The sequence below is a fragment of the Tardiphaga sp. OK246 genome (genome assembly GCF_900188215.1).
Taxonomy (GTDB): domain Bacteria; phylum Pseudomonadota; class Alphaproteobacteria; order Rhizobiales; family Xanthobacteraceae; genus Tardiphaga; species Tardiphaga robiniae.
Window position 1 is genome coordinate 681,098 of sequence record NZ_FZOX01000002.1, and the last position, 112,102, is coordinate 793,199.

The 112,102-nt window shown below is 61.7% G+C and carries 109 protein-coding genes and 4 tRNA genes (1 of these 113 only partly in view); 72 read left to right on the top strand and 41 right to left on the bottom strand.

Annotated elements, in window-relative coordinates; translation table 11 throughout:
• Positions 1-297 precede the first annotated feature (297 nt).
• Positions 298-483 carry a hypothetical protein gene (locus CHC01_RS10550; protein WP_141137076.1) on the top strand — a complete coding sequence of 62 codons (186 nt, stop codon included), beginning with the start codon at positions 298-300 and terminating at the stop codon, positions 481-483.
• 12 nt (positions 484-495) lie between these two features.
• Here the strand turns inward: CHC01_RS10550 and CHC01_RS31875 are convergent, their stop codons facing one another.
• Positions 496-708, bottom strand: a complete 213-nt coding sequence (locus tag CHC01_RS31875; protein ID WP_141137077.1) for a hypothetical protein — start codon at positions 706-708, stop codon at positions 496-498.
• A gap of 73 nt (positions 709-781) precedes the next feature.
• On the opposite strand from CHC01_RS31875, the gene CHC01_RS10555 reads away from it, so the two are divergent.
• Complete coding sequence (locus tag CHC01_RS10555; RefSeq protein ID WP_141137078.1) at positions 782-1,003, top strand: hypothetical protein; 222 nt, start codon at positions 782-784, stop codon at positions 1,001-1,003.
• 30 nt (positions 1,004-1,033) lie between these two features.
• Here the strand turns inward: CHC01_RS10555 and CHC01_RS32455 are convergent, their stop codons facing one another.
• Positions 1,034-1,201 carry a hypothetical protein gene (locus tag CHC01_RS32455; protein WP_170849665.1) on the bottom strand — a complete coding sequence of 56 codons (168 nt, stop codon included), beginning with the start codon at positions 1,199-1,201 and terminating at the stop codon, positions 1,034-1,036.
• A gap of 255 nt (positions 1,202-1,456) precedes the next feature.
• Between CHC01_RS32455 and CHC01_RS10560 the strand changes: the two genes are divergently transcribed.
• Positions 1,457-1,630: a DUF3606 domain-containing protein gene (locus CHC01_RS10560; protein ID WP_089264239.1), complete on the top strand. Its 174-nt coding sequence runs from the start codon at positions 1,457-1,459 to the stop codon at positions 1,628-1,630.
• Positions 1,631-1,710: 80 nt separating this feature from the next.
• Here CHC01_RS10560 and CHC01_RS10565 read toward each other — a convergent pair whose 3' ends face one another.
• Together CHC01_RS10565 and CHC01_RS10570 are read right to left on the bottom strand one after the other, a co-directional pair.
• On the bottom strand, positions 1,711-2,076 hold the full coding sequence (locus CHC01_RS10565) for a PRC-barrel domain-containing protein (protein ID WP_089264240.1): 366 nt from the start codon (positions 2,074-2,076) through the stop codon (positions 1,711-1,713).
• 96 nt (positions 2,077-2,172) lie between these two features.
• Entirely contained in the window at positions 2,173-2,418 is a 246-nt protein-coding gene (locus CHC01_RS10570; RefSeq protein WP_089264241.1) for a hypothetical protein, read from the bottom strand.
• A gap of 222 nt (positions 2,419-2,640) precedes the next feature.
• On the opposite strand from CHC01_RS10570, the gene CHC01_RS31880 reads away from it, so the two are divergent.
• Positions 2,641-2,889 carry a hypothetical protein gene (locus CHC01_RS31880; protein ID WP_141137079.1) on the top strand — a complete coding sequence of 83 codons (249 nt, stop codon included), beginning with the start codon at positions 2,641-2,643 and terminating at the stop codon, positions 2,887-2,889.
• On the top strand, positions 2,886-3,212 hold the full coding sequence (locus CHC01_RS10580; RefSeq protein WP_089264243.1) for a hypothetical protein: 327 nt from the start codon (positions 2,886-2,888) through the stop codon (positions 3,210-3,212). The genes CHC01_RS31880 and CHC01_RS10580 overlap by 4 nt, the downstream gene beginning before the upstream one ends.
• A gap of 124 nt (positions 3,213-3,336) precedes the next feature.
• On the opposite strand, the gene CHC01_RS31885 is transcribed toward CHC01_RS10580, so the two are convergent.
• A complete protein-coding gene (locus tag CHC01_RS31885; protein WP_139069921.1) occupies positions 3,337-3,522 on the bottom strand; it encodes a hypothetical protein in 186 nt (61 codons plus the stop codon).
• 223 nt (positions 3,523-3,745) lie between these two features.
• A complete protein-coding gene (locus CHC01_RS32460) occupies positions 3,746-3,913 on the bottom strand; it encodes a hypothetical protein (RefSeq protein WP_176454552.1) in 168 nt (55 codons plus the stop codon).
• Between the two features lie 283 nt (positions 3,914-4,196).
• Here CHC01_RS32460 and CHC01_RS10595 point away from each other — a divergent pair, with 283 nt between their 5' ends.
• From CHC01_RS10595 to CHC01_RS10605, 3 genes are all read left to right on the top strand, one after another.
• Positions 4,197-4,403: a hypothetical protein gene (locus tag CHC01_RS10595; protein ID WP_089264246.1), complete on the top strand. Its 207-nt coding sequence runs from the start codon at positions 4,197-4,199 to the stop codon at positions 4,401-4,403.
• 161 nt (positions 4,404-4,564) lie between these two features.
• Positions 4,565-4,813 carry a DUF6719 family protein gene (locus CHC01_RS10600; RefSeq protein WP_139212548.1) on the top strand — a complete coding sequence of 83 codons (249 nt, stop codon included), beginning with the start codon at positions 4,565-4,567 and terminating at the stop codon, positions 4,811-4,813.
• Between the two features lie 116 nt (positions 4,814-4,929).
• A complete protein-coding gene (locus tag CHC01_RS10605) occupies positions 4,930-5,127 on the top strand; it encodes a DUF3606 domain-containing protein (protein WP_089264248.1) in 198 nt (65 codons plus the stop codon).
• A gap of 122 nt (positions 5,128-5,249) precedes the next feature.
• Here CHC01_RS10605 and CHC01_RS10610 read toward each other — a convergent pair whose 3' ends face one another.
• On the bottom strand, positions 5,250-5,738 hold the full coding sequence (locus CHC01_RS10610) for a hypothetical protein (protein WP_210421663.1): 489 nt from the start codon (positions 5,736-5,738) through the stop codon (positions 5,250-5,252).
• Between the two features lie 138 nt (positions 5,739-5,876).
• Between CHC01_RS10610 and CHC01_RS10615 the strand changes: the two genes are divergently transcribed.
• The 5 genes from CHC01_RS10615 to CHC01_RS10635 all read left to right on the top strand — a co-directional run bounded on the left by CHC01_RS10615 (position 5,877) and on the right by CHC01_RS10635 (position 8,972).
• Positions 5,877-6,116 carry a hypothetical protein gene (locus CHC01_RS10615; protein ID WP_089264691.1) on the top strand — a complete coding sequence of 80 codons (240 nt, stop codon included), beginning with the start codon at positions 5,877-5,879 and terminating at the stop codon, positions 6,114-6,116.
• 178 nt (positions 6,117-6,294) lie between these two features.
• The gene (locus tag CHC01_RS10620) at positions 6,295-6,609 is read left to right on the top strand and encodes an H-NS histone family protein (protein WP_089264250.1); all 315 of its coding nucleotides are present in this window, start codon (positions 6,295-6,297) and stop codon (positions 6,607-6,609) included.
• A gap of 104 nt (positions 6,610-6,713) precedes the next feature.
• Positions 6,714-7,475 (top strand): SIR2 family NAD-dependent protein deacylase, encoded by a 762-nt coding sequence (locus CHC01_RS10625; protein WP_089264251.1) that lies wholly within the window; start codon positions 6,714-6,716, stop codon positions 7,473-7,475.
• Between the two features lie 193 nt (positions 7,476-7,668).
• Positions 7,669-8,328 (top strand): cold-shock protein, encoded by a 660-nt coding sequence (locus CHC01_RS10630; RefSeq protein WP_170849667.1) that lies wholly within the window; start codon positions 7,669-7,671, stop codon positions 8,326-8,328.
• A 164-nt stretch (positions 8,329-8,492) separates the two neighbouring features.
• Positions 8,493-8,972 (top strand): DUF192 domain-containing protein, encoded by a 480-nt coding sequence (locus tag CHC01_RS10635; RefSeq protein WP_089264252.1) that lies wholly within the window; start codon positions 8,493-8,495, stop codon positions 8,970-8,972.
• Between the two features lie 21 nt (positions 8,973-8,993).
• Here CHC01_RS10635 and CHC01_RS10640 read toward each other — a convergent pair.
• Both CHC01_RS10640 and CHC01_RS10645 read right to left on the bottom strand, forming a co-directional pair.
• A tRNA-Pro gene (locus CHC01_RS10640) sits at positions 8,994-9,070 on the bottom strand.
• Positions 9,071-9,161: 91 nt separating this feature from the next.
• Positions 9,162-10,346: an OpgC domain-containing protein gene (locus CHC01_RS10645; protein WP_089264253.1), complete on the bottom strand. Its 1,185-nt coding sequence runs from the start codon at positions 10,344-10,346 to the stop codon at positions 9,162-9,164.
• 263 nt (positions 10,347-10,609) lie between these two features.
• Here CHC01_RS10645 and CHC01_RS10650 point away from each other — a divergent pair, with 263 nt between their 5' ends.
• From CHC01_RS10650 to CHC01_RS10665, 4 genes are all read left to right on the top strand, one after another.
• A complete protein-coding gene (locus tag CHC01_RS10650; RefSeq protein WP_089264254.1) occupies positions 10,610-10,915 on the top strand; it encodes an ETC complex I subunit in 306 nt (101 codons plus the stop codon).
• Between the two features lie 166 nt (positions 10,916-11,081).
• Positions 11,082-12,686 (top strand): carboxyl transferase domain-containing protein, encoded by a 1,605-nt coding sequence (locus CHC01_RS10655; protein ID WP_089264255.1) that lies wholly within the window; start codon positions 11,082-11,084, stop codon positions 12,684-12,686.
• Positions 12,687-12,688: 2 nt separating this feature from the next.
• A complete protein-coding gene (locus CHC01_RS10660) occupies positions 12,689-14,701 on the top strand; it encodes an acetyl/propionyl/methylcrotonyl-CoA carboxylase subunit alpha (protein WP_089264693.1) in 2,013 nt (670 codons plus the stop codon).
• A 32-nt stretch (positions 14,702-14,733) separates the two neighbouring features.
• Positions 14,734-15,630, top strand: coding sequence for a hydroxymethylglutaryl-CoA lyase (locus tag CHC01_RS10665; protein WP_089264256.1), 897 nt, complete (start codon positions 14,734-14,736; stop codon positions 15,628-15,630).
• A gap of 27 nt (positions 15,631-15,657) precedes the next feature.
• Here CHC01_RS10665 and dctP read toward each other — a convergent pair whose 3' ends face one another.
• Positions 15,658-16,680 (bottom strand): TRAP transporter substrate-binding protein DctP, encoded by a 1,023-nt coding sequence (dctP, locus tag CHC01_RS10670; protein ID WP_089264257.1) that lies wholly within the window; start codon positions 16,678-16,680, stop codon positions 15,658-15,660.
• A 250-nt stretch (positions 16,681-16,930) separates the two neighbouring features.
• Here dctP and CHC01_RS10675 point away from each other — a divergent pair, with 250 nt between their 5' ends.
• Together CHC01_RS10675 and CHC01_RS10680 are read left to right on the top strand one after the other, a co-directional pair.
• Positions 16,931-17,173 (top strand): pentapeptide MXKDX repeat protein, encoded by a 243-nt coding sequence (locus CHC01_RS10675; protein WP_089264258.1) that lies wholly within the window; start codon positions 16,931-16,933, stop codon positions 17,171-17,173.
• A gap of 125 nt (positions 17,174-17,298) precedes the next feature.
• On the top strand, positions 17,299-17,787 hold the full coding sequence (locus CHC01_RS10680; protein WP_141137081.1) for a cupin domain-containing protein: 489 nt from the start codon (positions 17,299-17,301) through the stop codon (positions 17,785-17,787).
• A gap of 57 nt (positions 17,788-17,844) precedes the next feature.
• Here CHC01_RS10680 and CHC01_RS10685 read toward each other — a convergent pair whose 3' ends face one another.
• Positions 17,845-18,186: a DUF6481 family protein gene (locus tag CHC01_RS10685; protein ID WP_089264260.1), complete on the bottom strand. Its 342-nt coding sequence runs from the start codon at positions 18,184-18,186 to the stop codon at positions 17,845-17,847.
• A gap of 309 nt (positions 18,187-18,495) precedes the next feature.
• On the opposite strand from CHC01_RS10685, the gene CHC01_RS32465 reads away from it, so the two are divergent.
• From CHC01_RS32465 to CHC01_RS10705, 3 genes are all read left to right on the top strand, one after another.
• Positions 18,496-18,657 (top strand): hypothetical protein, encoded by a 162-nt coding sequence (locus CHC01_RS32465; protein ID WP_170849668.1) that lies wholly within the window; start codon positions 18,496-18,498, stop codon positions 18,655-18,657.
• Between the two features lie 137 nt (positions 18,658-18,794).
• Positions 18,795-18,974, top strand: a complete 180-nt coding sequence (locus tag CHC01_RS10695; protein WP_089264262.1) for a hypothetical protein — start codon at positions 18,795-18,797, stop codon at positions 18,972-18,974.
• Between the two features lie 136 nt (positions 18,975-19,110).
• Complete coding sequence (locus CHC01_RS10705; RefSeq protein ID WP_244558298.1) at positions 19,111-19,611, top strand: FKBP-type peptidyl-prolyl cis-trans isomerase; 501 nt, start codon at positions 19,111-19,113, stop codon at positions 19,609-19,611.
• 15 nt (positions 19,612-19,626) lie between these two features.
• On the opposite strand, the gene CHC01_RS10710 is transcribed toward CHC01_RS10705, so the two are convergent.
• Together CHC01_RS10710 and CHC01_RS10715 are read right to left on the bottom strand one after the other, a co-directional pair.
• The gene (locus CHC01_RS10710) at positions 19,627-20,562 is read right to left on the bottom strand and encodes a TRAP transporter substrate-binding protein (protein ID WP_176454553.1); all 936 of its coding nucleotides are present in this window, start codon (positions 20,560-20,562) and stop codon (positions 19,627-19,629) included.
• Between the two features lie 124 nt (positions 20,563-20,686).
• Entirely contained in the window at positions 20,687-21,577 is an 891-nt protein-coding gene (locus tag CHC01_RS10715) for an FkbM family methyltransferase (RefSeq protein ID WP_089264265.1), read from the bottom strand.
• A gap of 118 nt (positions 21,578-21,695) precedes the next feature.
• Between CHC01_RS10715 and CHC01_RS32470 the strand changes: the two genes are divergently transcribed.
• The gene (locus CHC01_RS32470) at positions 21,696-21,839 is read left to right on the top strand and encodes a hypothetical protein (protein ID WP_176454554.1); all 144 of its coding nucleotides are present in this window, start codon (positions 21,696-21,698) and stop codon (positions 21,837-21,839) included.
• 6 nt (positions 21,840-21,845) lie between these two features.
• Here CHC01_RS32470 and CHC01_RS10720 read toward each other — a convergent pair whose 3' ends face one another.
• Positions 21,846-22,274 (bottom strand): DUF1801 domain-containing protein, encoded by a 429-nt coding sequence (locus CHC01_RS10720; RefSeq protein WP_089264266.1) that lies wholly within the window; start codon positions 22,272-22,274, stop codon positions 21,846-21,848.
• A gap of 385 nt (positions 22,275-22,659) precedes the next feature.
• On the opposite strand from CHC01_RS10720, the gene CHC01_RS10725 reads away from it, so the two are divergent.
• From CHC01_RS10725 to CHC01_RS10745, 6 genes are all read left to right on the top strand, one after another.
• Positions 22,660-23,748 carry a hypothetical protein gene (locus CHC01_RS10725; protein ID WP_089264267.1) on the top strand — a complete coding sequence of 363 codons (1,089 nt, stop codon included), beginning with the start codon at positions 22,660-22,662 and terminating at the stop codon, positions 23,746-23,748.
• Positions 23,749-23,788: 40 nt separating this feature from the next.
• Positions 23,789-26,563: a xanthine dehydrogenase family protein molybdopterin-binding subunit gene (locus tag CHC01_RS10730; RefSeq protein ID WP_089264268.1), complete on the top strand. Its 2,775-nt coding sequence runs from the start codon at positions 23,789-23,791 to the stop codon at positions 26,561-26,563.
• Positions 26,560-27,090: a (2Fe-2S)-binding protein gene (locus tag CHC01_RS10735; protein WP_089264269.1), complete on the top strand. Its 531-nt coding sequence runs from the start codon at positions 26,560-26,562 to the stop codon at positions 27,088-27,090. The genes CHC01_RS10730 and CHC01_RS10735 overlap by 4 nt, the downstream gene beginning before the upstream one ends.
• Positions 27,087-27,701, top strand: a complete 615-nt coding sequence (locus tag CHC01_RS10740) for an Isoquinoline 1-oxidoreductase subunit (protein WP_089264270.1) — start codon at positions 27,087-27,089, stop codon at positions 27,699-27,701. Before CHC01_RS10735 ends, CHC01_RS10740 begins: the two co-directional genes overlap by 4 nt.
• A 134-nt stretch (positions 27,702-27,835) precedes the next feature.
• Complete coding sequence (locus CHC01_RS32475; RefSeq protein ID WP_170849671.1) at positions 27,836-28,012, top strand: hypothetical protein; 177 nt, start codon at positions 27,836-27,838, stop codon at positions 28,010-28,012.
• Positions 28,013-28,078: 66 nt separating this feature from the next.
• Positions 28,079-28,432 carry a response regulator gene (locus CHC01_RS10745; RefSeq protein WP_089264271.1) on the top strand — a complete coding sequence of 118 codons (354 nt, stop codon included), beginning with the start codon at positions 28,079-28,081 and terminating at the stop codon, positions 28,430-28,432.
• Positions 28,433-28,495: 63 nt separating this feature from the next.
• Here the strand turns inward: CHC01_RS10745 and CHC01_RS10750 are convergent, their stop codons facing one another.
• The 4 genes from CHC01_RS10750 to CHC01_RS10770 form a co-directional block, all read right to left on the bottom strand.
• Positions 28,496-28,690: a hypothetical protein gene (locus tag CHC01_RS10750; protein WP_089264272.1), complete on the bottom strand. Its 195-nt coding sequence runs from the start codon at positions 28,688-28,690 to the stop codon at positions 28,496-28,498.
• A gap of 1,793 nt (positions 28,691-30,483) precedes the next feature.
• Entirely contained in the window at positions 30,484-32,391 is a 1,908-nt protein-coding gene (locus tag CHC01_RS10760) for a hybrid sensor histidine kinase/response regulator (protein ID WP_089264273.1), read from the bottom strand.
• A gap of 405 nt (positions 32,392-32,796) precedes the next feature.
• A tRNA-Arg gene (locus tag CHC01_RS10765) sits at positions 32,797-32,873 on the bottom strand.
• Positions 32,874-33,143: 270 nt separating this feature from the next.
• A complete protein-coding gene (locus CHC01_RS10770) occupies positions 33,144-33,497 on the bottom strand; it encodes a hypothetical protein (RefSeq protein WP_089264274.1) in 354 nt (117 codons plus the stop codon).
• 509 nt (positions 33,498-34,006) lie between these two features.
• Here CHC01_RS10770 and CHC01_RS10775 point away from each other — a divergent pair.
• The 6 genes from CHC01_RS10775 to CHC01_RS10800 all read left to right on the top strand — a co-directional run bounded on the left by CHC01_RS10775 (position 34,007) and on the right by CHC01_RS10800 (position 45,230).
• Positions 34,007-39,226, top strand: coding sequence for an alpha-2-macroglobulin family protein (locus tag CHC01_RS10775; RefSeq protein ID WP_089264275.1), 5,220 nt, complete (start codon positions 34,007-34,009; stop codon positions 39,224-39,226).
• An 86-nt stretch (positions 39,227-39,312) separates the two neighbouring features.
• Positions 39,313-41,430, top strand: a complete 2,118-nt coding sequence (gene pbpC / locus CHC01_RS10780; protein ID WP_244558299.1) for a penicillin-binding protein 1C — start codon at positions 39,313-39,315, stop codon at positions 41,428-41,430.
• A 50-nt stretch (positions 41,431-41,480) separates the two neighbouring features.
• The gene (locus tag CHC01_RS10785; RefSeq protein ID WP_089264277.1) at positions 41,481-43,223 is read left to right on the top strand and encodes an ArnT family glycosyltransferase; all 1,743 of its coding nucleotides are present in this window, start codon (positions 41,481-41,483) and stop codon (positions 43,221-43,223) included.
• Entirely contained in the window at positions 43,223-44,065 is an 843-nt protein-coding gene (locus tag CHC01_RS10790; RefSeq protein WP_089264278.1) for a phosphatase PAP2 family protein, read from the top strand. The genes CHC01_RS10785 and CHC01_RS10790 overlap by 1 nt, the downstream gene beginning before the upstream one ends.
• A 70-nt stretch (positions 44,066-44,135) precedes the next feature.
• Positions 44,136-44,891 carry a glycosyltransferase family 2 protein gene (locus CHC01_RS10795; RefSeq protein ID WP_089264279.1) on the top strand — a complete coding sequence of 252 codons (756 nt, stop codon included), beginning with the start codon at positions 44,136-44,138 and terminating at the stop codon, positions 44,889-44,891.
• Positions 44,892-45,230 (top strand): lipid-A-disaccharide synthase N-terminal domain-containing protein, encoded by a 339-nt coding sequence (locus tag CHC01_RS10800; protein ID WP_089264280.1) that lies wholly within the window; start codon positions 44,892-44,894, stop codon positions 45,228-45,230.
• A 26-nt stretch (positions 45,231-45,256) separates the two neighbouring features.
• Here the strand turns inward: CHC01_RS10800 and metC are convergent, their stop codons facing one another.
• The gene (gene metC / locus CHC01_RS10805) at positions 45,257-46,453 is read right to left on the bottom strand and encodes a cystathionine beta-lyase (RefSeq protein ID WP_089264696.1); all 1,197 of its coding nucleotides are present in this window, start codon (positions 46,451-46,453) and stop codon (positions 45,257-45,259) included.
• Between the two features lie 336 nt (positions 46,454-46,789).
• Here metC and CHC01_RS10810 point away from each other — a divergent pair, with 336 nt between their 5' ends.
• The 4 genes from CHC01_RS10810 to CHC01_RS10825 are packed head-to-tail and all read left to right on the top strand — an operon-like array spanning position 46,790 to position 51,302.
• Positions 46,790-47,806: an amino acid ABC transporter substrate-binding protein gene (locus tag CHC01_RS10810; RefSeq protein WP_089264281.1), complete on the top strand. Its 1,017-nt coding sequence runs from the start codon at positions 46,790-46,792 to the stop codon at positions 47,804-47,806.
• 14 nt (positions 47,807-47,820) lie between these two features.
• Positions 47,821-49,032 (top strand): amino acid ABC transporter permease, encoded by a 1,212-nt coding sequence (locus CHC01_RS10815; RefSeq protein WP_089264282.1) that lies wholly within the window; start codon positions 47,821-47,823, stop codon positions 49,030-49,032.
• The gene (locus tag CHC01_RS10820) at positions 49,029-50,549 is read left to right on the top strand and encodes an amino acid ABC transporter permease (RefSeq protein WP_089264283.1); all 1,521 of its coding nucleotides are present in this window, start codon (positions 49,029-49,031) and stop codon (positions 50,547-50,549) included. The genes CHC01_RS10815 and CHC01_RS10820 overlap by 4 nt, the downstream gene beginning before the upstream one ends.
• A gap of 6 nt (positions 50,550-50,555) precedes the next feature.
• Entirely contained in the window at positions 50,556-51,302 is a 747-nt protein-coding gene (locus CHC01_RS10825) for an amino acid ABC transporter ATP-binding protein (RefSeq protein WP_089264284.1), read from the top strand.
• Positions 51,303-51,311: 9 nt separating this feature from the next.
• Here CHC01_RS10825 and CHC01_RS10830 read toward each other — a convergent pair whose 3' ends face one another.
• Together CHC01_RS10830 and CHC01_RS10835 are read right to left on the bottom strand one after the other, a co-directional pair.
• Positions 51,312-52,352 carry a cysteine synthase A gene (locus CHC01_RS10830; RefSeq protein ID WP_089264285.1) on the bottom strand — a complete coding sequence of 347 codons (1,041 nt, stop codon included), beginning with the start codon at positions 52,350-52,352 and terminating at the stop codon, positions 51,312-51,314.
• Positions 52,353-52,477: 125 nt separating this feature from the next.
• Positions 52,478-53,707 carry an SAM-dependent methyltransferase gene (locus CHC01_RS10835; protein ID WP_089264286.1) on the bottom strand — a complete coding sequence of 410 codons (1,230 nt, stop codon included), beginning with the start codon at positions 53,705-53,707 and terminating at the stop codon, positions 52,478-52,480.
• Positions 53,708-54,397: 690 nt separating this feature from the next.
• On the opposite strand from CHC01_RS10835, the gene CHC01_RS10840 reads away from it, so the two are divergent.
• From CHC01_RS10840 to CHC01_RS10860, 5 genes are all read left to right on the top strand, one after another.
• Positions 54,398-55,834 (top strand): efflux transporter outer membrane subunit, encoded by a 1,437-nt coding sequence (locus CHC01_RS10840; protein ID WP_502695648.1) that lies wholly within the window; start codon positions 54,398-54,400, stop codon positions 55,832-55,834.
• Positions 55,824-57,212 carry an efflux RND transporter periplasmic adaptor subunit gene (locus tag CHC01_RS10845; protein ID WP_089264288.1) on the top strand — a complete coding sequence of 463 codons (1,389 nt, stop codon included), beginning with the start codon at positions 55,824-55,826 and terminating at the stop codon, positions 57,210-57,212. Before CHC01_RS10840 ends, CHC01_RS10845 begins: the two co-directional genes overlap by 11 nt.
• A 62-nt stretch (positions 57,213-57,274) precedes the next feature.
• Positions 57,275-60,397 carry an efflux RND transporter permease subunit gene (locus CHC01_RS10850; RefSeq protein WP_089264289.1) on the top strand — a complete coding sequence of 1,041 codons (3,123 nt, stop codon included), beginning with the start codon at positions 57,275-57,277 and terminating at the stop codon, positions 60,395-60,397.
• 32 nt (positions 60,398-60,429) lie between these two features.
• Entirely contained in the window at positions 60,430-63,507 is a 3,078-nt protein-coding gene (locus tag CHC01_RS10855) for an efflux RND transporter permease subunit (protein WP_089264290.1), read from the top strand.
• Positions 63,508-63,563: 56 nt separating this feature from the next.
• Positions 63,564-64,298: a tRNA-uridine aminocarboxypropyltransferase gene (locus tag CHC01_RS10860; RefSeq protein ID WP_089264291.1), complete on the top strand. Its 735-nt coding sequence runs from the start codon at positions 63,564-63,566 to the stop codon at positions 64,296-64,298.
• Positions 64,299-64,325: 27 nt separating this feature from the next.
• On the opposite strand, the gene CHC01_RS31890 is transcribed toward CHC01_RS10860, so the two are convergent.
• From CHC01_RS31890 to CHC01_RS10880, 4 genes are all read right to left on the bottom strand, one after another.
• Complete coding sequence (locus CHC01_RS31890; protein WP_141137082.1) at positions 64,326-64,649, bottom strand: hypothetical protein; 324 nt, start codon at positions 64,647-64,649, stop codon at positions 64,326-64,328.
• Between the two features lie 131 nt (positions 64,650-64,780).
• Positions 64,781-64,854, bottom strand: a tRNA-Cys gene (locus CHC01_RS10870).
• Positions 64,855-64,939: 85 nt separating this feature from the next.
• The gene (locus CHC01_RS10875; RefSeq protein WP_068736432.1) at positions 64,940-65,119 is read right to left on the bottom strand and encodes a hypothetical protein; all 180 of its coding nucleotides are present in this window, start codon (positions 65,117-65,119) and stop codon (positions 64,940-64,942) included.
• 173 nt (positions 65,120-65,292) lie between these two features.
• Positions 65,293-66,264 (bottom strand): LysR family transcriptional regulator, encoded by a 972-nt coding sequence (locus tag CHC01_RS10880; RefSeq protein WP_089264292.1) that lies wholly within the window; start codon positions 66,262-66,264, stop codon positions 65,293-65,295.
• Between the two features lie 346 nt (positions 66,265-66,610).
• Here CHC01_RS10880 and CHC01_RS10885 point away from each other — a divergent pair, with 346 nt between their 5' ends.
• Genes CHC01_RS10885 through CHC01_RS10900 form a run of 4 tightly spaced genes read left to right on the top strand, consistent with a single transcriptional unit; the run spans position 66,611 to position 71,379 of the window.
• Positions 66,611-67,927, top strand: coding sequence for an ABC transporter substrate-binding protein (locus CHC01_RS10885; RefSeq protein WP_068736881.1), 1,317 nt, complete (start codon positions 66,611-66,613; stop codon positions 67,925-67,927).
• A gap of 8 nt (positions 67,928-67,935) precedes the next feature.
• On the top strand, positions 67,936-68,811 hold the full coding sequence (locus CHC01_RS10890) for a branched-chain amino acid ABC transporter permease (protein ID WP_089264293.1): 876 nt from the start codon (positions 67,936-67,938) through the stop codon (positions 68,809-68,811).
• Positions 68,808-70,688, top strand: coding sequence for a branched-chain amino acid ABC transporter ATP-binding protein/permease (locus CHC01_RS10895; protein ID WP_089264294.1), 1,881 nt, complete (start codon positions 68,808-68,810; stop codon positions 70,686-70,688). The genes CHC01_RS10890 and CHC01_RS10895 overlap by 4 nt, the downstream gene beginning before the upstream one ends.
• Positions 70,675-71,379, top strand: coding sequence for an ABC transporter ATP-binding protein (locus CHC01_RS10900; protein ID WP_089264295.1), 705 nt, complete (start codon positions 70,675-70,677; stop codon positions 71,377-71,379). The genes CHC01_RS10895 and CHC01_RS10900 overlap by 14 nt, the downstream gene beginning before the upstream one ends.
• A gap of 48 nt (positions 71,380-71,427) precedes the next feature.
• Here the strand turns inward: CHC01_RS10900 and CHC01_RS32480 are convergent, their stop codons facing one another.
• Positions 71,428-71,601 (bottom strand): hypothetical protein, encoded by a 174-nt coding sequence (locus CHC01_RS32480; protein ID WP_170849674.1) that lies wholly within the window; start codon positions 71,599-71,601, stop codon positions 71,428-71,430.
• Positions 71,602-71,877: 276 nt separating this feature from the next.
• On the opposite strand from CHC01_RS32480, the gene CHC01_RS10905 reads away from it, so the two are divergent.
• The 5 genes from CHC01_RS10905 to CHC01_RS10925 all read left to right on the top strand — a co-directional run bounded on the left by CHC01_RS10905 (position 71,878) and on the right by CHC01_RS10925 (position 78,388).
• Positions 71,878-71,952: transfer RNA gene (locus CHC01_RS10905), tRNA-Asn, on the top strand.
• 148 nt (positions 71,953-72,100) lie between these two features.
• Positions 72,101-72,679 carry a protein-L-isoaspartate O-methyltransferase family protein gene (locus CHC01_RS10910; RefSeq protein ID WP_089264296.1) on the top strand — a complete coding sequence of 193 codons (579 nt, stop codon included), beginning with the start codon at positions 72,101-72,103 and terminating at the stop codon, positions 72,677-72,679.
• 232 nt (positions 72,680-72,911) lie between these two features.
• Positions 72,912-74,303, top strand: coding sequence for a TolC family outer membrane protein (locus tag CHC01_RS10915; RefSeq protein WP_089264297.1), 1,392 nt, complete (start codon positions 72,912-72,914; stop codon positions 74,301-74,303).
• A gap of 291 nt (positions 74,304-74,594) precedes the next feature.
• The gene (locus CHC01_RS10920; protein WP_089264298.1) at positions 74,595-75,338 is read left to right on the top strand and encodes a PopZ family protein; all 744 of its coding nucleotides are present in this window, start codon (positions 74,595-74,597) and stop codon (positions 75,336-75,338) included.
• Between the two features lie 176 nt (positions 75,339-75,514).
• Entirely contained in the window at positions 75,515-78,388 is a 2,874-nt protein-coding gene (locus CHC01_RS10925; RefSeq protein ID WP_089264299.1) for a valine--tRNA ligase, read from the top strand.
• Between the two features lie 139 nt (positions 78,389-78,527).
• Here the strand turns inward: CHC01_RS10925 and CHC01_RS10930 are convergent, their stop codons facing one another.
• Positions 78,528-79,130 (bottom strand): DNA-3-methyladenine glycosylase, encoded by a 603-nt coding sequence (locus CHC01_RS10930; protein WP_089264300.1) that lies wholly within the window; start codon positions 79,128-79,130, stop codon positions 78,528-78,530.
• Positions 79,131-79,230: 100 nt separating this feature from the next.
• Here CHC01_RS10930 and lipA point away from each other — a divergent pair, with 100 nt between their 5' ends.
• The gene (lipA, locus tag CHC01_RS10935) at positions 79,231-80,190 is read left to right on the top strand and encodes a lipoyl synthase (RefSeq protein WP_089264301.1); all 960 of its coding nucleotides are present in this window, start codon (positions 79,231-79,233) and stop codon (positions 80,188-80,190) included.
• Positions 80,191-80,200: 10 nt separating this feature from the next.
• Positions 80,201-80,686 carry a type II toxin-antitoxin system RatA family toxin gene (locus tag CHC01_RS10940; RefSeq protein ID WP_089264697.1) on the top strand — a complete coding sequence of 162 codons (486 nt, stop codon included), beginning with the start codon at positions 80,201-80,203 and terminating at the stop codon, positions 80,684-80,686.
• Here the strand turns inward: CHC01_RS10940 and CHC01_RS10945 are convergent.
• Positions 80,676-81,299 (bottom strand): CinA family protein, encoded by a 624-nt coding sequence (locus CHC01_RS10945; protein ID WP_089264302.1) that lies wholly within the window; start codon positions 81,297-81,299, stop codon positions 80,676-80,678. The two genes, CHC01_RS10940 and CHC01_RS10945, sit on opposite strands and share 11 nt — an antisense overlap.
• A 1-nt stretch (position 81,300) precedes the next feature.
• Complete coding sequence (locus CHC01_RS10950) at positions 81,301-82,497, bottom strand: bifunctional 2-C-methyl-D-erythritol 4-phosphate cytidylyltransferase/2-C-methyl-D-erythritol 2,4-cyclodiphosphate synthase (protein WP_089264303.1); 1,197 nt, start codon at positions 82,495-82,497, stop codon at positions 81,301-81,303.
• Positions 82,498-82,729: 232 nt separating this feature from the next.
• On the opposite strand from CHC01_RS10950, the gene dusB reads away from it, so the two are divergent.
• From dusB to hflX, 8 genes are all read left to right on the top strand, one after another.
• A complete protein-coding gene (gene dusB / locus CHC01_RS10955; RefSeq protein WP_283805448.1) occupies positions 82,730-83,764 on the top strand; it encodes a tRNA dihydrouridine synthase DusB in 1,035 nt (344 codons plus the stop codon).
• On the top strand, positions 83,761-84,939 hold the full coding sequence (locus tag CHC01_RS10960) for a two-component system sensor histidine kinase NtrB (RefSeq protein WP_231080673.1): 1,179 nt from the start codon (positions 83,761-83,763) through the stop codon (positions 84,937-84,939). Before dusB ends, CHC01_RS10960 begins: the two co-directional genes overlap by 4 nt.
• Before the next feature lie 14 nt (positions 84,940-84,953).
• Positions 84,954-86,396 (top strand): nitrogen regulation protein NR(I), encoded by a 1,443-nt coding sequence (gene ntrC / locus CHC01_RS10965; protein WP_068731842.1) that lies wholly within the window; start codon positions 84,954-84,956, stop codon positions 86,394-86,396.
• Positions 86,397-86,588: 192 nt separating this feature from the next.
• Positions 86,589-88,874 carry a sensor histidine kinase NtrY-like gene (locus CHC01_RS10970; RefSeq protein WP_089264304.1) on the top strand — a complete coding sequence of 762 codons (2,286 nt, stop codon included), beginning with the start codon at positions 86,589-86,591 and terminating at the stop codon, positions 88,872-88,874.
• Positions 88,875-88,906: 32 nt separating this feature from the next.
• Positions 88,907-90,277 carry a nitrogen assimilation response regulator NtrX gene (ntrX, locus tag CHC01_RS10975; RefSeq protein WP_089264305.1) on the top strand — a complete coding sequence of 457 codons (1,371 nt, stop codon included), beginning with the start codon at positions 88,907-88,909 and terminating at the stop codon, positions 90,275-90,277.
• 46 nt (positions 90,278-90,323) lie between these two features.
• Positions 90,324-91,181, top strand: coding sequence for a D-amino-acid transaminase (locus CHC01_RS10980; RefSeq protein ID WP_089264306.1), 858 nt, complete (start codon positions 90,324-90,326; stop codon positions 91,179-91,181).
• 187 nt (positions 91,182-91,368) lie between these two features.
• A complete protein-coding gene (gene hfq, locus CHC01_RS10985; protein WP_068731834.1) occupies positions 91,369-91,614 on the top strand; it encodes an RNA chaperone Hfq in 246 nt (81 codons plus the stop codon).
• Positions 91,615-91,637: 23 nt separating this feature from the next.
• Positions 91,638-93,029: a GTPase HflX gene (gene hflX, locus CHC01_RS10990; protein ID WP_089264307.1), complete on the top strand. Its 1,392-nt coding sequence runs from the start codon at positions 91,638-91,640 to the stop codon at positions 93,027-93,029.
• Between the two features lie 17 nt (positions 93,030-93,046).
• Here the strand turns inward: hflX and CHC01_RS10995 are convergent, their stop codons facing one another.
• Together CHC01_RS10995 and mazG are read right to left on the bottom strand one after the other, a co-directional pair.
• Positions 93,047-93,832 (bottom strand): sulfite exporter TauE/SafE family protein, encoded by a 786-nt coding sequence (locus CHC01_RS10995; protein ID WP_089264308.1) that lies wholly within the window; start codon positions 93,830-93,832, stop codon positions 93,047-93,049.
• 31 nt (positions 93,833-93,863) lie between these two features.
• Positions 93,864-94,688, bottom strand: coding sequence for a nucleoside triphosphate pyrophosphohydrolase (gene mazG, locus CHC01_RS11000; protein WP_089264309.1), 825 nt, complete (start codon positions 94,686-94,688; stop codon positions 93,864-93,866).
• 119 nt (positions 94,689-94,807) lie between these two features.
• Here mazG and queC point away from each other — a divergent pair, with 119 nt between their 5' ends.
• Positions 94,808-95,524, top strand: a complete 717-nt coding sequence (gene queC / locus CHC01_RS11005) for a 7-cyano-7-deazaguanine synthase QueC (protein ID WP_089264310.1) — start codon at positions 94,808-94,810, stop codon at positions 95,522-95,524.
• Here queC and CHC01_RS11010 read toward each other — a convergent pair.
• On the bottom strand, positions 95,521-96,420 hold the full coding sequence (locus CHC01_RS11010) for a dihydrodipicolinate synthase family protein (protein WP_089264311.1): 900 nt from the start codon (positions 96,418-96,420) through the stop codon (positions 95,521-95,523). The genes queC and CHC01_RS11010 overlap by 4 nt on opposite strands.
• A 92-nt stretch (positions 96,421-96,512) precedes the next feature.
• On the bottom strand, positions 96,513-97,277 hold the full coding sequence (locus tag CHC01_RS11015; protein WP_093759102.1) for an SDR family NAD(P)-dependent oxidoreductase: 765 nt from the start codon (positions 97,275-97,277) through the stop codon (positions 96,513-96,515).
• A 304-nt stretch (positions 97,278-97,581) separates the two neighbouring features.
• Between CHC01_RS11015 and CHC01_RS11020 the strand changes: the two genes are divergently transcribed.
• The 4 genes from CHC01_RS11020 (at position 97,582) to CHC01_RS11035 (ending at position 101,885) form a co-directional block, all read left to right on the top strand.
• Entirely contained in the window at positions 97,582-98,331 is a 750-nt protein-coding gene (locus CHC01_RS11020) for a FadR/GntR family transcriptional regulator (RefSeq protein ID WP_089264313.1), read from the top strand.
• 13 nt (positions 98,332-98,344) lie between these two features.
• Positions 98,345-99,775: an FAD-binding oxidoreductase gene (locus CHC01_RS11025; RefSeq protein ID WP_089264314.1), complete on the top strand. Its 1,431-nt coding sequence runs from the start codon at positions 98,345-98,347 to the stop codon at positions 99,773-99,775.
• A 46-nt stretch (positions 99,776-99,821) separates the two neighbouring features.
• Positions 99,822-100,799 carry a Bug family tripartite tricarboxylate transporter substrate binding protein gene (locus tag CHC01_RS11030; protein WP_089264315.1) on the top strand — a complete coding sequence of 326 codons (978 nt, stop codon included), beginning with the start codon at positions 99,822-99,824 and terminating at the stop codon, positions 100,797-100,799.
• Between the two features lie 108 nt (positions 100,800-100,907).
• A complete protein-coding gene (locus CHC01_RS11035) occupies positions 100,908-101,885 on the top strand; it encodes a Bug family tripartite tricarboxylate transporter substrate binding protein (RefSeq protein ID WP_244558301.1) in 978 nt (325 codons plus the stop codon).
• 37 nt (positions 101,886-101,922) lie between these two features.
• Here CHC01_RS11035 and CHC01_RS11040 read toward each other — a convergent pair whose 3' ends face one another.
• The 5 genes from CHC01_RS11040 to CHC01_RS11060 are packed head-to-tail and all read right to left on the bottom strand — an operon-like array spanning position 101,923 to position 106,099.
• On the bottom strand, positions 101,923-102,618 hold the full coding sequence (locus CHC01_RS11040) for a NapC/NirT family cytochrome c (RefSeq protein WP_089264317.1): 696 nt from the start codon (positions 102,616-102,618) through the stop codon (positions 101,923-101,925).
• Positions 102,619-102,623: 5 nt separating this feature from the next.
• Complete coding sequence (locus tag CHC01_RS11045) at positions 102,624-103,118, bottom strand: nitrate reductase cytochrome c-type subunit (protein ID WP_089264318.1); 495 nt, start codon at positions 103,116-103,118, stop codon at positions 102,624-102,626.
• Positions 103,091-105,586 (bottom strand): periplasmic nitrate reductase subunit alpha, encoded by a 2,496-nt coding sequence (napA, locus tag CHC01_RS11050; RefSeq protein WP_089264319.1) that lies wholly within the window; start codon positions 105,584-105,586, stop codon positions 103,091-103,093. The genes CHC01_RS11045 and napA overlap by 28 nt, the downstream gene beginning before the upstream one ends.
• 12 nt (positions 105,587-105,598) lie before the next feature.
• A complete protein-coding gene (locus CHC01_RS11055; RefSeq protein ID WP_089264320.1) occupies positions 105,599-105,895 on the bottom strand; it encodes a chaperone NapD in 297 nt (98 codons plus the stop codon).
• A 9-nt stretch (positions 105,896-105,904) separates the two neighbouring features.
• Positions 105,905-106,099: a nitrate reductase gene (locus CHC01_RS11060; RefSeq protein ID WP_283805449.1), complete on the bottom strand. Its 195-nt coding sequence runs from the start codon at positions 106,097-106,099 to the stop codon at positions 105,905-105,907.
• A 257-nt stretch (positions 106,100-106,356) separates the two neighbouring features.
• Between CHC01_RS11060 and CHC01_RS11065 the strand changes: the two genes are divergently transcribed.
• Positions 106,357-107,055, top strand: a complete 699-nt coding sequence (locus tag CHC01_RS11065; RefSeq protein WP_089264322.1) for a Crp/Fnr family transcriptional regulator — start codon at positions 106,357-106,359, stop codon at positions 107,053-107,055.
• Between the two features lie 5 nt (positions 107,056-107,060).
• On the opposite strand, the gene nthB is transcribed toward CHC01_RS11065, so the two are convergent.
• Both nthB and nthA read right to left on the bottom strand, forming a co-directional pair.
• Entirely contained in the window at positions 107,061-107,720 is a 660-nt protein-coding gene (gene nthB, locus CHC01_RS11070) for a nitrile hydratase subunit beta (protein WP_089264323.1), read from the bottom strand.
• A complete protein-coding gene (nthA, locus tag CHC01_RS11075) occupies positions 107,717-108,343 on the bottom strand; it encodes a nitrile hydratase subunit alpha (protein ID WP_089264324.1) in 627 nt (208 codons plus the stop codon). Before nthA ends, nthB begins: the two co-directional genes overlap by 4 nt.
• 66 nt (positions 108,344-108,409) lie before the next feature.
• Between nthA and CHC01_RS11080 the strand changes: the two genes are divergently transcribed.
• Together CHC01_RS11080 and CHC01_RS11085 are read left to right on the top strand one after the other, a co-directional pair.
• Positions 108,410-109,168 carry a PA4824 family protein gene (locus CHC01_RS11080; RefSeq protein WP_244558302.1) on the top strand — a complete coding sequence of 253 codons (759 nt, stop codon included), beginning with the start codon at positions 108,410-108,412 and terminating at the stop codon, positions 109,166-109,168.
• 123 nt (positions 109,169-109,291) lie between these two features.
• Positions 109,292-110,578: a serine hydrolase domain-containing protein gene (locus CHC01_RS11085; protein ID WP_244558303.1), complete on the top strand. Its 1,287-nt coding sequence runs from the start codon at positions 109,292-109,294 to the stop codon at positions 110,576-110,578.
• Between the two features lie 201 nt (positions 110,579-110,779).
• On the opposite strand, the gene CHC01_RS11090 is transcribed toward CHC01_RS11085, so the two are convergent.
• Complete coding sequence (locus CHC01_RS11090; RefSeq protein ID WP_089264325.1) at positions 110,780-111,670, bottom strand: SDR family oxidoreductase; 891 nt, start codon at positions 111,668-111,670, stop codon at positions 110,780-110,782.
• 96 nt (positions 111,671-111,766) lie between these two features.
• Here CHC01_RS11090 and CHC01_RS11095 point away from each other — a divergent pair, with 96 nt between their 5' ends.
• Positions 111,767-112,102, top strand: the beginning of a protein-coding gene (locus tag CHC01_RS11095) for a helix-turn-helix transcriptional regulator (RefSeq protein WP_089264326.1). Its footprint extends 513 nt past the window's final position; only the first 336 of its 849 coding nucleotides appear in the window; the start codon lies at positions 111,767-111,769; its stop codon lies beyond the right edge, outside the window.

Here is a 112,102-nt window from a genome sequence, read left to right on the forward strand (position 1 = left end):
CCGTCGCGAAATATTCGAACTCGCTGAGAAGTATGCGAAGGAGACTTGCACTCCGCCGATTTCGCAGGACAACGTCGATAAGAAGTAACAACAGCCGGGAAATAACGAACCGGCCAGGATGGCTTCGCGATGCGGTTCTGTAGTTTAGTTTGATCGCGGGAGCGCCGGAAATTAACAGTCCACAACGGCTTCGTTAAAATCCGATCGGCCAAGTAACCTTCATCGGTTAGGTTAAAACCAGAGTATGATTGCGCGGAAATAAGAGTGAGCTATTCATTTCCCATCGAGGGAGTGACCATGTCCGCTTCGTTTCACAATGCCGACAAGCCGACGCATCGACGGGTGATGCTGGTAGGATTTCTGTTCTGCGCAGCCTTTGTCGCCGTGAGCTTCTTCGCCCGGCCGCAGCCGGCAACGGACCATGTCCTGCTGAAAGCCGACAAGCTCACTCGCACCGCCGGCCAGCCCCTGGCTGCCAACTAGCCAAGCAAATCGTCAACGCTGGCTTGGCGTGGTGTTCGGGCTAAAGGGCATGATCACGCGCACCGGCTCTTGCGACACAGGTCGTTCATAGGCGACATGCTGGGCGTTTTTGCTTGCAACAGCGGGTGTCGGCTCGAGGAGCCACGGTACGAAGGCGATCATTCCGCAGACAAGCGCGACCGCGCTGAGCAGCAATACGCCATTATCTTCTTCTCTCGGTCCCATGCCATGGAAACACCGCACTGCGGCATTCGTTCCAATGAGCTATACGACCGCATACAAGCGGCGAGGGAAGACCATGAGAATTATCGTTGTTGGACTGTTGATCGCTGTCATCCCGCTGCAGGCCTTCGCTGCGGCGTCGAAGAAGCCAGTGGCAACGAAGCAGAGCATGACGCCGGCACCACGAAAAGCAGATCCGTGTAAGCAATACGGCGCCGGCTTCGTCCAGGTTGAGGGGACGTCGACCTGCATCAGGGTCGGCGGGAGCGTCGGCATTGGTGGGGGTGTTTCGCACTAGAGCGTGGATCGCCGCGGACTGCTGGCTACCTCAGACCTTCTTGTCGAGCTCGACCGGCGCCTCCGGCGGCTCGTGATGGTCGTCATAGGCCCGTTTCGCCTGCAACTGGTCCCATGCCCCCGTGCGCAATGACAGCCGACCGTAAGGCGGCGGGTTCGGCCTCAGTTCGACGGTTTGAACGACAAGGGCTGTGGACATCATCTCCCATAATGCCGCGGGTGCGATGGGGTTCTCCGAGCTCTGGAAGTGCAGTTAAAGCCGGGTTGGCGGAATCTCCGGCATTTGAACGATTGCTTGTGTGGCAGGTGCGCGGCGCCCGGAACAAGTCACAGTCGTGCATGTTTTGCACTCACCAAACGGCATATGGGACACCTTGCGTGGACGAAGATTTCAATGACGCCGGCGAGCAGCTCGCCATGTACATCAACCAGTTAATTGAAGAGGCCGACGACGATGGACGACCGGAAGAACAAGGGTCAGCCGGATCGCAGCAAGATCAACATGCACGAGGCGCATGAGGTGAAATACTGGACCCATCAGCTCGGTGTGTCCCGCGAGAAGCTGCAGGCAACAGTAGAGAAAGTCGGCAATGCGGCTGCGGCAGTGCGCAAGGAACTGGCGCACTAGAGCCGATGCATCGGACTGGGTGAACAAACAAGAACGGCACCCGATCGGGTGCCGTTCTGCTGTGTGGTATATCCCTGGCGTCAGATGCCCATGGGAACGCCGTAGTAATCGTTCACCGCGCGGGCCCGCGATGTGTCAGCCCAATTCCAACTATTGTCGTTGCCGTATTTGGGAGCGTTCTCCAGCTGCTGCTGCGTTACGCCAGTGCGATAACCGCCCAGTGCGGTGTCATATTTCAGCGACTGCCAGGGCAGGGGATAGTGATCGTCGCCGATGCCGAGAAAGCCGCCAAAGCTGAGCACAGCGTAGGATACCCGGCCACTCTTCTTGTCGATCATCACGCGCTCGATTGAACCGATCTTCTGGTCGTCAGCGCCGAACACTGCGGTGCCTTCGACCTTGTCGCTGCCAATCAGGTTACCTTGTTCACTTGCTTCGATGGGCATGTAGAGCCTCCCTTTTGGTTGTGTCTGGCCAACAGGTAAAAGGGAGAAACGTTCCTACGTCGTTGCCCTGCAAATGTTTTGGGACGCCCAGCGTCGTCAGCGACTGGCCACGAGACGCAGGCGCGGCTTCAGCGTATTTTGCAAGTCGTCAGCAAGCTTGAGGACCCGCGGATCGCTGGAGCGGGCTGCGCAGGTTGAGAACTGATTGACGGAGCGCGCAAGAGCCTCGCGTTCTTCGCGCGTACGCGTGACATGCGGACTCGACAAGCGCAGCACCATCTGGCCAAGGCCGACGAGCAATTCATCGAGCGCCTTGTCGATCTTTGCGATCTGTTCAATCATCGCCATTACTCCACTGCTCGCACGTGTGTCCGTGCGACACCGCGTACATTCATGGAGAGGAAAGCGTCGGCTTTGCGAGCCGTTCCGATAACCGGCCCCTCATGGTGAATGAAACGTGAAGCCGATGTGGGGCGCGTTAAGGCTTCACCCGGAGCTAATCGGCGCCTTGTCGCGGGGGAGCGTAGCGAAGCGACGCGTATAGGGTGACGGTTTCATTTTGCGATGCGTCACTGGAATCATCTTGTCGCGTCCGTTGTGTTCATCGAAAGCGCGAAGCCGCTCTCGGATGAATTCGGGGTGCGCCGCGTGAAAGGCCTGAAGCTGGCGTGCGAGCTGCGCACGGCGATAGCGAATGGGCATCATGACGCACCTCCGGTCTGGAACCCGAGCGGTGAAATCTTACAGGCCCTGAAACCAACAAAAAAGCTTGGCGTTATTTGGCCGGTGGTGAACAGAAAGGGTATCACATGAAAAAGGCAGCATTGATCCTGGCCACTGTCGCAGCCATCGGCACGACCGCCATGACGGCGCCTGCTGAAGCGCGCGGATGGGGTAGAGGTTGGGGACCGGGTCCCGCAATCGGCTTTGGTATTGCCGCAGGTGCGCTGGCCGCCGGGGCCTATGGTGCGTACGGACCGTACGGATACGGATATGGCCCACGCTATTATGGCTACGGTCCCGGCTACGGCTATTACCGACCGCGCTATTACCGTCCGGCTTACTATGGCGGTTACTATGGTCCCGGCCCCTATGCCTATGGCCCGCGTTACTATCGCAGCTATGGTTATTGGTAGGGCCGAACACGGCCCGGAGCATTGCTTCGGGCCTATTGCGCTGCACGCGCGTGACGCGCATTCAATAAAAAGCCCGCCAGAAATGGCGGGCTTTTTATTGGTCGCTGCTGCGAGCAGATCGTAGCTAGTGCCGCACACGGCGCTCCTGACGGGGTGTCACGAACTCGTTCCAGTCGGTTGCCCGTACCTTTTCGATCGTGGTCTCGTAATAGTCTTCACGTTCGCGCTGGAACTTCGCCTGTTTCTCGCGAAATTCTGCCACCCGGCGTTCCATGTCGGCGCGTGCCGCTGAAATTCTTTCTTCGTTCATTCTCTTCTCTTCGTTTCGCTCCCCAAGGAGAGCATCGATGCCGAATGCGGCATCAATCCGATCTTTGCAAGGCGACCGGTGGATAAGTTGCAGCGCGCGACGCTCACACAAGCTGAGATCTCCCACACCGAATCACCGGCAAAACAAAACCTCGCATCACCGCTGTGAAGCGAGGTTGGATATTCCAGCGCAGACGTAACGCCGCCGACGCCAAAGGGTTCCGTTATTCAGCACTCTCCAACGCAAGCGCCTGTTCGAAATCCCGCATCCGCACGTTGACCCAGTCTTCGTCCTGACAACTCAACAGCAGCATTTCTCGTTCTGCCTTGCGGCAGAATTCCGGATCCGGATCGATGCTTTTCCAAAGGTCGATACGTGCCTGCAAATCCATGTCAGTCTCCCTGTTTTCCAGCCGCGTATGCCCCGCCAACCCGGCGATTCCTGTGACGTCCCGATAAAACATTGGCGAATGATGTTCGCTATTTGTTCTAGTTCAGGTCAGCCATTCTGTCCATCGGGATCTCGCTGCGGCAGATTGGAATCCACGGAAATTCTGCAGGGGAATGGTGCGATCCGGGGCTCCCGATTTTGATCGCGATGGAGAGTGTCATCGTCATCGGTTATAAGGCCGCTCGATCGGGGCCTTTTGCTTCGGCGTCTGTCAGGAGAGCTGCATGAGCAAGCAGGCAATGCGCGAAGAGGCCGAGCGTCTGATCCGCGAGACCATGGAGCGCAAGGCGCTGGTGGTGAAGCAGGGCGACACACGGATTATGACGACCTGCGGCAAGTGCGGCGCGGCGAACAAGGTCTCGGCGCCAAAGGGCGTCGCGCGGGTGTCTTTCACCTGCAAGGAGTGCGGTCACGAGCAGGTCACGCTCTGACCCTATGCTGAGACCGGAAATCGGCGCGAAAATTGCTTTGTGTTTCGCGGTGGTCCGGGGCAATAGTTGCGGTAACGGCTCGGGGAGAGCCGACTGCAAAAATTGAAGGGCGTGAACGATTACCCTTGGACCGGTGCGTATTTGCTGTGTTGGGGACGACCATGCGTTTTTGGGTTTTGGGGACTTTCGGAATTTCTCTGGTGGCGTTGGCCACACCTTCCGCCGCTCAGTCCATTCGGACAGCTGAACCGCTCATTCTGGCGCCTTACGAGAGCGCGCTGGTCCAGGACGGGTCATGTGCGGCCGGCAAGATCTTGAAGGTCACCGGCGCCATTCGCGGCCTGCGCCGCAAAAAGCTTTGCATCCCGCTCAATGAGATCCAGGCCTCGCTGGGCTCGGTGGTTCAGTAGCCGCTCGCGGCAAGGCTTGCTTTGGCTAGACGACTTTCCGAGATCGCATCAATCGCCTGTTAACGTTGGAGCGAGCGCTCGCTTGGGCTGTGCGGGCGACGTGTTACCCTGCCGGCATGATCAGTCTCGTCCCAGTCGCCGTCGTCCTGGCGTCCGAACGCGGCGTCCGGCCGGCGCCGGTGATCGATTCCAGTGACGCTACCCAGCGCGACTATTGGGCCTATCGGCTGAGCGTCTCGCCGACCGAACTGAACGCTGCAATCGAAAAGGTCGGCTCGTCGGTTGCCGCCGTGCGGCGACACCTCGGCAAATAGCCAGGACCAACGGACGTCCCCTCGAGTTGAAGCTCCAGCAAGCCGAAGCCCGCAAGGCGAAAGCCCCGCCGGGGGAGGACGGGGCTTTCTGAAAACAGAGCATCGGGGAAGCTGCTCCGGCTTTACAACCGGTCGCGCCCGGAATCGTTCCGCAGCGTTGTTCGGATACGCGTCTGCATGGCTTCGTAGTAGACGTCGCGCTCGTGGATCATCTGGGCCTGGCGAGCCTTGAACGAAGCAACGCGCTTGAGGATCTCGGCCCGCTCAGATGGGCCCGAATAAAGCGGATCTCTCCGGGCAGGAGATGGCACGTTGGTTGGAACTGCAACAGGAATGTCCTGCGAACTACGCTCCGAGGTTTCAATTGCCGCGTTCGCCGCATGTACAATCAATGTAGGGGCCGTCAAGCGATCTGCGTCCACGGTGGCAGGCGAGGTGACGGTTTGCGTTGAAACGGACGCTTGCGATGGCGCGTGGCTCGGCGGTTGCCAGATGTTCAGTCGCTGGGCCGCGACCGGATGCGCTGCGGCGACCTCCTGTACGAATGCGAGCGTCTGCGCGACCAGTCGGTCACGCTCTTCTTTCCAAGATGCCATGACGCGTTTCCCCAATCCTGCATCCATTCTCTGCGAAGCGTGAGCTCGACGTCAATTGAATTGCATCCATCATGATGTCTTCGGTGGATGATCGCGCTGCCGCGCTTGCGGCGCATGGATGTTACCGCTAGTTCGGAACAAACGGAGATTTCCATGGCCAAGATCGATCTGGATTCACTGAGCATCGAGGAACTTGCGGCACTGCGCGATCATGCATCCGACAAGCTGGCGGAAAAAGTTGCTGCGCGTCAGGCTGAGCTCGAAGCCGAGCTCGATAGGCTCGCGCAGTACGGCAAGTCCGTGAAGAAGTCTCAGGCAACACCGGTGGCAAAGCCGAAGAAGGACGATCTGCCGAAGAGCGAGCTCTCCGCCGATGTCTCGCGAGCTGCATAAAGATTTCGCAAATCGGTATTTGATTACTTAAGGGCGGAGCTCATTTCAGCTTCGCCCCGATATTTGATTTTGATGTGGTGTTTTGACACCGTCCGCATTTCATTTAATTGACGCACGCTGGCGCATATTTTGCGCGCCTTGGGGAAGGAGTGCGGACGTATTTTATCGGAGCTTGTTTATGCCGACCCTTGATATCAAATCTCTTTCGGTTCCCGAACTCCTCGCATTGCGGGAGGATATCGACAAGCAACTGCAAGCGCACCGCGCCGAATTGCAAGCGCAACTCGCACAGATCAGAAACGTCGACGGCAAAACCAGCCGCGTCAAAGGCATCAAGGTTCCGGCGAAGTATCGCCATCCCAAAACGGGAGAGACCTGGACCGGGCGCGGCGGTGTTGCGGGCTGGCTCGCGAAGGAGATCGCCGCCGGTCGCAAGCGGGAAGACTTTTTGATCGACAAGCCCGCCAGGAATGGACGCGCCAAAGCGAAATAGATCCAGGAAACGTGGCGACGAAGCAAAACATGCGTTGATCCCGGCATGGCACCGGATCCCGGTCTGCGGCATTGTCGTCGGATCACTCCCTCTCGGACCTTCCAATGATTGCAACCGACCTTCGCACTGGCGTGGATCGTCTTGGCGAGATGATCGCCGAAGCCAGAACCATCGTGCCGTTCACCGGCGCGGGGATCTCGACCGAAACGGGCATTCCCGATTTCCGTTCGCCTGGTGGCTTGTGGACCCGTAACCGGCCAATTCCGTTCGACGAGTTCGTCGCCAGTCAGGACGCACGCGATGAAGCCTGGCGCCGGCGCTTTGCGATGGAAGAGACATTCGCTGCGGCCAAGCCTGGTCGCGGGCATCGCGCACTCGCCTCGCTCTACAAGGCTGGCAAGATTCCTGCTGTGATCACCCAAAACATCGACAACCTGCATCAAGCGTCCGGCTTCAAGGCTGACGCTGTGATCGAGCTGCACGGCAATACGACCTATGCGCGCTGCATCGGTTGCGCGAGGCGCTATGAGCTCGATTGGGTGAAGAGCAGATTCGATTCCGAAAGACAGGCGCCAGACTGCACGGTATGCGGCGAGCCCGTGAAGGCTGCGACGATCTCATTCGGTCAGGCGATGCCTGAAGATGAGATGCGTCGCGCAGCTGAGCTATCGCAGCACTGCGATCTGTTCATTGCGATTGGATCGTCGCTCGTCGTGTGGCCCGCAGCGGGATTCCCGATGATGGCGAAACATGCCGGTGCACGCCTTGTCATCATCAACAATGAGGCGACCGAGCAGGACGATCACGCTGACCTTGTCATTCGCCATGATATCGGCGAAACGCTCGGACCATTCGTCGGAAATTGATGCGCATCTGATTCGTTTGAGCGCAAGCTGTTCATAGCTGTCACTGTGTTCGTTTTTTGTCTTTGCTGATCAGGCGACAGTGTTATCTTCGAATCGAAAGATTCGCACCGCGCCATCGTGAATTAGCTTCGATGGGGCATGTGAGATGGCGCTGACAGGGCTGACAGCGCAAATGATAGTGGGATCCGGGGCCATGGGGTCGGACGCATTTGAGTCCAAGCGGTTGGGGGGACTGATTCCCGGAGCGGGTGGTCCGCGACCAGGGAATGAGCTTTCAGGCAACGCAAGCCGCGACGCACTCGACCCCTTTGCGGGTGTCGGCGAAGGCAACGCCGTCGATCTCGTCGAGATCAGCGGTGTTATCAAGTGGTTCGATGCTTCCAAGGGTTATGGCTTCATCATTCCTGACAATGGCGCAGCCGACGTGCTCCTGCATGTGACCGTGCTTCGCCGCGACGGCTACCAGACGGCCTATGAAGGTGCCCGTGTGGTCGTTGAATGCACCCAGCGGTCCAAGGGCTATCAGGCTTTCCGCGTTGTCTCGATGGACGAGTCGACTGCCATCCATCCGGCGCAGATGTTGCCACCGCGCACCCACGTCAGCGTGACGCCCACCAGTGGTCTCGAGCGGGCGCAGGTGAAGTGGTTCAACCGGCTGCGTGGCTTCGGCTTCCTCAGCTGCGGTGAAGGCACGCCGGACATCTTCGTCCACATGGAAACCCTGCGCCGCTTCGGCATGACCGAGCTGCGTCCCGGCCAGTATGTGCTGGTGCGCTTCGGGCCCGGCTCCAAGGGCATGATGGCTGCCGAGATCCAGCCCGAAGGCGGTACGCCGGGTCTTTCGTCGCACTAAGCCGTCTACGGTTTTCCAAGTTTCTTGCGGGTTTCCTGCCAGCCTTACCGTCCGAGGGCCATCACGCGGCTGTGCATCACGACCGTCTGGCGCTGGCACGCGTCGTCAGGCTAGGGTCGCGCCGCCCGGCGTCCTGACCGGGCTCTTTGCGTGGATTGCCCTTCATGAGTCTGTTTCGCTTCGCCGCCCGCTGCCGCCTCTCGATGCTGGCGGTGATCGCCGCTCTGGCCCTTGTCGGCCCTTATAAGCCAGCCGCAGCCGCCGAATTCCAGCCGCTCGAAATCGTCACCAAGTCAGGTGTGCGGATGTTCTCCGTCGAAATCGCCAAGACCGACGAGGAGCGGGCGACCGGTCTGATGTATCGCAAGGAGCTCGCGGATGGCCGCGGTATGCTGTTCGACTTCACGCCGGAGCAGCAGGTCTCCATGTGGATGAAGAACACCTTCGTTTCGCTCGACATGGTCTTCATCAGCGGCGACGGCCGGGTGCTCCGGATCGCGGAGAATACCGAGCCACAATCCCTCAAGATCATTTCATCGGGAGGCCCGGCACGGGCTGTTCTCGAAGTGGTCGCTGGTACCGCCAGAAAATATGGAATCGCGCCCGGGGACCAGGTGGTCCATCCGCTGTTCAAGAAGCGCTAAGTCATTGAATATAATGGGGGATGGTCGGGGCACTAGGATTCGAACCTAGGACCTGCGGTACCCAAAACCGCCGCGCTACCAGGCTGCGCTATACCCCGACGATGCGGTGTCGATACACGCTTAGGCCGGGGGCAGCAAGGCATCTGCCGGCGATTTCTCGCCTGTCCCGCACCATGTTCGACAACGGGTCTATTCTGCGGCTTTCGACGGCGATGCCTGCTGTTCTGACGTTGCGGGAGCAGCCGGCTTCGGCAACGGCTTGTCCTGCTTCTTCGACCACGAGATGTAATAGGCCACGCAGGTCATGATGCCGATGCCGGCGGCGCTGACGAATATTTGCGCCAGCAGCGAGCCTGACGACATCATCAGCTGGAAGTGGCCGACGAAGGACAGGAACACGCCGACGCAGAATACGGCGAGCGACTGCTGGCCGCATTTGATGAGCGGCTGAAACACCGGCCACTCCAGGCCTTTCCATTCCTTCGGCACGAAGCGGGTGACGAAGAAGGCGATGATCACGAAATGCAGCACGCGATAGGGCGCGAGGTTGGTCTTGTCGTTTGGATTGAACGCGTCGAACAACCAGTCCGGCATGATCATGTGGCCGGTGTCCGGGAAGCGACCGGCCATGGTCATGACAAGCGAGAACAAGAGATAGGCGATGCCAAAATACAGCAGCACCTTGGAGCGGATCACCGAGCGTGACTCGAGCGCGCCGCCGAGCGCGAACCAGGCGCCGAACACGAACAGCAATTGCCAGGTGAATGGGTTGAAGTACCAGACGCCGTAGGGATAGGCAGGCAGATTCCAGCCGAACTGGCGTGCCGCGAAATACAGCGCCAGCGACGCGAGCATCGTCAGATCCGGCTTGCGCAGCATCATCCACAGCACCGGCGGGAACAGGCCCATCAGCACAATATAGAGTGGCAGCACGTCGAGATTGAGCGGCTTGAACTTGAGCAGCAGACCTTGCGTCAGCGTCTGGATCGGATTGTCGACCAGACCGGCAACGTTGAACTCGTTGATGATGTCGGGGTCATTATAGCGCTGCGCCACATAGCCGATGGCGGCGATGTAGATCACGAACAGGATAACGTGGGCGACATAGAGCTGCCAGACCCGCTTGGTGAGGCGCGTAGCGCCGACGATGAAGCCCCGCTCCAGCATCATCTTGGCGTAGACGAAGGACGCCGTGTAGCCGGAGATGAAGACGAACAGGTCGGCCGCGTCGGAGAAACCATAGTTCCGGGTGGTGACCCAGTTCACCACATTGTCGGGGATGTGATCGAGGTAGATCGCCCAGTTGGCGATACCGCGGAACAGGTCCAGCCGAAGGTCTCGGCCTTTGGGGGGAAGGATGGCGTGAATATCCATGGGTGCCGCTTCAGGAGCCCTTCGTGATGCCGAATTGCGAGATCAGATAGACCGCTTCGTGCCCCGATTGTCACGACGCCGTGGAACGAATATACACAATAACGAAGCCGCCAAACGACGGAATCACGGATCAAATTCGTGACAATTGGATATACCAGCCCCGCCGTTTTCACCAATTTGTCGCAGTGTCGCAGCTGACCAAGGCCGATCCCGAGACGCTAATCCCGAGACGAAGGCCCATCCTTAAAAGGCTATCGCATTCCATGACCGCACGTATCTTCAAAGCCCCCAAGAATGCCATGCAGGCAGGCCTCGCCAAGACCAAGGACTGGCAGCTCGATTATGAGCCGGAGCAGGCGCGGGTGATCGAGCCCCTGATGGGCTGGACGTCGTCCGGTGACATGAAGCAGCAGCTGTCCATCCACTTCGACAGCAAGGAAGAGGCGGTCGCCTACTGCGAGCGCGAAGGCATTGCCTATCAGGTGATCGAGCCCAAGGTGCGTGCGCCCCGGACCATCGCCTATGCCGACAATTTTGCGTTCCGCCGCTCGGAGCCATGGTCGCACTGACGACCGGTTTGCGGGCAAATCAGCCTCCGTAACGCTCCAAATCTCACCCTGACCAGCACCGAAAGTTAGGGTTGCGTCCCGCCACGACGGGGTGACACCATCATGGCAGGCCCGTTGCCGGGCCGCCGTGCAAACAAGAAACAGACCCTGCAGGAAACGGAAGCCGATGTCGCTTCGCTCCACGATCGATCCCACCTCGGCCGAGTTCAAACGCAATGTCGATGTGATGAAGGCGCAGGTTGCCGAGCTCAAGGACAAGCTCGGTGCGGTCGCCGGCGGCGGCGGCAAGGCGTCCCGCGCCAAGCACACCGCGCGTGGCAAGATGCTGGCCCGCGAGCGTGTCGATCTGATGATCGATCCCGGCACGGCCTTCCTCGAACTCTCGCCATTGGCCGCCAACGGCCTCTATGGCGGCGATGTCCATTCCGCCAGCGTCATCACTGGCGTCGGCCGAGTGTCTGGCAGGGAGTGCATGATCGTCGCCAATGATGCGACCATCAAGGGCGGCACTTACTATCCGATGACGGTGAAGAAGCATCTGCGCGCGCAGGACATCGCACGGCAGAACAATCTGCCGTGTATCTATATGGTGGACTCCGGCGGTGCGTTCTTGCCGCAGCAGGACGACATCTTTCCAGATGAGCGCCATTTCGGCCGCATCTTCTACAATCAGGCGCAGATGTCGGCGCAGGGCATTCCGCAGATTGCTGTCGTGATGGGCTCTTGCACCGCCGGCGGCGCCTATATGCCGGCGATGTCCGACGAGAGCATCATCGTGCGCAATCAGGGCACGATCTTCCTCGGCGGTCCGCCGCTGGTGAAGGCCGCAACCGGCGAGGTTGTCACCGCCGAAGAACTTGGCGGCGCGGATGTGCATTCGCGGCAGTCTGGCGTCACCGATCACTACGCACAGAACGATGGTCACGCCATCGGCATCGCGCGAAAAATCGTCGCGACGCTGAAGCCACCACAGCGGGCCACATTGAACATGCAGGCGCCCCGCGATCCCGTATACGCGGCTGAAGAACTCTACGGTGTCATTCCTGCCGACGCGCGCAAGCCGTTCGACATGCACGACATCATCGCGCGCATTGTCGACGGCTCCGAATTCGACGAATTCAAGAAGCTCTACGGCACGACACTGATCTGCGGCTTCGCGCATATCTGGGGCTTCCCGGTCGGCATCATCGCTAACAACGGCATCCTGTTCAGCGAGAGCTCGCTGAAGGGCGCGCATTTCATCGAGCTCTGCTGCCAGCGCAACATCCCGCTGGTGTTCCTGCAGAACATCACCGGCTTCATGGTCGGCAAGAAATACGAAGCCGGCGGCATTGCGCGCGATGGCGCCAAGCTGGTGACAGCTGTCGCCACGGCCAACGTCCCGAAATTCACTGTGGTGGTCGGCGGCTCCTACGGCGCCGGCAATTACGGCATGTGCGGCCGCGCCTACAGCCCGCGCTTTCTGTGGATGTGGCCCAATGCCCGTATCTCGGTGATGGGCGGCGAGCAGGCAGCGATGGTGCTGAGTCAGCTGCGCCGCGACAATATCGAAGCCAAGGGCGGCACTTGGTCGACCGAAGAGGAGGAAGCGTTTCGCAAGCCGACACGCGACCAGTTCGAGACCCAGGGCAGCCCGTATTACGCAACGGCGCGCCTCTGGGATGATGGCGTGATCGATCCCGCAGATACGCGCCTGGTGCTCGGACTTGGTTTGTCAGCGTCGGCCAATGCGCCGATCGAGCCGACGCGCTTCGGCCTGTTCAGGATGTGATGATGGCCAAAGCCGAAATTTCAAAAGCTTTATATCGCCGCTTTCGCACGCTCCTGATCGCCAATCGCGGCGAGATAGCCTGCCGCGTCATCCGTACCGCGCGGGCCATGGGCTTGCGCACCGTCGCGGTCTATTCCGAGGCAGATGGCCATGCGCTGCATGTCGCGGAAGCCGACGAGGCCGTGTTGATCGGCCCGGCGCGTGCGCGCGACAGCTATCTCAATATCGAGCGCATTCTCGAAGCTGCAAAGAAGACCGGCGCCGAGGCGATCCATCCCGGCTACGGCTTTCTCTCGGAGAGCGCCGAGTTCGCGCAGGCTTGTGCCGATGCCGGCCTGATCTTCGTTGGACCTACTGCGGAGATGATCACTGCGATGGGCTCGAAGTCGGGCTCCAAGGCACTGATGGAGAAGGCTGGTGTGCCACTGGTGCCGGGCTTCCATGGCGAAGCGCAGGACGACGCGACACTGGCCAAGGCGGCCGACAAGATCGGCTTCCCGGTTCTGGTGAAGGCTTCCGCTGGCGGCGGCGGGCGTGGCATGCGCGTGGTGCGCTCGGCGGCTGAACTGGCTCCGGCCATTGTCAGCGCCAAGCGCGAAGCGAAAGCAGCATTCGGTGACGATCGTATGCTGATCGAGAAGTATGTCGACAATCCCCGCCACATCGAAGTGCAGATCGTCGGCGACAGCCACGGCAATCTGGTCTCGCTGTTCGAGCGCGAATGTACGCTGCAGCGACGGCATCAGAAAGTAATCGAAGAGGCGCCTTCGCCGACGTTGAACGGCGCGCAGCGTGAGGCGGTTTGCGCGGCTGCACGCAAGGCCGCAGGCGCGGTGAACTATGTCGGTGCCGGCACTATCGAATTCGTCTCTGACGGCAAGGACGTGTTCTTCATCGAGATGAACACGCGCCTGCAGGTCGAGCATCCGGTCACCGAACTGATCACCGGCGTTGATCTGGTCGAGTGGCAGCTCCGCGTGGCGTTTGGCGAAAAGCTGCCGCTGACGCAAAGCGAGATCAAGCTCAACGGCCACGCCATCGAGGCGCGGGTTTACGCCGAGAATCCGCACAAGAATTTCATGCCGTCGGTCGGCAGGATCCGCACCTGGCGCACGCCCGCGGAAACCAATGGTTTGCGCATTGATGCCGGCTATCGCGAGGGCGATGCGGTGTCGCCGAATTACGATGCCATGCTCGCCAAGGTGATCGCTTGGGCGCCAACACGCGATGCAGCGATCAACCGGCTCAATCGCGGACTGGAAGAAACCGATATTCGCGGCATCGTCACCAACACGCCGTTCCTGTCGGCGCTTGTGACGCATCCGGATGTGCGTGCCAACACCATCGACACCGGCTTTATCGAGCGTGAATTGAAAGTGTTGACGCCGGACTCGGCGGCGCCTGGCGATCTCGAACTATGCGCGGCCGTCGCCGCCATCGTCGCAAGCGAAGAGCAGGCAGCACGGGCTGCCGGTACCTCGCCCTGGCTGACGGCTGGTTGGATGCCGGTCGGGCGTCGCCAGCGGGTGTTCAAATTCAAGCATGGTTCGGACGAGCAGCGCGTGACGTTGAATTACGGCAGCGGTCCTGCAACGATTTCGATCGGCACTCGCGAACTGGGGTTTGAGACGGCTGCGGCCGATGACGAGCATTTCGATCTGACGCTGGACGGAGCGCGCTCGCACATTGTTTCGGTGATCGAGGGCCACGAACTCTACCTGCGTACGCGTCACGGCCGTTTCGACATGCATTGGGTCGATCCGTTCGGCGGCGACGATGAAGAGCAAGTCGGCGAGGACAAGATCGTTGCGCCGTTGCCCGGCACCGTGGTGGCGCTGCTGGCCGAGGAGGGCGCGACCCTTGAGAAGGGCGCGGCCATCCTGACCTTGGAAGTCATGAAGATGGAGCAGACATTGCGTGCGCCGTTTGCCGGCGTGCTCAAGCGCATCAAGTGCAAGGTTGGCGATATCGTTGGAGAAGGCGTCGAGCTTGCGGAAGTCGAGCCGAGCGCCTGATCCTCTGAAAGACACGTGAGATTGAAATTGGCATGAGTGATCTGGTTCGTATCGTCGAGGTCGGTCCGCGCGACGGTTTGCAGAATGAAAAGACGCCGGTGTCGGTCGAAGACCGCATCGCCTTCGTGAAGGCGTTGGTCGGGGCTGGCCTGCATACGGTTGAGGTCGGCTCGTTCGTGTCGCCCAAGGCGATCCCCAAAATGATGGGTTCGGATCAGGTATTTCTCGGCCTGCGCGATTTGCCCGGTGAATTCCATGTGCTGGTGCCGAACGAGAAGGGCTATGAGGGCGCGAAGGCGGTCGGCGCGAAAGTCATCGCGGTGTTCGCCTCGGCCTCGGAAGGCTTTTCGCGTGCCAACATCAATTGCTCGGTCGCCGAATCCATCGAGCGCTTCAAGCCGGTGATCGAGCGCGCCAAGGCCGACGGCATCCGCGTGCGGGGTTACGTGTCCTGCGTTCTCGGTTGTCCCTATGATGGCGCCGTCGCGCCGCAGGCGGTCGTCGATGTCTCGAAGACGCTGTTTGATCTCGGCTGCTACGAAGTTTCACTCGGTGACACGATCGGTGTCGGGACGCCGTCGAAGGCGCGGCAGATGCTGCGCGCCGTTGCTGGCTCGGTTCCCATGCCAAAGCTCGCTATGCACTTCCACGACACTTATGGTCAGGCGCTGGCTAATCTCTATGCCGGGATGGAAGAAGGCTGTCGCGTTGTCGACAGCGCTGCCGGCGGTCTCGGCGGGTGCCCCTATGCGCCTGGTGCGACCGGCAATGTCGGCACCGAAGATGTGGTCTACATGCTGGAAGGCATGGGGATTGCGACGGGCGTCGATATGAACAAGCTGCTCGCTGCGACCAACACCATCAGCGCTCTGATCGGCCGCGCGCCGGTCAGCCGTGTCGCTTCGGCACTCAACGCCAAGACGCGCTGAGAGCCACCTGGCGGACGACAGGATACGTCAGGCCGGGACGTCCAGCGCGAGCTTGAGAAGGTTCGCGGTGAGCGGCGTCTTGGCGACGTAGTCCTTCCACGCCGTGTCGCGCGCGATATCGCGCCACTTGCCGACGGTCGCAGCGTCGAGCGCGCTGACCTTGGCGCCGGCCTTCTCATAGACCCTGGACACTTCGACATCGTCCTGCTGCGCGCCCGCCTTGCCGAAGGCTTCCATCTCGGCGCCGACCGAGACCAGAATATCCTGATGTGCTTTCGGCAACTTGTCGAACACAGTCTTGGACATCATCAGCGGCTCAAGCATGAACCAGTAGGACGCACCCGCGCCGGAGGTCAGATGCTTGGCGACTTCGCTCAGCTTGAATGAGATGAGGCTGGTCGATGAGGTGATGCCGGCATCGCAGGCGCCGCTCTTCATCGCCGCGTAAATTTCGTTGGACGGCATTGAGAGCACGCGCGCGCCGGCAGTCTGCAGCATCATGTTCATCTCGCGCGAACCGCCGCGTACCGTGAGCCCCTTGGCGTCCTCGGGGACAACCAGCGGGCGCGAGCGGCTAGCCACGCCGCCGGCCTGCCAGACCCAGGTCAGCAGCATGATGCCCTTGTCGGCGAGAATGTCGCTCAGTGCCTTGCCGATCGGCAGGTTCTTCCAGCGCAGGCCCTGATCGTAGGTCGAGACCAGACCGGGCATCAGGCCGATATTCGCCTCCGGCAATTCATTGCCGGCATAAGGCAAGGGATAAAGGCTGAGATCGAGAGTCCCTTTGCGCATGGCGGAAAATTGCGCATCCGCCCTGATGAGCGACGAATCCGGATAAACCTCGGCAACAAGGTCGCCGCCACTCTGCTTGGCAATGGCGGCTGCGAAAGTGCGGACCAGTCGGTCGCGGAAGTCGCCGTTGTCGATGCTGCCGCCGGGAAACTGGTGCGAAATCTTCAGTGTAGTCGCTGCCTGCGCCGTATTGATGCCGCAACGGAGGATCGCAGGCACGGCGAGGGCCGATCCAAGGATGTGGCGGCGAGTCAGCATGCGTAACTCCTGAAAGTGTTCGTCTGGTGCCGGGCGGGACAAAATGCGCCCGCGTCCTGTTGCTCCGTCACCGCGCGTCCCTTCGTTTATACAATCCGAACCGGTGGGCAAGTGATGTTGCGTCGCACGCAATGGCTATCGGATGCATCATCAAGACTTTTTTGATGCGACGTAACAAACCGCGACCTCCGTACGTCTGGTTCATAGCGACAGACGTCGCGCTTCAGAAATGGATCCGAGGAAAAACATCATGACCATCTCCACCAGGTTTGCGCTCGGCGTGTCCGCCGCGCTCGTCTCGCTCAGCCTCGCGCTGGCACCTGCCGCGTTCGCTCAGGACAAGATGAGCAAGGATGACGGCATGAAAAGGGACACTATGTCGAAGGGCGACGGTATGAAGAAGGATGCCATGTCTCACGACGGTATGAAGAAGGACGATGGCATGAAGAAAGACGGCATGATGAAGAAGGAAGACGGAATGATGAAGAAGTAACGTCTTCACCCGCATCGCTGTGACGGGCCCGTCCGTGTGGCGGGCTTGTCATGTTGCGCTGCTCGTTGCTGGACCTGAAAACTCGGCATAGCCTCCGCGCACAAGAAAATGCCTGGGAGGCCATGATGAAAAAAGAACGACGCCTCGTTGTTGCGGCGACTTGTCTGATCGCGGCAACGCTCTTTCCAAGCGTGACGACATGGAGCGCCACCGACGAGATGGGCTTTGTGCGCATCAGTCAGGGCGAGGAAGTCTGGAAGAATCCGTTCGGTGTCGGCGTTGAAGTTGCGACGCTCTATGGCGATCCCTCGAAGCAGGGCATCTATGTGCTGCGGATCAAATGGCCGCCCGGCATCATGAGCAAGCCGCACAAGCATCCCGAAGATCGTCACGTCGTGGTGCTGTCGGGCACCTGGTACACCGGCACGGGCGAAGCCTTCGTGCCCGAAAAGTCGATCCCGATGAAGACCGGCGGCTACATGGTGCATCCCGCCGGTGCGGTGCATTGGGACGGCACACGGGAAGAGGGGGCCGTGATTCAGATCACCGGCTACGGCCCGAGCGGCAACAATTTCGTCAAACCCGACGAGCCGCAATTCGGCAAAACGAACTGACCTCGGACAATCAATTCAGGCAGCGTGCCATCGGATGATGGCACGCTGATCTCGTGCTTATTTACGCTTCTTGCGGGCGGCGTAGCGGGCGTCGCGGGCGGCTTTCTGCTGGGCTTCCAGCGCGGCCTGGGCAAGCGCGGCTTCTTCCTTTTCGCGCGCAGCCTGGGCTACAGCGGCGGCGGCTTCTTCGGCTTCGCGAGCCTTCTGGACGGCCTTCTCAGCGTCGCGGATGGCCTTGGCTTCCGCGCGTGCGACGGCAGCGGCTTCGCGCTCGGCGGCGCGCGCCTTCACGGCAGGATCATCGGGCCCCGGTGCTGCCTTGAATTTGTTCAGAATGTTCTTCTTGGCTTCGATCGCAGCCTTCTGGCGATCCGCGAAGCTGGGTTCCTTAAATGACATGAACGAGGCCTTGTCGCTTTCTTCGGTTTGGGGTGGGTCATTGTCGGGTGCGGCAGCCGGGCAAACACCCAGGCAATGGCCGAAACTCCGCTGCGGTTTACAGCCGACAGCGCGGCAACGCATCAACTATCTGCGATTTACGGCAATCTTACGCATGATTTGCCGGCAAGGAGGCCTGCGCGAGGCTGGGGCGGAGCTTGCGCCGGGGTGATCCGCGTATATCCGCAAATCCTGGGAATCGGGCATGTTTTGGTCATCCGGCGATTTGGAGCGCGCGGAGCAGGCCGCCTGTGCGGCGCGAGGACCGATATGGATGCCCAGAAGACAGCCGTCGATGCCGTGGTCATTCTGACCGGCTGTGATCGCGACATGGTGACCCACTTCATTCGCGGCCTGTATCTGGCGGGCGTTCGCGACCCCAAGCGACTGACTTTCAAAGGGCTGCAATTCGCAGCAGAAGCAGGCGCTTAGCAACATTTGTAGCCAAAATGGCCATGTTGCGGCTTTGCAGCGGCCGTGCTGCTGCCTTGAACCTGCGGTGCCCTCCGGCTGACTGATCAGGAACTTTCCGCGAAACGCGGAGTTCCTGTCGCCATCGGGAGTTATCCATGCAAGCAGCCATCGATCGCGTCATCCGCTCGTTCAGCTTCAAACATCCGGCCTCGCTCGCAGAGCCGATGTCCGACAGTCGCTCGATCCAGGCAAGCGATGAGGCGACAGAGTTGGCGACCCGGTTGCTTGAAAATTACAAGGGTCAGCTGGCCCGACGCAGCTCCAAGCCTGACTGAGGACCGATTCAAGCATCCTCATTGACCGATCTTCATGGATCGCGGCTTCGGGATTCGGCATTGCCAGGACTTGCGTTGCGGTGCGATGACGGGGCATGACTGCGCCGCTCGCAGACCCAACCATCCAGGAGACATGATGCGAAACTCCCAGCGTGCCGTTAGAGCCACGGCCGTCGCGCTCAGTGCGGCCATGATCGTGGCCGTGTCCGACGTCTCCCTTTCTTCCGCCATGGCGCAAGCGCCTCAAAAACAAGCGCCGCAGAAAATGGCGCCAGCCGCAGGAAAAACCATGACCACAGCTTCAGGCCTCCAGATCGAAGACACCACCGTCGGCACCGGCGCAACGCCGGCCAAGGGCCAGACCTGCGTGATGCATTACACCGGCTGGCTCTATGAGAACGGCGTCAAGGGCAAGAAATTCGACTCGTCGGTCGATCGCAACGAGCCGTTCGAATTCCCGATCGGCATGTCGCGTGTCATCAAGGGCTGGGACGAAGGCGTCGCCACCATGAAGGTCGGCGGCAAGCGCACGCTGATCATTCCGCCGGATCTCGGCTATGGCGCGCGTGGTGCTGGCGGCGTGATCCCGCCAAATGCGACGTTGATCTTCGACGTCGAACTGCTCGGCGTCAAATAAGCCCGATCAAACGACCTATGCCTGCGCGATCCTGCGCAGCAACGTCCGTGACGCTTCCTCGCCGGCATAGATGTCGGCGAGGGGCGCTGCCTTCGCGATGAAGGGGGCCTTGTCCGGCGTGACAAATGTCACGCCCATCGCTTCGACCTGCAGGCGCGTTTGCGCCTCGAATGCGGTCCACAGCTTGTTCATGTGATGATAGGATAGGGCGGCGGCTTCGCGGATGATCTCCCGCTGTTTCGGCGTCATGCTATTGAGCCGGCCGGCGCCTACCAGCAGTACATCCGGAATCATGGTGTGTTCGTCGAACGAGTAGTGCGTTGCGACTTCGGCATGCTTGCCGACAATCAGCGCCACCACGCTGTTCTCTGCACCATCGACCAATCCCGACTTCAGCGCGACATAGACATTGCTCCATGACAGCTCGATGCCTTCGGCACCGAACAGCTGCATCAGCTTGACCATCGTCTCAGACGGCTGGATGCGGATCTTCATGCCCTTGAGATCGTCGGGATGCAGAATCGGTTTTCGGCCATAGAAGCTGCGTGCGCCGGCATCGTAGAAGGTCAGGCCGGTGAGACCCGCCGATGTGGTTGAGGCCAGAACGTCGCTGCCGATCTCGTTGCTCGTTACTTTCAGCCAATGGGAGCGATCGCGGAAGGTGAAAGGCAGGTTAAGAACCTTATAGGTGGGATGGAAGCGCTCGAGCACGCTGGCGCTGACTTTCAGGAAATCCAGTTTGCCGGCCTGTACCTGCGACAGCAGGTCGACTTCCTGACCGAGCTGGCCGTCCGCAAACAGCGCGATGTCGAGTTCGCCCTGCGAACGCTCGCGCGCCAGATCGGCAAAGTGCTGCATGGCCGGGTGGACGGGATGGGTGGTCGGAAGACTATGGGCGAGGCGCATCTTCAGCGGTTCGGCGCGCAGGACTGCAGGGCAGGCGATCGCCATTCCCGCAGTCAGCAAAAGTCGGCGCCGAGAAAGCATTGTCTGCCCCGTGTCCTGGCTGGAATCTGATGCAAGCGTCGGCGCGTCCCCTGCGCCGGACACCATGTTACGTCGGAACCGGAGAAGTTTAAAGTCTGCCGCCAGCTACTTTGGGGCGATTGGCCTGGAGCAGGGCGACATAGCGGTTCTTGGCATCGGGCGCGACGGCACCGCGGCTGGCGAGATGATGCACGCAATTCAGCGCCAGATCGAACGAGCCGTAGCAATGATGCGCGATCAGTGCGAGATGCTTGAGCTGCTCGCTATCCATCGCCTCGGCCTGGATGAAATCCCGGACATAGACGACGTCGGCCTCGACGAGTTGATTAATGGCAGCAGCAGGGTTGGGGCCCATCATCGGCGCGATCATCTTCTTGTTGATGGCCGCGAACATGTGCGGAATGAAGCCGAGGCTGCGCAGTTCGAGATCGATGTCGCCGAACACCGGTTGCCTCTCATAGAGTGGCACGAAGGAGACTTCGGTCTGAATGGCGACGGCCTTTGCCAATTTGCTGCGACCGTTCCTGAACACCGACAGTTCGCCACCCTGAATGTCGATCTTCAAGAGATCGATGTGCTCGATCTCGGCGATATCGTCGAGCCGCCGTGTATCGAGCGGGAGCCTGTCGACGACACGTCCGAGCTCTGTGAAGTTCGGAAAGTGCGTGAGTGTCTTCGGCTCAGGCTGCAGCAGGCTGGCAAAGCCGATGCCGCGGCAGATGTTCAGCGTATGGCTGCCGCCATCGCCGACGGCATAAGGAAGATAGGTCTCAAACGCGCCCTTGCGTGCCTGCAGTTGCGCCAATGCCTGCGGATGCGGATCGAAACCGGTAACGCGGCAAAGTCCGCTTTGCAGCATCGGCTTGTAGGGCGGGTCGCCATCGATGGGATTGGCGCCAATATCGACGACATCGGTCATCCGTGCTGGCTGGAGCAGCGCGGATAAACCATCATCGTTGCGTCGAATCGCGCCGTGCATGCGTACCTTTCCTGCGAATGGTGCGACAATGCGTGCTTCGGCGGGCGCGATCTGTGTGTCAGAACGTCGCGCGACAATTCGGACGGTCAGGGCGCTTGCGCCGAAAATGGGGGACGGAATGAAGCACGAACAGAGAGACGACGCCGCGCGCCGCCGCCCCATCCATCATTCGCCACTGTTCTGGATTGGCGTGGTTCTGTGCCTGGCTGCGATCGTCGTCTACGTGATGTCTTACGACCTGTCGTGGCCGGTCGCCAGATAACGACGCTCACGCTTTCTTTGGCTTCTTCTTTGTCGAGGTGTTCAGCGCCACCGCAGCGCGGATGAGCGCCTTCAGCGCCTTTTCGTCGAGCTTGTCGCCTTCGTGAATATCGATGGCGCGGCGGGTGTTGCCGTCGAGGCTGGAGTTGAACAGGCCTGACGGATCATCGAGCGATGCGCCCTTCGCGAAGGTCATCTTGACGACCGCTTTATAGGTCTCGCCGGTGCAGATGATGCCCGCCTGTTCCCAGACCGGAACGCCGCGCCACTTCCATTCCTCGACCACGTCCGGGACAGCCTGCCTGATGATCTTTCGGACGGAAGCGAGCATCTCACCGCGCCAGTCACCCAGCTCCTTGATCTTCGTGTCGATCAGCGCGGAGGGAGAACCTGCCTCGTTGATCTCCGTCGATTTGCTGGACGTCTTTTTTGCCATGCGCTCCCCCTCAGACGTCCGGCGCCATATAGCCGTGTTGGTGGTGCTTATCTACGTGTCGTGAAAATAACCCCGGCCTGTTTCCGGCGTCCAGCCTTCCACCACAGACGGACGAGAAATCGCTGCGTATTGCGTATTCCGGATCGCGAACCAATTCCGGTGTCACGAAATTGCGTATAGCCTTGAGTCACCGGCGCTTTGCGTGATTCGTAGCGTTTTTCTTATCCAGTTCAGTCGCGTTCGAGAGCATTCCGCCCGTCACGGCGTGTTTGCTGTCGTCAACTATGTCGCGACCATTTCTGCTGAATGGAAAGGCAGATTTTTAAGATGTGCTGCGTTAGTCGTGACAGTAGCAGTCGCCAAGATGACTCGGAGGAGTCCGGATATGACGTATCGCCACGCTGTCGCTCTCGCAGCTGTCCTGTTGGGGGGCGTCGGCGCCGCCCATGCCCAGACCCTGCCATCCTACATGGCGCCGATTTCCGGGTTGACCACGACAACGCCTGCCGAGACCGCCACCAAGGACATGCTCGCGCTCAACACCGGCATGTTCGAGCTCTACGGCGACGCCGCCAAAGTCTTCCGCACCAACATCCTCGCCAAACATCCCGTGATCCTCGGCCTGTTCTCCGGCGCCGGCGGCAAATTTACGCTGTACCAGCCCGGCAAACCGCCGCTCGACGCGCCCTCGGTGCCAATGGTCTATCAGCTGCTCAAGTCAGTCGGCCATAGCACCATGGCACTGGCCGAGGTGGTCGGCCCCTACGTCAACAATCCCGATAACAAATCCTGGCTCGGCTCGATGAAAGCCTATCGCAGCCGCATGCAGTCGGCGCTGGATGGCCTCGATCTCACGCCGATGCAGGCCGACTGGCGCGACAACAACCGTACCATCCTGCAGAACAACCTGGCTTTCATGGACGATTGCATCGCCAAGGGCGTCATCCCCTTCGATGTGCTGGAGACATTTGGCAAGAAGCAGGCGCCGTTCCTTGCGAAGAACGTGACTTGGGCCGCGCAGACCCAGGTCAATCACTGGATGACCGTGCTGGGCGACTGGAAGAAGATGCTGGGTCCCGATTGGGACAAGGCCTATGCCGCGAGCAACACGATTTACGTGGCACGGCAGAACAACGTGCTGTTCAGCGTGCTGGCGCAGTTCTTCCCGCCGGAGGCCATCAACGATCGTCTGCTGCTGATCGAGACCGTGTCGTTCACCACCACGCAAGCCGACATGCTGGAGTCGCTGACCCGCATCATCGCCGATCGCTCGGTGGGCTCGCTGTTCTTCGGCAACTATCACCTGATGGATTATGAATTGATGGGGGGCGACGCCCGCGCTGCCATCATCGCCGAGAGCGCCAAGCGCGGCATGACGCCGTTCCTGCCGCCCGTGGTGCCGTTCGGCTCGAACCAGTGGCCGACGCTGATCACCACCGGGCCGGGGCCGGCCACCATCGCCGATCTCAAGTAATCGGCGCGGCGGCGGACGACTGTCGATCAGGGGTGGAAGCATGCGGACTTCGCGTCGCGAGTTTATGAAGTGGGTATCGGCTGGCGGTATTTCGCTCAGCCTGTCGCATCTAGCTGCGGCGGAGCCGGTGGCGTTCCCGGCACGCGAGACACTGCCGGGGCGGGGTAAGCTCAATCCCGCTATCGGCGGTGCCGGTCGTGTCGATGGCGTCGCCAAGGTCACCGGCTCGAAACTCTATGCGTCGGATTTCCGGGCTAATGACCTGCCGGGCTGGCCGGCCAAGACCTCGCATGCGATTTTGGTGCGCGCGCCCGATGCCACCCATGTCTATCTTGGCATGGACCTCGCGCGGCTGAGCGGGGCGCTGAAGCCTACGGTGATCGTCACCGCGGCGGATCTCGCCAGGATCAACATCCGCGTTCCCGCCTACTATGAAGGCGATCTGTTCTGTCCCGTCGGCAAGACGCCGCTCTATATGGGCCAGCCCGTTGCGCTGCTGATCTTTGAGCAGTTCGACACCTATGACCGCGCGCGGATGGCCTTGCGCGATGGTACCTTCGTGCAGTTTGGCGAGGAGACCGGCCCGATCGTAATGCCGAATTATGCGGCGTATCGTTTCACCCGCGTTGCCGGCGCCACGCCCGATGCGCCCGATGTCTACTCGCCGGTCCTTGCCGGCTGGGTCACGCCCGGCCGTACCCAGGCGTCCGCGCTGCCGGTATGGTCCTCGACCGCGCACAAGAACGAGGCCGGTTACGAGAAGGCTGCGGTCTATGGCGACCAGATCCGTGCCGAGATCGCCGCCAGCGAGTCTTCGGCTCTGGTGCTGGACCGCACCTTCGATACGCAGTCTGTCGATCCGATGTTTATGGAGCCGGAATGCGGACTCGGCTGGTACAGCGCAAAAGACAAGGCGCTCGAACTGGTGCTGGGCGTGCAGTCGCCGTATGAAGCGGCGGAATCAATCGCGTTTTTGCTTGGCGAAACCAAGGCGCCGTTCAAGCCGAGTGCGATCAACGCGCAATTCGCCTATGTCGGGGGCGGTTTCGGCGGCCGCGACCATACGCCATTCATTTTCTATGTGACGCTGGCGGCGATATTCTTCCCGGACCGTCCGGTGCGGCTGGCGCACGATCGGTATCAGCAATTTCAGGCTGGCATCAAACGCCACGCCATCAAGATGCGCTCGCGCATGTCGGTCGATCGCGCCTCTGGCAAGATCACGGCCTTCGCCGCCGATCACGTGCTCGATGGCGGTGGTCTCGCCAATTTCTCGGCCAATGTCGCCACCTGCGCCGCAACGGCTGCGATTGGTATCTATGACGTGCCGAAGGTCGATGTGACGACTGTGGCAGAGCATACCCGCGGCGTGACCGCGGGCTCGATGCGCGGCTACGGTTCGCTGCAGACCATGACCGCGCTGGAAGTTCTGATCGACGAGGCGGCGCTTGCGCTGAAGCTCGATCCCATCGACTTCCGGCGACGCAATGCCCTGAAGCAGGATGGCCGCACCATGACCGGCAATCCCTATATCGTCTCGGTGCGGAGCTTAGAGGTTCTCGACAAGCTCGAGCAGCACGCGATCTGGAAGCAACGAGCTGCAGAGAAGGCGCGCGCGACCAGTGGCATACTGGTCGGCACCGGCGTCGCCTGTGTGACCAAGGACTACGGCACCGGCGGCGATAGTTCTAACGGTCGCGTTGAACTCAGCCCCGACGGCAGGATCGCGATTTTCTGCGACCATGTCGAGATGGGCAACGGCATCGGCACGGCGCTGGCCAATCGCGTGGCATTGCATCTCGGCAGCATCGCTGACGAGGTGGCTGTGTCGCAGGTCGGCGTGTTCGACGCGATGGAGCTGGTGACCTCCGGCGATTGCTACACCATGGACCAGAAGACCCAGGACAAGGCCGAGAAGGATCCGCGCTGGGTGCCGTCGATCAGTTCGGCCACGTCAGCCTCCATCGGTGCCCATGTCGGTACCCATGCCGCGGCGGAAGCTGCGCGGGTGATCTTCCGCTTCGGTCTGTGGCCTGCGGCGCTGGCGCTATGGAATATCGGCCCGCGCGATCCACGCGCCAAGGACTTTGCCAAGGCGCAGTGGAAGGGCGGACAGCTCACAATGGCGGGCCTGCCGTCGCTGCCGTTGGACAAACTCGCCGCCGCGGCCCATGCACGCAATCTGGTAACCGGCGCCGTGGCGCACGGGTTCTCGCGCTGGTCGTGGGCACGCGCACGTTTTCCCATTAACGGCGAGCAGTATCGCGCCGAGATCGACGGGCTCGCGCTGCGTCGTGGCGCCGGCAAATTCACGCGCATCAACCGTGCCAGCGTGTTGTTCCCGCCAACCGATAACAACCGGATGGGCACGGCCTATACAGCGGCATGCGGTGCAACAGTCCGGGTCGAGATCGAGAAAGCGACCGGCATGCTGCGCATCGCCAAAGCCTATACCGCATTCGAATGCGGGCAGGCGCTGGTGCCGGAGGTCGTGATTGGCCAGGCACAAGGCGGCTTCGCCATGGGCGTCGGTTACGCACTTTTGGAAACGCTGCCGCCGTTTGAGGGCGGACCCGGCAACGGGCAATGGAATCTCGGTCAATATCTGGTGGCCAGGGGATCAGACCTGTCGCTGCGCGACGTCGAGATTGAGCTGATGCCGCCGCTGACACCGGACGAATTGCCGAAGGGCATGGCCGAGGTGGTGATGATCCCCATCGTGCCGGCATTGCTCAACGCCATCCATGACGCCATCGGTCACCGCTTCGCGGCGCTGCCGGTGACACAGGCCATGCTCAAGGGAGCGCTCGCGTGACGACACTGGGCATCACCATCAACGGACAGGTCCATGCGCCCACGGAGGTCCGCGACGATCTCTCCATGAACGACTTCCTGCGCGAATATCTGGGCATGACCGGCACCAAATTCGGCTGCGGCGCCGCCCAGTGCCTGAGCTGTGTCGTGATCGTCGACGAGCCCGACGGCACCTGCCACACCAATCCGACCTGCGTGACCTCGGCGGCAAGCTTCCACGGCAAGACCATCCGCACGGTCGAGGGCCACGCCAAGAACGGCGAGCTGTCGCCGTTGCAGAAGGCCTTCATCAGGCATTTCGCGTTCCAGTGCGGTTACTGTACCGCCGGTTTTCTCAATGAAGGGCAGGTGCTGCTTGAGCAACTGGCCAGGACGCCTGTGCCGCGCGCGGGCCTTGAGGAGCGGATCGCCGAGGCGCTTGACGGGCATCTGTGTCGCTGCACCGGCTACTTCAAGTATCATGAGGCCGTGCTCGATGTGATCCTCAGCGACGCGAAGCGCTATCTCATTCAGGAGCCGCGCGGATGAGAGCCGAGACACGCGTTAAGACTCTGGTTGTCGTCGCGACGCTCGGCATGAGCATGCTCACGGCCTATGCCGCCGGGCAGGGCGCATCGAAAGGGCTGGCTAGCCCGGAGAGTTTCAATGGCATCGCCGATATCAATGCACGCTCGGCGGCGATCTTCACCGAACTCGGCAAGGTCCTGACGCATCCGCGCTGCGTGAACTGCCATCCCGCCGGCGACATGCCGCGTCAGGGCGATGCGCGCCGTCTGCATCAGCCGCCGGTGACGCGTGGCCCGGACGGTCATGGCACCGCGGCGATGCGCTGCAACTCCTGTCACAAGGATGCCAATTTCGAACCCGGCCGTATCCCCGGTCATCACGAATGGCACCTCGCGCCGCGCGAGATGGCGTGGGAAGGCAAGACCGTCGCCGAGATCTGCGCGCAGATCAAAGACCCCGCGCGCAATGGCGGCCGCAAGGTCGAGGATCTCATCGACCACATTGGCAAGGATACGCTGGTCGGCTGGGCCTGGGCGCCTGGTTACGGACGTGCACCTGCGCCGGGCACACAGGCTGAGGCGGGCGCTCTCGTGGAAGCATGGGCGAAGACCGGCGCGGCCTGTCCAGGCTGATGCCACGACGCCATGTCTGACCCAGTCCCGTTTGTCTCTGTAGACGGGCCCGGCGCCAACAGATTGTATGTTCGTTACGCGGGAACTCTCTGAATAGAAATCCATTATCCGGTCTGAAAAACCGGAGGTGTGTCATGAAGCAAGTGCCCGACGCTGAAGAAAACCGCCGGCTGGGGAAAATCCAGTCTGACAAGGCTGGCAAGCTCCCCGAGGGCGATGCCAAGCAGGCTCACTTGAAGAAAGCTCGAGACTACGAAGCGGATGCTCGTTCGAGGGCTTGGCGGGACTCCAATCTCAAGTCTCCGAAGTAATGATCGGGAACGATTGTACGCTAACTAACTTAGGAGGAGTGCCATGTTGGCTCTCGAGGTTTCGGAATGCCGACAGTGCTGGTTGTTGAGGATGAAGCCCTCATTCGGGATTTGATCAGCGAAGAATTGGTCGAATCAGGCTTCGATGTTTTGCAGGTCGGCGACGCCAATCAGGCAATTGCCGTCCTAGAGGCCCGCCAGGATATCCACCTCGTATTCACGGATATCGATATGCCCGGCTCCATGGATGGCCTCAAGCTAGCTGCTGCTGTTCGTGACAGGTGGCCACCGATCCACATTATTATCACAACTGGGAAGGCGAGGCCCATGACGATTCCGGCCAACGCGCTTTTCATTCCGAAGCCCTACCTGACCACGGCGGTGATATCTGCGATGCGGACGTTCGAGAACATGCGTTAGGTGGCTGGCGTCGGCAATCGATTCCGGTACCGCAGCGTCTGCTGCGCTGGTGGAAGCCTCTGCCTAAATCATACGGATAACCTTCTCGGCATCCGTATAAGCCTCTTCTTCTGATGGGAAATCCTCAGACGTGACAACGCTTTTCAATGCAACGCCATTCATGGTCAGGACGGCTCCATCTTTGCGGGAAATAGCTGCACGCCAGAATCCTGGCCGTCGCTGGTAAGCGAGAATGGAGAATTGAGCTTTATTTGCCATTGTAATGTTCGGCGCCTCAAAGGCGGCCGTGTCAAGGCCGGCTAATTTGGCGAAGTCGCGCGCGCCGCAGCTGGGCTTGATGTGAGCTAAGTGAACTCTCTTAAGGGATACGATCGTGCGGAAAAGCGACGCATCTGTCGCGTCGCCTCAGGCTCTTTATCAAGAAGGTATCCGCGGCCTCAGTTTCCGAGCGAGTTCGGAACTTGGCGTCATCGGGCCGGTTAAGGCAAAGGCCGGCATCCTCGCGAGGGCGTGGGCTATGCCGGTCTTACCCAAGGGAGAGGCAGATGAAAGTAACACGCCAAGTTGTACTAGTTTGTGCAGCCACGCTGGGTCTCGGTAGCGGGTCGGTCCAAGCGGGTCCATGCAACACCAGCAAAACGACTGAAATGCGCGACGCTGGTTCGGGCCCGACTCCAGGCAACACCGGCTCGACTGTCGGTGCAAATTCCAAAACTGATCAGCACCCGCCGACGAGCGCCATGAACCAGCAGTCCGGGAATATTCCTGCTTCATCTGAGGATGCCCAGAAGCAAATGCAAGGGAAGCCAACTGCGGCGCAGCAGGCCGACGGGGCGAAGGCTCAAGGCAGCGACTGCTGATGTTCATGACGAACCGGCCTTCAGCACGCGGGGCATTCATCGCTTAGGCTGTCGAGCACGTTCTACTCTTGCCTAAGAACGTGCAGTGTTCCGCGAGCGACAGAGCGTAATCTACGTGGTGCTGTGTCGCGGCCGCGTGTAACCGGCTCGTCGCATGACGCGATCGCTTGGGCTTCCATCAGTAAATCGGCCGCCGGCATTCCAGGCCATGGTCAGACCTTCTCGCCTGAAATCTATCCGCTCGAGGGCTCGTCGGGATCCCCTCCGTTCAAGTGCAGTCCAGCGCGTTCCTCAACCTGCCAAGCTTCTTCCTGGTATTTCGCCGCCAAAACATTCAGCCGATCTGATACTGACCGAAATCCGACGAATTTGGCGAACTCTTTGCACCTTCGAGACATGGCCCTCAATTGAACTGCTGTTGCGATCGCTTTTCGTTGGAGCTTTGTGGGAGCCATCGACGTCCTAGGTTTCACCGCGCGACAAACACTCCACCATTTCGCAAAACAGCGGGCGCGTTGAACCAACGACAAGAAGATGAGTGTAGTTCCATGAGACAAAGTATCGCAAGGCCCGCGAAGAGCGGGCCTATCGATATCGGGCCATCAGCTTTCGCGTGCTAGTTCGAAAGATGCGGCGCAGCTCGCATTGAAAAAGTTCCAGCGTTGCCGAAATGAAAGACCTAGCGTGACGCGTGAATGTGAGAAGGTTCAGCAGCATCTGGCAGAGTTGGCTGGTTACAGTCAACGTGATGGTCGCTGATCAAATCAAGCGCCCGATGCTTCCACCTTTCGGCTTCGGCTAGAAATTTCCAACTTTCCTCGGGAAAAAACGAGGCGCGCTGTCGACACATGCTCTCCATTGCTCGTGCATGTAGAAGCTCTTTCATCGCTTCCTCCCCACTTCAGAACGGACCTCATTCTGCGCTCAACAAATCAGACGTAAAGAGGCTCGGAGAAATAAATCACCCGAAATACCGTAGGGGATCTGCATCGGGAGCGCTGCTTTCGTGCCGGTTTGATCAATCTCAGTAATCGAATATCGTTCCGAGCCGAGTCCGGCGCCATAGGTCGCTCTGCGGCGCAACAAATTCGCGGTTGTGAAGGAGGTCACCTCCGAAACCGGTTTGGCACAGAAGGCGGTGCCAGAGCCGGCCCGACCGGCGCGCTTCACATGGATGGTCAGAGGATGCTGTCAAGCGACACTGCTGCGAGCGGTCTCTAATGCATTGCTGAGTTCGTGAAGCTCGTAGGGTTTGCGCAATAGCAGAAACTCTGAACCTGATTTCCGGGAGGCGTCACTATAGCCCGTCGCAAGCACCACCGGCATGTGCGGGTGACTCCGTCTGAGATTGCGAGCGAGGCCGAGACCATCCAACTTTCCCGGCATCACAATATCACTAAATACAATGTCGATGCCGTCGCGCTCAATCTCGCGCATTGCGGACTCTGCGTCCGTTACCCATTTCACGCGATATCCCAGCTCTTCCAAAAGAACGGTGCTGGAGGTTGCGACATCTGGATTGTCTTCAACGAGAAGAACGGTGCCGGCACCTTCGGCCAGAACCTCTGCTTCATGCACGCCAGCATGGCCCTCTCCGCGCGGGAGCCGAATGACGATTTCCGTGCCTGCGCCGAGCTTGCTTTTGATTTCTACACTGCCGCCAGCCTGGTTGACAAAGCCATGGACTTGCGAGAGCCCCAATCCCGTTCCCTTGCCGACAGGCTTGGTCGTGAAAAAGGGATCGAACACCTTCGCAATGACATCCTCAGGAATACCAGCGCCGGTATCGATCACTTTGATATTCACATGCTCGCCTATATCTTCTCCGTCCGCGACACGATGATTTTCTGCTGTGATCGTCAACGTGCCCCCGTCGGGCATGGCATCACGAGAATTGATGCCGAGATTGATGATTGCGGTCTCGAGCTCGGTCGGATCCGCGAAGACCGGCCAGACTCCGGCGGGTACGGAGATTTCGAGCTTTATCGCGCTGCCTAGGACTGTGGCCAAGACTTCGCGTACAGCTTGCACAGTCTCTCCAACGTCAAGCAGCACCGGGTCGACTTGTTGGCGCCGCGCAAAAGTCAGCAGTTGGCGCGTCAGTGCCGCCCCGCGGCGAACGCTTGCCTCAATCGCTTCTGCTGCCTTGACCACGCGAGGGTCAATGGCGTGGCGCTTGATAAGCCGAGCGTTACCGGTAACCGCCATAAGCAGGTTATTAAAGTCATGTGCCACTCCACCGGTCAGCTGACCGAGCGCATCCATCTTCTGTGATTCAGCCAGCTGCCTTTGCATATTTTCAAGTTGCTGCACCGCCAGGCGTCGTTCTGTGATGTCGCGCGTAATCTTGGCAAAGCCGATCAACTCGCCTGCATCATTGCGGACGGGATCGATGACCACACTCGCCCAGAAAAACGTGCCGTCTTTGCGAACGCGTAAGCCTTCCTCCTCGTAACGGCCGTTCTTACGGGCAGTCTCCAGAGCACGCGCCGGCTTTCCCGCTTCGCGATCACCACGGGTGTAAAATCGCGAGAAGTGCTGTCCGATAATTTCTTCGGGAAGATAGCCCTTGATTCGCTGGCCGCCCAAGTTCCAGCTGGTGATCCGACCTTCCGGATCAAGCATATACAAAGCGTAGTCGGTGACATTTCCCACCAGCAGGCGAAAATGGTTCTCGCTCTCGTTTAATGCGAAGCGCGCCTGCATCCGCTCAGTGATGTCCCGCGTGATTTTCGCGAAACCGACAAGCACACCATCTTCATAAATGGCATCAATGACGACGGAAGCGAAAAATCGCGAACCGTCCTTACGCATCCGCCACCCTTCCGCTTCGAAGCGCTTGTCCCGCCGCGCGGCCTCTAGCGCAGCAGCGGGAAGTCCGGCTTCGCGATCCTCCGGGGGGTAGAAAACCGAAAAATGCTGACCCACGATTTCATCTGCGGAATATCCTTTGATCTTCTCGGCGCCTGTATTCCAATTTGATACAATGCCGTTCAGGTCCAGCAGATAGATCGCATAATCTGTGACGCCTTGAACGAGGAGCCGAAAGGCGCGCTCGCTTTCGAAAAGACCGCGTCCAGCGTTATTTGTCTCTGCCATCGTTCACTTCCCGCGAAACTACTAACGCGTGTCCGGTTTGGCGGTGCCCACAAGGCTGCACCGCTGTCGGCACGGCGACGGAGAGATCCGCAAGGTCTTCAGCGTAAGCCGTCATGCGCGGGACACAAGAAGACAGTTTTTGGCGGAGGCGGAACTAACGAAGTGCCAGGGAGTTAAGCGCTGTTTAGGCGAAGTCGACGCGGCGTCGAAGAAGGCCGCCGCAGCTTTGAAAAATTCGTCGCGATCTGTCCAATCCACGATCCGTATATGATCAGTGCGATCACAAACGCCAATCCTGCAAAGACCCACGACTGCGTCTCTGATTGGGGCGCGTTGACCGTGAAAAAAGTTACCGCGTTATAATGTACTGCAAGTCATTGAAAATATTGGAATCGGAAAATGACGTGGCGATCCCAGCAGGATTCGAACCTGCAACCCACGGAGTAGAAATCCGTTACTCTATCCAGTTGAGCTATGGGACCGGCGCGTCGTCATATCATCGTCGGTATGGCTTGGACAGACCGGGTAAATTGGCCGGATTCGGACACGGTTTTCAAGCGTTTGGGCGGTCGGTGAGCTGGCCTTTCTCTTGCTGATTGAGCGGTGAACCCGCGATTTCAGCCAGAAAGTGTGCCGACTTGATCCGCTTTTCGTCCCAAAACCGAACGTCCGTCTGTGCCTTCGACGTCGCTTCGATTCCTGTCCCGTTCGGGGATCGTCTCGCAGAGTCGGCGTCCGCAGACTGGCGGACCCTAAGGCTCCGACGGCGGGGGCCGCGATGGTGGCTTGCCGTCCTTGCCATTGTCACTGGAGATGCCGCGCTGGCCGGTCTCGCCTGGCTCGCCGTCGACGTCATCCTCAAATAGCTGCTCCGGGAAGCCGTATTGCCTGGTCACGAAACGGCCGGCCATATAGGAGATCTGGCACGCGATCAGACATCCGGTCGTGACCGCAACGCCGCCCAGCGCCGAAAATCCCTGGCCCCATGTCACGACGGCGGACAGGACAGCGACCAGCACGGTCGTCACGACAATGACCCAGACGGGGCCGACGAGTCCGACGGCGAGGCCCGCCAGTGAACTTGTCGCCAAAAGAAGTTCGATCATGATGCGATGCGCCCAGAACGACCGAACGGTCGGGCGATCGCCGTGATCGTCCTATGCCGCAAGGCGCACCCATCTGACCGCAGCTGGAAGACTTGGGTACCCGTGATCTCCGGTCGTCCCCAACAGGCTGCTTTTAGTCTTAACGTGTCGCGTTTGATTAAAACGCGTAGGGGGCGATCGCGGGCCGGGCCGGCCGTTCATGCGCGTATGACCCGTTGTAAAACTGTCACCAAAATCGTCGGCGCGTGCTCGAACCGTTTCCCACACAGGCGCGACCAATCGGCGGTGACGTGGCTTTGCTTTCGGCAGGGCTCGCCGCCATGATGCCCGCGGCTTGCGCGTGGGGCTGCGATTTGAGTTACCCGGGTTCGTCACATGATGTTGCCAGCAATCGTCGTGTCTCGTGTTGCGCCGGTTGAGAGACTCGCGAACAAGCTGGCCATGAGTCCGTCACCGTTTTTACGCACATTTGAATCCAGGCGGCATTCGTCCGTGCAGGGGAGTTGTCCATGATTGGTCTGGTTCGCGCCGTCACTGTCTGCGCCACGCTGGCGTTCGGCTTCGTCTCGGCTCACGCGGCCGACAAGGCTTTCCGACGGGATGAGCTGGCGGATTCCGCGATCAAGCTCGAGGCGCAGATCAAGAGCGAGGCAGGGCCTGTCGCCAAGAGCGCGGCAACTTTGCGCACCGACGCGGACGCCGCCTTCAAACGCTCGGATTTCCGGGCCGGTCTGCAGACGCTGGGCCAGATCGTGGCGATTGCGCCCGATGACAGCGCCAACTGGCTGCGGCTCGCCAAGACGATCTTCCAGATCCGCCCGGCAACCTCGTCCGAAACCACCTTCCTGCGCGAGCGCGCTGCGACAGCGGCCTATATCGCCTATCAGCGCGCCGGCAATGCCGGCGAGGAGGCCGAGGCGCTGGCCGTGCTCGGCCGGGCCATGGAAGAACGCAAACTGTGGCGCCCGGCGCTGGACGCGCTGCGCCTGTCGCTCGAGATGCGCGAGGTCGCCGACGTCCGCGGCCAGTATGAAAAACTACGCGACGATCACGGCTTCCGGTTGCTCGATTACACCGTGGACTCGGATTCCGCTTCGCCGCGCGCCTGTTTCCAGTTCTCGGAAGAACTCGCCAAGCGGGTCGATTTCGCGCCGTTCCTGGCGCTCGCCGGCAGTGACAAGCCGGCACTGACCTCCGAGGAGAAGCAGCTCTGCGTCGAGGGCCTCAAGCATGGCGAGCGCTACAATATCAACCTGCGGGCCGGTCTGCCGTCGACGGTGAAGGAGAGTCTGCCGAAGTCGGCCGAGTTCAACATCTACGTGCGCGATCGCAAGCCGTTCGTGCGCTTCACCGGCCGTGCCTATGTGCTGCCACGCACCGGCCAGCAGGGCATCCCCGTGGTCTCGGTCAATACCCAGTCGGTCACCGTCAATGTGTTCCGGATCGGCGACCGCAATCTGATCAACACCGTCATCGGCAGCGACTTCCAGACGGCACTGAGCAAGTACCAGCTCGAGAGCCTCGGCGACGAGCGCGGGATGAAGGTCTGGACCGGCGAGCTGGCCACGGCGTCGACGCTCAATGCCGACGTCACCACGGCATTCCCCGTCGATCAGGCCATCGGCGAGCTGCAGCCAGGCGTCTATGTGATGACCGCGGCGGCCAAGGGGCCGGGCTCGGGCGGTGGCGATGACGACGGCTCGCTGGCGACCCAGTGGTTCATCGTGTCGGATCTTGGTCTCACGGCTTTCTCGGGCAATGACGGCATCCACGTGTTCGTCAATTCGCTCGCTTCGACCGATCCGATGGCCAAGGCCGACGTCCGGTTGGTCGCGCGCAACAACGAGATTCTTGCGACCAGGAAGACCGACGACTCCGGCCATGTGCTGTTCGAGGCGGGGCTCGCCAAGGGCGAGGGCGGTCTGTCGCCGGCACTACTGACGGTGACATCAGACAAGAACGACTATGCGTTCCTGAGTCTCAAATCGAACGCCTTCGATCTCAGTGATCGTGGCGTCTCCGGCCGCGCGGTTCCTGCCGGTGCCGATGCCTTCGTCTATGCCGAGCGCGGCGTTTATCGCTCCGGCGAGACGGTCTATCTCACCGCGCTGTTGCGCGACGGGCAGGGCAATGCCGTGACCTCGGGCCCAATGACTCTCGTGGTCGAGCGCCCCGATGGCGTCGAGTTCCGCCGCACCGTCCTGCCTGATCAGGGCGCAGGCGGTCGCAGCCTGACGCTGCCACTGAATTCGGCGGTTCCAACGGGCACCTGGCGCGTTCGTGCCTTCACCGATCCGAAGGCGCCGTCGGTCGGCGAGACCACTTTCATGGTCGAGGATTACGTCCCGGATCGGATTGAATTCGATATATCTTCCAAGGACAAGCTAATCAAAGCTGATGCTCCTGTAGAACTTAAAGTCGATGGTCGTTTCCTCTATGGCGCGCCCGCGTCGGGCCTGCAGCTAGAAGGCGATCTGCTTGTCAGCCCTGCCGCGAACCGCCCAGGATTCGCTGGCTACCAGTTCGGCGTTACCGACGAGGAAAGCGCCAGCAATGAGCGGACGCCGATCGAAGGCCTGCCGGAGGCCGATGCCAATGGTGTCGCGACGTTCCCGGTCAGCCTCGCCAAGCCGCCGTCCTCGACGCGGCCGCAGGAGGCGCAGATCTTCATCCGCATGACCGAAGCCGGCGGCCGTGCCGTCGAGCGCAAGTTCGTACTGCCGGTTGCGCCCAGCGCGCCGATGATCGGCGTGAAGCCGCTGTTCAAGGACAAGAACGTGGCCGAGGGGGACAGCGCCGCTTTCGACGTCGTGGTCGTGTCGCCGGAGGGAACCTCGCTGGCGCGCAGCGGCCTGCGTTATGAATTGCTCAAGATGGAATCCCGCTACCAGTGGTATCGGCAGAATTCGTCCTGGGACTATGAACCGGTCAAATCGACCAAGCGCGTTGCCGATGGCGATCTCACCGTTGCCGCCAATGCTCCGGCCCGTATCTCGCTGCAGCCGCAGCCCGGCCGCTATCGGCTCGACGTGAAATCGAATGAAGCCGACGGCCCGATCACCTCAGTGCAGTTCGATGTCGGCTGGTATTCCGACGGCAGCGCCGATACGCCGGACCTGCTGGAGACCTCCATCGACAAGCCGGAATATCTGTCGGGCGAAACCATGATCGTTTCGGTCAATGCCCGCACAGCCGGCCTTCTGACAATCAATGTGCTCGGCGACCGCCTGCTGACGACCCAGAGCATCGCCGTCAAGGAAGGCCAGTCGCAGATCAAGATCCCAGTCGGCAAGGATTGGGGCACGGGCGCCTATGTGGTGGCCACGCTGCGCCGGCCGATGGACACCGCCGCGAAGCGGATGCCGGGCCGTGCCATCGGCCTGAAGTGGTTCGGTATCGACAAAAAAGCACGCACGCTCGACGTTGCACTGTCGCCGCCCGCGCTGATCCGGCCGAGCTCGACGCTGAAGCTGCCGGTGAAACTCGGCGGGCTCAATCCCGGTGAGGACGCCAAGATCGTCGTTGCCGCGGTCGATGTCGGTATTCTCAACCTGACCAACTACAAACCACCGGCGCCGGATGACTATTATCTCGGCCAGCGCCGCATGACGTCGGAAATTCGCGACATCTACGGGCAGCTGATCGACGGCATGCAGGGTACCCGCGGCCAGTTGCGCACTGGCGGTGATAGTGCCGGTGCGCAGATCGAGGGCTCGCCGCCCACCCAGAAGCCGATGGCGTTGTATTCCGGCATCGTCACCGTGGCCGCCGACGGCACTGCGCAGATCGAGTTCGAGATTCCCGAATTCGCCGGCACTGCCCGCGTGATGGCCGTGGCCTGGACCGCGACCAAACTCGGCCGCGCCACTGTGGACGTCACGGTGCGCGATCCCGTGGTACTCACTGCGACCCTGCCGCGGTTCCTGCTGTCCGGTGACAAGGGCACCATGAGCTTCGATCTCGACAATGTCGAAGGCGCACCGGGCGACTACACCATCGCCGTAAAGACCTCCGGCCCCGTCAAGGTGACCGGCAATCCGGCGACGACGATCAAGCTCGCCGCCAAACAGCGGACCTCGATGGCACTGGCCATCGATGCATCCGGTGCCGGCACGGCCCAGCTCGATGTCGATATCAAGGGACCGAACGGGCTGACACTGGCACGGCACTATGTGCTGGACGTCAAGGCAGCCACGCAGGTTCTGGCGCGTCGCTCGATCCGCACGCTGGCCAAGGGCGAAAGCCTGACGCTGACGTCGGACATGTTCTCCGATCTCGTATCGGGCACCGGCGGCGTCTCGCTGTCGGTCAGCCTGTCCACAGCACTTGATGCAGCGACCATCCTCAAGGCACTGGATCGCTATCCCTATGGCTGCTCCGAGCAGATCACCAGCCGCGCAATGCCGCTCCTCTATGTAAACGATCTCGCGGCCGGCGCGCATCTGGCGATGGATACCGGTGTCGATCAGCGCATCAAGGACTCGATCGACAAACTACTGGCTCGTCAGGGCTCGAACGGCTCGTTCGGCCTGTGGTCGGCGGGCGGTGACGATGCCTGGCTCGATGCTTATGTCACGGACTTCCTGACCCGCGCTCGCGAGAAGGGGTTTGTGGTGCCGGACGTGCTGTTCCGTGCCGCGCTGGACCGCGTGCGCAATTCGGTCGTCAATGCTGACGAACCGGAGAAGGACGGCGGTCGCGATCTCGCTTACGGCCTCTATGTGCTGGCCAAGAACGGCACTGCGCCGATCGGCGATCTGCGCTATCTCGCCGACACCAAACTGAAGAACCTGGCGACGCCCATCGCCAAGTCGCAGCTGGCGGCGGCACTGGCGCTGGTCGGTGACCGTGCCCGTGCAGAACGCGTCTACGCGGCAGCGGTTGAGAGCCTCGCGCCGAAGCCGATCATCGAGTTCGGCCGCGTCGATTATGGCTCGGCGCTCCGCGACGCGGCGGCGCTGGTATCGCTGGCCAGCGAAGGCAATGCTCCGCGGGCAACGCTGACGCAGGCCGTCCAGCGTGTTGAAGCCGCGCGCGGCCTGACGCCGTTCACCTCCACGCAGGAGAATGCGTGGCTGGTGCTGGCGTCGCGTGCGCTGGCCAAGGAAGCCAACACGCTGGCGCTCGACGTCAACGGCTCGGCTGTGAAGACCGCTCTCTATCGCAGCTACAAGGCGGCGGAGATGTCCGGGCAACCGATCAAGATCACCAACACTGGCGATACGCCAGTGCAGGCGGTCGTCTCGGTGTCCGGTTCGCCGATCACGCCAGAGCCGGCGGCATCCAACGGCTTCAAGATCGAGCGCAATTACTTCACGCTCGACGGCAAGCCTGCCGACGTCACCAAGGCCAAGCAGAACGATCGCTTTGCCGTGGTGCTGAAGATCACCGAGGCCAAGCCGGAATACGGGCACATCATGGTGGCCGACTATCTGCCGGCCGGTTTCGAGATCGACAATCCGCATCTGGTGTCGTCGGGCGACAGCGGCACGCTGGACTGGATCGAGGATGGCGAAGAACCTGAGAACACCGAATTCCGCGACGACCGCTTCACAGCGGCGATCGACCGGAAGAGCGACGACAAGGCGGTGTTCACCGTCGCTTACATCGTCCGCGCAGTGTCGCCCGGCAAATACGTGCTGCCGCAGGCCTATGTGGAGGACATGTATAACCCGTCGCGCTATGGGCGGACGGGGACGGGCAGTGTCGAGGTCGCGAAGGCGAAATGAACGAGGGCACATCCACACCACACACTCCGTCATCCCCGGGCTTGTCCCGGGGATCCATCTATTCTTGTGTGGATCGTGGGCAAGACGTGGATGGCCGGGACAAGCCCGGCCACGACGTGAGGAGAGGCTGGTGGCTTATCCGAAAGGCTGTCGCCGCTGCCGCCGTAGTTGTGGTCCTGACTGGTGCAGCGACCGCCGCGTGGGTGGCCTCCATCGGCCCTTTGCCGCTCGACCAGGCCCGCAAAATCTCCACCACCGTTATCGATCGCAACGGCAAGCTCCTGCGCGCCTATGCCATGACCGACGGACGCTGGCGGCTTCCGGTCGACGCGAGGACGTCCGTTGATCCCGGCTATCTCAACATACTGCTCAGCTATGAGGACAAGCGCTTCTACAGCCATCATGGCGTCGATCCACTGGCGCTTGGCCGCGCCGCGCTTCAACTCGTGACGCGCGGCGAGATCGTGTCGGGTGGCTCGACCATCACCATGCAACTTGCACGGCTGATCGAACCACGGCAGCAACGCTCGATATCGGCGAAGATCAGACAAGCCGTCCGCGCGCTGCAGATCGAGCGGCAGATGAGCAAGGATCAGATCCTCGATCTCTATCTGGCGCTGGCGCCGTTCGGCGGCAATCTCGAAGGTCTTCGCGCCGCGTCGATCGCCTATTTCGGCAAGGAGCCCAAACGGCTGTCGCTGGCGGAATCTGCATTGCTCGTAGCGCTGCCGCAATCGCCGGAACACCGCCGGCTCGATCGTCATCCCGGCAATGCGCGCGTGGCGCGCGACCGCGTGCTTGAACGCATGGTCGGCGAGGGCAGGGTGTCGGCTGCGGATGCCATGCAGGCGAAATCCGTCAGCGTGCCAAAGCTGCGCAAGCCGATGCCGATCCTGGCGCCGCATTCTGCGGATCAGGCGATGTCGCTGCACAGGGATCGCCCCATCATCAAGCTGGCGCTCGATGCCGGGATCCAGCGTGCGCTTGAAGGCCTCGCGCATGACCGCGCGGCGGCACTGGGCAACAATATCTCCATCGGTCTGATCGCAGTCGACAACGAGAGTGGCGACGTGCTCGCCCATGTCGGTTCGCCCGACTATTTCGACGATCGCCGCGCCGGGCAGGTCGATATGACCCGCGCGGTGCGTTCTCCGGGCTCGACGCTGAAGCCATTCATCTATGGCCTCGCCTTTGAAGATGGCTTCGTGCATCCGGAAAGCCTGATCGAGGATCGGCCGGTGCGCTTCGGCAGTTACGCGCCGGAGAATTTCGACATGAGCTTTCAGGGCACCGTGCCGGTGCGCAAGGCGCTGCAGCTCTCACTGAATGTGCCGGCTATTGCGCTGCTGGATCGTGTTGGCGCGTCGCGGTTGTCGTCACGGCTCAAACAGGCGGGCGGCAATCTGGTGCTGCCGCCGGGTGAGGCGCCCGGTCTCGCCATGGGTCTCGGCGGCGTCGGCATTACGCTGCAGGACCTCGTCCAGCTCTATACGGGCGTGGCGCGGCTCGGCAGTTCGAAGCCGCTGCGGGAGATCATGCAGGCCAATGGCGGCGACGATCGCGAGTCGTTGCGGCTGATGGATCCGGTCGCAGCCTGGCAGGTTGGCAATGTCCTGATCGGCACGCCGCCGCCGGAGAATGCCGCGCATAACCGGATCGCCTTCAAGACCGGCACCAGCTACGGCTATCGCGACGCCTGGTCGGTCGGTTTCGACGGACGCATGACCATCGGCGTCTGGGTCGGCCGGCCCGATGGCGCGCCGGTGCCCGGCCTGGTCGGTCGTACGGCGGCGGCTCCGATCCTGTTCGATGCCTTTGCCCGGACCGGCAAGCTGCCGGCTTCGTTGCCGAAGGCGCCCAAGGGCGTGCTGATGGCCAGTAATGCAAAATTGCCGCTGCCGCTGCGCCGGTTCCGCCCGGTCGGCGAGTTGATCCGTACCGGCAGCGATCAGGCCCTGCACATCCAGTTCCCGCTGAACGGTTCCCGGATCGATACCAGTGGCGGCGAGGGGCAGCTTTCGGCCGTACCGGTCAAGGTGGCCGGCGGGGTGCTGCCCATGACCGTTCTGGTCAACGGCATGGCCGCCGGGGAACTCGACAGCCGGCGCCAGCGGCTGGTCGATCCGCCTGGTCCGGGTTTCGTCCGGCTGACGGTCATGGACGCCATGGGCACCGCAGACACAGTTGTGGTCAGAATCCAATAAGCACGGGCTAACTGGTTGTCCGGTCGGCGGTTTCAGCGTATGCGACAGGCATGGCCGAGACCTATCCAAGACCCCGATTTGGCGCCCCTCGCGAGCCGAAAACCCGTGTCGATCCAGGCAGCAGACTGGTGCGCGTGCTTGATTTCGTCAGCTCCGGCCATGCCCGCGCGGTCGCGTTCCTGACCATTTGCGGGTTCCTGTTCTTCCTGCCGGGCTTCTTCACCATCCCGCCGATTGACCGCGACGAAGCGCGTTTTGCGCAGGCGACCAAGCAGATGGTCGAGACCGGCGATTTCGTCGACATCCGGTTCCAGGACGAGGTCCGCTACAAGAAGCCGGTCGGCATCTACTGGATGCAGGCGGCCGTGGTCGAGACCGCCGAGGCACTGGGCTTGCAGAACGCGGAAGTGCGCATCTGGCTCTATCGCGTGCCATCGCTGATCGGTGCAATTGGTGCAGTGTTGCTGACCTATTGGACGGCGCTCGCTTTCCTGACGCGGCGCGGCGCCGTCTTGGCCGCCTTGATCATGTGCAGTTCGGTCTTGTTGAACGTCGAGGCCAGGCTCGCCAAAACCGACGCCATGCTGCTGCTGACCGTCATTGCCGTGATGGGCGCGATGGCGCGGACTTACCTGGCGTGGCAGCGCGGCGAGGAGGCCGACAAGTCGCGCTGGCAGGAGCCGGCGGTGTTCTGGACGGCCATGGCGATCAGCATTCTGGTCAAGGGCCCGCTGATCCTGATGTTCGTCGGGCTGACGATCATTGCGCTGGCGATCATGGATCGCTCGGTCGCATGGCTGTGGCGATTACGGCCGCTGGTCGGCGTCATCTGGATGCTGTTCCTGGTGCTGCCGTGGTTCGTCGCCATCTTCCTGAAGTCGGGGCAAGCGTTCTTCTCCAATTCGCTCGGCGGCGACATGCTGAGCAAACTGGCAGCGCAGGAATCTCACGGCGCGCCTCCGGGCATGTATTTCCTGCTGTTCTGGATCACCTTCTGGCCCGGGGCACCGCTGGCCGGTATGGCCACGCCGGCGATCTGGCGCGCGCGACGCGAGCCCGGCGCACAATATCTGCTGGCCTGGTTGATCCCATCCTGGATCGTGTTCGAAGTCGTGATGACCAAGCTGCCACATTACGTGCTGCCGCTCTATCCGGCGATCGCCATCCTCGTCATCGGCGCGCTTGAACGCCAGGTGCTGGCGCGCAATTGGCTGGCGCGCGGCGCGGCTTGGTGGTTCGCGATCCCGGCGCTGACCGCTGTGGTCGCCGAGATCGGTGCCGTCGCGATCGTCCGCCACCCGGTGTTTCTGGCCTGGCCATTTGCCGCCGCAGCACTGGTGTTCGGCCTGTTTGCCTGGTGGCTGTATGATAACGCCCGCGCAGAACGCTCGTTGCTGAATGCGGTTGTTGCCTCATTGTTCATGAGCGCCGCCTTTTATGGCGTGCTGCTGCCGTCGCTCCGACCGCTGTTTCCGAGTGTGCAGATCGCACGTGCACTGCGTAACGTGGTTTGCGTCGGTCCCAAGGCTGCGGCAGCGGGATATCACGAGCCGAGCCTGGTGTTCATGACCGGCACATCCACACAACTCACTGATGGTGCCGGCGCGGCGGATTTCCTCGGGCAGGGCAGCTGTCGCTTCGCGCTTGTCGAATTGCGTTCGGAGCGCCAGTTCGCGATGCGCGCCGAGGCCATCGGCCTGCGCTACAACATGGCAACCCGCATCGACGGCTATAACTTCTCCCAGGGCAAAGCGATTTCGGTGGCGATCTATCGCTCCGAAGGGACCGAGTAATGGTAGCCCCGAACAAATCGCAGCCACAGACCTATCTGCCGCAACTTGTTGCGCTGGTCTGGCAGTCGTTCGCACAGCTCGTTCGCGCACCGTCGCATTCGCGGCGAGCCGAAGCTGCTCGTTATTGGGCGCGCCGTTCGCTGGCGCTTGGCGCCGTGACCGCCGTGATCATCATCGCACTGATGTTCATCGTCGATGCCACCGAGATCGGACTGATGCCGGCGCGGGGCACGGCTGGCCTGTGGCCGCTGCGTATCTTCACTGACTTCGGCAAGGACGAATATGTCCTGCTGGCGTTGTTCGCGTTTATGATCGTTCTGGCCCTGCTGGCGCCGCTGCGGCACGGCACGTCGCGCGCCGTACTTGTCAGCTTCGGCACGCGCATTCAGTACATCTTCCTGTCGGTCGCGCTGTCGGTCTTCGTAGCTGAAATCATCAAAGGCATGCTCGGCCGTGGCCGGCCTTTCGTCAGTGGCGCAGCGGATCCTTTCCACTTTTCGCATTTCGCCTGGACGCCGGCCTATGCCAGTTTCCCGTCGGGTCATGCGACCACCAGTTTCGCATTGGCTTTCGCGGTCGCCGCGCTCTGGCCGCGGCTGCGCACGGTGATGATCGTCTATGCGGTCGCGATCTGCGCCAGCCGTCTCGTCCTGCTGGCGCATCATGCCAGTGACGTGGTCGGCGGCGGGCTGGTCGGCTGGATCGGCGCCATGACGGTGCGGTACTGGTTTGCGGCCCGACATCTTGCCTTCACCATCCATCAGGACGGTACGATCGACCCGCTGCCAGGGCCGTCTGCAGGCCATCTCAAAAGGGTTGCCCGCGGGACCGCGGCCCCATAATAAGCGGTCTTCGCCCGGCTGGCTGCGACAAGTTCCCGCAGGCCGGCCTTGCGAAAATCTGCTTCCAACCATGAGCTCCGATTTGCCCGCTCCCGAAGCTGCCCCCGTCGACGTTTCCATTGTCGTGCCCGTGCGTAACGAGCAGGACAATGTCGCGCCTTTGATCGCCGAGATCACCACCGCGCTCGACGGCCGCTGGCCCTACGAGATCATCTACGTCAATGACGGCTCGACCGATGCGACGCCAGCACGGCTCGCCGAATTGATGCAAACGCGCGCCAACCTACGCCGCATCGACCACGCTGCGTCATCGGGCCAGTCGGCCGCCGTGCGAACCGGCGTGCGCAACGCCCGCGGCGCCATCGTGGCCACGCTGGACGGCGATGGCCAGAACAATCCGGCATTCCTGCCCAACCTGATTTTGGCCATTCAGGATGGCGGCGGACGTGTTGGTCTCGCCGCCGGGCAGCGCGTTGGCCGCAAGGATACCGGCTTCAAGAAAGCCCAATCGAAGATCGCCAATGCCGTACGCAATGCGATCCTCAAGGACGGTACCCGAGATACCGGCTGCGGTCTGAAGGCGTTCCGCCGTGATGTATTCTTGTCGATGCCGTATTTCGATGGTCTGCATCGCTTCCTCCCGGCGCTGGTGCGTCGTGAGGGCTTCGACATCGCTTATGTCGATGTCACCGATCGGCCGCGCCATTCCGGTGTGTCCAATTATGGTTTTTTCGATCGGCTCTGGATCGGCATCATGGATCTCGCTGGCGTCTGGTGGCTGATCCGCCGCAAGCGTACGACGCCGGTCGCAACCGAGTTCAAATAAATGCTGATTCAATACGGTCAGGCGCTTGGCGACTATATCTACGACGTATTCGTCGCGAAGTTTGATTTCTGGCTCGCCTTTGGCTTGATCGCGCAACTGCTGTTTACCGCGCGTTTTCTCGTGCAGTGGATTTCCAGCGAACGCGCCGGACAGAGCGTGGTGCCAATGGCCTTCTGGTTCTTCTCCATGGCCGGCGGCTTCATGACGCTGATCTACGGCATCGCCAAGCGCGAGCCGGTGATCATCCTCGGCCAGGCCTTCGCCACGGTGATCTATGTCCGTAACATCATGCTGATCATCAAGAACCGCGGCAGCGGATCGAAGACGCTCGAGAGCTGAGCGTCTTCGTCTGGCGTCCTCGCCGATCAAAGCGCCGCGTTGAACGCCGCCAAGCCGCGCTCCAGATCGGCCTTCAGATCATCCACGCTTTCCAGGCCGATATGAAACCGCAGCGCCGGACCGCCGGGCGCCCATGTCGTCGCGCTGCGATAATCCGAGCAGTCGAACGGGATCACGAGGCTCTCGAAGCCGCCCCAGGAATAGCCCATGCCGAACAGCTTGACGGTATCGAGCAGGGCATCGACGGCTTTTTGCGAAGACGGCTTCAGGATGATGCTGAACAGGCCGGATGCGCCTGTAAAGTCGCGCTTCCAGATGGCGTGGCCGGGATGGCTGGGCAAAGCGGGATGCAGCACCTTCAGGACTTCGAGGCGGGTCTCCAGCCACCGCGCCATCTCCAGCGCCGACCGCTGATGATGCGCGAGCCGCACCGACATCGTGCGTAGCCCGCGCAGCGCGAGGAAGACGTCGTCCGGGCCGGCGCATGTCCCGAGCAGCCTGATGCCTTCGCTGATCAGCGGCCAAGCTGTGTCATTGGCGGAGATGGTGCCGAACATGATGTCCGAGTGGCCGCCGATATATTTGGTCGCCGCCTGGATACTGATATCGACGCCCTGTTCGAGCGAGCGATGATAGAGCGGCGTGGCCCAGGTGTTGTCGTCGAGCACCAGCGCGCCGCGCGCATGCGCGATGCCGGCAATGAGAGGCACATCCGGCATTTCGAAGGATTGTGAGCCCGGCGCTTCGACCAGGACGGCGCGGGTATTCGACTTGAACAGCGCTTCGATGCCGGCGCCGATCAGCGGATCGAAATAGGTGGTCTCGATGCCGTAGCGTGCCAGCATGCCGTTGCAGAAATTGCGTGTCGGCCGATAGGCGCTGTCGCTGACGAGGAGATGATCGCCGGCCTTGAGCACCGAGAGCAGGGCGGTCGAGATCGCGGCGAGGCCCGATGGCACGAGCCCCACGCCGGCACATTTCGGGCCTTCCAGTGCCATCAGCGCTTCCTGCAATGCCTTGGTGGTCGGCGTGCCGTGGCGGCCATACTGAAACTCGCCGCGATGCGCGTGGAGGTCGTCGGCGGTCGGATACAGCACCGTGGAGCCGCGCACGACCGGTGGATTGACGAAGCCCCGCTGCGATTTGGTGTCGCGGCCGGCGGTGACGATCACGGTGTCCGTGTCGAGCGAGGTGGTGCCGTGATTATCATTCGAAGCTGTCATAATGGGGCCGCCGGTCTGCAGGTGTTGCAAGGCCATTGGCATCTGGGTTGCCGAATGGCTGGTTCCGTCACTAAGAGGACACGGCGGATGGCCGTCAACCCCTTGACCCGGCTGGCTGATCGTTCTCTGTTGCGGACCTCGCGATCCCCCGCGGCACGTTGAGGGGCCTGCCGCGAAATCTGCGATTTCCTGCTGATTCGTACGGTCTTTTTAGATCGTCTCTGCTGTCGTTCGCCTTTCCGGTCGGCCCATTCACGGCTATGGAACTGATCCGTAGGCTCGTCATTCAATTCTTTGCGTCGACCGAGCGTCCTGACGTCCCCAAAGAGGCCTTACATGAAACGCGCAACATTGATGTTCTCTCTCGCTCTTGCCGCTAGTCTGACCGCGCAAGGTGCATCTGCGCAGACGCTCAAGACCGTGAAGGACCGCGGCATGCTGTCCTGCGGCGTCACCCAGGGCTTGCCGGGTTTCTCGGCGCCGGATGACAAGGGCAACTGGGTGGGCTTCGACGTCGACCTGTGCCGCGGCATTGCGGCGGCGATTTTCAATGATGCCACCAAGGTCAAATATGTGCCGCTCTCGGCGAAGGATCGCTTTACTGCCTTGCAGTCCGGCGAGATCGACGTGCTGTCGCGCAATACGACCTGGACGCTGTCGCGCGATACGTCGCTTGGCGTAAACTTCGCCGGCATCAATTACTATGACGGCCAGGGCTTTCTGGTTCGGAAGGCGCTCAAGGTGAACTCGGCGCTCGAGCTGAACAGCGCCTCGATCTGCCTGCAAACCGGCACCACCAACGAGCAGAATGTTGCCGACTATTTCAAGGGCAACAACATGAAGTATGAAGTGATCGCGTTCTCGACCGCCGACGAGACTATCAAAGCCTATGAGTCTGGTCGCTGCGACGTGTTCACCGCTGATCTCTCGCAGCTCTATGCCGAGCGCCTGAAGCTCACCGTGCCTGCAGATCATGCCGTGCTGCCTGAGGTGATTTCCAAGGAGCCGCTTGGCCCATTGGTGCGTCATGGCGACGATCAGTGGCTGGATGTGGTGCGCTGGACGCTGTTCGCCATGATCAATGCGGAGGAGCTCGGCATCACGCAGAAGAACGTCGATGACCAGGCAAAATCCGACAAGCCGGAGCTGAAGCGTATCTTTGGCACCGACGGCAATCTCGGTGAAACGCTGGGCCTCACCAAGGACTGGTTTGCGCGCATCATCAAGGCGACCGGCAATTACGGCGAGGTGTTCGACCGTAATGTCGGCGCAGGCTCGAAGCTAGGGATCTCGCGCGGACTGAATCAGCTCTGGAACAAGGGCGGCATCCAATACGCACCGCCGATCCGCTGAGCGCATCATCGCCCGTGGCGACATCGACCGAAGCCAGAAAACCGCCGCTGCAACTCGCTGCAAAACTGCGACGTGTGCTGGGCGGGCAGGCGGGCTGGAGCGGCTTTGTGCTCCAGATCGTGTTTGTCGCGGCGCTGGTCTGGATCGGCTATGAGATCGTCGAGAATGCACGCTCCAATCTGGCCGCGCAGAAGATCGCATCCGGCTTCGGATTCCTGTCAAACACCGCGGGCTTTGCGGTCAGTCAGGCGCTGATCCCGTATTCGGAATCCGACACCTATCTGCAGGTGTTCTTTGTCGGCCTCGTGAACACGCTGGTCGTGTCGCTGATTGGCATATTCTTTGCGACCATCATCGGCTTCATCGTCGGCCTCGGCCGGATGTCGCCGAACTGGCTGCTGGCGCGGATCGCCGGCGGCTATGTCGAACTGATCCGTAACCTGCCGCTGCTGTTCCAGATCCTGTTCTGGTATCTCGCCGTGCTCGCGACACTGCCGCAGCCGCGGCAGAGCATCTCGCTCCTGGACAGTTTTTTTCTCAGCAATCGCGGCTTCGGATTGCCGAAGCCGATCGGGACGGAGGCTTTCACGGCGTTCGCGGTCGCTGTGATCGTTGCGATCATCGCCGCGCTGGTGTTGCGCGTTTATGCGCGACAGCAGCTCTTCGCCAAGGGGCGTGTAATAGCCGTCTGGCCGATGACCTTGGGCTTGCTGGTCGGCTTGCCATTGCTGACGGTGCTCGTACTCGGCAAACCTGTGACGTTTGAGTATCCGGTACTGAGAGGCTTCAATTTCTCAGGCGGCCTGCGCGTACTTCCCGAATTCGTCGCGCTGACACTGGCGCTCTCGACCTACACCGCCGCCTTCATCGCCGAGATCGTGCGCGCGGGAGTCCAGTCGGTGCATAAAGGACAGACCGAGGCGGGTGCATCCCTCGGGCTCAGCCGGGGTACAACGCTGCGACTGATCGTGGTGCCGCAGGCGATGCGCGTGATCCTGCCGCCACTCACCAACCAGTATCTCAACCTCACCAAGAATTCGTCGCTGGCCGTCGCCATCGGCTATCCAGACCTCGTTTCGGTGTTTGCCGGCACCACGATGAGCCAGACCGGGCAGGCCATCGAGATCATCTCCATCACCATGGCGGTCTATCTCGTGATCTCGCTGGTCACGAGCGCGCTCATGAGCGTCTATGGCTGGCGGATCTCGCGGAGCATGGGCGCATGAGCGATACCAGCTTCGTTGCAAGAGAACTGGTTGCAGAGCGCGCCGCTCCGGTGCGCAGCACGGGTTTTGTCGGCTTTGTGCAGACGCGGTTGCTGAACTCACCGACCAATATTCTGCTGACTGTCGTCAGCCTGTTGCTGCTGTGGTTCACCATTGCCCCCACGGTCAAATTCCTGCTGATCGACGCCGTCTGGCAGGGGCAGGACCGCACAGCGTGTCTGCCGGAAAACGTTGGCCACGCCGTTGGCGCCTGCTGGCCGTTCGTGCAGGCCAAATTCACGCAGTTCATCTACGGTTTTTATCCTGAGTCGGAACGCTGGCGCGTCAATCTCACTTTCCTGCTCGGCGCGCTATTGCTGTTGCCGCTGCTGATCCCGCGTCTGCCGGCGAAGAGCGTGAATGCCGGACTGTTCTTCCTTGCCTTCCCTGTCGTGGCGTTCTTCCTGCTGTATGGCGGTGGCATCAATGGCTTCGGAATCAGTTGGGTCACGGATTTTCTGTCGACCGTCGCGGTCCACATTACGGATGCCGGTCGCCGGCTCAGGGGCATCGGCCTTCTGTCCGATATTGCTGTCATCGGTTATCCGCTTACGCTGATAGGCGACGGCGTCGTAGCATTCGGCGACGGCTTGCAACTCGTCGCGCTGCCGTTTGAGTGGTTACGCAACGAAGGCGTCACTCATGGCAAACCTGTCTGGTTCGAACTGACGACAACCGCCATCATTGTCTCGCTGCTTATGTTCTTGTTGAACGGCCACTTCCGCAGCGGCTGGCGTGCGCTGGCCAACAGTATCTCCGTCTTCGCTGGCATCGCCGTCGTCATCGCCCTGCTGCGGCTTGATCGTGGCGGATTGCCGATCGTCGATACGCGGCTCTGGGGCGGTTTGCTGGTGACGCTGGTGGTGTCGATCACCGGCATCGTGACGTCGATGCCCGTTGGTATCGCGCTGGCGCTCGGCCGACGCTCGACCATCCCGCTGATCCGTCTGTTCTCCATAACTTTCATCGAATTCTGGCGCGGCGTGCCGCTGATCACCGTATTGTTCTTTGCGACTTATATGCTGCCGCTGTTCCTGCCGGGCAACTTCACCGTCGATGGTCTGGTGCGCGCGCTGATCGGCATCGCGCTGTTTGCCGGCGCCTACAATGCCGAAGTGATCCGCGGCGGGTTGCAGGCGATCCCGCGCGGTCAGGCGGAGGCGGCGAGTGCGCTCGGCCTGTCTTGGTGGAAGACGACACGGCTGGTGGTGATGCCGCAGGCGCTGCGCCATGTTATTCCCGGCCTCGTCAATAGCTTCATCGCGCTTTTGAAGGATACGTCACTGGTGTCGATCGTGGCGCTGTTCGATTTGCTCGGCCAGCTCCGCGCGGCGTTCGCAGATCCGAATTGGTCGACGCCGACGACCCTGTTCACCGGTTTTGCCTTTACCGGCATCATGTATTTCGTGATGTGCTTTGGCATCTCGCGCTATTCGTTGTTCGTCGAGCGTCGGCTGAATGCGCATCGGCGGAGTTGAGGTGATATGTCCGTATCCGTAAATCCCATCGTCTCGATTGCCGGCCTCAATAAATGGTTCAGCGATTTCCACGTACTGCGCGACATTGATCTTGCGGTCGGCCGCGGCGAGCGCATCGTGATCTGCGGGCCATCGGGCTCGGGCAAATCGACGCTGATCCGCTGCATCAATGCACTGGAGGAGTTTCAGGAAGGCCGCATCATGGTCGACGGCATCGAACTCGGTCCCAACCTGCGCCGCGTCGACGATATCAGGCGTGATGTCGGGATGGTGTTCCAGAGCTTCAACCTGTTTCCGCATCTGACGGTGCTTGAGAACTGCACGTTGGCGCCGATCTGGGTACGGCATATGCCGAAGAAGGACGCCGATGCTGCGGCGATGAAGTATCTGGAGCGGGTGCGCATTCCAGACAAGGCCAATGCCTATCCCGGTCAGCTCTCCGGCGGCCAGCAGCAGCGTGTGGCGATCGCGCGGGCGCTGACGATGACGCCGAAGGTGATGCTGTTCGACGAGCCGACATCGGCGCTGGACCCGGAAATGGTCAAGGAAGTGCTCGACACCATGGTCGATCTTGCCGGCGAGGGCATGACCATGCTTGTGGTCACGCACGAGATGGGATTTGCCAGGGAAGTCGCCAGCCGCGTCGTATTCATGGATGCCGGGCAAATCATCGAGGCGAATACACCGGACAAGTTCTTCGCCAATCCGCAGCATGCGCGGACGAAGCTGTTTCTGAGCCAGATTCTCCGCTGAGGCTTTGCCTCAGACTTTCTCGAACGGCACCGAGATATTGTTCTTCGTCTCCAGCCATGCCGGCACCGGCAGGTTCTTGCTGCGCATGAAGTCGGGATTGAACAGCTTCGACTGATAGCGGCCGCCGGAGTCGCAGAGAAGGGTGACGATGGTCTTGCCTGGGCCCAACTCCTTCGCGAGACGGATCGCGCCGGCGATGTTAATTCCGGTCGAGCCGCCGAGACAGAGGCCTTCGTGCTGGAGCAGGTCGTAGATGACGGCGACGGCTTCCTCGTCTGGGATCAAGAAGGCGGTATCGACCTTCGCGGTCTCGATGACCGGCGTCACGCGGCCAATCCCGATGCCTTCCGTGATGGAATCGCCGGGCGTGGACTTGGCTTCGCCATGCTTGAACCAGTTATACATCGCAAAGCCATTTGGATCGGCGCAGGCCGTAACAATGTTGTTGTTCTTTTCCTTCAGGTAGCGGGTCGTGCCGGCTAGCGTGCCGCCGGTACCGACTGCCGAAATGAAGCCGTCCACCTTGCCGCCAGTCTGCTCCCAGATCTCGGGGCCCGTCGATTCATAATGGGCTTTGGCATTGTCGAGATTGTTCCACTGGTCGGCAAACAGAACGCCGTTCGGTTCGGTCTTGCGCAGCTGATCTGCGAGCCGTCGTCCGACATGTTGATAGTTGTTCGGATTGGCGAACGGCAGCGCGGGCACTTCGATCAGCTCGGCGCCGTTGAGCCGCAGCATATCTTTCTTTTCCTGGCTCTGCGTCTCCGGGATCACGATCAGCGTGCGATAGCCGCGCGCGCTCGCCACCACGGCGAGACCGATACCGGTATTGCCCGCAGTCGACTCGACAATGAGGCCGCCGGGCTTCAGATCGCCGCGCTTCTCGGCTTCAAGGATCATCCATTTGCCCGCGCGGTCCTTCACCGACTGGCCGGGATTCATGAATTCGGCCTTGCCGAGAATGGTGCAGCCGGTCAGTTCGGATGCGCGCTTCAGCTTGATCAGAGGCGTGTTGCCGATCGCCTCGACGACGTCTTTGTTGAAGGTCATGGTGCTGAAATTCTTCGCTCGGGTTGTCGATCTCGCGGCGACCCTAGTGGAGGCCGCAGAGCCAGACAAGGGAAGGGTCTGGCCTCAAGATCTGGTGCCGCAGTGCGGAAAGTCCAGAGCGCGGGCTATGGGGCTTTTGCGAATACGACCTGGCGAACGTCGATATTCCCCGACAGGAAACCGGCCTCGCAATAGGCCAGGTAGTATTCCCAGAGCCGCCGGAACCGGTCGTCGAAACCGAGCGGCGTCAGGCTTGGCCAGGCCGCGCGGAAACTATCTCTCCAGGCCGCCAGCGTCTTGGCATAATCCAGTCCGAATATGCGTTCCTTGATGACAGGAACGCCGTATCTGGCCCCGAGGGATTTCAGGATTTCCGGCGACGGCAGCATGCCGCCGGGAAAGACGTAGCGCTGAATGAAGTCGACCTCGCGCCGATAGGTCTGGAAGAACTTGTCCTGGATCGTGATGGCCTGGATACCGATCAATCCGCCGGGCAGCAGCCGGTCGCGCAATTGTGAGAAATATTGCGGCCAGAACTGTTCGCCGACGGCCTCGATCATCTCGATCGAAGCGATGCGGTCATACTGTCCACGTTCGTCGCGATAGTCCTGAAACTTGATCTCGACCTTGTCGCCAAGGCCCGCGTCCTGCATCCGCTTACGTGCGAAATCGCGCTGCTCGGTCGAGATGGTGAGACCGGTGACATGCGCGCCGTAGTTTTTCGCGGCATATTCGGCAAAGCCACCCCAGCCGCAGCCGATCTCCAACACCTTCTGGCCGGGCTTCAGATCGATTGCTTCTGCAAGCCGGCGATATTTGTTGTTTTGCGCGGCCGTGAGATCCTGCGTACCGTCTTCGAAAATCGCGGACGAATAGGTCATGCTCGGATCGAGCCACGCAGAATAGAACGCGTTGCCGATGTCGTAGTGCGCGTAGATGTTCTTGCGAGCTTGCCGCTTGGTGTTGCGATTGAACCAGTGACGAACGATCTGGACGAAGCGCATCAGCGGATTGTTGCCGAGCATCACCTGAATGAGATCGTGATTGACGCAGAACAGATACAGGAATTGCGTGAGATCCGGCGTGTCCCATTCGCGGTGTAGATAGGCTTCCGCGATGCCGATATCGCCGCCATTCACAAGACGCGACGCGAACGCATAGCTGGTGATCGTCATCTCCGCGGCAGGACCAGGTTCCATGCCGCCGAGGCGGACACGCCGGCCATCGGGAAGTGTCACGTCGAGCGTGCCGCGGCGCAGACGTGAGCCGAAGCCCAATGCCAGCCGGACGATGCGCGGCAGATCGGGCAGCGCCTTGTCGACATTTTCCGGAGTGAGAACGATCAGATCAGACATGTGCAGATCCAGGGGAGTTCGTGGTTCTGTGCCCGAATTCAAGTCGCATGGAAGGATGTGGCCGCCGCTCTTTTGTCGAACAGGATCGTCTTTGTGCGCTGCGAAATTCGGTCAACGCGCGGACGATTTTGCAGGAGTATAAGCGCGGCCTTGTTTGCTCGCCAAGCGGGTATTTCTTGCATGGTTTGCTTCACGCGGCACGATTGACGTCGAACGGCGGTGGCATCCGGTCCGCATCGTCAAGCCGATCATGATCGACCAACAGCTCTTCACGCGGCAACTGAAGCGATGGCCCATGGGCTTGAGCCGCGCATACATCACATCCCGGCGGGTTTCAAAACACTGCCGGTGCACAGGGGAACGCAATCCGGGCGTCAGCAACAAATGAACACATGAAATCTTCGTAAGCCTGACCTGCCGGCGCTTCTGTTAGGGACCAAAAAACCCCGCAAAATCGGGAGAATCTGTGCAAATCCACTCATTTGCGGGCATCCAGCATTCGTGTCGCTTGCACGTTGCGACACGTAAGAACACTGTCCGCAGGATGATTGGGCAGCTAGAATGCGGGCTCGTTTCATTGACCAAGCATCACCCGGTGAACGTGTCTCAGGCTACATACTCCAACGCCTCGAATCTCGGCGCAAAGCGCGCGCGGCGGAGCCTTGTCGGGATGTCCGTGCGGTGAGTCTCCTGTTTGCGAAAAAGATCGGGCGTTCGGTCGTCGCCTTTGCCGTCGTTGCCAGTTCGGCAGGCTGCATCCTGACCAAGGATCTGCCCGATCCGGCGCTCGATATCCCTGAAGGCTACAAGGCGGCACGGCTGGCCAATCCGAACGGCGCCACGCCGACACTGGACTGGTGGCGCGGCTTTCGCTCCAAGGAACTGACGCAGCTGATGGAGGAGGCCCAGACGGTCAACCTCGATATCGCTGCGGCAACATCGCGAATCATGCAGGCCGATGCGCAGGCACGAATCACCGGCGCAGCGCTGCTGCCCAGCGTGAGCGGCGGCGGGCAGGAGACCTATTCGCGGACCTCGGGCTCCAGTTCCAGCGGTCTGACCAACGGCGGCCGCGAGGTGGTGACCTATTCGGCCTCGCTCTCGGCCAGCTACGAGATCGATTTCTGGGGCAAGAACCGCGACGCGGCGCTGGCTGCGGAAGAAACCTCGACGGCCAATCGTTTCGACCGCGACGTGGTGGCGCTGACCACTATGGCAGCCGTCGCCAATGCCTATTTCCAGGTGCTGACCTCGCAGGACCGCATTCGTACGGCGGAGCGCAACATCGCCAGCGCGCAGCGCATCCTGGATGCGATCAAACAGCGCTTCAGTGCCGGCACCGGCACCGACCTCGATGTAGCGCAGCAGGAAAGCGTGCTGGCCAATCAGCGCGCCGCGGTGCCGCCGCTGCGGACCACGCTGGCGCAGAACGTCAATGCGCTCGCGACGCTGGTGTCCCGGCCCCCCGAAAGCGTGCGTGTGGCCGGCGGGTCGCTGAACAATATCGCAGCGCCGCGCGTCACGCCCGGCCTGCCGTCAGAGCTGTTAACCCAGCGGCCGGATATCCGCCGGCAGGAGGCGCAATTGGCCTCGGCGACGGCCAATGTCGGCAGCGCCCGGGCGCAGTTCTTTCCGAGTATCCAGTTGACCGGCTCGGGCGGTTATCAGAGCGCAGCGCTGGCCTCGCTGTTCCAACCCAATGCCGCCTTCTTCAGCCTCGTCGGCGGCCTGACACAGCCGATCTTCGATGGCGGGCGCATCCAGGGCAATTTCGAGCTGACCCAGGCACGGCAGGACGAGCTCCTGCAGACCTATCGCAAGACGGTCGTGCAGTCCTTTGCCGACGTGGACAACGCGCTGGTCGCGATCCGCCAGACCATCGAGCGGCTGCGGCTGCAGCGCGAGGTGGTCCGGGCGTCCCGGCGGGCCTTCGAACTGTCCGAGCAGCAATTGCGGGCTGGAACCGCTGACATCGTAACTGTGCTAAACACCCAGCTGACGCTGTTCCAGGCGGAAGATGTCCTGTCGCAGGCGCAACTGGCGCGGCTGCAGGCTATCGTCAGCCTCTATCAGGCGCTGGGGGGCGGCTGGGAGCCGAAAATGGAAAGACCGGTCAATGCTCTTTAAGCCGGAGTTGAAAGAGGCCGCGAAAGCGACGGGCGATGGTGTCGCCAGGGTCGCCGGCAAGGCGCGCCGACGCACGGTGTCGATCGCCGTGACGCTGCTGATCCTCGGCGGGCTCGGCTATATCGGCTGGAACGCCTTCCAGCAGCGTCAGACCGCCAACCGCGGCGGTTTCCGACCGGACATGATGACGGTGCCGGTGCTTGCGGCGACGCCGAAGATCCAGGACGTGCCGGTCTATCTCGATGGCGTCGGCTCGGTGAAGGCCTTGAACAATGTCACCGTGCGCGCACAGGTCGACGGCAAACTGATCAAGGTCAATTTCAAGGAAGGTCAGGACGTCAAGGCTGGCGATGTGCTCGGCGAGATCGATCCCGTTCTCTACAAGGCGCTGTACGATCAGGCTGTTGCCAAGAAGGCGCAGGATGAGGCGACGCTGGCCAATGCGCGGCTCGACCTGATCCGCTACCAGCAGCTCGCAACGTCAAACGCCGGCTCCAAGCAGCAGGCCGACACCCAGAAGTCGCTCGTCGCCCAGCAGGAGGCGCTGGTGAATGCCGATCAGGCTGCCATCGACAATGCCGCCGCGACGCTGAGCTACACCAAGATCATCGCGCCGCTCTCTGGCCGTGCCGGCCTGCGTCAGGTCGATCAGGGCAACATCATCCACGCGTCCGATACCACGGGCCTCGTGGTGATCACGCAGCTGCAGCCCATCGCCGTGCTGTTCAGCCTGCCACAGCAGCAAATCGTTCGCGCCAATGCCGCTGCTGCCAAGGGCACGCTGATGGTCGATGTGTTCGGCAATGACGGCGTCACCGTCATCGACACCGGTACGCTCACCGGCATCGACAATCAGGTCGATACCACGACGGGCACCGTGAAGCTGAAGGCCGAATTCCCGAACCCGAATTATCAGCTCTGGCCCGGTCAGTTCGTCAATGTGCGGCTGAAAGTCGAGACCCTGAAGGATGCGATGGTGGTGCCGACCTCGGCTGTGCAGCGCGGTCCCGCCGGCACGTTCAGTTACGTGATCGAGGAGGGCGACATCGTCAAGGCGGTGCCGGTCACCGTGACGCAGCAGAACGAGACCACGGCCGTCATCGCCAAGGGCCTGTCGGCGACCGAGCGTGTTGTCACCACGGGTTTTGCCAATCTCGCAGAAGGATCGAAGGTGTCTGTCGGCACCAACGATCAGGAACCGACCGCCGACTTGGCACCTCGCAAGCGTGGCGGGGGCAAGGGCAATGATGCCGGCGAACGTCGTGGCAAGCGTGGCCAGAATTCGGGTGGCGCGGGCGGCCAGGGCAATCCGCAGGCACCGATTGGCCAGACGCCGCCTCCGGCCAGCCCGAGCGCTGCGCCATCGGGAGCGAAGTAGCCATGATGTTCGCACGATCGATCGCCTGAGTTGATGACTTCTATACCAAAGAGCGCACAGTCATGAGCGTCTCGGAACCCTTCATCCGCCGGCCCATCGCGACGTCGCTGCTCGGCATCGCGTTGTTGATCGGTGGCGCGCTTGGCTACTTCGGGCTTCCGGTATCGGCGCTGCCGCAGGTCGATTTCCCGACCGTGCAGGTCTCGACGCAATTGCCGGGCGCGAGCCCCGAAGTGACAGCGTCGCTGATCACCGCGCCTCTGGAACGTCAGCTCGGACAGATTCCGTCACTGTCGTCGATGACCTCGACGAGCTCGTTCGGCGTCAGCCAGATTTCGCTGCAGTTCGACCTGAACCGCGACATCGATGGCGCGACCCAGGACGTGCAGGCGGCGATCAATGCCGCCGCCGGCGTTCTGCCGAAGAACCTGCCATACCCGCCGGTCTATGCGAAGGTCAATCCGGCCGACGCGCCGGTGATGACGTTGGCGCTGACCTCGGACACCATCTCGCTGCGATCGATGAGCGATCTGTCCGATACACTCCTGGCGCAGCGGCTCAGCCAGATTTCGGGTGTCGGCAAGGTTGCCGTGCTTGGCGGCTTGAAGCCGGCGGTGCGTGTGCAGGCGGATCTGGCGCGGCTCGCTGCCTATGGCATCGCGATGGAAGACCTCCGTGCGGCGATTGCCGGCGCCAACGTGTCAGGTCCCAAGGGCTCGCTCGATGGCGCGCAGCAAGCCTACACCATCGCAGCGAACGACCAGATCGCGGCGGCGGATCAGTATCGGCCGATCATTATCGCTTATCGCAACGGATCCCCTGTCACCATCGGCGACATCGCGCAGATCGTCGACGGCCTGGAAAACGACCGCACTGGCGGTTGGTATCAAGGCACGCCTGCCGTCATCATCGAGATCCAGCGTCAACCCGGTGCAAATGTCATCGAGGTCGTTCGCCAGATCCGCGAGGAAATTCCGAAGGTGCAGCGCTCGATGCCGGCCGGTGTCAAGCTGACCATTGTCAGCGATCGCACTGTGACGATCCGCGCCTCCGTGCATGACGTGCAATTCACGCTGGTCCTGTCCGTCATCTTGGTGACGCTGGTGGTGCTGCTGTTCCTCCGGTCGCTGCGGGCAACGTTAATTGCCGGCGTGGCCCTACCGCTGTCGCTGATCACGTCCTTCGGCGTGATGTATTTCGCCGGCTTCAGCCTCGACAATCTCAGCCTGATGGCGCTGACCATCGGCACCGGCTTCGTCGTCGACGACGCCATCGTGATGATCGAAAACATCGTCCGTCACATGGAAGAGGGCGAGAGCCCGATGGAAGCGGCGCTGGCGGGAGCGAAGGAAATCGGCTTCACGGTGATCTCGCTAACGGTGTCGCTGATCGCGGTATTTATCCCGCTGCTGTTCATGTCCGGTCTTGTGGGCCGCATGTTCCGTGAATTCGCGATGACGCTGACCATCGCCGTCGTCATGTCCGCCGTGGTCTCGCTGACGTTGACGCCGATGATGTGCTCGCGGCTTTTGAAGCACACCAGGGATGAATGGCAGGTGCCCGGTCTCGGGGCTGTCAGCCGCGGTATCGACCGTATGGTGGCATTCTATCACCGCACGCTGCTGTGGGTGTTGCAGCATCAGCCGGCGACGCTGGTTGTCACGTTCCTGACCATCGTCGCAACGCTGGGCCTCTATGTCATCGCGCCGAAGGGCTTCCTGCCGCTGCAGGACACGGCCTCGATCACTGCCGTAACAGAGGCGGGCGCCGACGTATCATTCGCGGAGATGCAGAGCCGGCAGAGCGCGGCAGCCGCAGCGATCCAGAACGATCCGGATGTGACAGGAATCATCTCGGTGATCGGCGGCGGCTCGGTCAATCCGACCACCAATGTCGGTCGGCTGGTGATGACCCTGAAGCCGCGCGGCGAGCGCAAGGACGACATGACCGCCGTGATCGCGCGGCTCAAGGATCGCGTCGCGGCGATCCCGGGCATGACCGTGTATTTCCAGCCTGTGCAGGATATCCAGATCAGCACGCAAGCAAGCCGTTCGCAGTATCAATATACGCTGACCGGGACTGATGCGGCGCAGGTGACCGAGTGGTCGCAGAAACTGGTCGCCGAATTACGCCGCGATCCGATGTTCCGCGATGTGTCCTCGGAAGCGCAGACCGGCGGATTGCGGGCCTCGCTCGATATCAACCGGCAGCGTGCCGGTCAGCTCGGCGTCAATCTGCAGGGCGTCACCGACACGCTGAATGACGCCTTCGCGCAGCGCCAGATTTCGACCATCTACGGTCAGGCCAATCAGTACCGCGTTGTGCTGGAGGCATTGCCGTCACAGCAGCGCGATCCCGATGTGCTGTCGAAGCTGTATCTGCCGGGTGTGGCCGGCGCGCAGGTGCCGCTGTCTGCCGTAGCCACATTGACGCGTACCACGGCGCCACTGGCGATCTCGCATCAGGCGCAATTTCCTGCCATCTCGCTCAGCTTCAACCTCGGACCTAACGAGGCGCTCGGCGATGCGGTCGACGAAGTGAAGAAGATCGAGACCCGGATCGGCATGCCGACCAGCATTGTCGGGATGTTCTCCGGCGATGCTGCGGAATTCTCCAAGTCGCTGTCAGGGCAGCCCTGGCTGATCCTCGCGGCGCTGGTGACGATCTATATTGTGCTGGGTGTGCTCTATGAGAGTTACATCCATCCGATCACCATTCTCTCGACGCTGCCGTCCGCCGGTGTCGGTGCGATCCTGGCCCTGATGCTGACCGGGCAGGACCTGTCGGTGATCGGCCTGATCGGCATCATCCTCCTGATGGGCATCGTCAAGAAGAACGCGATCATGATGATCGACTTCGCGCTGGATGCCGAGCGGAATCGTGGCATGGCGCCCGAAGCCGCCATCGTGGAAGCCTGCCTGCTGCGGTTCCGGCCCATCATGATGACGACGCTGGCGGCGCTGTTCGGCGCATTGCCGCTTGCGATCGAAAGTGGCACCGGCGCAGAGCTGCGCTTCCCGCTCGGTGTCTCGATCATCGGCGGTCTGCTGCTCAGCCAGATCCTGACGCTCTACACCACGCCGGTGATCTATCTGGCGCTGGATCGCATCAATCGCCGGTTCGAGAAAAGTGCACCGCCCGTCGCAGGTGCAGCCGGAACGGCGGGAGCAGGGGGGCCGCCCTAGTGGCTTCCATCTCCATCTCAGCGCCATTCATCATGCGGCCGGTCGGCACCACGTTGCTGGCGATCGGACTGTTCCTTCTCGGCGTGGTCGCCTATCACTTCCTGCCGGTCGCTGCGACACCCAATGTCGATTTCCCGATGATCCGCGTGCAGGCGTCGCGTCCCGGCGCCGATCCGTCGATCATGGCGGCGACCGTTGCTGCGCCGCTGGAACGACGGCTCGGTATCATTGCTGGCCTGGATCAGATCACCTCGACAAGCTCCTTGGGCTCGACGAGCATTCAGCTGCAATTCGCCATCGGCCGCGACGTCGATCGCGCCGCGCGTGACGTGCAGGCCGCAATCAACGCGTCCATGGCGGATCTGCCGACCGATCTTCCGACGCTACCCACGTTCCGCAAGGCGAATCCGTCAGCCGCACCTGTCTTCATTCTCGCTTTGACGTCGCCAACGATGTCCGCGTCCGCGATCTACGACGTCGCCGACACCGTGATCGTACAGCGGCTGTCGCAGGTGCCGGGGGTCGGCGAAGTCACTGCCAGCGGCGCCGATCAGCCCGCAGTGCGCATCCAGCTCAATCCGGTCGCGCTGTCGAATGCCGGGATAGCCACCGACGACGTGCGCACCGCCATCGTCAATGCCAATCCGCTTGGTCCTGTCGGCATCTTCCAGGGATCGCGGCAGAGCGAGACGATCTCGATGAATCCGCAGATGCGCACGGCGGAAGAGTTTCGCGAGATCATCGTCAAGAGTTCGAACGGTAATTATCTGCGGCTGTCTGATGTCGCGGATGTTCAGGACGCCACGCGCAACAGCCGCTCGGTTGCCTGGTTCAACAAGCAGCCGGCGGTGCTGATCCAGATCACCAAACAGGGCGACGCCAATGTCATCGACACCGTCGATCGCGTGAAGGCGCTGATCCCCGATTTGAAACAATGGATTCCTGCCGGGATCGAGATTTCGGTTCTGACCGACCGCACCGGTACGATTCGCGCCTCGGTCGAGGACATGGAGTGGACGTTGTTTGCCACAGCGGTACTGGTGATGGCCGTGGTGTTCCTGTTCCTGCGTCGCGGCACGCCCACCATTGCGGCCGGCGTCTCAGTGCCGCTGGCGCTGGCCGGTACCTGCGTCGGCATGTGGCTGGCCGGCTTCTCGATCAACAACCTGTCGCTGATGGCGCTGGCGATCTCTGTCGGCTTCGTGGTCGACGACGCCATCGTCATGATCGAGAACATGTACCGCAATCTTGAAGAGGGCATGGCGCCGATGCAGGCGGCGCTCACAGGCGCCAGGCAGATCGGCTTCACGGTGCTGTCGATCAGCCTGTCGCTGATCGCCGCCTTCATCCCGCTAATCTTTATGGATGGTCTGGTCGGCCGGTTGCTGCGCGAATTCTCTTTGACGCTGACATTCTCGATTGTCGTCTCGACGCTGGTATCGCTGACGGTGACACCGATGATCTGTGCGCAATATATCAAGAGCGGTCTGTCGAGCACCGAGACCCGTTTCGACCGTATCGTCGAAGGCACGCTGTCACGCGTCGTGGCGTTCTATGAACGCACGCTGCATGTGGTGCTGGGTTTTCCACTCCTGACGCTGTTGGTGTTCTTCGCCACCATCGCGCTGACGGTCACACTCTACATCAAGACGCCGAAAGGTTTTTTCCCGAACGACGACAGTGGCTTCGTGATCGGTGCTACGCGCGCATCGGCCGATGTCTCGTTTCAGGCGATGCTCGGATTGCAGCAGCATATGGCTGATCTCGTGCTGAGCGATCCCGGCGTGGCCAGTATCGGTTCGTCGCTTGGCGGCACTGGCGGGCCGGGCGGCGGCGGCGCAAACCGGGGCACCATGTTTATCGCCTTGAAACCACCAGAGGAGCGCAACGGAGCATCGACTGAAGACGTCATCAATCGGTTGCGTCCGAAGCTCAGCGCGGTCCCGGGTATCCGTCTCTTCATGTTTGCCGCGCAGGATCTGCGCGCTGGCGGACGCCAGAGTGACTCCAATTATCAGTACACGCTGACCTCGACCAATCTCGATCTCCTGCAGAAATGGGCACCGCTGGTCGGCAAACGGCTGGAGAGCGTTGAGGGCATCACCGACGTGTCGAGCGACCGCGATCCCGGCGGATTGCAATTGACACTGACCATCGACCGCAAGATGGCATCGAGCCTCGGCGTCAAGGTGCAGGACATCGATAACGCGCTCAACAACGCGTTCTCGCAACGGCAGATTTCGACGATCTACACCCAGCGCAACCAGTACAAGGTGGTGCTGGAAATCGATCCGAAATTCCAGAACGATCCGTCCGATCTCGATCGTATCTATGTCGCGGGCCTGAATGGGTCGCAGGTGCCACTGTCGGCGGTTGTGCGCATGTCGCGCACGTTGTCGGCGCTGGCGGTGTTCCACTCGCAGGGGTTCCCGTCGACCACGGTGTCGTTCAACACGCTACCCGGCGTGCAGCTCGATGCCGTGACAGGCAACATCCAGCGTGCGGTCGACGAACTGCATATGCCGGAAGGAATCCGGGGAGGATTCGACGGCAATGCCGGTGACTTCAGCAAAACGACGGGGCGGCAGCCACTACTGATCCTGGGCGCGCTCATCGCGATGTATATCGTGCTGGGCGTGCTCTATGAGAGCCTGGTGCATCCTCTGACCATCATCTCGACGCTGCCCTCGGCAGGACTCGGCGCGTTGCTGGCGTTGCAGATCACCAACACGCCGCTGACCGTGATCGCCTTCGTCGGCATCATTCTCCTCATCGGTATCGTCAAGAAGAACGGAATCATGATGGTCGACTTCGCCATCGAGGCGGAGCGGCATCGTGGATTGTCGCCCGCCGAGGCGATCTTCGAGGCCTGCACCGTGCGCTTCCGCCCGATCCTGATGACCTCGCTGGCGGCGGTATTCGCGGCGATCCCGCTGGTCATCGCGACCGGGCCGGGCACCGAGCTGCGCCGCCCGCTGGGGATCACCATCATTGGCGGGCTATTCGTCTCGCAAGTGTTGACGCTCTACACCACGCCGGTGATCTATCTCCTGATCGATCGGCTGCGTAACCGCTCCCGCCCGGCACCGCTGCCGGCCCCGGCCGAATAGCGAAATCCGGGCGTTACGGCGGTTGAAGCCTCGGGCCGCGCGGCGTATAGCGGGCAATGTCCAAGAAATCAGATCTGCAAGCCGCTGAGGTCGCTGAAGCGATCCCGGAATGTCCGCATTGCCACAAGCCGATGCCGCTGTGCATCTGCGACAGCATTACGCCCATCGACAACAAGATCGAGCTCCTGATCCTGCAGCATCCGCAGGAACAGGACAGGGCGCTGGGCACCGCCCGCGTCGCCGCGCTACATTTCAAGAAGGCCACGGTCAAAATCGGCCTGTCCTGGCCGAGCCTCGCCAAGGCGCTGGGCAAGCCGGTCGCCGATCCCGCCCGCTGGGCGATCCTCTATCTCGGCTCGGCCAAGGTCACCGATTACGAGACCGATCGCGACATCCTGGCCATCGATCGCAAGGGCCAGGCCGAGGAAAACCAGCGTGCATTGCTGAAAGACATTCAGGGCATAGTGCTGCTCGACGGCACCTGGAGCCAGGCCAAGGCGTTGTGGTGGCGCAACGCATGGATGCTGAAATGCCAGCGCGTCATTCTCGGACCGGCGAAACCGTCGCTTTACGGCAAGCTGCGCCGCGAACCGCGCAAGGACGGCCTGTCGACCATCGAAGCCGCGGGGATGCTGCTGGCCAGCCTCGAACGGAAACCGGATATCGAAGCGACACTGAACGAGGCCTTCGAGCGGATGCTGGCGAAATATCGCGAAGCCCAGACCGTCATGCCGGAACTGGCGCCAAAGCCCAAACCCAAGCGCGACTGGCGGCGTAAGAAGCACGCCTGATCGCGTTCGGTTTTGATTGATCCCGGCCTATCGGCTGCTGGGCGGCGGACCGACGCCGGCTTCACGCTCGTCACTCGATGATGACGGTCTGACGAGCGACGAAAACGGATTGCGGAACAGTCCGCCGCGAGCTTCTTCCACGACGGGTGCGGGAGGCGGTGCCGGGGCTGCAGCCTGCGGCGGCACCACCGGAACCGGCGGCTTCTCGCACTTCATGGAATAGACCAGCTGGCCGTCGGCGGTCCGGCCAATCGGCGCACAGGGATCGGTGCGAACCGGAACGGGCGGTTTGGCCTGGGCCCAGCCTGGCGAGGTCATCAGCAATGTGGCGATCAAGACCCGGATGTTCATCGTGCCCCCTAGGGTTGGCAAGATGCTACGATCAATAGTCCAATCCTGCCAAGCGAAGTGTTGCAGCGCACCACTCATAGCAGTCGCGCCCCGATCACGGGTCTGGCAGGCTAAGTTATTGATTGGATTGATGGAGGCCACGTCGGGAATCGAACCCGAATAAACGGTTTTGCAGACCGGCGCGTAACCATTCCGCCACATGGCCCCATAGCGGGTTAGTTACAGACCGTTCGCCATTTAGGCAATGCCCGGCTGAAATCTTTCATGGGTTCCGACATACCGACACAAGATCAGCAGGAGGCCTGCCAGCCATCCGGAAACGGGATCAGCGGCCAAGGGCCGTCATTGTCGTTCGCAGCGGTCGGAATCGGGGCGAAGAACATTTCCTGGCTGCGCAGATCGTCCCGCACATCGGCCTCGATTTCGGCCCGGACTGTCTCCAGCAGATAGTCAAATTCGGCTTCGCTCATCTTTTAGCTCCCTGTCTAGGGAGCAATCTGACGCAAAGCCTTTGTTGGGCTGTTGAACGGATCGTTCAAATTGTACCGATCCACACGTCAGACCCGTCATGGTTACCGGGGCGTTTACCTCATTGAATCAGGTGTGGGGTTTCCCGGCACCGATCAAATGGTTCGCGGTAACATCAAACTGTTTGCTCGGTAGCGGGTGTGTCGGTCTCCAGCAGCGTATCCAGCATCTTGCGGCCCTTGGTACTGGCCTGCATGAGGGGATCTGCCTTGAAGGTCGACTTCAGGAAGCTCGACACCGCGCGGATGCGCGGCACGAATTGCAGGTCATTGTGGACGTTGATCCACAGCTCTCGCGTGGTGGATAGCTTGTCGTGCAGCACCGGGATCAGGTCGGGGCGGCGCGCCGTCGCAAAACTCGGCAGCAGCACGAGCCCGATGCCGCCGGCCGCAGCGTTCATCTGCGCGCACATGCTGTTGGAATGGAACGAGACTGGCGGGCTCTTGATGATATCATCGAGCCAGCGCACCGAGTCGAGCTGGATCTGGTCGTCGATATAGGTGACGAAGCTGTGTTGCGGGAGCTCGGATGCGTTCTTGGGCATGCCATGCGCGTCCAGGTAACTCTGCGACGCATAGAGCCCAAGTTGGAAGCAGCCGATACGCTCCGAGACCATGCCCTGACCGGTCGGGCGGAAGAAACTCAGAAACAGATCGGCCTCGCGCCGGTTCACCGAGACGCTTTGTGGTGATGTCAGTAATTCGACGGTCAGGTCGGGATGCAGTTTGCGCAGTTCGACAAAGCGGTAGGCGAGGTAGAGCGACGCGATGCCTTCCATCGTGGCAAGGCGGACCCGGCCAGCCATACGGCTGCCGCCGCATTGCACGTCTTCCCGCATGGCAATCACAGCGCTTTCGATGCGCTCGGCATGGCAGAGCAGGCGGTCGCCGGTCTCGTTGACCTTCAATCCGGACGGCAATCGCTCGAACAACGCCACGCCCAGGGTGCTCTCGAGATGCGCGATGCGGCGACTGATGGTGGATTGATCGACCCGGAGGCGCTTGGCCGCACTGCCAAGGCTGCCGCCGCGCGCCGCGTGAATGAAGACCTTGAGGTCATCCCAATCGAGCGATTTGAAGTTTTCCATGCAGAGTTAACAGCAAGAGCTGTGCCAGCACGCGCTACTGGGACGCCTTGTCGCGGTGGAAAAGCCAGTCTGCAAGGCCCTTTGCAGGATTGTCTATACCCCGTGCGATCCGAAGCAACCTAGCCTGACGGGAACAAAGAACGATCCGTCTCTCTCGCTTTGCGGACGCAGCGCTGCCGGTATTTCGGGTTCAGCGAGTGACCATGAATGAGGCTCTTGCGATGATCTCGCAGGCACCACGAGAGTCGCGACGGCATGCCGTTCCAGAAGCTCAATTTCGCGGGGGCCAGCCCCCATCGCAGCTCACCGGCCAATGGCGGCGGTGATCGAACAAGAAGGGTGTGTCATGCAGTTTGACCGTCGACAGCTTTTGCTCGGGGGAGTCGGCACTGCCGCGGGCCTCATGCTTCCAGGCAGCGCGTTCGCGCAATCGCCGGCGACGATCGGTACATTTCCGGAAGGCGTCACGGCGGATTCTGTGTTCGTCGGTCTGACCATCCCGCTCACCGGCGTATTTTCGGGCGACGGCGGCGACCTCAAGCTCGGCTATGAACTGGCCATCGCGCAGATCAATGCCGGCGGCGACATCGCACAGAAGTGGGGCCTCAAGGGCAAGGGCGTGCTCGGCCGCCAGATCAAGTACAAGGTCTCCGACACCGAAGGTAAGCCCAACCTCGACGTGCAGAGCGCGACGCAGTTCATCCAGCGCGACAAGGCGATCATGGTGTCGGGCTCGGTGTCATCAGCCAGCGCCATTGCGCTCGAAGAACTCGGATCGCGCGAGAAGGTGCTGTACATGGTCGGCATCGCCGGCTCCAACGACATCACCGGCAAGAACTGCCAGCGCTATGGCTTCCGCTCGCAGCAGAACGCTTACATGGCCGCGAAGGCGATGGCGCCGGTCGTCGCCAAGGCGCTCGGCAAGAACGTGAAGTCCGCCTTCCTCGTGCCCGACTACACCTATGGCCACACCGTCTATGACAGCTTCGCCAAATTCTCGGCCGAGCAGGGCTGGAAGCAGGTCGCCAAGGAGGTCGTGCCGCTCGGCACCACCGACTATTCGTCGGCGCTCCTGAACATCGCCAACAGCGGCGCAGATGTGTTCGTCAACATCGCCTTCGGCGGCGACGCCGTTGCGTCGACCAAGCAGGCCGAGCAGTTCGGCGTGCTGAAGCGCATGAAGCTTGTGGTGCCGAACCTGTCCTCGTTCCAGGACAAGGAGCTCGGTGCCGAGCTGATGCAGGGCGTCTATGGCAGCTGCGATTTCTGGTGGGGCCTGCAGGACACCTATCCGCTCGCCAAGACCTTCGTCGAAAGCTTCGTGGCGCAGAACAAGTACTATCCGCGCTGGGGCGCGCATATCGGCTACATGCAGACCTATCTGTGGGCGATGTCGGTCGAACGCGCCGGTACGTTCAATCCGGTCGATGTGATCAAGGCGATGGAGAGCTCCAAGGCGCAGCCTTACGAGACGACCATCGGCAAGGTCTATTTCCGCGCCGAGGATCACCAGATGGTACGCCCGATCCCGATCCTGCGCGGCAAGAAGCCGTCCGAGATGAAGAACAAGGAAGACTTCTACGAGATCGTCGATATCGCCGACGGCGAAAGCGTGATGAACGCACCGGACTTCTTCGGCTGCAAGCTCGGCCCCTACACCTAAGGATCACCATGCCAAGCTGGCCCGTCCTCATCTCGCAGGCCTTCAACGGCCTGGCCCTCGGCACGCTGCTGGCGCTCGTCAGTAGCGGTCTGACGATCATCCTGGGCACGCTTGGCGTCCTCAATTTCGCTCACGGCGCGCTGTTCGCCGTGGGTGCCTATGCCGCTTTTGTCCTGCTGCAATACACCTCGTCCTTCGTGCTCGCGATTGTGGTCGGCTGCGCATTCATGCTGGCGCTCGGTCTGCTGCTGGAACGCGTCATCGTCCGCTATTTTTACGACCGGCCGCATGAAGACCAGATCCTCGTCACTTACGGCGTCGGCATCGTTCTCGTCGAATGCGTGCGTGCAGCCTTCGGCGGCAATGCGCAGCGGGTGCCGGTGCCGTCCTGGGGGCAGGGCGCGACCCAGATGGGCTTCCTGATCTACCCAACCTATCGCCTGCAACTGATCGCCATCATCGCCGGACTGCTGCTCAGCCTCTATCTCGTGCTCTACCGCACCTCGATGGGCCTTGTGGTTCGCGCCGGCATCGAGAATCCCGGCATGGTCGGCATCCTCGGCATCAATGTGCGCCGCGCCTTCCTGCTGGTCTTCGCCATCGGCGTTGTCGCCGTCGGTCTCGCCGGCATGCTCTATGCGCCGGTCGTGGCCGTGACGCCGGACATGGGCGCCAATTTCATGGCGCAGTCTTTCGTGGTCATCGTGCTCGGCGGCCTCGGCTCGTTCCCGGGCGCAGTCATCGGCGGCCTGATCGCTGGCGAGATCATCAGCCTGACCAGTGCTTTCAACTCGTCCTATTCGGAAGTGATGCTCTACGCGCTGATGGCGGTGCTGCTGATCATGCGTCCACAGGGACTGTTCGGTTCGGAAGGCCGCGCATGATGCGTCCTCGTTCCGGCGGCTTGCGGGGCTGGCTTCCCGAACTCGCGGTGCTGTGCACGCTGATCGTGGCACCCATCGTGTTTCCGCATCTCGGTTTCTCGACCGATCTGCTGACACGTGTGCTGAACTGGGGCTTGATCGGCCTCGGCTTCGACATCCTGTTCGGTCTCACCGGTCTGCTGTCGTTCGGGCAGGCGGCATTCTTCGGCGTCGGTGGTTTCGTCAGCGCCTATCTGCTGGTGTCCCACACCATCGACAGCGTCTGGCTGGCTCTGGCGATCGGTACGGTCGCAGCCGGCCTGTTCGGCCTCCTGGTCGGCTGGTTCGCCGTGCGCCGGGTCGGCATCTATTTCACGATGATTACGCTGGCCTTCGGCCAGATGGCCTATTTCATCGAGAATTCTCCGCTGTCGGACTACACCGGCGGCGAGAACGGCATCCCTGGTGTGCCGGTGCCGGTGCTCGGCTTCGGCGCCAATGCGATCCGCATCAGCGCGGGCATGCCGATGTATATCCTGTTCGCGGTGATCTTCTTTCTCGGCTATGTGCTGGCGCGCCGTATCGTCGGCTCGCCGGTCGGTGCGATCCTGCTGGCGATCAAGGAGAACACCGGTCGCGTCGCAATGCTCGGCCATAACGTGCCGGCGTACAAACTGACGGCCTTCGTCATCGCCGCGCTCTATGCGGGCCTTGCCGGCGGTCTGCTCGGTTCGTTCCAGAGCTACATGCCGCCGGATGCCTTCTCGCTCGAGACGTCGGGACAGCTCGTAGTTCAAACCATTGTCGGCGGTGCCGGCACGCTGATCGGTCCGCTGGTCGGCGCGGCCGTCTGGCTGTGGCTGCGCGACAATCTGCAGCTCATTCCGGGCTTTGCGATCCTGTGGAAGCTGGTGCTCGGCATCGCCTTCATCATTCTGGTGATCGGGCTGCGCCGCGGCATCTGCGGCGAGATCGCCCATTGGTGGAACGAACGCCGTAATCTGGCTGCCGCACGGGCGGCCGCGGCCAAAACAGAAGCCATCGAGGCGCATAATATTGACGTCGCCACCAAACCCGTCGCGCCGCCCAAGGAGGTCAGGCTGACCCTTGCCGAGCCCATAACAGGTGATAGCGACATTGCACTCGAAGCCCGATCTCTGGCGCGGCACTATGGTGGCCTCAAAGCCGTCGATGGCGTCTCCTTCAAGGTCCGCCGCGGCTCGATCCATGCGGTGATCGGCCCGAATGGCGCCGGCAAGAGCACGCTGTTCAAGATGCTGCTTGACGAAGTCAGCCCGTCCTCTGGCGAAGTGTTGTTGTTCGGTGAGAAGGTCACAGGCGTCGGCGTCAGCCGCGCGGCGCAGCTCGGCATCGCCAAGAGCAATCAGCTCAATCAGCTGTTTCCCAACCTGTCGGTGCGCAAGAACCTGCGGATCGCGGCACTGGCACGCCGTCGCGGCCCGATGCGTTTCGATCTGTTGCGCAGTGCGGCCAGCCTTCCTGATGTCGAGACGCAGATCACGTCGATCCTCGGCCTGCTCAATCTGGTCGAACGTGCCGACACGCCGGCACATATCCTGGCTTACGGCGAGAAGCGCCGGCTTGAGATCGGCATGGCGCTGGCGACCAGCCCGAACGTATTGCTGCTCGACGAACCCTTAGCCGGCATGAGCCCGGCAGAACGCATCGCGACCTGCGCCTTCATTCGCGACATCGGGCGCTCGCGAACCGTGGTCATCGTCGAGCACGATCTCGACGCCATCTTCGAACTCGCCGAGCGCATCACCGTGCTCTATGAGGGCCGGCTGCTGGCGGATGGCACCGCCGACGAGATCCGGCGCAATCCGGCTGTGCAAGACGCCTATCTGGGAGGGCTGCACGCGCATGAGCCTGCTTGAAGTCGACAAGATCAATACGCTGTATGGCGATTCCCACGTGCTGTTCGACCTGTCGATCCGGGTCGAGCAGGGCGAGGTGGTCGCGCTGCTCGGCCGCAACGGCGCCGGCAAGACCACGACGCTGCGCTCGATCATGGGCGTGCTGTCACCGCGCAGCGGCCATATCCGTCTCGACGGCAAATCCATCGAGGGCCTGCCGCCATCGGCCATCGCCGGCATGGGCGTCCAACTGGTGCCGGAAGAGCGCGCCATCTTTGGCGGCCTGACGGTCGAGGAAAACCTGCGCATCGCGGCGCTGACGGCGCCGAATGCCTGGTCCTACGATCGAATCTACGACGTGTTTCCGCGCCTCAAGGAGCGCCGCAAATCCGCCGGGCGCACACTGTCCGGCGGCGAACAGCAGATGTTGGCCATCGCCCGCGCGCTGATCCGCGATGCCCGTATCATCCTGCTGGACGAGCCGTTCGAAGGCCTCGCGCCGCTGATCGTGCGCGATCTGGTCGAGGTCTCACGCAATCTCGCCGCCGAGGGCCGCACCATGATTGTGGTCGAACAGAACGTTGCGGCGGCATTGAGTTTCGCCAATCGCGTCTATGGGCTCAATAACGGCCACGTGGTGTTCGAAGGCACGCCGGCCGATCTCAACGACAGCCCCGACCTGATGCGGGACTTCCTCGGCGTCGGGATGTGATTCCCGGGACGTAATCCCGGAGACAATGGCCCCGGGCAACGTGATTCCCTAGATTTCGATCGGCACCGCAAGGCGCCCGATCAGGAGCGCCACCTCATCGAGGTGATCGCTGTCATGCGCCTCGACGGCTTCGGCGAGCCGGGTGACGCATTCGTCATCACTGATAAAGGGCAGGGAGTTGAGGTCGGTCGGAAGCGCGCGGTCGGTGTGCGTGGCTGGCATCGGTCACCTCGTTCGATTCGGAACTTGTTCAACGTCGCGAAGGGCAGTCTTGCGGTGCAATAAGACTAAATAGCGACACGGTTGGAAAGATTATTCTTCGCTCATATGCGACATGGTCCCGACTGGAACGGGCCACACCTCAAGAAGATCCCGTAACATCAGGCATTTCCTGAGTTTTCCCGGATTGGCGGTTGCTGTGCGACAAGCTGCATTTCCTGCTTTCCAAGCGCGGATCGCTTTGTTATACGCTGCGGCCTGCGAACAAGCTTCGCACGTTCCCTGGTAGCTCAGCGGTAGAGCATTCGACTGTTAATCGAATGGTCGCTGGTTCGAATCCAGCCCGGGGAGCCAAACATCCTTCCGCAATGGCTGCCAGAAACCGCGCTCGGGACCGCCTCGATGGTGCGTTGGCTGCTGTGTTTTTACGAACCTTGCATCCCGCTGTGCGCTGCCGTAATTCCTGCAAAAGGAACTTCCAGCCGTTTGCAAGGGATTGCTCATGTCCGACTTTTCGACCGCACGCCAGAAGATGGTTGATGGTCAGGTGCGTCCCAGCGACGTCACCGATTTGCGCATCATTGATGCCATGCTCGCGGTGCCGCGCGAGGAGTTCGTTCCTGCCAGCCAGCGCGCCATGGCCTATCTCGACCTCGACCTCGAAGTCGCCCCGAATCGCTTTCTGATCAAGCCGGTGGTGCTGGCGCGGATGCTGCAGGCCTCCGACGTAAAGGCGACCGACAAGGTTCTGGTGGTCGGTTGCCCCACGGGCTATGCGGCCGCCGTGATCGTCCAGTTTGCCGGGCAGGTCACCAGCGCGGTCGGGATGCCGGCCGATGGCGATGCCGCGAACGGCCCCTATGATCTGATCGTTCTGGCCGGCGCGACGGAAGTCGTCCCGACCGGGCTTTACAAGCAGCTGGCCCCCAATGGTCAGCTAGTGGGCGTATTCGCCCTGACCAAGCCCGCCCGCGCCGTGATCGTGACCCATTCCCACGAGGATTTTGGCTCCCGCCCCCTGTTTGATGCTACCGCGCCGGTTCTGCCGGGCATGGAAAAGCTCCCGGCATTCGTTTTCTAGGGCCGACTGTCCGCCTTATCGGGCATCGGGGCACCGCTAATATCGCCAGCGGTAATTACAAGTGTGGCTTGGATGTCCCATTCGCCAAGTTTTCACTGTCAAGTTTCCACGAGAGGTTCCGTCTCGCCGATGCGCGGAATATGGTGAGTGGAGACTCGCTAACGGACATCATCTGTTCGGTCGCCATAAGTGTGCGTCCGGATCAGTGAACGGCATGAATGGATTACCAAGAATGGGCGGCGTAAAAGCTCTCACCGGTGCTGCAGCTGCGGCCCTTTTGCTGGCATTTGCCGGAGCGTCACCCGTTCTGGCTGACACGATCGAAGCGGCGTTGGTTCGCGCTTATCAGAACAATCCTCAATTGAATGCCCAGCGCGCTTCGGTGCGCGTCACTGACGAGAACGTGCCGCAGGCTTTGTCGGGTTATCGGCCGAGGGTCGCGATCACCGCAAGTGGTGGTTATCAATACACGGACTCTGTGATCGCTTCCGGTGGCGTTGTGACCCCGCTCCACGGCGTGCAGATTCCCCGCGCCGTCGGCGCAACCATCACCCAGAATGTGTACAACGGCCAGCAGACGGCGAACCGCACACGTGCCGCCGAGGGACAGGTGTCGGCTGCGCGCGAAGGTCTGCGCGTGCTCGAACAGTCAGTGATCCTCTCCGCCGCGACCATCTACATGGACTATCTGCGCGACTCGGCCGTGGTCGAGGTGCAGAAGAGCAACGTGCGCGTGCTCGAGCAAACGCTGAAGCAGACCCGCGATCGCTTCAATGTCGGCGAAGTCACCCGTACCGACGTGGCGCAGTCCGAAGCCCAGCTCGCTGCCGGCCGCACTCAGTTGCTGACCGCCGAGTCGAATCTCACCACCACGCGCTCGAACTTCCGCCGTATCATCGGCAACGAACCGAGCAACCTGCAGGCGGGTTCGCCCGTCGATCGCTTCCTTCCGAATACGCTGCCCGGCGCCGTCGATCTCGGCCTCGTCGAAAACCCCAACGTCACCGCGGCGATGTTCGGTATCGACGTCAGCTTCCTCAATGTGAAGGTCAACGAAGGCGCTCTGTTCCCGAGCGTGACCTTGCAGGCCAACATCCAGCAGGGTTGGGAACAGTCGATTTCGCAGCCGCGCGGTTTGACGGCATCAGGCATCGCGCAGGTGTCGATCCCGGTTTACCAGGGCGGCGCGGAATATTCGCTGATCCGTCAGTCCAAGGAAACGCTGGCCCAGCAGCGTCTAGCACTGGAGCAGGTGCGCGATCAGACCCGTGCGAGCGTCGTGCAGGCCTGGGGTCAGTTGCTGGCGGGCAGGGCGCAGGTCTCGTCCGCGCAGGCGCAGGTGCAGGCTTCCGAAATCGCGCTGAACGGCGTTCGCGAAGAAGCCAAAGCCGGCCAGCGCACCACGCTCGACGTGTTGAACGCCCAGCAGGCGCTGGTGAACGCGCGCGTCGCGCTTGTCACTGCGCAGCATGATCGTGTAGTGGCATCATACTCGGTGCTCAACGCAGTCGGTCGTCTGTCACCGACGGTGATGAAGCTGAACACCAATGTGTATGATCCCAGCGTGCACTATCATCAGGTGCGCGATAGCTGGGTCGGCGTGCGTACGCCCGACGGGCGCTAACGCGCTCAGATATCACCTGATATCGTATCGAAAGGGCCGCTTGTGCGGCCCTTTGCTTGCAATCAATTTGTCCGATGACGTACCGTTTGCATTGCTGGCTTAGCGATTCGGAATGCCTCTCCTAGTTCCTTGGGCATTTCCCGCGCGACAGTTGGTGGTCAGGCGTCGCTTGATCTTGGGGACAAGTCAGGCTTGCGCGCTGAATCGAACGGTCGTCAAAACGACAACCCGCAAATTCAGCCTCGTCTGGTGTAAAATATTGACGAGAGCGTTGATGATGCGGAGTCGGACATGACGCAACCTGCAAAGGTCCAGGAGCCCTCGATGGAGGAGATTCTGGCGTCGATCCGACGTATCATCGCCGACGACGAAGCGAAGCCGGCCGTCGCCGAAGTTGCTCCTCCACCGCCACCCAAGCCGGCTCCTGCAGCCAAGCCTGCTGCGATGACAGACATTCCGCCGTCGGCGATTCCTGCCGCGCAGGCTGCTGCCGCCAAAGCCCCGCCGCCAGCCCCGAAGCCCGCGCCACCGCCGCCGGAGCCTGCTGCCTCCAACAGCCAGGACGACATCGACGCGATGTTGGCCAGCCTGGAAGCCGCGACCACCGAGGAAGAGGTGCGCCCGGCGCAGCCCGACGGTGATGTATTCGAACTGACCGACGAGATGGTGGTCGCCGACCCCGAGCCGGAACCCGCATTCCAGCATGTCGAGCCGGATGACGACCTCGAATTCGCCGAAGCTGTCGCCGCCAGCAGCCAACGCCCCGCACCGCGCTTCGACCCGCCGTCCTATGATCCGCCCCCGGTCGCACCGCAGCAGCAGATCCTGTCGCACAGCACCGTGTCGTCCGTGGAGTCGGCCTTCAATGCGCTGGCCAATACGGTCCTGAGCAACAATGCGCGGACCCTCGAGGATCTCGTCAAGGAGATGCTGCGTCCGATGCTGAAGTCCTGGCTGGACGACAACCTGCCGGGCCTCGTCGAGCGCATCGTCAAGGCTGAGATCGAGCGCGTCTCACGCGGCGGCGGCCGCTAGGCCCGCGAGACAAGCAACGACGGCCTTTCGGGGCCTTCGTTTGGCCCTCCGGGGTGGCTAAACAGCCCTATATGTTGACTTGAGCCGCGCTGGCGGGTTTCTAGCGCCATCGGCTTCCTGCGTTCGCCCCAGGCCTCAAAATCGTGGCCAAAAACCCCTGATTTGATTGAATTGTCATGATCGAAAAGACCTATCAGCCTGCCGATATCGAGACCCGCATCGCCGCTGCCTGGGAAGCCGAAGGCGCGTTCAAGGCCGGCCGCGCGGACCGGGTGGATGCCGAGCCCTATACGATCGTGATCCCGCCGCCGAACGTCACCGGCTCCCTGCATATGGGCCACGCCCTCAACAACACGCTGCAGGATGTGCTGTGTCGCTTCGAGCGCATGCGCGGCCGCGACGTGCTGTGGCAGCCCGGCACCGACCATGCGGGCATCGCGACCCAGATGGTGGTCGAGCGCCAGTTGATGGAGCGCCAGGAGCCCGGTCGCCGCGACATGGGCCGTGAGGCATTTCTCGAACGCGTCTGGAAGTGGAAGGCCGAGAGCGGCGGCGTGATCGTCAATCAGTTGAAGCGCCTCGGCGCCTCCTGCGACTGGTCGCGCGAGCGCTTCACCATGGACGAGGGCCTGTCCGAGGCCGTCATCAAGGTGTTCGTGCAGCTGCATCGCGAGGGCCTGATCTACAAGGACAAGCGCCTTGTGAACTGGGATCCGAAGCTGCTGACCGCGATTTCCGATCTCGAAGTCCAGCAGGTCGAGGTCAAGGGTAACCTCTGGCATCTGCGCTATCCGCTCGAAGGCAAGAATTTCGATCCGGAAGACCCGGCCTCGTTCATCACCGTTGCGACCACGCGTCCCGAGACGATGCTCGGCGACAGCGGCGTCGCCGTGAATCCGGATGACGAACGCTACACGCATCTGATCGGCAAGAACGTGGTTCTGCCGCTGGTCGGCCGCCTGATCCCGATCGTCGCAGATGAATATTCGGACCCGGAGAAGGGCTCCGGCGCGGTGAAGATCACGCCGGCGCACGACTTCAACGACTTCGAAGTCGGCAACCGCCACGGCCTTGCACGCATCAGCATCCTCGATATCGAAGGCAAGCTCGCACTCGCCGACAACGAGGACTATCTGCGCGGCCTGCCGGTCGCAGCGTCAGAGCTGGTCGAAGAATTGCATGGCATGGAGCGCTTCAAGGCGCGCAAGACCATCGTGCAGCGGCTGGAAGATTTCGGCTTCCTGGAGAAGATCGAGCCCAACACGCATATGGTGCCGCATGGCGATCGCTCCGGCGTCGTCATCGAGCCCTATGTGACCGACCAGTGGTACGTGGACGCCAAGACCATGGCGCAGCCGGCGATCGCCGCTGTGCGCACCGGCGCGACCGAGTTCGTGCCGAAGAACTGGGAAAAGACCTATTACGAGTGGATGGAGAACATCCAGCCATGGTGCATCTCGCGCCAGCTCTGGTGGGGCCATCAGATCCCGGCCTGGTATGGCCCGGATGGCAAAGTGTTCGTCGCCGAGACCGAGGAAGAAGCAGTCGGCAACGCGCTCGGCTATTATGTCGAGCAGGAAGTGATCACGGAAGAGCAGGGCCACGAGATGGCGCTCGATCCCGTCAAGCGCGAGGGCTTCATCACGCGCGATGAAGACGTGCTCGACACCTGGTTCTCGTCGGCGCTGTGGCCGTTCTCGACGCTGGGCTGGCCGCAGAGCTCGGTCGATGTGGATCGCTACTATCCCACCAATGTGCTGGTTACCGGCTTCGACATCATCTTCTTCTGGGTCGCCCGGATGATGATGATGGGCATGCACTTCAAGAAGGACGTGCCGTTCCCGACCGTCTACATCCACGCCCTCGTCCGCGACGAGAAGGGCGCCAAGATGTCGAAGTCGAAGGGCAACGTCATCGATCCCCTGAACCTGATCGACCAGTACGGCGCCGACGCGCTACGCTTTACGCTGGCTGCGATGGCCGCACAGGGCCGCGACATCAAGCTCGCGACCCAGCGCGTCGAAGGCTATCGCAACTTCGCGACCAAGCTCTGGAATGCCTGCCGTTTCGCCGAGATGAACGAGTGCGTGTTGCCGGCGGGCTTCGATCCGACCAAGGCCAAGGAAGTGCTCAACCGCTGGATCGCGCATGAGACCGTGAAGGCAACGCGCGAAGTCACCGAAGCCATCGAAGCCTATCGCTTCAACGATGCGGCGGGCGCGGCCTATCGCTTCGTCTGGAACGTGTATTGCGACTGGTATCTCGAACTCGCCAAGCCATTCATGATGGGCGAGGACGGTCCGGCCAAGACCGAAACCCGCGCGATGGTCGCTTGGGCCCGCGACGAGATCCTGAAGCTGCTGCATCCGTTCATGCCGTTCATCACGGAAGAGCTCTGGGCCGTGACGGCGCCGCGCGACGGTCTGCTGGCGCTAGCGCCGTGGTCGCGCAAGGCGAGCGGCCTGACGCGCGAGCAGGAAGCGCTGATCATCGCGACCGCCGCGAGCGATCCGATCGTCGCGCCGATCCTGATGGGCGATCCCGAACCGGTCGCCGATTTCAAGGATGACGCCGCCGAAGCCGAAATCGGCTGGGTCATCGATCTGGTGACAGAGGTTCGTTCGGTGCGTGCCGAGATGAACATCGTGCCGGCGACATTGACGCCGCTCGTGCTGGCCGGTGCGTCTGCCGAAACTCAGGCCCGCGCCCAGCGCTGGAGCGACGTCGTGAAGCGCCTCGCGCGTCTCGGCGATATCTCGTTTGCCGATGTCGCGCCGCAAGGCGCCGTCCAGCTTCTGATCCGCGGTGAAGTCGCAGCGCTGCCGTTGAAGGGCGTGATTGATTTCGGCGCCGAGAAGACACGTCTCGACAAGGAATTGGTGAAAGCCGAAGCCGACATCAAGCGCGCCGACGCCAAGCTCTCCAACGAGAAATTTGTCGCCAACGCAGCGGAAGAGATCGTCGAGGAAGAGCGCGAGAAGCGCGAAGCAGCCGAGGCCCGCAAGGCCAAGACGCTGGAAGCGCTGGAGCGGCTCAAGAACGCGGTGTGATGCGCCGCAATTCCGCGACTGCCAAAAGTCTCAATGTTCGTCATGGCCGGGCTTGTCCCGGCCATCCACGTCTTCCGTGCTAGTAGTAGTGGCCAAGGCGTGGATACCCGGGACAAGCCCGGGCATGACGGCGCTATAATTACCTCGCAAACGGCTTGCTGAGATAACGCGAGCCTCTCACCCCGTATCGCCACGGCAATTCCACGGCCTTGGTGATGCCGATGCGGATGCCTGCGACAATGTCCGGCACTTCCGTCCTTGCGTGAATCGCAATCGGCGGCTTGTCCAAAGCCAGCCCGTTATGCGCGATGCTGATGCTGAGCGCCTGGCAGACCTTGCCAGGCCCGGAGCACAGCATACGCTCATCCTGTAGCCCGCGTCGCAGCTGCATCTCGCCAATCCCGAAGGTCGGCTGCAGGGCCCGGATCAGCACGGCGCTGGCCGCCCCCTCGGCCTCGCAGACGAAATTCACGCACCAGTGGATGCCGTAGGAGCGGTAGACATAGGCAAAGCCGGGCGGCCCGAACATGATCTGGTTGCGCGGCGTCTGCCCGTTGAAGGAGTGGGCCGCGGGCTCGGTGTGATGATAGGCCTCGACCTCGACGATCTCGCCACCGACGCCATCCACCAGGAGTGTCGCACCGATCAGTTCGGGGGCCACATCGTGCACGCTCCGCGCGAAAAAGCTGCGTTTGAGTGCCTTGCCGAGCTTTTGAGGGATTTGGTGAGGTTTTGGAGCCATTCTGCCTGCTATGTTACGATGCAGGGCCTGGCAAGGCGAGGGCGGGTTGCAGGACAGGGCCCGGCGGATTACCTAAGGCTTCACTCAGAACGGACAGTTCATGGTCGTCGTCCTCGATACCGTTTCCACCACACCGCTCCGCCCGCGTCACCCTGAAAAAGTGAATCGGCCGGATTCGTTCTCGCCGCCGAAGCCGGACTGGATCCGGGTCCGTGCGCCGACTAGCCGTGGCTATGGCGACACCCGCAAGATCGTCAAGGAAAACGGCCTTGTTACCGTGTGCGAGGAAGCTGGCTGCCCGAATATCGGCGAGTGCTGGCAGAAGAAGCACGCCACCTTCATGATCATGGGTGACACCTGCACCCGCGCCTGTGCGTTCTGCAACGTCAAGACGGGCATGCCCAACGCGCTCGACGGCATGGAGCCTGAGCATGTCGCCGAAGCAGTCCGCAAGCTCGGCCTGCATCATGTGGTCATCACCTCAGTCGACCGCGACGATCTCGCCGATGGCGGTGCCGAACATTTTGCGCAGACGATTCGTGCCATTCGCGCGGCATGCCCCACGACCACTATCGAAATCCTGACGCCTGACTTCCTGCGCAAGCCGGGCGCCCTCGAAGTCGTCGTCGCAGCGAAGCCCGACGTGTTCAACCACAATCTCGAAACCGTGCCGTCGCGCTATCTGACGGTGCGACCGGGCGCGCGCTATTTCCATTCGCTGCGGTTGCTGCAGCGAGTGAAGGAAATTGATCCCACCATCTTCACCAAGTCCGGCATCATGGTCGGCCTCGGCGAGGAGCGCCACGAGGTGCTGCAGGTGATGGACGACATGCGTTCCGCCGATATCGACTTTCTCACAATCGGCCAGTATTTGCAGCCGACGCGCAAGCATCACGTGGTGTCGCGCTATGTTACCCCCGATGAATTCAGCGGCTATGAGAAAGTCGCCTACACCAAGGGCTTCCTGATGGTGTCGGCGAGCCCGCTGACGCGCTCATCGCATCATGCCGGCGAGGATTTCGCCAAGCTGCAGGCTGCGCGCGCCGCTCTCGCGCGCTGAGAACGCGACAATGCCGAGATTTGCCAACAAGCGCCGCGTGCGCCACAGTGCCTCCCAGATGTTCGATCTGGTTGCCGATGTCGAGCGCTATCCGGAATTCGTGCCGTTGTGCAAGTCGTTGAAGATTCGCCAGCGCACGCCGCAGGAGAATGGCACCGAGGTCATCGTTGCCGACATGACTGTGTCGTTCAAGCTGGTGCAGGAATCCTTCACCAGCCGCGTGACGCTGGATCGGCCGAACCTGAAGATCATGGTCGAATATCTGCGCGGCCCATTCAGCAATCTCGAAAATCGCTGGACCTTTGAGCCGAAGGCCGAAGGTCAGGAATGCGACGTCGGCTTCTTCATTGCCTATGAGTTCAAGAGCCGCATGCTGGCGATGCTGATGGGAACGATGTTCGACGCGGCATTCCAGCGCTTTGCCGTAGCCTTCGAGAAGCGCGCGGATGAAGTCTATCGTGTGCCGCGCGTCACGGGCGTTCCGTCTACTTCTTAGTCGTCGGCTTTTTTAGCGGCGCGGTCGGCCTGCGTCGTTTGACGGCGGTCCGTCGCGGCGACCTTGCCACCCTTGGCCGAGCGAGACTGGCGGCTTCGCGCTTCTTGGCTGGCGGCTGCGGGCCACGTGCCAATTCCATCAGCATCCGCAGAGCTTCAAGCACGGAACGCTGACGCACCGCGCTGCGGCCAATGGCGCCGAAACGGCATTCCTTGTTGACGATGCGACCGTCACGCGACGCAACGGCAAAATGCACGAGGCCGACCGGCTTGCCCGGCGTTGCGCCTCCGGGGCCAGCGATTCCGGTGATCGAGACCGCGAGATCGACATCCGCTTCTTCGAGCGCGCCGACCGCCATCTGGATCGCCGTCTCCTTGCTGACCGCACCGAAACTGTCGAGCGTCGCCGTCTTGACGCTGAGCATCGCGTGTTTGGCGGCATTGGAATAGGTGACGAAGCCGCGATCGATCACATCGGACGAGCCGGGAATTTCGGTCAGTGCGCCAGCGACGAGGCCGCCGGTGCAGGACTCAGCGGTCGCGATCGTCAGCTTGCGGCTGCGGCAGAGATCGAGCAGCGCGCGGGAGAGGGCTCGTGCGTCGCTCGCTGCCATGTCAGTCCATCCAGGGAAGGCGAATGGTAGCAGCCGCAGTCGCGGCGATACCTTCTTCACGGCCGGTGAAGCCGAGACGTTCGCTGGTGGTCGCCTTCACCGCGACGCGTGACAATGCCACACCGGAGATCTCGCTGATCTTCTCGCGCATCGCATCGCGCAGCGGACCGATTTTGGGCCGCTCGCAGATCAGCGTCACTTCGAGATTGGCGATACGGCCGCCACGTGCGGTGACGCGGTCCACGGCGTATTTCAAGAATTTGTCGGACGCAGCGCCCTTCCATTTGTCATCACTCGGCGGGAAGTGCGAACCAATATCGCCATCGGCAAGCGCGCCCAGGATCGCATCGACCAGTGCATGCAGACCGACGTCGCCATCCGAGTGAGCAAGGAAGCCGCGCGTATGCGGCACACGGACGCCGCAGATCATCAGGTGATCGCCGTCGCCGAAGGCGTGCACGTCATAGCCCGTGCCCATGCGGATATCGCCGAGCGAGGCGGCGAGACGCGCTTCTTCGCGAATGAAATCTTCGGGAGTCGTGAGCTTCATATTTGCAAGATCGCCTTCAAAGGTTGCCACGGTCAATCCCGCCCATTCGGCGAGCGCGGCATCGTCGGTGAAATCATCGCGGCCTTCCTTTGCAGCACGACGATGCGCTTCAAGGATGACATCAAAACGAAATGCCTGTGGCGTTTGCGCGCTGCGCAAGCGTGCACGGTCCGGCGTCGCTTCCACGTGTCCGGCCTCGTTGACCTGTTTGATCGTATCGGTAACGGCGACACCGGGCACGGCAGCGCCAGTGATCTGTGCCGCGGCAATCGCGCGCTCGATCAAAGCAGGGGTTACGAACGGGCGGGCTGCATCGTGAATCAGCACGATGTCCGGCGCGTGATCTGCCAGTGCTTCGAGTCCAGCATGCACCGACGCCTGACGCGTCGCACCGCCATTGGCAGGAACATGATACCTCAAATCGCTGACCGCCTCGTTGAACACAGCGATATCGTCAGGATTGGTGATCGGCTGGACCGCAAAGACCTGGGGATGGTTGCAAAACGGCTCCATAGCCCGCGAAATAACGCTGCGGCCTCCGATCATGCGATATTGCTTCGGCCCACCGGCGCCGGCGCGGAGGCCGCGGCCGGCGGCAACGATAATGGCGGCTGTCTTCAAACCGGCAGGATTAGGTGATTTTGTCATCAGGGTCAGGTGATTAAGGGGTAAGCGGTGATCGCACAGCCCTTAGCACGGCCGCGCGCAAAAACAGTATGATTACATTCTCGTGGCTGCATAAGAGTGCATTGCTGCACTGCACTTGCAAAATGAGCGCATCTGTCTAATGTGTAGGCATGACGGTTGACTGCACAACAAATGTGCGCATTATGCGCCCTATGCCCGCAATGCAGCGGACGAGACAACGACGAGCAGGTCTGTGACCACCCCGGACTCAGTATACAGCAAGCCGTTACAAATCGGTGGCATCGAGATCGCCAACCGGGTCGTTCTGGCGCCGATGTCGGGCATCACCGATGCGCCGTTTCGCAGGCTGACCGCCGAACTCGGGGCCGGCCTCGTCGTGTCAGAAATGACCGCCAGCGACGATCTCGTCAATGGTCGTCCCATGTCGGTATTGCGCTGCGAAGCGACCGGGATCGGGCCCCATGTGGTCCAGCTGGCCGGCTGTGAGACCCACTGGATGGCCGAGGGGGCCCGTGTGGCCGAAGCCGCCGGCGCCGACATCATCGATATCAATATGGGCTGCCCGGCGCGGCATGTGACCGGCGGCCAGTCGGGCTCCGCGCTGATGCGCGACCTCGACCACGCATTGAAGCTGATCGAGGCGACCATCGCTGCCGTGAAAGTACCCGTGACTCTCAAGATGCGTCTGGGCTGGGACGATCGCATGCTGAACGCGCCTGAGCTTGCGCAGCGCGCAGAACAGGCGGGCGTGCAGCTCATCACCGTCCACGGCCGCACGCGATGCCAGTTCTACAAGGGCGAAGCTGACTGGAGCGCCGTGCGCCCGGTGAAGGACGCGGTGAGCATCCCAGTGATCGTCAATGGTGACATCACCTCCTACGACAAGGCGGTGAGCGCGCTGAAGATGTCCGGAGCCGATGCCGTGATGATGGGGCGGGGCGCGCAGGGTATGCCGTGGCTGCCCGGCCAGATCGGCCGACGTCTTGAAACCGGCATCGCGGAAGCCGTGCCGTCGCTGCAGCAGCAGCTCGCTTATATCTGCGCCCTCTACGACGATGTAGTCCGTCACTACGGCCTGCGCATCGGCTTGCGCCACGCGCGCAAACATCTCGGCTGGGCGCTCGATGCGGCCGCGGCTACGAGCTGCGCGCCGACCGAGACCCTGAAGACCTGGCGACAGAAGATCCTTACATCCGAAGATCCCTCCGGTGTGCAGCGGTCTCTGAATGACGCTTTCGATGATTTCGCATGGAGTGCTGCCGCATGAACGCCGCAGAGCACCGTCGCCCTGTCCCGACCGACAGTGAGGCCATTCTCAACGCACTACCTAATCCGGTGATTCTGATCGCGCCCGATGGCAAGATTGTCGACGCCAATATGGCTGCGGAATCCTTCTTCGAGATTTCTACGCAGTTCCTGCGCAGGCAGTCTCTGAAAGAACTGGTGCCATTCGGCAGTCCGCTGCTGGCGCTGATCGATCAGGTTCGCGCCGCCGGTTCGCCGGTGAACGAATACAAGGTGGATCTGGGCACACCGCGCATCGGCGGCGATCGTCAGGTCGATCTGCACGTCGCGCCGCTCACCGAGCGTCCGGGCCATATTGTGGTGATGCTGCAGGAGCGCACCATCGCCGACAAGATGGATCGACAGCTCACCCATCGCAGCGCGGCCCGATCCGTGATCGCGCTGGCGGCCATGCTGGCGCATGAAATCAAGAACCCGTTGTCGGGCATTCGCGGAGCCGCTCAGCTACTTGAGCAGTCGGCATCGTCGGAAGACCGCATGCTGACACGCCTGATCATGGACGAAGCCGATCGCATCGTGACGCTGGTCGATCGCATGGAAGTGTTCGGCGACGACCGCCCGGTGGCGCGTGGCCCGGTCAACATTCACTCCGTCCTCGATCACGTGAAGCGCCTCGCGCAGTCCGGCTTCGCCCGCAACATCCGCTTCATCGAGGATTACGACCCCTCGCTGCCGCCGGTGCTCGCCAATCAGGACCAGCTCATCCAGGTGTTCCTGAATCTGGTGAAGAACGCTGCCGAAGCCATCGTCGATCTCGGCTCCGATGGTGAAATCCAGCTCACCACCGCGTTCCGGCCGGGCGTCCGCCTGTCAGTGCCGGGCAAGAAATCGCGCGTCTCGCTGCCACTGGAGTTTTGCGTCAAGGACAACGGCCCTGGCGTTCCCGAAGATCTTCTGCCCAACCTGTTCGATCCCTTCGTCACCACCAAGCCCACCGGGAGCGGCCTGGGTCTTGCATTGGTTGCGAAGATTGTCGGCGATCACGGTGGGATCATCGAATGTGAATCGCAGCCACGAAAGACGACTTTTCGCGTGCTGTTGCCGATGTTCAACCCCGCCAAGAAATTGGACGACAAGACCCTTGATCCGAGCAGCGCCGATGCCCCCGCGGCACCGACGCACACCTCACAGACGTAAGACGAGGACTAACGATGGCTGCAGGTAGCATTCTGGTTGCGGACGATGATACGGCGATCCGCACCGTCCTCAATCAGGCGCTATCGCGCGCCGGATATGAGGTTCGCCTGACCGGGAACGCAGCCACCTTGTGGCGCTGGGTCAGCCAGGGCGAGGGCGACCTTGTGATCACCGACGTGGTGATGCCCGACGAGAACGCGTTCGATCTGCTGCCGCGTATCAAGAAGATGCGCCCCAATCTGCCGGTTATCGTGATGAGCGCGCAGAACACCTTCATGACCGCGATCCGCGCGTCGGAACGCGGCGCCTATGAGTATCTCCCGAAGCCGTTCGATCTGAAGGAGTTGATCGCGATCGTCGGTCGCGCGCTGTCCGAGCCGAAGGAGCGTGTCGCAAGCCACGCCGATGACGGCGAGTTCGACTCGATCCCGCTGGTCGGCCGTTCGCCGGCGATGCAGGAAATCTACCGCGTCCTCGCCCGCCTGATGCAGACCGATCTGACGGTGATGATCTCCGGCGAGTCCGGCACCGGCAAGGAACTGGTGGCCCGCGCGCTGCACGACTACGGCAAGCGCCGCAATGGCCCGTTCGTTGCGGTCAACATGGCGGCGATCCCGCGCGATCTCATCGAGTCCGAATTGTTCGGCCACGAGCGCGGTGCGTTCACCGGCGCCAATGCCCGCGCCACCGGCCGTTTCGAGCAGGCTGAAGGGGGCACGCTGTTCCTGGACGAAATCGGCGACATGCCGATGGAAGCCCAGACCCGTTTGCTGCGCGTGTTGCAGCAGGGCGAATACACGACGGTTGGCGGCCGCACGCCGATCAAGACCGACGTGCGGATCGTCGCCGCCTCCAACAAGGATCTGCGTATCCTGATCCAGCAGGGCCTGTTCCGCGAGGATCTGTTCTTCCGCCTCAACGTCGTGCCACTGCGCCTGCCGCCGCTGCGTGAGCGCATCGAGGATCTGCCCGACCTAATCCGGCATTTCTTCGCCCTTGCCGAGAAGGACGGCCTGCCGCCGAAGAAGCTCGACGCCTTGGCGCTCGAGCGCATGAAGCAGCATCGCTGGCCGGGCAACGTTCGCGAACTGGAAAACCTCGCACGCCGCCTCGCGGCGCTGTATCCGCAGGACGTCATCACCGGTTCGGTGATCGATGGCGAATTGGCGCCGCCCGCTGTGGCCTCGGGTGGTAGCGCGCCGACCGGCGTGGATAATCTCGGTGGGGCAGTCGAGGTCTATCTGTCCTCGCACTTCTCCGGCTTTCCGAACGGCGTGCCGCCGCCGGGCCTCTATCACCGCATTCTCCGCGAGATCGAGGTACCGCTGCTGACCGCAGCACTGGCCGCGACCCGAGGCAACCAGATCCGCGCTGCGGATCTGCTCGGCCTTAACCGCAACACCCTGCGGAAGAAGATTCGCGATCTCGATATCCAAGTCTATCGAACCGGCGGCTGATCCCGGCAACGAGATCGAGCAATTCCAGGGTTTGAGACGCAAAAACAAACGAAAACGCAGGGTATGCGTTTTCGTTGGCTGGTCTGCGCCGTGGATTTGTCGTAATTGGGCAACATTGTTGTATGATTGCATCAGTGCGGTCCGGGCTGTCTCCGGCAGCCGCACGGCGTCCACGCTCACCACATTGTCGGAATGACCAGCGCAGACACGTCGGCTACAGCCTATGAACCGTCGATGGCGGAGCCGCGCAGGTGGACCCTGCGGCGGCTGTTCGTGCCATTGGCTGTCGGCCTGGCACTGCTGTCGTCATGCCTGACCTTCCTCGTCCTGAACGGCCTCACGCCGATCGCGCCGACCCATCAGGTCGTCGTTACCTTCCTGCTGATCAATGCCGCCAGCGTCCTCCTGCTGGTCCTGATCATTGCGCGGGAGATCTGGAAGGTTGTCCAGGCGCGTCGCAGGGGCAGGGCGGCGGCCCGGCTGCATGTGCAGATCGTCAGCCTGTTCTCGGTGATCGCTGTGCTGCCGGCGGTACTCGTTTCGATCGTCGCCAATGTGACCCTCGACCGCGGCCTCGATCGGCTGTTCTCCGGCCCAACCAAGGCGGTCATCAACAATTCGCTCGTGATTGCCAGCGCCTATCTGCACGAGCACGGCCAATTGATTGGCGGTGATATCCTCGGCATGGCCGACGATCTCGCGCGCATCCAACCGCTTTTCTATCAGGACCGCGGCACGTTTCGATCGTTGATGCTGGCAAATGCAACCGCGCGCAATCTGCCGGGCGCCATGTTGATCGACAAGGATCGCAACGTCATCGAACCCGACCAACCCGGCATCAAACAGGAATTCTCACCGCCGCCGGCAGACTTCCTCGTCAATGTCAGCGCGTCCGAGCCGGCCATCGCTGTAATCCCCGAGGGAAATTACGTCGCCGCCGTGATCCGGTTGCGGGCGTTCGACAATATGTTCCTCTATGTCGCCCGCAAGCTCGATCCGCGCGTGGTCGCGCAGATGAACCAGAGCCAGGCTGGCGCAGCCGAATATGCCGAACTGGAATCGCGCAGGCTCGGCATTCAGGTCGCCTTCGCGCTGATGTTCACCGTGATCGCACTGACGGTGCTGATGTCCGCCGTGCTGATCGGCCTGAATTTCGCCAACTGGCTGGTGGCGCCGATCCGCCGCCTGATGGGCGCAGCGAATATGGTCTCGACCGGTGATCTTCATGTCCAGGTACCGGTGATCCAGTCCGAGGGCGATCTCGCTCATCTCGGCGAGACTTTCAACAAGATGACGCAGGAGCTGCGCACCCAGCGTGACGAACTGGTCAGCGCCAGCGACGTCATCGACAGTCGCCGCCGTTTCATCGAGGCCGTGTTGTCATCGGCCAGCGCCGGCATCATCGGTGTCGATGGCTCGAACATGATCGGCATTCTCAACCGCTCGGCCGAGAAACTGGTCGGACATTCGGAGTCCGAGACGCTGGGCCACCCGCTGCACGAGATCATTCCGGAGCTCGACGAATTGATGCAGACCGCACGCGAGGGATCGCAGCGGCTGGTGCAGGGACAGGTGACGATCACCCGCGACGGGCAGGAGCGCAATCTGTCGGTGCGCGTCAGCGCCGAACAGACCAGCCAGTCGCGCGACAGCTACATCATCACCCTCGACGACATCACCGAACTCGTCTCGGCACAGCGCACCTCGGCCTGGGCCGACGTGGCGCGCCGCATCGCGCATGAGATCAAGAATCCTCTCACGCCGATCCAGCTCTCCGCCGAGCGCATCAAGCGCAAGTTCGGCAAGGTGATCGTCGATGACAAGGCGATCTTCGAACAATGCACCGACACCATCGTCCGGCAGGTCGACGATATCCGGCGCATGGTCGACGAATTTTCGCGCTTTGCGCGCATGCCCAAGCCCGTGATCGAGGGTGAGGATGTCGCCGACACTGTGCGTCAGGCGGTATTCCTGATGCGGGTCGGTCACCCCGACCTCGACATCTCCGCCGAGATCAAGGAAGAGCCGATGCGCGCGCGGTTCGACCGCCGGCTGATCTCTCAGGCGCTCACCAATATCATCAAGAATGCGACAGAGGCGATCGAGGCCGTGCCGCCAGAAGAACTCGGCAAAGGTCGTATTGATGTCACAGCGTCGCGCGAGAACGACATGATCTTGATCGACGTGATCGACAACGGCATCGGTCTGCCGACCGTCAACAGGTCGCGTTTGCTCGAACCCTATGTAACGACCCGCGAGAAGGGCACTGGCCTCGGCCTCGCGATCGTCGGCAAGGTGCTCGAGGATCATGGTGGAGGCATCGAACTTGGCGACGCATCGAGTGTTCGTCCAGGACAGCGCGGTGCCTGGATGCGGCTGCGGTTTTCTATCTCTGGTCAGAAGGCTGACGCGGACAAGAGTGAACCGGAAGCCCCGCCTGATGACGAACCGAAGATCAAAACTGCTACCGGCAACTGACAAGAATAAACGTGACCAGGATATTTTGACCCATGGCAAATGACATTCTGATCGTCGACGATGAAGCCGATATTCGCGATCTTGTTGCGGGCATTCTGGACGATGAGGGCTTCACCACCCGCACCGCACGAGACAGCGATTCCGCGCTCGCGGAAATCGCCAATCGCCGCCCCAACATGGTGTTTCTCGACATCTGGCTGCAGGGCAGCAAGCTCGACGGCCTGCAACTGCTCGAGCAGGTCAAACGCGACAATCCCGAATTGCCTGTGGTGATGATCTCAGGCCACGGCAATATCGAAACCGCTGTCGCGGCAATCAAGCGCGGCGCCTACGACTTCATCGAAAAGCCATTCAAGGCTGACCGGCTGATCCTTGTCGCGACGCGCGCGCTGGAAACCTCGCGGCTGAAACGCGAAGTCAAGGAACTGAAGCAACTCGCGCCGGTCGCCAATTCGTTGACGGGGCGCTCGGCCGCCATGAACCAGCTACGCCAGACCATCGATCGCGCCGCCAAGGCCAATAGCCGCATTCTCATCGTCGGCCCGTCGGGCGCCGGCAAGGAGCTCGCCGCACGCACGCTGCACACGGCCTCTGCTCGCTCCACGGGGCCGTTCGTTGTCATCAATGCTGCAGCGATTACGCCGGAGCGCATGGAAGTCGAACTGTTCGGCATCGAACAGTCCAATGGCGAACAGGCGCGCAAGGCTGGCGCTCTGGAAGAAGCCCATGGCGGCACGCTGTTCATCGACGAGATCGGCGATCTGCCGCGCGAGACCCAGAACAAGATCCTGCGCGTGCTGGTCGATCAGACTTTCATGCGGGCAGGGGGAACCACCAAGGTCAATGTCGACGTCCGCATCATTTCGTCGACCGCGCGCAATCTCGAAGAGGAAATCGCCGAAGGTCGTTTCCGTGAGGATCTCTATCATCGCCTCTCGGTGGTGCCGATCCGCGTGCCGCCGCTGTCTGAGCACCGCGAGGATATTCCGGAGCTCATCGAATATTTCATGGAGCAGATCTCCATCGCGACGGGCCTGCCGAAGCGGCAGATCGGCGAGGACGCCATGGCTGTCCTGCAGTCGCATGTCTGGCCGGGCAATATCCGTCAGCTTCGCAACAACGTCGAACGCGTCATGATCCTGGCCGGCGGCGGACCGGAAGTGATCATCACCGCCGACATGCTGCCGCAGGACGTCGGTTCGATGGTGCCGTCGATGCCCACCAGCAACAATGGCGAGCACATCATGGGCCTGCCGCTGCGCGAAGCCCGCGAAGTGTTCGAACGCGATTATCTGATTGCGCAGATCAGCCGTTTTTCGGGTAATATCTCGCGCACCGCTGAATTCGTCGGCATGGAGCGCTCCGCCTTGCACCGCAAGCTCAAGGCGCTCGGCGTCGGCTAAATCACTCACCTCACCTCAAGCTTTCAACTCAAGCCTCGGAACGAACATGTCGCGCATCGCCTATGTGAATGGTCAATACGTCAATCTGCGCGATGCCGCCGTGAACGTCGAGGACCGCGGTTATCAGTTCGCCGATGGCATTTACGAGGTCTGCGAGATCATCGGCGGCAAGATGGTCGACTTTCCCCGCCATATCGCGCGCATGCAGAGATCATTGCGAGAGCTGCGCATCGCCGAGGCCATGCCGCTGACATCGCTCAAGGTGGTGATGCAGGAAGTCATTCGCCGCAACCGCATCAATTACGGCATCGTCTATCTGCAGATCAGCCGCGGCGTCGCCCATCGCGATCACGGATTTCCGTCGCCGGACGTGAAGCCCAGCGTGGTCGTAACGGCGAAATCGCTCAACTTCGCCAAGAACCAGGCGACTGCTGCCAAGGGCGTGAAGGTCATCACCACGGCGGAGAATCGCTGGCCGCGCGTCGACATCAAGACCGTTGGCCTGCTGCCCAATGTGCTGGCGCGACAGGAAGCCCGCGACAAGGGCGCCTATGAAGCCTGGTATGTCGACGCCGACGGTTTCGTCACCGAAGGCGCGTCGTGCAACGCCTGGATCGTCACCAAGGACGGCAAGGTGGTGACGCGCACGGCCGCGTCAGGCATTCTCGCAGGCATCACCCGCGCCGTGCTGATCGAGGTCCTGGCCTCGATGCAGCTCAAGCTGGAAGAGCGGAACTTCACACCGGCAGAGGCTTATGACGCCGCAGAAGCCTTCGTCTCGTCGGCGAGTCAGATCGTGATGCCGGTCATCAATATCGATGGCAAACCGATCGGTGACGGCAAGCCTGGTGGTATCGCGACGCGCCTGAGGCAGGAATTCCATAAATTCGCAGCGATTTCATAAAATTTGCCGCGCTTTTAGGCACCAATTCCGCGTTCCGGCTTGCCTAAAAAGCGCGCCTGCCGTCTAATCACGTCGTCGCGCTCCCGGAGGGGGATCTCAGGGGAAAGTGCGGCAGCTTGGTAAGGCCCCGGAGAGGGCTGCGCCGGGTTCAAAAAAAGCAACAAAACAGACTGCGGGATTAAAAAAAATGGCGGCAGACCGCGCACAAAATCTACAGGACACCTTCCTCAACCACGTACGCAAGACCAAGACTCCGCTCACGATCTTTCTGGTGAACGGCGTCAAATTGCAGGGCATTGTCACCTGGTTCGACAATTTCTGTCTTTTGCTCCGACGCGACGGACACTCGCAGCTGGTGTATAAGCATGCGATCTCGACCATCATGCCGGGCGCACCGATTCAGCTTTTTGAGGGTGGCGAGGATCCGGCTTGAGCGAACTCCTGAGAGACGCTTGATTGGAATTTCGTAGCTTCGAAGGCAATGCTGCCGACCGACCTTCGGCCAGCAGCGAATCGACCGGCCGCGTTCTCGTGGTCGGTCCTTACCTGCGCGAACGGCGGGGCGACGCCGACGCGCAAGCCTATTCTCATGTCCGCGATACGGAAGCCCGGCTCGAAGAGGCGGTCGGTCTCGCACGCGCCATCGACCTCACCGTGGTCGAGGCCGTCGCCGCGCCGCTGAGCCAGATCCGCCCCGCCACCTATCTCGGCAAGGGCAAGGTCGAGGAGATCGCCGGCCTGATCGCGGCGAACGAGATCGGCATCGTGGTGATGGATTGCGCGCTGTCGCCGATCCAGCAGCGCAATCTCGAAAAGGAACTGAAGGCCAAGGTGCTCGACCGCACCGGCCTTATCCTTGAGATTTTCGGCCGCCGCGCCAAGACCAAGGAAGGCACGCTGCAGGTCGAGCTCGCGCATCTCAACTATCAGCGCAGCCGTCTCGTCCGCTCATGGACCCATCTGGAGCGCCAGCGCGGCGGCTTTGGCTTTATGGGCGGCCCCGGCGAAACCCAGATCGAGGCGGATCGCCGCATGATCGGCGACCGCATCGCGCGGCTCGAAGCCGATCTGAAGAAGGTCCAGGCGACGCGGCGCCTGCATCGCGCCGGCCGCCAGCGCGTGCCGTATCGCGTTGTTGCGCTGGTCGGTTACACCAATGCCGGCAAGTCCACGCTGTTCAACCGGCTGACGCGCGCCGACGTGCAGGCCGAGGACATGTTGTTCGCGACCCTCGATCCGACGCTGCGCGCGCTGACGCTGCCGCATGGCGGCAAGGCCATGCTGTCGGACACGGTGGGCTTCATCTCCAACCTGCCGACCCAGCTCGTAGCCGCGTTTCGCGCGACGCTGGAAGAGGTACTAGAAGCCGACATCATTCTCCATGTCCGCGACATCTCGCATGAGGATGCGGAAGCGCAGCAAAGCGACGTCGACAACGTGCTGCGCAAGCTCGGCATCGATACGGATGCAACAGCGCGCATTCTCGAAGTCTGGAACAAGATCGATCGTTTCCCTCCGGAGGAGCGCGAGAACCTCGCCAATATCGCGGCGCGGCGGCCGCTGGACAAGCCGTGCTTCATGGTCTCAGCCGAAACCGGCGAGGGCATCGACGATCTGCTCGCTGCCATCGAAACACGGCTCGCCGCCAGCCGCATCACGCTGGATCTGTCGATCGACGCTGCGGACGGTGCTGGCGTGAGCTGGCTGCATCGCAATGCGGAAGTACTGGTGAAAGAACTGCACGACGGCCATTTCGACATGGTGGTGCGTGTCGATGAGACCAAACGCGATATCGTCATGAGTCGGTTCAGTGCAGTGCTGCATCCGGTCGCGGATCTGAGTGCCTGACGAAACTCCGTTGTTGTTCAGGTTGCAGCTTTAAACGCCATGAACACTGCCATGCCGGCGATGACAGCGATGAGTGTCATCCGCAAAGCTCTCTGACTCATGTGATTCGCCAGCCGTGATCCAAGACCGGTACCGATCCACAGTCCAATGATCAGACTTGCAATCGTGAGCCACGGCAGCTCTGTGCCCTGCTGCACATAGAGCAGGGCGGCCGGTAAAGTGACGGGCAGTGCTGTGACGGCAAGGCTAAGGGCCTGGGATTGATGCTGGGACACCTTCAGCAGGCCCGTCATCAAGGCGGTGATCGCAAGCCCGCCGCCGATCCCCAGAAATCCCGACGACCAGCCCGCGACCGCGCCGATGGCAACGAGCGCTGACCCGCGTAACGGCACCTCTTTCGCTTCGTCTGCAGTGCCTTCGAGCTTGGGATGTGACGGCCGACAGATGACGATCACTTCGAGAACCAGCAGATAGCCGACAAAAGTCCATTGCAGCGCGCGAGCAGAAACGGTTGTTGCGAGCAAGGCACCAACGCACCCGCCCACTGCAAATCCGATGGCCAGCCAGGCAAGCCAGCGCGGCGGCACCTGATGGCCGCTGCGTTGATAGTTGCGGACGCCAGAAAGACTGGTGGGCACGACCTGCACGACGAGAGAAACGCCCTGGGCGACGTGCTGATCTTTGCCAAGCAGGAGCACCAGCAGCGGGACGAGGATTCCGCCACTGGTAATACCGAGCAAGCCGGACGCCATGCCGCCGACACCGCCCGCCAGAAGACCGCCGAGGACGTCAGTCAGTGTCATCGTCGGTTGTTCCCTAGCGGTTGCGAGTCATTCAATCCGCGATTTCGTTACCCTTCGCCTCGTTCCACAGCGCATCCATCTCTTCGAGCGACGCCTCCTGCAGGGTCCGTCCCTTCGCCGCCAGCGCCTGTTCGATATAGCCAAAACGTCGCTCGAACTTCACGTTGGTGCCGCGTAATGCGAGTTCGGGATCGGCGTCCACATGGCGCGCCAGATTGACCAGCGCGAACATCAGGTCGCCGGTCTCGGCCGCCACCTCGGCGCGGTCGCCGCGATCGAGTGCTGCTTCGATCTCGTCGGCTTCCTCGCGGATTTTCGCCAGCACGGCACGCGGATCATTCCAGTCGAAGCCGACGCTGGAGGCTTTTGTTTGCAGCTCCATGGCCTGGCTCAACGCGGGTTGCCCGGCCTTGACGCTGGCCAGGAACGAGGAGGGCGGCGTGGCCTCAACGCCGCGCCGGGCGGCGCGTTCAGCCTTTTCCTCGGCCTTGATACGCCCCCACGTCCCCTTCACATCCGTCGGTGCGATCTTGCCATCCTTGCCGGGAAACACATGCGGATGCCGGCGGATCATCTTGCGGGTGATTGCCTCCACGACGTCGCCGAACGCGAATGCGTTCTGCTCTTCGGCCATCCGGGCGTGGAACACCACCTGCAGCAGGAGATCGCCGAGTTCGTCGCAGAGGTCGTGGAGATCGTGCCGGGCGATGGCATCGGCGACCTCGTAGGCCTCCTCGATCGTATAGGGCGCGATACTCGCGAAATCCTGCTCCAGATCCCATGGGCACCCCGTCACGGGCGTGCGCAACTGGGCCATGATCTCGATCAGGCCGACGATATCGCGGGAAGGGGTCATGAGGCACCACGGTTCACAGCAGGAGCCTTTGCTATGCCGCAGGACGGCGGCGTGGCCCAGCGGAAATGCCCGGTTTTGCCTGTCTTTCACACAGGGCTGCAGAGTGCTATCTGCAGCCGATGAGCGACACTTTCCCCGATCAAACCGCGCTGGTGCTGTTCTCCGGCGGCCAGGATTCCGCAACCTGTCTGGCCTGGGCGCTGGCGCGCTTCAAGCGCGTCGAGATGCTCGGCTTCGCTTACGGCCAGCGCCACGCCATCGAACTCGACAGCCGCGACAAGCTGCTGGCCGGCGTGAAAGCCTTGAATGCTGATTGGGCCACGAAACTCGGTGACAGCCACACGCTGGACATCCCGACGCTGAGCGACATTTCCGACACCGCGCTGACGCGTGACGTCGCCATCGAGATGGGGGCCGACGGCCTGCCCAATACGTTTGTGCCCGGCCGCAATCTGGTGTTCCTGACATTCGCGGCAGCGCTGGCCTATCGACGCGGCATCACCCACATCATCGGCGGCATGTGCGAGACGGATTACTCCGGCTATCCCGATTGTCGCGACGACACCATCAAGGCGCTGCAGCAGGCGCTCAATCTCGGCATGGCCAAGAATTTCACGCTGCACACGCCGCTGATGTGGCGCGACAAGGCGGCGACCTGGGCGCTGGCGCATGAGCTCGGCGGGCAGGGCCTCGTCGACCTGATCCGCGAACACTCGCACACCTGCTATCTCGGTGAGCGCGGCGCATTACACGACTGGGGCTATGGCTGCGGCAAATGCCCGGCCTGCGAACTACGCGCCAAAGGCTGGCGCGCGTTCGCAGCCACGGCTGTCTAGACGGACAGCGACTCGCGGACCTTGGCCGCTTCAGTAGCGCTGAGGCCCGTCAGCGGCGGACGCACCCGCAGCCAATTGTCATTGTTGTCGCGCTTCGCCAGCAGCACCTTCAGCGAGGGAAGCTGCGCATAGCTGGACACCGCATTGCGCGCCGCGACGATACGCTCCTGCGCAGTCGCAACTTCGGCCGCCTTGGCCGGATCTTTGTAACCATTGAACACCGTGGCGAGCTCGCGGCTCACGAGGTTGGAGGTCGCCGTGATGCAGCCGGCGCCGCCCATCGGCAGCAGCTTCAACATCAGGGGATCGGCGCCGACCAGTACCGAGAAACCCGGGAAGCGGTCGACGATGGCGCTCATATTGGCGAACTCGCCCGCGGAATCCTTAATGCCGACCACGATTTCCGGGAAGCGCTTGCGTAACCGATCGATGACGTCGAGCGAGATCGGCACCGCCGACATCTGCGGGATGTGATAGAGCACGACGCGCAGGCGCGGATCGGCGACGCGCTCGATCACAGCCGTATAGGCATCGACGATGCCATCATCGGACACGCCCTTGTAGTAGAACGGCGGCAGCATCACGACGGCCCCGACGCCACTGGCGACAGCGTGCTTTGTGAGTTCAACCGTTTCCATGATCGACGCAACACCGGTGCCCGGCAGCAGCTTCGACGGCGCGATCCCGGATTTCACCACGGCTTCCAGCAGCGCCATGCGCTCGCGCGATGACAGCGAATTGGCTTCGCCTGTCGTGCCGAGCATGGCGATGCCGGTGCAGCCGTCATCGAGTAGACGCTGGCAGTGGGAGGTGAACAGGCCCTGATCCACCGACAGGTCGGCGTTGAAGGGGGTGGTCGCGGCGCAGTAGACGCCGGTCGGGAAGGGAGCTGTCATCGTTGTGCTCTTTCGGGTGCGTGTTGCAGGAGTTCTTCTAACGAAGCGCTTGTTTTTTTACCTCTCCCCGCAAGCAGGGAGAGGTAAATACGTTACGGCATGATCTGGCCGCCATTCACCTCGATGACCTGACCGGTGATGTAGCTGCTCATGGTCTCGTCGGCGAGGAACTGATAGGCGCCGACGCAATCCTCGGGCGTGCCGATCCGGCCCAGCGGAATGCCCTGGCGGGCGCCTTCGAGCTGCTCCGCGGTCGAATAGCGCTGATGGAACGGCGTCATGATCACGCCCGGTGCCACCGCATTGGCGCGCACGTTGAACGGAGCCAGTTCCTTCGCCAGCACACGCGTGATGGTCGAGACAAAACCCTTGGCCGAACCATAGAGGCCGGCGCCGCCGCTGCCGCCGTTACGGGCTGCGACCGAGGTCGTGTTGATGATCGAGCCTGAACGCTGCGCCTCCATGATCTTCGCGGCCTTGCGGCAGGCAAAGAACACCGAGCCGATGTTGAGATCGACCACGTCGTCATACTGTTCGTCGGTGGCATTGGCGATGGAGGTGCGGCCGAACATGGCGCCGGCATTGTTGATCAGCACGTCGATGCGACCGAGTTTGGCATGAGCCTCGTCGATCACGCGCGCAGCTTCAGCGCGCTCCGACACGTCGCCGCGCACGAGGTCGGCTGTGCCACCACTCGCACGGATATTCGCGACCACTTCCTCGGCGCCTTCCGGATTGCCGTTGTAGTGCACGATCAGCCTGGCACCGAGGGCGCCGAATTTCTTCGCCACGGCAGCGCCGATGCCGGAGCTTGCGCCGATGATCACGATAGCCTTGCCGTTCAGTCCGTTGGTCACGCCTGGTCCTTTCCGATTGAGCGAGCGTTCGACCACGATTTCAGCAGCCTGACAAGTTATCAGCATTTGTGCGATGCAGCACGGTATTTGACCAAGTCATGCAATTTAGTTGTTGTATCTCAATGATATAAGATAATAGCGGTCCATCCGCGCAACATTGACATGTTGACAAGTTTGCCGCCGCCTCTCATGGTCGCCGAAATTTTTGGGCGAGGAAGTGTTTCCATGCGACGGCGCTCCCGGGCGATCGGACTGTCACACGAAACCTCCGCCGCCATCCCTGTGAGCTGCGGTTTGACCGATCATGAAGCCGATTGATCCCTCTGAATTGCCTGAAGCGCCGCGTCCGCGCGGTGCCGCCGGTTCGCTCGTCGACAAGGTCTATGGCGAACTCGCGCAGCGCATCGCCAATGGCGACTACGCGCCGGACCAGAAGCTGCCCGGCGAGCACGAACTCGCTGATATGTTCGACGTCTCCCGCCCGGTACTGCGCGAAGCGCTCGGCCGGTTGCGCGAAGACGGACTGATCACGTCCCGACAAGGCGCGGGCAGTTTCGTCCAGATGCGTGCGCAGCAACAGCCACTCGGCTTCGCGCGGGTGGAGACCATCGCGGACATCCAGCGCTGCTTCGAATTCCGCATCACCATGGAAGCCGATGCCGCGCATTTTGCAGCGCTCCGACGCAGCGACGACAATCTCGGCAAGATGGAAGCAGCGCTCGGTCTGCTGCGCGAGGCGACGAAGAAGCGCAAGCATCGCGAAGACGCCGACTACGCTTTCCATCTCGCCGTGTCCGAGGCGACCAACAACCACTATTTCGCGACCTCGCTGAACGCCCTCAAGGACCACGTCGCTGTCGGCATGAAGCTTCACGGCCTATCGCTGATGGGCCCGCGGCCCGGCCTCGAACAGGTGTTCGAGGAACACAGCAGTATTTTTGAAGCTATCCGTGATCGCGACGCCGAGGCAGCGCGCACGGCCATGCGTCTCCATCTCGAAACGTCGCGCGACCGCCTGTTCGAAGGCCGTCTGCTCGATCTCTCGTTCCGGTGACGAGGAGAGCATCTTGACCGACCATACGGCATTTCTTGCAACGCTTGCTAACATCGTCGGCGACCGACACCTGATCGGTCCCGGCGGCGATTTCGAACCCTATGTGGTGGACTGGCGCGGCCGCTATCACGGCAAGGCGCTGGCCGTCGTGAAGCCTGGCTCGACGCAGGAAGTCTCTTCCATCGTCAAGGCTTGCGCGGTCGCCGGCATCGCCATCGTACCCCAGGGCGGCAATACCGGCATGTGCGGCGCGGCGACCCCGCTCGGCGAGCGCACCATGATTGTGCTGCGTCTCGATCGCCTCAACAAGATCCGCAGCGTCAGCCGTCTCGGCGATTCCATCGCCGTCGACGCCGGCTGCATCCTCGCCGACATCCAGAAGGCAGCGGACGATATCGACCGCCTGTTTCCGCTCAGCCTTGGCGCTGAAGGTTCGTGCCAGATCGGCGGCAATCTTTCCACCAATGCCGGTGGCACCGCCGTGTTGCGCTACGGCACCACACGCGAACTCACGCTTGGCCTCGAAGTCGTGCTGCCCGATGGCGAGATCCTCGACGGGATGACGGCCCTGCGCAAGGACTCCACAGGCTTTGACACCAAGCAGCTCTTCATCGGCGCCGAAGGTACGCTCGGCATTATCACAGGCGCAGTGCTGAAGCTGTTTCCGAAGCCAAGGGCGAGGGCAGTGTCCTTCGCCAAGTTGAACAGCATCGATGCGGTGCTCGACCTGCTCGCGCAGGCACGTACCGAACTCGGTGACCGCATCGGCGCCTTCGAGGTGATGTCGCGCGGCCAGATCGAGGTGATCGCCGAGAACCTGCCGCTGGTGAACATCCCGTTCGAGCTGGATACGCCCTGGTACGTGCTGATCGAGCTTGTCGACACGCTGGTGTCAGTCGATCTGAATGCAGCGCTCGAAGCGTTGCTCAGTAATGCCTATGAGCGCGAGCTGGTCACCGATGCGCTGGTGGCCTCCAGCGAGACCCAGGCTGCGGCGTTCTGGAAGATCCGACACAGCGTGTCGGAAGGCAGCAAGAAGGCCGGTTACGTCATCTCGCACGACAGCGCCGTGCCCTTGTCGCAGCAGGCAACGTTCGTCACGCAGGTGGAGAAGCGCATCGCTGCCTATCGGCCCGACGCCCGCATCGTGATGCACGGCCATATCGGCGACGGCAACATCCACATCCTCGCGATCATTCCAGGCCTTGAGCAGAACCAGAAGGATCAGCTTCAGGACACGATCCGCGGCATCAACACCATCGTCGATGAAGAGACTGTTGCGCTGGGCGGCAGCATCAGTGCCGAGCACGGCATCGGTATCGCCAATCGCGAGCGGCTTGCCCGCGTCACCAAGCCGACCGAGCTGCGGCTGCTGCGTAGCGTCAAGCAGATGCTCGATCCGAACGACATCATGAATCCCGGAAAAGTGCTGCCTGCGCAATAAGCGACGGCTGCATTCATCAGATACCCATTCGAGAAGAGGAACACGCATGAAGATCAAATCCATCCTGATGGCCGCCTGCGTCGCCTTGGGCGCCGTCGGGCAGGCGAGCGCGCAAGATGCGAAATACCCCACCAAGCCGATCACCATCGTCGTGCCCTTCGCGGCGGGTGGCACCGTGGACATCATCGCGCGCATGGTCTCGGAGAATTTGCAGAAGAAACTCGGCGCTACCGTGCTGGTCGAAAATATGGGCGGCGCCGGCGGCAATATCGGCGTCAACCGTGTCGCCAAGGCGCAGCCCGATGGCTACACGATCGGCCTCGCCAGCACATCGCCGCTGGCGATCGCGCCCTCGCTCTATGGCAGCAAGCTTCAGTTCCAGCCGGAGAAGGACCTGGTGGCCTTCGCGCAAGTGAGCATCGTGCCTAACGTGCTGGTGGTGAATCCCGATCGCATCAAGGCCCGCACGGTGCCAGAGTTGATCGAATACATGAAGGCCAATCCAGACAAAGTGACGTTTGGCTCGGCCGGACCGGGCACGTCGCAGCATCTTGCCGGCGAGCTGTTCCAGCAGATGACCGGCACCAAGATGGTCCACGTGCCCTACAAAGGCTCAAGCCAGATGGTCACCGACCTGATCTCAGGCCAGATCGACATCGCTTTCGACAACGTCCCGCTGCTGCTGCCGCATGTGGCCGGCGGCAAGCTGGCGATGCTCGCCACGGCAACGCCGAAGCGCGCCGAGTTCGACGCGAATGTGCCGGCCGTCGCCGAATTCCTGCCGGGCTTCGAGGCTGTTGCCTGGCACGGCTTCATCGCGCCGGCGGCAACGCCGAAGCCGATCGTCGACAAGCTCTCGGCGGAAATCCGCGACTTCATGAGCCTGCCGGAGACGAAGAAGAAGATGGCCGAACTCGGCGCGGTGGCTGTCGCCATTCCGCAGGATGAGTTCACCAAATACATCGCCAGCGAGACCTTGCGCTGGAAGGGTGTGATGGAGAAGGCCAACGTCACGATGAACTAGGCGACCGCGCAGGTGGTGACGACGTCATGTTCGTCACCACCTGCGATATCGAGCGTCCACCAAAGGACGCCGACGATCAAAATAGAAAAACACATGGAGGAATGTTCAATGAGACTTCGGTCAATCCTGATGGCTGCCTGCCTGACGCTCGGCACGTTCACGCAAGCGACGGCCCAGGACGCGAATTACCCGAGCCGCCCGATCACCAGCATCGTTCCGTTTGCCGCCGGCGGCACTGCCGATATCTTTGCGCGCATGGTGTCGGAGCATCTGCAGAAGAAGATGGGCGCGACGGTCATCATCGAGAACGTCGGCGGCGCCGGCAGCATCATCGGCGTCACCCGCGTCGCACGCGCTACGCCTGATGGCTACACGATCGGCCTTGCCAGCACCTCGGCGCTGTCGATCAATCCGATGCTGTATGGCGCAAAACTGTCCTACAATCCCGAAAAGGATCTCGTGCCGATCGCGCAGATCAGCATGGTGCCGAATGTCCTGGTGGTGAACCCGACCAGGATCGCGGCGCGCACGGTGCCGGACCTGATCGCCTATATCAAAGCCAATCCCGACAAGGTGACATTCGGTTCGGCCGGCGTCGGAACAACGCAGCATCTTGCCGGCGAACTGTTCCAGCAGATGACCGGCACCAAGATGGTGCACGTGCCTTACAAAGGTTCGAGCCAGATGGTCACGGACTTGCTGAGCGGCCAAATCGATATCGCCTTCGACAACGTGCCATTGCTGCTGCCGCATGCGGCGGCCGGCAAGCTCGCGATGCTGGCGACGGCCTCGCCGAAGCGCGCCGAGTTCGATCCGAACCTGCCGGCGGTGTCCGAATTCCTGCCGGGTTTTGAGGCCGTCGCTTGGCACGGCTTCATGGCACCGGCCGGCACGCCGAAGGCCATCACCGACAGACTGTCGGTCTCGATCCGCGAATTCATGCAGCAGCCGGAGACAAAGAAGAAGATGTCCGAGCTCGGCGCCGTCGCCGTGGCGGTCCCGCCGGATGAGTTCGCCAAATACATCGCCAGCGAAACGCAGCGCTGGAAAGGCGTGATCGAGAAGGCCAACATCACGATGAACTGAACTGTGCCGTAGGGTGGGTCAGCTTCGCTCATTCACCCTACGGCTGCGTCTCCTTCACCGATGCCAGATAGCGCGACAACCGATCCGCATCGGGCGTGTGGTGGCTATGGCGGTCGCGAAGTTCGGCCGGGGCGCTCCAGCCGGGCTCGATCCCGGACATGTCAGGCAATTCATGCGCGATGCCCTTGTGGCAATCGATACAGGTGCGCTCGCCGGTGACGAGGAACTTGGCATGGATCGCCGCCGCGCGGGGCGCCTGTTTGGTGAAATCCATTGCGATCGCCGAGTGGCAGTTGCGGCACTCCAGCGAGTCATTGGCCTTCAGGCGCGCCCATTCATGTTTGGCAAGCTCCAGACGCATGTCGAGGAACTTCTCGCGCGTCGAGATCGTGCCGAAAATCTTGCCCCACACTTCCTTCGACGCCTGCATCTTGCGCGCGATCTTGTCGGTCCAGTTATGCGGCACATGGCAATCCGGACAGGTGGCACGCACGCCGGATCGATTGGCGAAATGCGGCGTTCGCTGCAGCTCCTGATACACGTTGTCACGCATCTCATGACAGCCGGTGCAGAATTTCTCGGTATTGGTGACTTCCAGCGCCGTATTGAAACCGCCCCAGAAGATCACGCCACCGAGGAAGCCGCCCAGCGCCAGCACGCCGAGACTGATATGCGTGGCCGGTCGGCTGGCGATGCGCCAGAACCACAGAAACTTGGATATCAACCACTTCATGGCGCTCACCTGCCGGATGCCTTCATGTCGGTGAAGGTGTTCGGGACGAGCGGACGCGCATCGGTTTGCGGCACGTGGCAGGCCGTGCAGAAATAGCGTCGCGGTGTCACATCGGCGAGCATCTGGCCGTCGCGATCCATGAAATGCGTGATGCTTATCATCGGCGCACCGGAGCCTTCGGTATATTCGCGGCGATGGCACTCAAGACAGCGATTAGCTCGCAGCGTGAGCTGATAGTTCTCGATCGAATGCGGGATGACCGGAGGCTGCTCCGGATAGTTCCGCATCACGCGCTTGTCGTCGATGACGGGCCGCGGGAAGGGCGGCGCAGGAACGTCGCCCATCGGCTGCGCTGCGCCGGTGACGCGCGGCACGATCCGTGGCGTTGTCTGGACAGACTGCGCGTAGATCGCACCGGACACTAGCACCATGGCGCCGGCGATGATTGCCGCGATGACCGTCTTCATCGCACTTAAACGGAAACGATCTTGACCGCGCATTTCTTGAAGTCCGCCTGTTTGGAGATCGGGTCGGTTGCGTCGAGCGTGACCTTGTTGATCAACTGGCTGGCATCGAACCACGGCACGAACACCACGCCGCGGGGCATGCGGTTACGTCCGGTCGTATCGACGCGCGTGCGGATCTCACCGCGCCGCGACATCAGCCGGATTTCGGCGCCCTGGTTCAAGCCGCGTGCGCGCGCGTCTTCGGCATGCATGAAGCAGCGCGCGCCGGGAAACGCCTTGTAGAGCTCGGGCACGCGCATGGTCATCGAACCGGAATGCCAGTGCTCCAGCACGCGGCCGGTTACCAGCCAGAGATCGAACTCAGCGTCGGGCGACTCGGCCGGCGGCTCATAGGGCACCGCGATGATGCGCGCGCGTCCATCCGGGTTGCCGTAGAATTCGATCTTCTTGCCCGGTTTGACGTAGGGATCGAGACCTTCGCGGTAGCGCCACTTGGTCTCCTTGCCATTGACCACCGGCCAACGCAGTCCGCGCACATCATGATAGGTGTCCCAAGGGGCGAGGTCGTGGCCATGGCCGCGGCCGAACGTGGCATATTCCTCGAACAGCCCCTTCTGCACATAGAAACCGAAGTCCTTGGACTCGTGGTTTTCATAGTCAGCGGGGATTTCGCCGACGGGAAATTTGTCGACCTCGCCGTTGCGATACAGCACGTCGAACAACGTCTTGCCCTTGTAGTTCGGATTGGCGTCGAGGAGGGCGGCGGGCCACACCTCGTCCGTCGTGAACCGCTTCGAGAACTCCATCAGCTGCCAGAGATCCGAGCGCGCCTGGCCGGGCGCATCGACCAGCTGGCGCCAGACATGGGTGCGTCGTTCGGCATTGCCGTAGGCGCCTTCCTTCTCGACCCACATCGCCGCCGGCAACACGCAATCGGCGGACATCGCCGTCACCGTCGGATAGGCATCCGATACGACGATGAAGTTGGCGGGGTTGCGATAGCCCGGATATGTCTCACCCGAACTGTTGGGCGCCGCCTGCACATTGTTGTTCACCTGAACCCAGTAGAAGTTCAGCTTGCCGTCATGCAACATGCGGTCCTGCTCGACGGCGTGATAACCGATCTTGTCGGGCAGGAGGCCATGCGGCACGCGCCAGATTTCTTCAGCGTGCTTGCGGTGCTCCGGGTTGGTTACCACCATGTCGGCGGGGAGGCGGTGCGCGAAGGTGCCGACCTCGCGCGCCGTGCCGCAGGCCGATGGCTGCCCCGTCAGCGAGAACGGCGAGTTGCCAGGCTCAGAGATTTTGCCGGTCAGCAGATGGATGTTGTAGACGAGCTGGTTGGCCCAGACGCCGCGGACGTGCTGGTTGAAACCCATGGTCCAGAGCGACATCACCTTGCGCTTCGGATCGGCATAGAGCTCGGCGAGCTCCAGCAGAAAGCCGGGCTCGACACCGGTCAGCTTCGACACCTTCTCGAGCGAATAGTCCTTCACGAATTCGGCGTAGGCTGCGAAATCGATTGGCGTCGTCGCTGCGGCCGTGGCTGCGCCCTTGGCTTTCTTCTCCAGCGGATGTTCGGGACGCAGCCCATAGCCGATATCCGTCGTGCCCTTCACGAACGTCGTGTGGCTGTTGACGAATTCGGTGTTCACGCGACCAGTCGAGATAATGTGGTTGGCGATGAAGTTGAGAATGGCAAGATCAGTGCCCGGCTTGAACACGATCGGGATGTCGGCAAGGTCAGAGCTGCGATGCGTGAAGGTCGAGAGCACAGCGACTTTCACATGCGGATGACCAAGGCGGCGATCGGTGAGGCGCGTCCACAGGATCGGATGCATCTCGGCCATATTCGAGCCCCACAGCACGAAGGCATCGGCGGCCTCGAAGTCGTCATAGCAGCCCATCGGCTCGTCCATGCCGAAGGTGCGCATGAAGGCCACGGCCGCAGACGCCATGCAATGCCGCGCATTGGGATCGAGATTGTTGGAGCGGAAACCTGCGCGCATCAGCTTGGTCGCGGCATAACCTTCGAGGACCGTCCACTGGCCCGATCCGAACATGCCGATCGCAGTCGGTCCTTTTTCTTTCAGCGTCGCTTTGGCGCGCTGCGCCATGGTGTCGAATGCTTCGTCCCAGCTCACCGGCGTGAGTTCGCCGTTCTTGTCGAACACGCCGTTCTTCTTGCGGAGGAGGGGCGTGGTCAGGCGGTCGGCGCCGTACATGATCTTGGAGAGGAAGTAGCCCTTGATGCAGTTCAGGCCGCGGTTTACTTCCGCCAGCGTGTCGCCATGGGTGGCGACGACCTTGTTGTCCTTGACGCCGACCATGACGCCACAACCGGTGCCGCAGAACCGGCACGGCGCCTTCGACCATTTGATGGACAGCGACCCGACGCCGCCGGCAATCGACTGAGCGGCTGCCGGAACGTTGATGCCAGCCGCCGCTGCAGCGATGGCTGCTGCCTGAGCCTTGAGTAGATCACGCCGCGAAAGGGGCATTTCGTCGTTCTCCTAGTCGAGACGCTGTTCGAAGACCATGTTGGCCGAGAGCACGCCCGGCCATGATGAGATGTCTGCGAGCATCGCACCTAGTGCGCCGCTGCCTGGCCCTTCGAGGACCGCCACGAGTTTGGAGGCCGTGCGGTGATGTATCTCGACACCGGGAAGGTTCGACAACCGCGCAAATACCGCGTCGATATGGGCCGGAAGCACCGACACGACGGCGCTGGAGATGTGCTCATTGTCGTGCGCGGACGCGCCGGCGGTCGCGCCGGTCAACAGAGCGCGTCTGGTGAGTTTGTCTGTCATGTGAAAGTCCTAGTGAAGCAGAGGCGGGCCGGGCGGGCCGAAAATCATCTGGGTCATCCAGACCAGAAAGCCGTAACCGCCGACCACGCCCACCGCGACGACGGGCCAGATGAGAACGACGATCGTGAGAAAGACGAACAACTCCGACATGCGGCTGTTGCGCCTTTGAGCCTCTGCAGGCTGAGCGATATTCTGGTCCGTCACCATACGCTCCCCCTTCGGTTTGCGGCCATATGCCTGGAGAAGAGGCGAGATTCGCCTAGAGCGAGGGCAATATGCCTGCTGCAGCGCCCACCTTCTTTGCGCTGGATCAAACAACAAACTCTGCGGAGGATTTATTTGATATCGTTGTTCTGATCGCGATGTCGTCGTGCAGAGCCGCTCGCATCAGAATCTTTGATGACAGTTTTATTTGATTGCGACAGCTGCTCGGCGAAATCGCTCGTTCCGGAAGGCGAGCAATGGATCGTGAGATGTGCAATTCGTTTGGTCAAACGCCGCTTTTTGCGGGCCTGGACGAGGGCGCACGCGGCATCGTCATCGAAGCTGGCAGAAAGCACGTTCTGGATTGCGGTTGTTCGCTCTGGCAACAGGGCGACGTACCGGCGATAATCGCTGTGGTCATCGATGGTCAGCTCAAGAAGACAATGATCGATGCGCATGGCGCGCAGAAAACGCTGCAATTCATGCGACGCGGCGATCTCGCCGGAGCCGCATCGATGTTCGGCAATTTTTCTCGCCCGACAACCCTGCGCGCGACAGTCGCGACCGAACTGCTGTGCTGGTCCGCCGATCGCTTCAGCGGACTGATGCATGTTGTCCCGCAGCTCGCGATCAATGTCCTCGGTATCGTCGGACGGCAAACCGATCATCTGCTGCGCCGTCTTCACGAGGCGACGAGTGAGAATGCCGATCGACGTATCGCACGGATCGTTCTACGCTTGGTGCGGGAAGGAGATCCGGATGGTGAGTGCGTTCCGATCGAACTGAGGATCTCGCGCCAGGAACTGGCCGAACTCAGCGATACCACGCTGTTCACGGTCAGCCGCACCGTTTCGGCCTGGAACCGGATGCTAATCCTGAAAGCCGGTCGCGGCCGCTTGACGGTCATCGATCCCGCAAGACTCGCGGGCCTGGCGGGCGACGTGCGGGCGCACTGAGGCAATTACGCCGGGTCGAGATATGGCTCGAACGCCTCGACCGACACTTTCAGCGTCGGATCGCCATCGGGTCCCCACAGTTCGGCGCCGTCGAACACGACGGTGTAAAGCCATTGCGGATTTTCGCCTTGGTCATGCGCCGCCGTGTCGGGATAGACATGCGCGCCGTGTATCCGCTCGATCACGCCGACATGACCGCGGACATAGCGCGGCAGCCGCGTATGGGTGGTCGGATGGATGTTCTTCATCCGCACGCGATCGCCGATCGCGAATGCAGCAGGCGCCGAAGCAGGGCGCGTGAATGAGCCGCGGGTCAGCACGCGCTCGACACTATCAACGGTGAAGTTGCCGCGCTTCAGCGGCTTCGGCGGCACGGAAGCGTGGCCGGCCTTGATCTCGTCTGCAGCGAGGAAGCCGCGTTCGACCAGCATATCCTCAAGGCCGAGAAACCATTTCTTGTAGTAGCTGCTGGAGAGATAGACCTCCGGCGGCAGCGTCTCGCGATAGAAGCGCGAGGCGTCGATGTTGAAGGCGCCCGCCGCGCCCATGGCACGCACCATGGCCAGCACGCGGGATTCCCACTCCGCATGAAACATCGGCTCGTTCGGTTCCGGCTCGACCTTGCCGAAACCGTCCATGCCGCCCATGTCGTGGACGCCGTTCACGACGGGGCTCCCGGCGCTGTCACCAGACCCGTGCCGATCATCGAGTCGCGCGTGACGATTTCGGCCAATTGCGCCTCGCTCCAGCCCTCGGTGCCGGCAGGTCGCATCGGCAACACCAGGAAACGCGTTTCAGCTGTCGAGTCCCAGACGCGGATTTCGGTGTCATTCGGGATCGTGAAGCCGAAGTCTGCCAGCACGCCGCGCGGATCCTTGACGGCGCGGGAGCGGTAGGGCGCCGCCTTGTACCAGACCGGGGGCAGGCCGAGCATTTCCCAGGGGTAACAGGAGCACAGCGTGCACACGACCATGTTATGGCGCTCGGGCGTGTTCTCGACCACCACGAGATGATCGCCGGTGCGGCTGATATGGCCGAGGGTGCCGACCGCCGCGGAACCATCCGCCAGTAGCGCTTCCTTGAAGGCGGGATCGGTCCAGGCTTTCGCAACCACCAGGGCGCCGTTGTGCGGGCCGATCTTGGTCTCATAGGCCTGGATCATCGCGTCCAGCGCTGCCGGATCGATATAGCCTTTCTCGGTCAGGATGGTCTCGAGTGCACGGACGCGCAGCTCGGTGTCCGACAATTCGGAATGATCGTGGTCGTGGTCATGATGGTGTTCGCTCATGCCAAACAGGATAAGCGAGCCGCGATTGTTCTGTCGAGGATTTCGGGACTCAGCTAGGTCTACAGCATGGCTGCTCCTCGTTATCGCGCGCTGACGCTGTTCGGCTTCGTTCTGGTCGCGCTGCTGATGGCTTCGGGCCATGCGGAGGCGGCCAATGGCGCCTATGCGGTCGATGCGGCGGATATCTCGGACCTCGGCTCCTGCAAGGTCGAGAGTTGGTATTCGATGGCCACCAATAGCGACTTCGCAGCGGTGGCCAATCCGTCCTGTGTCGTTGAGATTACGCGTCCGGTCGAACTCAGCGTCCTCACCAATCACAGCCGCTCCGATGGCGAGTTCAGCACCACACTGGCGCCGAAAGGGAAGATCAATCTCGAGCCGACCGGCATCGGAAAATTCGGCGTATCGGCGCTGGCCAGCGGCACATTCGACGCCATGACCGGCCAGAACACCGCCGTCTTCGCCGAGATTCCGGCGACCTATCGCTTCAACGAAACCATGCGCATCAATCTCAATGCCGGCTGGCTGTGGGATCGCACCGTCGATCGCCACTACTTCACTTACGGCGTCGGCTTCGACTGGAAATTCACCGACGTGCTGCAATACACAGTGGAACTGTACGGGCAGGCGGGTCGCGCCGAATTCGCCAGCGTGATCCAGCCACGCATCCAGACCGGCCTGCGCTATCGGCCCAACGACATCTTCTCGGTCGACGTGATCTATGGCCGCAACATCACCGGGGAGAATTCCAACTGGATCACTTTGGGCACCACGATCCGGTTTCCGCCGCCAGGAAGCGTGAGCAAACCCGACGCGCATTTGTGATTCACCGGGGCCGGCAATCGCTGTAAAACCGCGATATCGGCAAATTGCGTGATTTTCCGACAAGCATCTGAAATATCTCGATGTTAACGTCCGGCCGTGTTCAAGCCGGCTTGCGGAAATCCAGTGTCAATCTTGCGACGATCTTGCGACTTCCTATCCGTCCTCACCATCGCCGCAGCGCTGGTCACGCCCGCATTGGCAGGCACCAGCCTGCTGACCGATAAGCCTGATCTCAGCAGCTTTTCCCAGGACGGCCTGAACCGCGTCTCCGACATGCTCGACCGCGAAGTCGGCCAAGGCCATCTCGCCGGCGCGATCATGCTGATCCAGCACCGCGGCAAACCGGTCTATTACGAGGCCTTCGGCGTTCGCGATCCCGCGACCATGGCGCCGATGACGACGGATACGATCTTCCGGCTGTATTCGATGTCGAAGCCTGTGACATCGGTCGCGGCGATGATTTTGGTGGAGCAGGGCAAGCTCAGGCTCGACGATCCCATCGCCAAATTCATTCCGTCTTTCGCCCATCCGCAGGTCGCGACCGAGCGCACGGATGCCAGCGGGAAATCCTATCTGGACTTTGCGCCGGCCGAGAAACCGATCACCGTGCTCGACCTGATGCGGCAGTCGTCCGGCATCAGTTCGGCTTTCACCAATCTCGGTCTGATCACGCAGCTTTATCTCGATGCAGGCCTGTTCGACGGCGATTTCGACAATGCCGATTTCGCGGCGCGGCTTGCGAAACTGCCGCTTGCCTATCAGCCAGCCACAGTCTGGGATTATGGCCATTCAACCGATTTGCTCGGCCGCATCATAGAGATCGCCTCGGGCCAGTCGCTGTACGATTTCCAGAGGCAGTATATGTTCGATCCGCTAGGCATGGCCGACACCGGCTACTACGTACTCGATCCCGCCAAAGCGCCGCGGATTGCGCAGCCGATGCCAACTGACCGCATCATCGGCAACGAGACCATCAGCGATCCCACAGTGACGCGGAAATGGGAATCCGGAGGAGGCGGGCTCAACGCCACCACGGGCGATTACGCGCGCTTCCTGCAGATGCTGATCAATGGCGGCACGCTCGACGGCGTCCAAATCCTGAAGCCCGAGTCGGTTCAACTGATGCGCCAGAACCAGGTCGCGCCGGCCAGCGATGTGAAGCCCTGGGCCTATTACTATCCCGGCGCCGGTTTCGGTTACGGCCTCGGCTTCGGTGTTCGCACCGGACCCGGCGAAGACGGCGTACCGGGTTTCGTCGGCGAGATGGCCTGGGGCGGCGCCGCCGGGACTTACTTCTGGACCTATCCGGACCAGGACATGGTGATGATCCTGATGGTGCAGACGCCGACCCAGCGGGGCCGCATCCAGCCGATCCTGAAGACGCTGGTCTACGACGCGATCAGGAAATAGCGGGAGCGTGGCCGGGGTGCGGCTTTAAGAGAACTGAAACTGGGACCACACGCCAATATCTCGGATTCGCATAAGGTATATTATGGAATATATTATCCCGTAACGATCCCAGAGACTTAGCTTAAATTGTTGCGATATCCGCTTGAACTAATGGCCATTCGAGCCAGTTTGTGGCCCCACATCATTGCGGCCCATATGGCCTCAGCCGCCGAAATATCTGACGTGATCGAGGTCCGGGATCAATCCTGACTGCGTTGGTCGCCACCCCAGCTGCTGTTGTGTCCAGTCGCTGGATGCCGGCGCATCCATCGAGGCGAAGCCTGCGAACCAGCCGAAGTGATCGGCGGCTTCAGCCGGCGATTTCGAGACGACTGGCAGGTTCAGGTGCCGGCCGATGACCTCGGCAATCTCACGGAATGCGACGCCTTGTTCGGCGCTGGCGTGATACCGAATGTCGGCGAAACCGTGCTCGAGGACGAGCCTGTAGAGCCGGGCGACGTCCAGCCGATGTGCGGCGGGCCAGCGGTTGAGACCGTCGCCGAAGTAGGCCGAGGCGCCCTTCTCCCGCGCGATATTGATCAGCATCGGCACGAAGCCATGGTCGCCATCGCCATGGACCGATGGCGGCAGCCGGACCGACGAAGTACGCACGCCGCGTGCCGCCAGACGTTCGGCGACCTGTTCCGATACGCGCGGGCTTGGCGACGCGCTCGACGGGCCCATGTCTTCGGTCGCCAGACATCCAGGCGCGATGAAGGCCATGCCCGAAGTTACGATCAAGGGCCGCTCGGAGCCCGCCAGCACGTCGCCAAGCGTCTCGATGGCACGCGCGTCGATCGCGCAGTTTTCCTTGAATTTCGAGAAGTCGTGGATGAAGGCCGTATGGATCACGCCGTCTGAAGTGGCAGCCCCGGACCGCAGGCTGTCCAGATCTTCCAGATCGCCGCGATGGATCTGCGCACCAGCGTCGGCCAGCGCCTTGGCAGATGCATCCGAGCGCGCGAGACCGAGCACCTGATGACCGGCGCCGATCAATTCCTGAACCACCGCAGATCCGACAAAGCCCGAAGCACCGGTAACGAAGACACGCATGTGATATTCCTCTCGTGAATGCGCGGATGTATCGGTCCTGCGGTACAGTGCGTGAAGCCGTGACGTTATACGGGTATGGCGACTAACAGGCTGAGCATGACGGTCACCGAAACACCTCCGAGCCCAAGCGCCAATCCGCTGGGTGCCTATCTCAGGGATCGCCGCGCCAGGCTGGATCCCGTGGCATTCGGCTTCTCGTCCGAGCGCCGCCGCACGCCGGGCCTGCGGCGCGAGGAAGTCGCGCAGCGCGCCAATGTCAGCGCCACCTGGTACACATGGCTGGAACAAGGACGCGGCGGCGCGCCATCGGCCGATGTGCTCGACCGGATTTCACGCGCCCTGGAATTATCGACAGTCGAGCGCGAGCATCTGTTTCTGCTGGCGCAGCACCGGCTGCCGGAAGTCCACTACGAGCCGTCCGATATCGTCACG

Excerpts from the sequence above, each read along its gene's own strand:
- CHC01_RS10900 (WP_089264295.1), top strand. The coding sequence starts at position 70,675 with ATGAGCCTGCTTGAAGTCGACAAGATCAATACGCTGTATGGCGATTCC.
- CHC01_RS10685 (WP_089264260.1), bottom strand. The coding sequence starts at position 18,186 with ATGTCATTTAAGGAACCCAGCTTCGCGGATCGCCAGAAGGCTGCGATC.
- CHC01_RS10950 (WP_089264303.1), bottom strand. The coding sequence starts at position 82,497 with ATGACAAAATCACCTAATCCTGCCGGTTTGAAGACAGCCGCCATTATC.
- CHC01_RS10835 (WP_089264286.1), bottom strand. The coding sequence starts at position 53,707 with ATGTCTGATCTGATCGTTCTCACTCCGGAAAATGTCGACAAGGCGCTG.
- CHC01_RS10885 (WP_068736881.1), top strand. The coding sequence starts at position 66,611 with ATGCAGTTTGACCGTCGACAGCTTTTGCTCGGGGGAGTCGGCACTGCC.
- CHC01_RS10860 (WP_089264291.1), top strand. The coding sequence starts at position 63,564 with ATGTCCAAGAAATCAGATCTGCAAGCCGCTGAGGTCGCTGAAGCGATC.
- CHC01_RS32465 (WP_170849668.1), top strand. The coding sequence starts at position 18,496 with ATGGATGCCCAGAAGACAGCCGTCGATGCCGTGGTCATTCTGACCGGC.
- CHC01_RS10820 (WP_089264283.1), top strand. The coding sequence starts at position 49,029 with ATGAGCGATACCAGCTTCGTTGCAAGAGAACTGGTTGCAGAGCGCGCC.
- CHC01_RS10715 (WP_089264265.1), bottom strand. The coding sequence starts at position 21,577 with ATGCACGGCGCGATTCGACGCAACGATGATGGTTTATCCGCGCTGCTC.
- CHC01_RS10810 (WP_089264281.1), top strand. The coding sequence starts at position 46,790 with ATGAAACGCGCAACATTGATGTTCTCTCTCGCTCTTGCCGCTAGTCTG.
- CHC01_RS10830 (WP_089264285.1), bottom strand. The coding sequence starts at position 52,352 with ATGACCTTCAACAAAGACGTCGTCGAGGCGATCGGCAACACGCCTCTG.
- CHC01_RS10890 (WP_089264293.1), top strand. The coding sequence starts at position 67,936 with ATGCCAAGCTGGCCCGTCCTCATCTCGCAGGCCTTCAACGGCCTGGCC.
- CHC01_RS10655 (WP_089264255.1), top strand. The coding sequence starts at position 11,082 with ATGTCGCTTCGCTCCACGATCGATCCCACCTCGGCCGAGTTCAAACGC.
- CHC01_RS10925 (WP_089264299.1), top strand. The coding sequence starts at position 75,515 with ATGATCGAAAAGACCTATCAGCCTGCCGATATCGAGACCCGCATCGCC.
- CHC01_RS10770 (WP_089264274.1), bottom strand. The coding sequence starts at position 33,497 with ATGATCGAACTTCTTTTGGCGACAAGTTCACTGGCGGGCCTCGCCGTC.
- CHC01_RS10960 (WP_231080673.1), top strand. The coding sequence starts at position 83,761 with ATGAACGCCGCAGAGCACCGTCGCCCTGTCCCGACCGACAGTGAGGCC.
- CHC01_RS10665 (WP_089264256.1), top strand. The coding sequence starts at position 14,734 with ATGAGTGATCTGGTTCGTATCGTCGAGGTCGGTCCGCGCGACGGTTTG.
- CHC01_RS10785 (WP_089264277.1), top strand. The coding sequence starts at position 41,481 with ATGGCCGAGACCTATCCAAGACCCCGATTTGGCGCCCCTCGCGAGCCG.
- nthA (WP_089264324.1), bottom strand. The coding sequence starts at position 108,343 with ATGAGCGAACACCATCATGACCACGACCACGATCATTCCGAATTGTCG.
- CHC01_RS10740 (WP_089264270.1), top strand. The coding sequence starts at position 27,087 with ATGAGAGCCGAGACACGCGTTAAGACTCTGGTTGTCGTCGCGACGCTC.
- CHC01_RS10620 (WP_089264250.1), top strand. The coding sequence starts at position 6,295 with ATGCCGACCCTTGATATCAAATCTCTTTCGGTTCCCGAACTCCTCGCA.
- CHC01_RS10695 (WP_089264262.1), top strand. The coding sequence starts at position 18,795 with ATGCAAGCAGCCATCGATCGCGTCATCCGCTCGTTCAGCTTCAAACAT.
- CHC01_RS11090 (WP_089264325.1), bottom strand. The coding sequence starts at position 111,670 with ATGCGTGTCTTCGTTACCGGTGCTTCGGGCTTTGTCGGATCTGCGGTG.
- ntrX (WP_089264305.1), top strand. The coding sequence starts at position 88,907 with ATGGCAAATGACATTCTGATCGTCGACGATGAAGCCGATATTCGCGAT.
- CHC01_RS10895 (WP_089264294.1), top strand. The coding sequence starts at position 68,808 with ATGATGCGTCCTCGTTCCGGCGGCTTGCGGGGCTGGCTTCCCGAACTC.
- CHC01_RS10845 (WP_089264288.1), top strand. The coding sequence starts at position 55,824 with ATGCTCTTTAAGCCGGAGTTGAAAGAGGCCGCGAAAGCGACGGGCGAT.
- CHC01_RS10730 (WP_089264268.1), top strand. The coding sequence starts at position 23,789 with ATGCGGACTTCGCGTCGCGAGTTTATGAAGTGGGTATCGGCTGGCGGT.
- CHC01_RS10875 (WP_068736432.1), bottom strand. The coding sequence starts at position 65,119 with ATGAGCGAAGCCGAATTTGACTATCTGCTGGAGACAGTCCGGGCCGAA.
- mazG (WP_089264309.1), bottom strand. The coding sequence starts at position 94,688 with ATGACCCCTTCCCGCGATATCGTCGGCCTGATCGAGATCATGGCCCAG.
- CHC01_RS11020 (WP_089264313.1), top strand. The coding sequence starts at position 97,582 with ATGAAGCCGATTGATCCCTCTGAATTGCCTGAAGCGCCGCGTCCGCGC.
- CHC01_RS11055 (WP_089264320.1), bottom strand. The coding sequence starts at position 105,895 with ATGACAGACAAACTCACCAGACGCGCTCTGTTGACCGGCGCGACCGCC.
- CHC01_RS32480 (WP_170849674.1), bottom strand. The coding sequence starts at position 71,601 with ATGCCAGCCACGCACACCGACCGCGCGCTTCCGACCGACCTCAACTCC.
- CHC01_RS32455 (WP_170849665.1), bottom strand. The coding sequence starts at position 1,201 with ATGTCCACAGCCCTTGTCGTTCAAACCGTCGAACTGAGGCCGAACCCG.
- CHC01_RS10595 (WP_089264246.1), top strand. The coding sequence starts at position 4,197 with ATGAGCAAGCAGGCAATGCGCGAAGAGGCCGAGCGTCTGATCCGCGAG.
- CHC01_RS10855 (WP_089264290.1), top strand. The coding sequence starts at position 60,430 with ATGCGGCCGGTCGGCACCACGTTGCTGGCGATCGGACTGTTCCTTCTC.
- CHC01_RS31890 (WP_141137082.1), bottom strand. The coding sequence starts at position 64,649 with ATGAACATCCGGGTCTTGATCGCCACATTGCTGATGACCTCGCCAGGC.
- CHC01_RS31880 (WP_141137079.1), top strand. The coding sequence starts at position 2,641 with ATGCGTCACTGGAATCATCTTGTCGCGTCCGTTGTGTTCATCGAAAGC.
- CHC01_RS10915 (WP_089264297.1), top strand. The coding sequence starts at position 72,912 with ATGGGCGGCGTAAAAGCTCTCACCGGTGCTGCAGCTGCGGCCCTTTTG.
- CHC01_RS10825 (WP_089264284.1), top strand. The coding sequence starts at position 50,556 with ATGTCCGTATCCGTAAATCCCATCGTCTCGATTGCCGGCCTCAATAAA.
- CHC01_RS10775 (WP_089264275.1), top strand. The coding sequence starts at position 34,007 with ATGATTGGTCTGGTTCGCGCCGTCACTGTCTGCGCCACGCTGGCGTTC.
- CHC01_RS31885 (WP_139069921.1), bottom strand. The coding sequence starts at position 3,522 with ATGAACGAAGAAAGAATTTCAGCGGCACGCGCCGACATGGAACGCCGG.
- CHC01_RS32470 (WP_176454554.1), top strand. The coding sequence starts at position 21,696 with ATGAAGCACGAACAGAGAGACGACGCCGCGCGCCGCCGCCCCATCCAT.
- napA (WP_089264319.1), bottom strand. The coding sequence starts at position 105,586 with ATGCCCCTTTCGCGGCGTGATCTACTCAAGGCTCAGGCAGCAGCCATC.
- CHC01_RS10580 (WP_089264243.1), top strand. The coding sequence starts at position 2,886 with ATGAAAAAGGCAGCATTGATCCTGGCCACTGTCGCAGCCATCGGCACG.
- CHC01_RS11045 (WP_089264318.1), bottom strand. The coding sequence starts at position 103,118 with ATGCGCGGTCAAGATCGTTTCCGTTTAAGTGCGATGAAGACGGTCATC.
- CHC01_RS10980 (WP_089264306.1), top strand. The coding sequence starts at position 90,324 with ATGTCGCGCATCGCCTATGTGAATGGTCAATACGTCAATCTGCGCGAT.
- CHC01_RS10750 (WP_089264272.1), bottom strand. The coding sequence starts at position 28,690 with ATGGCAAATAAAGCTCAATTCTCCATTCTCGCTTACCAGCGACGGCCA.
- CHC01_RS10745 (WP_089264271.1), top strand. The coding sequence starts at position 28,079 with ATGCCGACAGTGCTGGTTGTTGAGGATGAAGCCCTCATTCGGGATTTG.
- CHC01_RS10800 (WP_089264280.1), top strand. The coding sequence starts at position 44,892 with ATGCTGATTCAATACGGTCAGGCGCTTGGCGACTATATCTACGACGTA.
- CHC01_RS11065 (WP_089264322.1), top strand. The coding sequence starts at position 106,357 with ATGGATCGTGAGATGTGCAATTCGTTTGGTCAAACGCCGCTTTTTGCG.
- CHC01_RS10560 (WP_089264239.1), top strand. The coding sequence starts at position 1,457 with ATGGACGACCGGAAGAACAAGGGTCAGCCGGATCGCAGCAAGATCAAC.
- CHC01_RS10630 (WP_170849667.1), top strand. The coding sequence starts at position 7,669 with ATGGGGTCGGACGCATTTGAGTCCAAGCGGTTGGGGGGACTGATTCCC.
- ntrC (WP_068731842.1), top strand. The coding sequence starts at position 84,954 with ATGGCTGCAGGTAGCATTCTGGTTGCGGACGATGATACGGCGATCCGC.
- CHC01_RS10635 (WP_089264252.1), top strand. The coding sequence starts at position 8,493 with ATGAGTCTGTTTCGCTTCGCCGCCCGCTGCCGCCTCTCGATGCTGGCG.
- CHC01_RS10725 (WP_089264267.1), top strand. The coding sequence starts at position 22,660 with ATGACGTATCGCCACGCTGTCGCTCTCGCAGCTGTCCTGTTGGGGGGC.
- CHC01_RS10565 (WP_089264240.1), bottom strand. The coding sequence starts at position 2,076 with ATGCCCATCGAAGCAAGTGAACAAGGTAACCTGATTGGCAGCGACAAG.
- CHC01_RS10710 (WP_176454553.1), bottom strand. The coding sequence starts at position 20,562 with ATGGCGATCGCCTGCCCTGCAGTCCTGCGCGCCGAACCGCTGAAGATG.
- CHC01_RS11080 (WP_244558302.1), top strand. The coding sequence starts at position 108,410 with ATGGCTGCTCCTCGTTATCGCGCGCTGACGCTGTTCGGCTTCGTTCTG.
- CHC01_RS10790 (WP_089264278.1), top strand. The coding sequence starts at position 43,223 with ATGGTAGCCCCGAACAAATCGCAGCCACAGACCTATCTGCCGCAACTT.
- lipA (WP_089264301.1), top strand. The coding sequence starts at position 79,231 with ATGGTCGTCGTCCTCGATACCGTTTCCACCACACCGCTCCGCCCGCGT.
- CHC01_RS32460 (WP_176454552.1), bottom strand. The coding sequence starts at position 3,913 with ATGGATTTGCAGGCACGTATCGACCTTTGGAAAAGCATCGATCCGGAT.
- CHC01_RS11010 (WP_089264311.1), bottom strand. The coding sequence starts at position 96,420 with ATGACAGCTCCCTTCCCGACCGGCGTCTACTGCGCCGCGACCACCCCC.
- CHC01_RS10705 (WP_244558298.1), top strand. The coding sequence starts at position 19,111 with ATGCGAAACTCCCAGCGTGCCGTTAGAGCCACGGCCGTCGCGCTCAGT.
- CHC01_RS10600 (WP_139212548.1), top strand. The coding sequence starts at position 4,565 with ATGCGTTTTTGGGTTTTGGGGACTTTCGGAATTTCTCTGGTGGCGTTG.
- CHC01_RS10970 (WP_089264304.1), top strand. The coding sequence starts at position 86,589 with ATGACCAGCGCAGACACGTCGGCTACAGCCTATGAACCGTCGATGGCG.
- CHC01_RS11040 (WP_089264317.1), bottom strand. The coding sequence starts at position 102,618 with ATGAAGTGGTTGATATCCAAGTTTCTGTGGTTCTGGCGCATCGCCAGC.
- CHC01_RS10645 (WP_089264253.1), bottom strand. The coding sequence starts at position 10,346 with ATGGATATTCACGCCATCCTTCCCCCCAAAGGCCGAGACCTTCGGCTG.
- CHC01_RS10625 (WP_089264251.1), top strand. The coding sequence starts at position 6,714 with ATGATTGCAACCGACCTTCGCACTGGCGTGGATCGTCTTGGCGAGATG.
- CHC01_RS10930 (WP_089264300.1), bottom strand. The coding sequence starts at position 79,130 with ATGGCTCCAAAACCTCACCAAATCCCTCAAAAGCTCGGCAAGGCACTC.
- CHC01_RS10910 (WP_089264296.1), top strand. The coding sequence starts at position 72,101 with ATGTCCGACTTTTCGACCGCACGCCAGAAGATGGTTGATGGTCAGGTG.
- CHC01_RS10795 (WP_089264279.1), top strand. The coding sequence starts at position 44,136 with ATGAGCTCCGATTTGCCCGCTCCCGAAGCTGCCCCCGTCGACGTTTCC.
- CHC01_RS10880 (WP_089264292.1), bottom strand. The coding sequence starts at position 66,264 with ATGGAAAACTTCAAATCGCTCGATTGGGATGACCTCAAGGTCTTCATT.
- CHC01_RS10945 (WP_089264302.1), bottom strand. The coding sequence starts at position 81,299 with ATGGCAGCGAGCGACGCACGAGCCCTCTCCCGCGCGCTGCTCGATCTC.
- CHC01_RS10650 (WP_089264254.1), top strand. The coding sequence starts at position 10,610 with ATGACCGCACGTATCTTCAAAGCCCCCAAGAATGCCATGCAGGCAGGC.
- CHC01_RS11030 (WP_089264315.1), top strand. The coding sequence starts at position 99,822 with ATGAAGATCAAATCCATCCTGATGGCCGCCTGCGTCGCCTTGGGCGCC.
- queC (WP_089264310.1), top strand. The coding sequence starts at position 94,808 with ATGAGCGACACTTTCCCCGATCAAACCGCGCTGGTGCTGTTCTCCGGC.
- CHC01_RS10850 (WP_089264289.1), top strand. The coding sequence starts at position 57,275 with ATGAGCGTCTCGGAACCCTTCATCCGCCGGCCCATCGCGACGTCGCTG.
- CHC01_RS32475 (WP_170849671.1), top strand. The coding sequence starts at position 27,836 with ATGAAGCAAGTGCCCGACGCTGAAGAAAACCGCCGGCTGGGGAAAATC.
- CHC01_RS10570 (WP_089264241.1), bottom strand. The coding sequence starts at position 2,418 with ATGATTGAACAGATCGCAAAGATCGACAAGGCGCTCGATGAATTGCTC.
- CHC01_RS10550 (WP_141137076.1), top strand. The coding sequence starts at position 298 with ATGTCCGCTTCGTTTCACAATGCCGACAAGCCGACGCATCGACGGGTG.
- CHC01_RS10760 (WP_089264273.1), bottom strand. The coding sequence starts at position 32,391 with ATGGCAGAGACAAATAACGCTGGACGCGGTCTTTTCGAAAGCGAGCGC.
- CHC01_RS10995 (WP_089264308.1), bottom strand. The coding sequence starts at position 93,832 with ATGACACTGACTGACGTCCTCGGCGGTCTTCTGGCGGGCGGTGTCGGC.
- CHC01_RS10615 (WP_089264691.1), top strand. The coding sequence starts at position 5,877 with ATGGCCAAGATCGATCTGGATTCACTGAGCATCGAGGAACTTGCGGCA.
- CHC01_RS11035 (WP_244558301.1), top strand. The coding sequence starts at position 100,908 with ATGAGACTTCGGTCAATCCTGATGGCTGCCTGCCTGACGCTCGGCACG.
- CHC01_RS10720 (WP_089264266.1), bottom strand. The coding sequence starts at position 22,274 with ATGGCAAAAAAGACGTCCAGCAAATCGACGGAGATCAACGAGGCAGGT.
- CHC01_RS10920 (WP_089264298.1), top strand. The coding sequence starts at position 74,595 with ATGACGCAACCTGCAAAGGTCCAGGAGCCCTCGATGGAGGAGATTCTG.
- CHC01_RS10675 (WP_089264258.1), top strand. The coding sequence starts at position 16,931 with ATGACCATCTCCACCAGGTTTGCGCTCGGCGTGTCCGCCGCGCTCGTC.
- CHC01_RS31875 (WP_141137077.1), bottom strand. The coding sequence starts at position 708 with ATGGGACCGAGAGAAGAAGATAATGGCGTATTGCTGCTCAGCGCGGTC.
- dctP (WP_089264257.1), bottom strand. The coding sequence starts at position 16,680 with ATGCTGACTCGCCGCCACATCCTTGGATCGGCCCTCGCCGTGCCTGCG.
- hfq (WP_068731834.1), top strand. The coding sequence starts at position 91,369 with ATGGCGGCAGACCGCGCACAAAATCTACAGGACACCTTCCTCAACCAC.
- CHC01_RS10680 (WP_141137081.1), top strand. The coding sequence starts at position 17,299 with ATGAAAAAAGAACGACGCCTCGTTGTTGCGGCGACTTGTCTGATCGCG.
- CHC01_RS10940 (WP_089264697.1), top strand. The coding sequence starts at position 80,201 with ATGCCGAGATTTGCCAACAAGCGCCGCGTGCGCCACAGTGCCTCCCAG.
- CHC01_RS10555 (WP_141137078.1), top strand. The coding sequence starts at position 782 with ATGAGAATTATCGTTGTTGGACTGTTGATCGCTGTCATCCCGCTGCAG.
- metC (WP_089264696.1), bottom strand. The coding sequence starts at position 46,453 with ATGACAGCTTCGAATGATAATCACGGCACCACCTCGCTCGACACGGAC.
- CHC01_RS10660 (WP_089264693.1), top strand. The coding sequence starts at position 12,689 with ATGGCCAAAGCCGAAATTTCAAAAGCTTTATATCGCCGCTTTCGCACG.
- CHC01_RS10605 (WP_089264248.1), top strand. The coding sequence starts at position 4,930 with ATGATCAGTCTCGTCCCAGTCGCCGTCGTCCTGGCGTCCGAACGCGGC.